Source organism: Lentzea sp. NBRC 105346 (genome assembly GCF_030269605.1).
Taxonomy (GTDB): domain Bacteria; phylum Actinomycetota; class Actinomycetes; order Mycobacteriales; family Pseudonocardiaceae; genus Lentzea.
On the sequence record NZ_BSTQ01000017.1, the window covers coordinates 1 to 115,343 of the forward strand.

The following is a 115,343-nucleotide window of genomic DNA, read 5'->3' on the forward strand; positions in this document are numbered from 1 at the left end:
AGGTTACCCACGTGTTACTCACCCGTTCGCCGCTCGTGTACCCCGAAGGGCCTTACCGCTCGACTTGCATGTGTTAAGCACGCCGCCAGCGTTCGTCCTGAGCCAGGATCAAACTCTCCAATAAGGATTATGTTTGATCGCACCGAGCGGAATAAGCTCGGTTCTAGCAATCATTACTCAAAGGAAACCCCTGACGAGGGGTTTCATATTACTGGCTGTGTTTCGGCACGCTGTTGAGTTCTCAAAGAACACGCGCTCACCGCAGCTCATCTCCCTTAGGAGATTTACTTCCGGGGCTTGTGTGCCGCGCCCGTTCCCTCTGTCTTTCCGGGCCCGTTCCGCGCTGGCAGAGAGAAATTTACACGCCGCCCAACCAACATCCAAATCGGGGGGTACTTAAGGCAAACACGCAGGTCAGCACGTGTGCGAACGGCCGAAACGGGCCAAGATCGCCGGACAGTGTGACCGGGACCACTTCAAGATTCTTCAGCGCGGTGCGGACGGCAGGTGCACGGTGACCGACAGACCGCCCCCCGGCACGGCCACTGCCTGCACGTTTCCCCCGTGAGCGGCCACCGCGGCCCGCACGATCGAGAGCCCCAGGCCCGTCCCCGTGTGCGCGGTGCGGTCGCGACCACCCCGGCGGAACGGCTCGAACATCTCGTCCACGCGCTCCGGCGGGATGAACTGCCCGGACGACGACACCCGCAGGAAGGAGCCCTGCGGCCCGCCTTCGGTGACGGTCTCGATCCACCCACCGGGCACGTTGTGCCGCACGGCGTTCTCCAGCAGGTTCCCGGCGATCCGCTCCAGCAGAGCCGGGTCGCCGACCGCGGGGGCGGGCGCGCAGTGGAACACCGCGCGCAGCGAACCGGCCTCGTCCCGCACGGCCTTCCAGGCGCAGTCCACGACGGCGGCCAGGTCGACGGGCTCCCGCACGGCCAGACCGAGCCCGTCCGTGCGCGCCAGCAACAACAGGGCGGACACGAGCTGCTCGGCACGTTCGGACGCCGCGCGCACCACGCCGGCCATGCGCCGCAGTTCGGCCTCGTCGGCATCGGGGTCGGCGAGCGTCACGTCCAGCTCGGTGCGGATGACGGACAACGGGGTGCGCAGCTCGTGCGACGCGTTCGCGACGAACCTCTGTTGCGCGGAGAAGGCGGCCTCGAGCCGGTCGAGCATCGCGTCGAACGTGTCGGCGAGCTCGGCGACCTCGTCGCGCGGCCCCTCCAGCCGCAGCCGTTGCCCCAGCGACTCCGCGGAGAGGCGGCGCGCGGCGTTCGTGACGTCGTGGACCGGGCGCAGCAGGCGGCCGGTGAACGTCCAGGCCAGGATCGCGGCCGCGACGACCATGCAGACGAAGGCGACGACGCCCGCGCGCAACAGGTCGGCGCGCGCCTGCTCGGCGAGCACGGTGTTGAGCACGGAAGCCTCGACGTCGACCCCGTCGACCTTCACCGTGCTCCCGGTCGGGAACTGCGGCGTCGAGTTGAACACGCGGCCGACCAGCACCCACCCCAGCGCGAGCAGCACCGCGCTCACCACTGCCACGAGCCCGGTCGTGAGCAACGTGATGCGGACGCGGAGTCCGGGCCCGCGCCGCCGCAAGCGATCAGTCCTCAGTGGAGCCGTTCCCTGCTGTGGGCACCCGGTAACCGGAGCCGACGACGGTGTCGATGATGCCGGGCTCGCCGAGCTTCTTGCGCAACGTCATGACGGTGACCCGGACGGTGGTGGTGAACGGGTCGGCGTTCTCGTCCCACACCCGCTCCAGCAGTTCCTCGCTGCTCACCACCGACCCCTTGGCCGCGAGCAGCACCTCGAGCACCCCGAACTCCTTGCGGGTGAGCTCGATCGGCACGCCGCCGCGGGACACCGTGCGGCGCGCCGGGTCGAGCTCCACGTCGCGCGCGGACAGCACGGGCGGCGTGGCCGGCGTGGCGCGCCGGGCCAGCGCCCGGACGCGCGCGACCAGTTCGGGGAACGCGAAGGGCTTCGCGAGGTAGTCGTCCGCGCCGAGGCTGAGGCCGGCGACGCGGTCGTCGATCCCCGCGCTGGCGGTGAGCATGATGACCCTGGTCAACGCGCCGGAGACGAGGATCTCCTTGCACAGCTCGTCGCCCGACATGCCGGGCAGGTCACGGTCCAGCACCACCACGTCGTAGCGGGTGACGCTCGACTTCTCGTGCCCGGACTCGCCGTCGTAGGCGACGTCCACGGCCATACCTTCGCGCCGCAGGCCACGCGCGATCGCGTCGGCCAGTGGCACCTCGTCCTCGACTACCAGGATCCGCACGCCTCAACGGTGCCACACGCACCTGAGACCCGCCTTAACGGCACCTTCACGAACGCGCGGACCGGTCCACCACGACGGTCCCGGCCGTCTGCAGCGCCCGCAGCTGCAACAGCGCCGGGTGCTCCTCCGCCAGCCGCGCGGCGTTCAGCAGCGACCGCAAAGCCGCCGTTTCACCGCGCGCCCGCTCCAGCGCCGCCCGCCCCTCGGACGCCGCGACCAGCTCGGCCAAAGCGGCACGCCGCAGCTCACCGGGCATCACGACGTCGCGAACGGCCACGCCGGACACCTCGACCCCCAGCTCGGCCGCGCGAGGACGCACACCGGCCAGCACCTCGGCGGCGATGGCGTCCCGGTCGGCGTCCACGGCGTCGTGCGTCCGGGTGAGGACCGCGCCCCGCAGGGCCAGCTGCACGGCCAGGTACAGCTCGGCGTCAGGGGTGGCGGATGCCATCACGAAGGTGGTCGCCGAAGTCACGGCCCACCGCACGACCACGGTCACGCGCACCAGCACACCGTCGGACGTGGCGACCTCCTGCGCCGCCGGCGTCATCGAGCGGGGACGGATGTCGATGCGGTGCAGCGCGGTCGTCCTGGGCATCTTGTGCTGCCCCGGACCGAGCTCACCGACCAGCACCCCGCGGTCGAACCGGACACCGCGTTCCCACGGCATCAACGTCTGCTTCATCGTCTCCACCCCCGTCCGGAAGTCCCGTGACCACGGCCCCGGCCGGCGGAGCGGTCGGCGGGAGTCCACATGGGACTCGCAGGGCCGAACGCCCCCGTGTGCGACCGGGGCCGTGGCAGTACAGGAATTGAACCTGTTGCTCCGTAGGCAACCACGCACCGCCTCGAACGCGGGACCGGGAACGGAAGTCCGTCCAGGCCGCTCAGCGGTGCGGAGGGAAGAGTAGCCCAGTCACTTCTCCGCGGGCTCGTCGATTTTCGAAGGCTCCTCGATGCGCGCCACCCACTCGGTGACGCGGCGCGCCACGTCCTGGGCGGTGATCCCACACCGGGCGAGCACCTCGCCGCGCGAGCCGTGGTCGTGGAACTGCTGCGGCAGACCGATGTCGCGCAGCGGCACCTCGATGTCCGCGTCGCGCAACGCCATCGCCAGCGCCGAGCCGAAGCCGCCGTGGCGGCCGCCGTCCTCGACGGTGACGACCATCCGGAACGACGACGCCATCTCGACCAGGTCCGGCGACACCGGGTAGATCCAGCGCGGGTCGACGACCGTGACGCCGATGCCCTGGTCCGCCAGCCGCTCGGCGGCCGACAGGCCCAGCTCGCCCAGCGCGCCAACGGTCACCAGCAGGACATCCGAGCCGGACCGGCGCAGCACGTCCACCGAACCGATTCGCTCGACGGCGGGCAGGTCCGCGCCGACGGACGCCTTGGGGTAGCGGATCACGGACGGGGCGTCGGAGATCTCGACCGCCTCGCGCAGCTCCTCGGCCAGCGAGCCCGCGTCGCGTGGTGCGGCGACGTGGATGCCGGGGATCACGCCGAGGATCGACATGTCCCACATGCCGTGGTGCGACGCGCCGTCGGGGCCGGTGACGCCCGCGCGGTCCAGCACGACGGTGACGCCCTGCTTGTGCATGGCGACGTCCATCAGCAGCTGGTCGAACGCGCGGTTGAGGAACGTCGCGTAGACGGCGACGACCGGGTGCAGTCCGCCGATCGCCATGCCCGCAGCGGACGTCAGCGCGTGCTGCTCGGCGATGCCGACGTCGAAGCAGCGGTCCGGGAACGCGTGGGCGAACTGGTCCAGGCCCGTCGGGCCGCGCATCGCCGCGGTGATCGCGACGACGTCGGGACGAGAAGCGCCGATGTCGACCAGTGCGTCGGAGAACACGTGCGTCCACGTGCGCGCAGACGGCTTGATGTCCTCACCGGTGATCGGGTCGATCTGGCCGGTGGCGTGCATCTGGTCGGCCTCGTGGTTCTCGGCGGGCGCGAAGCCGTTGCCCTTGCGGGTCACCGCGTGCACGATCACCGGGCCGCCGAACGCCTTCGCGCGTCGGAGGGCGGACTCCAGCGTGGCCAGGTCGTGGCCGTCGACCGGGCCGATGTACTTCAGGCCGAGGTCCTCGAACATCGCCTGCGGCGCCAGCGCGTCCTTGATGCCGCGCTTGGCGGCGTGCAGCGCGGCGTAGAGCGGCTTGCCGAAGAACGGCGTGTGCTGCAGCGCGCTCTTGCCCTTCTCCAGCAGGTGCTCGTAGCCGGGGCGCAGGCGCAGCGTGGACAGGTGGTCCGCGAGGCCGCCGATGGTCGGCGAGTAGGAGCGGCCGTTGTCGTTGACGACGATCACGACCGGGCGCGTCTTGTCCGCGGCGATGTTGTTCAGCGCCTCCCAGCACATGCCGCCGGTCAGCGCGCCGTCACCGACGACCGCGACGACGTGCTTGCGCGTGCCCTGCAGCTGGGCCGCCTTGGCCAGCCCGTCCGCGTAGGACAGGGCGGTCGACGCGTGGCTGTTCTCCTGCACGTCGTGGTCGCTCTCGGCGCGCGACGGGTAGCCGGACAGGCCGCCCTGCTGGCGCAGCCCGTCGAACGCGTCCCGCCGGCCCGTGACGATCTTGTGCACATAGGACTGGTGACCGGTGTCGAACACGATCGGGTCGTGCGGCGAGTCGAACACCCGGTGCAGCGCCACGGTCAGCTCGACGACACCCAGGTTCGGGCCCAGGTGACCGCCTGTCCGGGAGACCTTCTCGACCAGGAAACCGCGGATCTCACCGCAGAGCTCGCCGAGCTCGGCGTCGGTCATGCGTTTCAGGTCGGCTGGTCCATGCACGGATTCCAGCAGGGTCACCACTCCACCTCACCTCTTCAGACTGCCGGCCAGTCTACGGAGGCCCGGCTGAGACGCGGCTTCAGTCCGTCTCAGGCAACAGCAGGGCGACACACTCCACATGGTGGGTCATCGGGAACGCGTCGAACGCCCGCAGATCCGCCAGCCGGTAGCCCTGCCTGCCGAATTCCGCCACGTCCCGCGCCAGCGCCGCGGGGTCGCACGCCACGTAGACGACCCGCGACGGGGCCCGTCGTGCGACTTCGGCCACAACGGACTGACCAGCGCCTTTGCGTGGCGGGTCGAGCACGACGACGTCCGGGTCCTCGACCGGCAGCTCGCCCGCGACGAGGTTCTCGACCTTGCCGACCATCCAGCCGACCTGGGTGGTGCGGGCCATCGCGATCTGCCCGTCGTGCACCGCGTCCGCCGAGGACTCGACGACCAGCACCTGCCCGGTCTCGCCGACCTGTTTGGCCAGCACCCACGCGAACAGGCCGGCCCCGCCGTACAGGTCCCACGCCCGCTCCCCCGGCTGCGCGGCCGCCCACGACCCCACGACCTGCGCGAACGTCTCCGCGGCCGCGGGGTGGACCTGCCAGAAGCCGTCGGCGGAAACCCGCCACTTTCGGTTCGCACCGAACTCGACCGCCCGCCCGCTGCCGACCCGCCTGCCACGCCGCGGGCGGCGGGTCCGGCGGTCGATCAGCAACTCGCTGACGTGGACGGAGCCCTCGCTGTCGCGCGTGATGGCGAGCTCGGCGTCCGGGGTCCACTTCTCGGCCAGCACCGCGTCCACCAGGCCCGGCGCTGCGATCAGGCACTCGTCGACGGGCAGGACCCGGTGGCTGCGGTGCGGCCGGAAGCCGGGCCGGCCCTCCCGGTCGACGGCCATCCGCACCCGTGTGCGCCAGCCGAGCGGACCGCCGGGCAGCTCCTCGACCGTCACCGTCCAGTCCAGCTTCGCCAGCCGCAGCAACTGTTCCTGCACGACCTGCGCCTTCAACGCGCGCTGCGACTCCCACGACGCGTGCTGCCAGTCGCAGCCGCCGCACTTGCCCGGCCCGGAGAACGGGCACGGCGGTTCCACACGATCAGGTGAAGGTTCGAGGATCTCCACGGCGTCCGCGCGGCAGAACGAGCCGCCCTTGTCCTCGGTGACCAGCGCGACGACGCGTTCGCCGGGCAGCGCGTGCCGGACGAACAGCACGCGTCCCTCGTGCCGGGCGACGCAGTGCCCGCCGTGCGCGACCGCGCCGACCTCGACCTCGATGCGCTGACGGAGCCAATTCTCTGTGGTCTTCACCGCTCGTCGAGCCCCCGCCGGATGGCACCGGGCACGACGACGTGCCGGTCCTCCTCGAGCTTCGTGGACGACGCGAGCTGCCACGGCACGCTCGTCACCATCACACCCGGCTGGAACAACAGCCTGCCCTTGAGCCGCAACGCGCTCTGGTTGTGCAACAGCTGCTCCCACCAGTGACCGACGACGTACTCCGGAATGAACACGGTGACAACATCTCGCGGATTGTCCGAACGCACCCGGCGGACGTAGTCGAGCACCGGCTTGGTGATCTCGCGGTAGGGCGACTCGATCACCTTGAGCGGGATCTTGAAGTTCTCCTTGTCCCAGTCGGACACGAGCTTGCGGGTGTCCGCGTCGTCGACATTGACCGTGACCGCCTCCAGCACGTCCGGCCGCGTCGCCTTCGCGTACGACAGCGCGCGCAGCGTCGGCATGTGCAGTTTGGACACCAGCACCATCGCGTGGTTGCGCGCGGGCATCGTGCGGTTGCGCTCCTGCTGGCGCAGTTCCTCCGCGACGGTGTCGTAGTGCTTGCGGATCGCGGTCATCAGCGCGTAGATCGCGGCCATGGCGGCGATCGCGATCCAGGCGCCCTTGGTGAACTTGGTGATCAGCACGACGATCAGCACCGACGCGGTCATCACCAGACCGAACGTGTTGATGGCCTGCGAGCGCCGCATCCTGCGCCGCACGGCCGGGTCCGTTTCCGTTGCCAGCAACCGGTTCCAGTGCCGGATCATGCCGAGCTGGCTCAGGTTGAACGACACGAACACGCCGACGATGTACAGCTGGATCAGCCGGGTCACCTCGGCGTCGAACGCGATCACCAGCACGATCGCGAACACGGCGAGGAAGACGATGCCGTTGCTGAACGCGAGGCGGTCGCCGCGCGTGTGCAGCTGGCGCGGCAGGTAGCGGTCCTGGGCGAGGATCGAGCCCAGCACCGGGAAGCCGTTGAACGCGGTGTTGGCCGCGAGCACCAGGATCAGCGCGGTGACACCGGTCACGAAGTAGAAACCGGGCGGGAAGCCGTTGAACACCGCGCCCGCGATCTGCGCGACCATCGTCTTCTGCTCGTATCCCGGCGGGGCGCTGATGATCTGCTCGGCGGGCAGCTCGGCCATGCGCACGTTCGTCACCTGCGCGAGCACGATCAGGCCCATCAGCATGACGACCGCGATGACGCCCATCAGCAGCAGCGTCGTGGCGGCGTTGCGGGACTTGGGCTTGCGGAACGCGGGCACGCCGTTGCTGATCGCCTCGACACCGGTGAGCGCCGCGCAGCCGGACGAGAACGCGCGCAGCACGAGGAAGACGAACGCGAGGCCCATCAGGTGGTCCTGCTCGGCGCGAATCTCGACTGTCGCGCTCTCGGCCTGCATCGGGTCGCCGAGCACGAAGTACCGCAGCAGGCCCCACGCGATCATGCCGACGATGCCGATCATGAAGGCGTAGGTCGGCACGGCGAAGGCGCTGCCGGACTCACGGATGCCGCGCAGGTTGATCGCGGTCAGGATGATGATCGCGGCGACCGCGAACTCCGCCTTGTGCGTCGCCACGAACGGGAACGCCGAGCCGATGTTCGCCGCCGCGGACGAGATCGAGACCGCGACGGTGAGGATGTAGTCGACCAGCAGCGCGCTGGCGACGGTGAGTCCCGCTCTCCGGCCCAGGTTGACGGTGGCGACCTCGTAGTCGCCGCCGCCGGACGGGTAGGCGTGCACGTTCTGCCGGTAGCTGGCGACGACGGTGAGCATCACGATCACCACCACGAGTCCTACCCACGGTGCCAGCGCGTAGGCACTCAGGCCCGCGACGGACAGCACCAGGAAGATCTCCTCCGGCGCGTACGCGACGGAGGACATGGCGTCCGAGGCGAACACGGGGAGCGCGATGCGCTTGGGCAGCAGGGTGTGCGCGAGGCGGTCACTGCGGAAGGGCCGGCCGACCAGGAGGCGTTTGGCGGCAGTGGCGAGCTTGGACACGGCCAGAGCGTAAGGGGTGCGCCTCAACAGCGTGGAAGGTGCGCGAATATCGATTCCGTGGAGGTGAGGTCACCGGGTTGGAGTAGCGCTGGGTAAGTTCTTCTCAAGCGTCGCCTGAGGAGGCATGTCGTGCACGTGGTGATCATGGGCTGTGGCCGGGTGGGGACGTCCCTGGCCAAGGCCCTGGAGCGACTCGACCACCAGGTGTCGGTGATCGACAAGGACCCGAACTCGTTCCGCAGGCTCGGCGGTGACTTCCACGGCCAGCAGGTCATCGGCAACGGGTTCGACCGGCAGGTGCTGGTCGAGGCCGGGATCGAGCGCGCGGGCGCTTTCGCGGCCGTGTCCAGCGGCGACAACTCCAACATCATCTCCGCGCGGGTCGCGCGCGAGACGTTCGGCGTCGAACACGTCGTCGCGCGGATCTACGACCACAAGCGCGCCGCGGTGTACGAGCGGCTGGGAATCCCGACCGTGGCGACCGTGCCGTGGAGCACCGACCGCTTCCTGCGCATGCTGATCCCCGAGGGCACCGCGTCGGCCTGGCGCGACCCGTCGGGCACCGTCGCGCTGTTCCCGATCGAGCTCAACGAGGAGTGGGTCGGCCACCCCATCACCGAGCTGGAACAGACGATCGGCGCGCGCGTCGCGTTCATCATGCGGTTCGGCGCCGGCGTGCTGCCCGACTCGAAGGCCGTCGTGCAGGCCGACGACCAGATCTATGTCGCCGCGCTGTCCGGCACCGTCACCGACGTCGCGGCCGCCGCGCTGCAGGCACCCGAGGAGAACTGATGCGGATCGCGATCGCCGGCGCGGGCGCCGTTGGCCGTTCCATCGCGCAGGAACTCGTTTCCGCCGGGCACCAGGTGATGCTGATCGAACGGGACCGGACGCACTTCGACCCCGGTGCCGTCGAGCAGGCCGAGTGGGTGCAGGCCGACGCGTGCGAGCTGTCCTCGCTGGAGGACGCCGGGATGCAGCTGTGCGACGTGGTCATCGCCGCCACCGGTGACGACAAGGTCAACCTGGTGGTCTCGCTGCTGGCGAAGACCGAGTTCGCGGTGCGGCGCGTCGTCGCGCGCGTCAACGATCCCGCGAACGAGTGGTTGTTCACCGAGTCCTGGGGTGTCGACGTGGCCGTGTCCACGCCGCGGCTCCTGGCGGCGATGGTCGAGGAGTCCGTGACCGTCGGCGACGTCGTCCGGCTGCTCACCCTGCGGCAGGGACAGGCCAACCTGGTCGAGATCACCCTCGACTCGGCGACGGCCGTGGCCGGTCAGCCGGTGTCGTCGCTGCAGCTGCCCCGCGACGCCGCCCTGGTGACGATCCTGCGCGGCGGGCGGGTGATCGTGCCGCAGCCCGATGACACGCTGGAGAGTGGGGACGAGCTGCTGTTCGTCGCCACCGCGGCGGTGGAGACGGAGATCCGCACCGCGCTGGGTTACTGACTTGATCGGCAAACGCGGCCGGGTCACCGGCCGGATCGGGCCGGGCCTCGTCGGCGAGGTGATGATCTCCGTGCGTGGTGGCGCCGAGGCGTTCTACGCATATCCGGCAGACGAGGACGCCGTGATCGAAATCGGGCAGCAGGTGCTCGTCATCGACTTCGAACCCCCGAGAACTGTCTACGTCCAGAGGTGGCGACCGCTGTAATCTGGCGGTGGTGCGCCGGGAAGCCTGGTCGGCAAATTTTGTTGCCGTGGGAAGGCTTCCTGGCCTTCCCCGTATTTAGGGGGTAGTCAGAAATGGACGAGGTCCTCTTAGTCAGCATCGCCGGCGGCGTGATCGCCGTCCTGCTGTTCCTGTTCCTGCTGCTCCGCATGCTCTGGCGGGTCGCGGAGCCGAACGAGGCGCTGATCATCTCCGGCTTCGGCGCGCGCGGGCGGTCCGAGACCGCGGACAGCATGTCGTTCAAGATCGTCACCGGGAAGGGCGTGCTGATCCTGCCCGGTTTCCAGACCGCGCGGCGGCTGTCGCTGGACACGCGCGTGGCGGACCTGCAGGTCTCCTGCGTGACCAGCCAGGGCATTCCGGTGCACGTCCGGGGCGTGGTGATCTACAAGGTCGGGGACGACTTCGCGTCGATCGCGAACTCGGCCCGGCGGTTCCTCGACCAGCAGGACCGGATGGACGACAAGACGCACTCGCTGTTCGCCGGTCACCTGCGGTCCATCGTCGGCAGCCTGACCATCGAGGACATGCTGCACAACCGCGAGGCGCTGACCGCGCAGGTGCGGCAGTCGTCGGCGGACGAGATGAGCAAGCTCGGCCTCATCGTGGACTCGTTGCAGATCCAGGAGATCGAGGACACCACCGGCTACATCACGAACCTCGGCAAGCCGCACGCGGCCGCGATCGCCGCGTCCGCGCGCATCGCCGAGGCGCAGCGCGACCAGGAGGCCACCGAGGCCGAGCAGGTCGCGAACGCGTTGAAAGCCGCCGCGTGGCGTGACGCGCAGATCAAGTCCGCGTCCTACCAGGCGGAGATCGACCGGGCGAAGGCCCAGTCGCAGCAGTCCGGGCCGCTGGCGCTGGCGACGGCACGCCAGGAGGTCGTCGTGCAGGAGACGCGGGCCGTGCAGCTCGAGGCGGACCTCGCCGAGCAGAAGCTGCAGGCCGAGGTCGTGAAGCCGGCCGACGCGAAGGCGTACCAGACGCGCAAGCTCGCCGACGCCGACCGCGACGCGCGCATCGCGCACGCCGAGGCGCAGGCGAAGGAGATCGAGCTGCGGGCCGCCGCGGACGCGACGCGCGTGAAGACCGAGGCTCAGGCCGAGGCCGAGGCGACCAAGGTGCGTGGTGACGCGGTGGCGACCGCGACCCGTGCGACCGGTGAGGCCGAGGCGGTCGCGGCGAAGGCCCGTGGACTCGCGGCCGCGGAGGCCACGCGGGCGCAGGGTCTCGCCGAGGCCGAGGCGATCAAGGCCAGGTCTGCCGCGCTGGCGGAGAACCCGGACGCGGTCGTCGCGCAGCAGCTCGCCGAACAGTGGCCGGAGATCGTCGAGGCGGCGTCCAAGGCGTTCGGCAACGTCGACCACATGGTCGTCTTCAACGGCGCGGACGGCGTGTCCGACCTGCTCACGAAGGCGTTGTCGATGGGCGGGACCGGGTTCGGCCTGGCCCGTCAGCTGATGGACGCCATGCGTTCCCCGTCATCCGATGATTCGCAGCGGGCGAACGGCGTGCCTCAGGTGAAACTGACGCCCTGAGTATCTGGGTGGACATTCGTGGTACCTACGGTGTGTGACCGCACGAGCTCCCTTCGTAGGCCGCGAAGCCGAACTGTCCCTGGTACTCCGATCGCTGACCGAGCAGCGCGGGGTCGTGCTGCTCGGTGCGGCCGGTGTCGGCAAGTCCCGGCTCGCCGCCGAGGCGGGCACCCGGCTGCGCCGCGCCGGTCGCGGAGTGCGTGACTGCTACGCGACCGTCGCCGCGCGCAACGTGCCCTTCGGTGCGCTGGCCGGACTCGTGCCCGCGGACCTGCGGGGCGGCAACCCGCTGCGCGAGGCCGTCGAGCTGGTCCCGCCGGGCCTGGTGCTCACCGTCGACGACGCCCACCTGCTCGACCAGGCGTCCATCGCGCTGCTGCAGCACCTCGCGCGGCATCGCGACACGACGTTGCTGCTGACCGCGCGCACCATGCCGTGGGACGACGACGAGCTCGTCCGCGTCGAGATCGGCAACCTGACCCGCCAGGAGTCCGACGAGCTCGTCGGCGACCGCGGTGACCGGGCCCGGCTGTGGGCGCGCAGCCGCGGCAACCCGCTATACCTCACGGAGCTGATCCGCGCGGGCACGCTCAGCCCGAAGCTCACCGAGGTGATCAACGCCAACCTGGGCGCCCTCGACTCCGGCCAGCGGCACGCGCTGGAGCTGCTCGCGTACGGCGAACCGCTGGACCTCGACGTGTTCGCCCGCCTGACCACGGACGACGTCGTCAACGAACTGGAGACGCGCGGGCTGATCGCCGTGCACGGCGCGAACGTCCGGCTCAGCCACCCGATGTACGGCGAGCTGCTGCGCGAGACGTGCCCGACGCGCCGCGCGCGGGCGCATCGTCGTGCGCTGGCCGAAGCCCTGCCCGACGACGTGGTGCGGTCGGTGATCTGGCGGCTGGACAGCGACTCTCTTGTTTCGGTCGATGAGCTGGCTCGTGCGGCGGCACAGGCCTGGGAGGTCCGCGACAGCGCGCTGACCGAGCGCCTGTGCCGTGCGGCGGTCGATCGCGGCGGAGCCGTCCAGGTAGGGCCGGTACTGGGTTCCGCGCTGCTCTACGGCCGGGCCGCCGACGAGGCCGACGAGGTACTGGCGGAGATCATGACGTCGGCGACCGACGCCGTGGACCTGGCTCAGCTCGGCGCGTGCCGCGCGTTCAACCTGTTCTTCGGCCTGGGCGACCGCGAGGGCGCCGACGAGGTACTGGACGCCGTCGAGCACCCGGACCTGCCGGACGAGCTGCGCTGGCGGATGCGGATCATGCGGCTGCTGTGGGACGGCCAGTGCGAGCGGGTCGACGTGACCCGCGCGCACCTGGCGGGGTACTTCGCGCTCCCGGACATGCCGCCGTGGGCGACCGTCGCCGGTGAGTACGTGCACGTGCTGTGCGACCTGCAGGGCGGGCGGTACGCGTCCGGCGTCGACCGGCTCGAGGCCCTGCCTCCCGGTGGTTTCGACGACGGCTACATCCGCATGCGCGCGCTGTGCCTGCTGAACTCCGGCCGGATCGCCGACGCTTTCGCGTACGCCACCGAGGTGCGCGCGGAACTGGAGGAGGACCCGCGCAACCTGTACGCCGAGGTCGCGGTGATCAGCGTGCTGAGCCGGTGCGCCCAGCTACGCGGCGACGCCGCTTCGGCCTTGGAGCTGGCGATGTCCGCGACGAACTTCCCCGGCCACCGCCCGATCATCTCGGACCTGATCGCCCTGTGCGAACTGGTCCGCTCCGCGGCGTTGCTGGGCCGCGCCGACCTCGCTGCCGAAGCCCTGCACCTGGCCGAGACCGCGCGCCGCCCGGCGTGGCCGATCAGCGGCCTGCAGGTCGACCTGGCGCGCCCGTGGGCCTTGGCCGCCGCGGGCATGATCGAGGAGGCCGGCGCCGCCGCACTCGCCACTTCGAAGGTCGCCCAGTCCTACGACGCGCTCGGCATCGAGGCCGCGGCCCTGCACGACGCCGCTCGGTTCGGAGTGGACACTTCGGTGCGGCTGGGCGAGCTCGCCGCGGATCTCGGTGATCCACTGACTCTTGCTTTTGCAGCTCATGCGCTCGGGCGGGCTCGTTCGGATGTGGCGGTTCTCGATGACGCTGTCGCGCGGTTCGATTCCTTGGGGGTTGTGTTGCATGCCGCCGAGGCTTTGGCGGAGCGGGTGCGGTTGTGTGGGAACGGCGCCGCCGAGCATCGGTTGATCACGCTTCTTGACGGGTTCTCCGGCGTTGAGTTGTGCACGTTGCGGCGTCGGCCCGCTCGGCGGCTCACGCCGCGGCAGCTGGAGGTGGCGCGGCTCGCGTATGCCGGGATGACCAGCCGGGAGATCGCTGGCCAGCTCAATACTTCCAAGCGGACCGTGGAGAACCACCTGTACGCGGTTTACACGGCTCTGGGGATCAACGGGCGGGCCGAGCTGGGCGCGGCGCTCGCCACCTGATCCACTGGCCACCTGATCCACTGGCCACCTGATCCACTGGCCACCTGAGGTTCGTGCAACCTCGGGGCGGCCTGATCGCGTTCAGTCGTACGGGCGGTCCGCGCGTAACGGTGGTCCGCGCTCGCTCGCGCGGGCGTCCCCTGCCCGCAGGGACCCCCGGTTTTTATTCTTCCAGCCGACACCGACAATTCCGGGCGACCGCGACCAGTTATCCACAACCACGTGACGACAAATTCCACTGCCACGCCCCAGCCGTCAGCCGCCACCATGGCCCCGGCCGTAAGCCGCCACCTCGCCCGGCCGCCAGCCGCCACCAGGTCGCAGCCACGCTCATGCGAGCGTCCCCCGGCCCAAGGGGGACCCCCTGATTCAATTCTTCCAGCTGACACCGACAATTCCGGCGACACCGCCACAGCTACGCCCAAGCTGAACCGGCGCCCCCAACGTGACATGCTCTTGGTCGGGAGGAGTCTGTGATCGACCGACTGCCCCTGATCGGGCGCGACGAGGAACTCCGCAGCGCAGTGCGCGCACTGACGTCCCCGGAGCATCGCGGCGTACTCCTGACCGGCGAACCGGGCGTCGGCAAGTCCCGCCTCGCGGCCGAGGTGCTCGACAAAGTCGGGCGAACGGTCGCGCGGGCCTACGCGACGGTAGCGACGTCGGCGATCCCGTTCGGCGCGCTGGCCTCCCTCATCCCGGCCGACCTGCCCGCGGCCAACCCGTTGCGCGCGGCGGCCGAGCACCTCACGAAGGACCGGCGGCTGGTGCTCGCCGTGGACGACGCGCACCTGCTCGACGAGGCGTCCACCGCGTTGCTGCAGTACCTGGTGCGCCACGACCTGGCCCGCGTGCTGTGCACCGCGCGGCCCGCGTGGCAGGGCCTGGAGCTGGTCACGATCCCCGTGCCCGCACTCAAGCGGGAGCACGCGGACGCGTTGCTCGAAAGCGTCCTGGGCGGGCCGGCCGACTCGGCCACTCGGCATCTCGTGTGGACGAACAGCCAGGGCAACCCGTTGTTCCTCAAGGAACTCGTCGCGGCCGGACAGCACAGCGGCGCGCTCGTGAAGCGGCTCGGCTGGTGCTGGGAGGGACCGCTGGAGCTGTCCGGGCGCCTCGCCGAGGTCGTCGACCACACGCTGGACCGGCTCACACCGGAACGGCGGCGGGCGCTGGAGATCCTCGCGTACGGGGAGCCGCTGGAGCTCGATCTGTGGTCGTCGCTGACGTCACACGACATCGTCGACGAGCTGGAGAGCCAGGGGCTCGTCCGGATCGAGGTGTCCGGGCAGCGCGCCAGGGTGCGGCTCGGGCATCCCTTGTACGGCACCAGGTTGCGCGCCACCTGTCCGACGTTGCGCGCGCGGTCGCATCGGCGGGCGCTCGCCGACGGGCTCGAGGCGTTCGGCGCGCGGCGGCGCGGGGATCTGTTGCGTGTGGTGACGTGGCGGTTGGACAGCGGGTCGAACGCGTCGGCGGAGATGTTGACGCGTGCGGCGCAGCAGGCGCTGACGGCGCAGGACTGGGTGCTCGCGGAACGGTTGTGCCGGCAGGTCGTCGAGCAGGGCGAGGGCAACCGCGTCGGGCTCGTCCATGGGCTCGTGCTGATGTACCAGCGCTCGTGCGAGCAGGCCGAGAAGGTGCTCGCCGAGCTGATGCGCGAGGCGCCGCCGGAGAACCTCGTGCAGCTCGCGAGTACCAGGGCGTTCAACCTGTTCTTCGGGCTCGGCCGGCTCGACGACGCGGTCGCGGTGCTCGACTCGGTCACCGGTGTGCCGCCCGAGTTCGAGGACACGTTGCTCTACATCGGACTGACGTTCGCCCTCGAGTACGCGCCGCTGCCGCTGGTTCGCGCCGGCGCCGAGATGCTCAGCGCCTCGACCGGCTGGGGAGCTGTTGCGGGACAACAGGTTCGCGCGTTCTGCCAGCTGTTCGCTGGTGAACCGGTGGCCGCGCTGGAGTCCGTCAACGACAACGACGCGGGCGTGTCGTCGTGGCGGGACCGGTTTCCCGGACTGCGCAACGGCGCCGAGGGCATCCGCGCCGACAGCCTGCTGCGCGCGGGCGAGCTGGACGACGCGGAGAAACACGCCGCGCAGATGCTCGCCGACGTGCTGGACGAGTCGCGGTGGGCGGTCACCCAGGCGCCGCCGCGGCTGCTGTCGAGCCGGATCGCGCGGCTGCGCGGGCAGGCCGCCACGGCCGTGCGGATGGTCGCCGAGGCCGCGACCGAGTCCGACGCGCTGCTGATGTGGGACGTGCTGATGCTCGCCGAACTGGCGCAGGCCCTCGCGTTGCACGGGGAGGCCGAACGCGCTGAAGGCGTGCTGGACCGGGCGGAGTGCGCGTTGCGGCCCGCGTGGCGGATGGCCGGATTCGCCGTGTCGCAGGCACGTTCGTGGGTGCTCGCCGCGGCGGGACGGGTCGGCGAGGCAGCGGAACAAGCCGTGGCGACCGCCGAGGCCGCGCGAGCGCACGGTGCGCACGGCGACGAGATCGTGGCGCTACACGACGCCGCGCGGTTCGGCGCGGACACCTCCGCCCGGCTCACGGAGCTCGCTTCGACGCGGACGGACCGGCTGACCCAGGCGTACTCGGCGCACGCGAACGCCCGTGCGGCAGGCGATCCGCGGGCGTTGGAGGCGGTGGCGTCGGAGTTCGTGCTATGCGGCGTGCAGCTCTACGCGGCGGAGGCGCTGGCCGAGGCGTCGCGGATGCACCGGATGGCGGGACGGCTGCGCGAGGCCGAACAACTGGCGCGCCAGGTCGGCGTGCTCGCGGCGCGGTTCGACCACGCGACGACGCCGGGTCTCGTGGTGGCGAGCTCGCTCGCGTCGCTCACGCCGCGCCAGCTGGAAATCGCCCGGCTGGCCGTCGCCGGACTCACCAACGCGCAGATCGCCGACCGGCTCACGATCTCCAAGCGGACCGTGGACAACCACCTCCACACGATCTACAACGCGCTCGGACTCACCGGCCGCGACGGCCTGCGCACGATCTTCGGACTCGCATGAGCCGGCCGTTCGTCGGACGGGCCACCGAGGTGCGGGACGTGTTGCGCGCCATGAACGGCGCGGGCGCGGCGCTCATCGGACCACCTGGCACCGGCAAATCGCGGCTGGCGGCCGAGGTCGCCGCCCGCCTCGACGGCACCTGGTGCTATGCGACCGTGGCGACGTCGACGATCCCGTTCGGCGCGTTCGCCGCGCTGCTGCCGCCGGACCTGCCGTCCGGCAACCCCTTGGGGCGCGCGGTCGAGCACCTGCGCGGCCGGCGCGTGCTGATCGTCGACGACGCGCACCTGCTCGACGACGCGTCGGTGGCGTTGCTGCAGCACCTGATCCAGCACTCGCTCGTCAAGGTGCTGCTGACCTCCCGGACCGCCTCGGAGCTCACGTCGTTGCTCACCCGGTTCGACATCGGCGACCTGAGCCGGGCCGCGAGCGACGAGCTGCTCGCCGCGGCACTCGGGCACGTCGACGGGCACACGCGACAGCTGCTGTGGTCGCGCACCGCGGGAAACCCCTTGTACCTCAGGGAGTTGCTCGCTTCCGGGCAGGCGCTCGGCAGGTTGACGGCACACGAGGGCATCTGGTCGTGGCGCGGCCCGATCGACGTCGCGGGCCGGCTCGCCGAGGTGGTGTCGGCGAACCTGGGGCGGCTCGACCCGGATGCCCGCGCGGCGCTGGAGGTGCTGGCGTTCGCCGAGCCGATCGACCTGGACGTCCTCGCTTCCCTCGCCTCCCCGGAGGTGCTCGACGACCTGGAGTCGCGCGGGCTGCTGCGGGTCGAGCCGTCCGGGGTCCGGCTGGGACATCCGTTGTACGGCAGCCTGTTGCGCCGGACATGCCCGACGCTGCGCGCCAAGTCGCACCAGCGCGCGCTGGCCGACCGGCTGGAGTCGTTGGGGCGCCGCGAGGACGTGCCGCGCATCGCGATCTTGCGGCTCGACAGCGACACGCCGACGTCGGTTCCGGTGCTCGCGCGCGCCGCGGAGCAGGCGTGGATGGCCCGCGACGCCGCCTTGGCGGAACGCCTGTGCGAGGCGGCGATCGCCGCGGGTGGGGTCGCCGAGGTCGCCACGATCTACGGCAAGTTGCTGACGTACGCCCGCGCACCCGACGAGGCCGTGGCGGTGCTGGCGCCTCTGCTCGAGTCCACGTCCGACCCCGTGCAACGGGCCCGGCTCGGCGAGGCGCTGGCCTCGATCCTGTTCTTCGGCCTGGCGGACGGCCCGGCGGCCGCCGAGTTGCTGATGTCGCTGGAGGTGCCGTCGCTCCCGGCCGAGACGCGAGACGGGTTGCGGATCATGCGCATCGGACAGCAGGCGCAGTACCTGCCGATGCCGGAAGCGCTTGCGCTGCACGACGAACTGCCGGACAACGTCTACACGCGACACACGCGGGCGCTGTGCCTGCTGCAGCTGGGCCGGATCGCCGAGTCCCTGGAGCTCATCGACTCGTACGAGGAGACGGCCGTCGCGTTGGCCGACCTGGACCCGGCGCTGCTCAACGGGGCCCAGCGGATGCGCTGCTTCGCCCTGATATTCCGCGGCGACTTCGCGGAGGCGGAAACCCTGGCGTCGCGGATCCAGGCCGAGGTCGTGCACGACTCCCGGTGGGCGCTGGCCGAGTCGTCAATCCATGCCATTCTGTCGATCATCGCGCGCATGCGCGGCCACACGGGCCGCGCGGTCCGGCTGGCCCGGGAGGGCGCCCGGATCCGATCCTTCGGCAAGCACCCGCTGATCTTCGACGCGTTGGTCCAGGCGGAGCTCGCCTCCGCACTCGCCATGCACGGCATGATCGAGGAGGCGACCGCCGCGCTCGACCGCGCCGTGGAGGCCTGCCGCCCGTCCTGGGTGCTGACCGGCGCCTCCGTCGAGGTCGCCCGCGCCGTCGTCCTGGCGTCGTCGGGTGACGTGACCGGCGCCGGTGCCGTCGCACTGGCGTCCGCCGACGCGATGCGCGCGATCGGCATGTACGGCAACGAAGTATCCGGGCGGTACACCGCTTTCCGGTTCGGCGTGGACACCGCGGAGCGGCTGACGGAGCTGGCCGATGCCCTGGGTGACCCGATGACGTCGGCCTGCGCCGCCCACGCACGGGCGCGGTCACCCGAGGAGCTCGAGGCGGTGTCCGCGACCTTCGCCGGTCTGGGCGCCACGGTGTACGCCGCCGAGGCCCTCGCCTCCGCCGCCGCGCTGCACCGCCGCGCGGGCCGGGCGCAGGCGGCCTCGCAGGTGTCGGCGCGCCAGGCGTTGCTGATGCGCGACTTCGACGTGGTGCGCACGCCGTTGCTCGCGGCCGGCCGGCTGACGCACCTCACCCCGCGGCAGGCCGAGGTGGCGCAGCTCGCCGCCGCCGGGCTGACCAACCAGCAGATCGCGGACAAGCTGCACACGTCCAAGCGCACCGTGGACAACCACCTGCACGCCGTCTACACCGCGCTGGGCGTCTCCGGGCGGGACGCCCTTCGCGCGATGCTCGAACCCTAGGGTCGTGAGTGGTTTCCGTTGCCAGAGCGACGGAAACCACTCACGACCACCCAGGGCTACGAGCTCTCGCTCGACTTCTGGTCCAGCGTCTTCAGCTCGTCCATGTCAGGCGTCATCAGGTCGTCATAGGTGGCCGCCAGGACCTCCTGCTCCGACCGCGCCGCCTCCTCGCATACGTGCAGGCGCTTGTCGGAGCGCGAACAAGCTGCACACGTCCAACCCCACCGTGGACAACCACCGGCACGCCGTCTACACCGCGCTGAGCGTCTCCGGGCGGGACGCCCCGCGCGCGGTGCTCGAAACCCCTAAGAGCTCTCGCGCGACTTCTGGTCCAGCTTCTTCAGCTCGTCCATGTCAGGCGTCATCAGGTCGTCATAGGTGGCCGCCAGGACCTCCTGCTCCGACCGCGCCGCCTCCTCGCGTTCGTGCAGGCGCTTGTCGGAGCGGCGCACGGCCCACACGGTCGCGACCAGGGCGATGGCCATCAGCGGGTAGCCCATCGCGAGGCGGGCGAAGCCCAGCCAGCCCACCAGGTCCTCGTCGTACAGCCAGCGCTGCACGACGAAGCGGGCCGCGAAGACCGCCGCCCACACCAGGGTCGCGATGTCGTAGTCGCGGATCGAGGCCTTGTCCTGGCGCCACGACATGTCGCGGCCGTTCAGGAACGTCCACACCACGCCCGCGAGCGGCCACCGCACCAGCACCGAGATCAGGAAGGCACTGCCGTAGACGATGCTCTGCCAGATGCCGAAGAGGAAGAAGTCCTTCGCCTCACCGGTGCGGTAGGCGATGAACGCGGCGATGCCGACGCCGAACACGGCGGAGATCGCCGGCTGGACGGTGCCCTTGCGGATCGCCAGCACCACGCCGATCACGATCGAGGCCGCCAGTGCGCTGATCAGGGCCGCGGTGAGGTTGTGGGAGAAGATGTTGACGAGCACGAAGAGCACGACCGGGAGCGACGAGTACAGCATCCCGCTGACGCCGCCCATCTGCTCGAGCAGGGTCGGCTGTGCTTCTTTCTCTGAAGTCATGAAGCGTTCTGCAGTTCGTAGTAGGGGTTGTAGAGCACCTTGCGTCCGTCCCGGACCGCGATCCGGCCGCGGGCCTTGATAGTGCGGCCGGGCTCGATGCCCGCGATGCGACGCCGGCCGAGCCAGACGAGGGTGACGCCCTCGGTGCCGTCGTAGAGTTCGGCCTCGAGGGTGGCCGCGGCGTCTCTCGGGGACAGTTCCACGCTGCGGAGCCTGCCGAGCACGGTGACCTCCTCGCCAGACTTGCAGTCACACGCCCTGACCGCGCCGACGGCCTCTGCTTTTCGCGAGAGGTCGTCCGCGTCCAACTCGGCGACGTCACTGGTCAAGCGACGCACCAGGCGGCGCCAGTAGCCGCTCATCCCCGACTCCACTGTTGCCCGGAGGCCTCGGTTTTGAGGCCCGTATGAGAGTCAGGGTACGCACGGCACCGACAATTCCGGCCGTGGATGCCAGTTGTGCGTGGATGCTGCCCGGAACGGGGTCGGACGAGGTGTTTGTCCGTTCTGTCTTCGCGGAACCGTTGTCGCAGGTCGGGCTGCATCTGCACGCTCCGGCCACGCGCACTGTCGCGGACCACCTGCGCGCACTGGATCACGCTGCCGAACGCCACCCGATCGTGGCCGGCGGCGTCTCACTTGGCGCTCATCTCGCGGCCCTGTGGGCGGCCAGGAATCCCGGCAGGTGCGCTGGGCTGGTCCTGGCCCTGCCCGCGTGGACCGGGCCGTCAGCGGGCGCGCCAGCGGCCTTGGCGGCGGCCTCGAGCGCTGACGTCGTGGCAGCGCACGGCATCACGGCGGCGCTCGCCGATGTGGACGGCTGGCTGAAGATCGAGCTCGACCGGGCGTGGCGGCGGTACGGCGACGGACTGGTCGCGCACTTCCGCGAGGCCGCCGGGAGCGACGCGCCGACGTTCGACGAACTCAGGACCTTGGACATGCCAACGGGAATCGTCGCGTGCACCGACGATCCGGTGCATCCGCTGGAGGTCGCGCGGACGTGGGCCGCGGCCATGCCGCGAGCGGTTCTGCGAACGACGACGTTGAGCGCATTGGGAAACGACCGCGCGTCACTGGGACGCGCGGCCGTCGAAGCGCTGGCCGAAGGTCAGCCCTGCTGAGCCTGGATGTGCCGCGCGATCGCCTCGGGCAGCTCGACCGGCAGCGGGGTCCGCGGCGGCATGGGCTGCTCGCCGCGCACGACCACGGTGCCGCGCACGAGATCGCGCAGTGCCGCGGAGTTGGCCTCGAAGTGCTCCTCGGGACCGGCGGCCACGCCGCGCAGCATCCAGCGGGGGCCGTCGACGCCGACGAACAGGATCTGCACGCCCTGGTTGCGGGCGGTGATCTCCTCGCCCCACTCGCCGTTCTCCCGGTTGATCCGGGCGCCGTCCTCCTTGAGCTGGGCGATCAGCTCGGCGCCGACCTCCTGCCACAGCCCACCGGACTTCGGCGCGGCGAACGCGCTCACGGTCAGCTGGCCGACGGACGTGAGCACGTGGACGGCCCGCACCTCGCCCTGCTGGTCCATCTCGACCTGCAGCTGGGCGCCGTCGGGCACGGGCAGCCGGACGGAGCCGAGGTCCAGCCGCTGCACGCCGTCGCGCGGCGCGTCGGCCACGTCCCACGGGCCGTCGCCGGGGCCCTCGTCGAGCTCCTCGACCTCGGGATCGACGCCCACCGCGCCGGTGGCGTGACGACCGCGCTTGCGGCGCCTTCCGAACATTCCCCTTACCCCTCTCGTGCGAGCACGCCGTGCCCGCCTGTAGAGCCGTACCCGCCCGCCCCGCGCTCGGAGTCCGGGAGGTCGTCGACCTCGCGGAAGAGCGCGTGTTCGACGCGTTGCACGACGAGCTGCGCGATCCGGTCGCCCCGGGACAGGACGATCGGCTCCCGCAGATCATGGTTCACCAGACAGACGCGGATCTCACCGCGGTAGCCGGCGTCGATGGTGCCGGGCGTGTTGACCACGCTGAGGCCTACTCTGGCAGCCAGCCCGGACCTGGGGTGCACGAACCCCGCGAACCCGTCCGGCAGCGCGATCGCGATTCCCGTGCCGACGACCGCCCGTTCACCGGGCTCGATGATCACATCCGAGGTCGTCACGAGGTCGGCGCCCGCGTCGCCGGGACGGGCGTAGGCGGGGAGCGGGACACCCGGATCGAGTCGGGTCAGCAGTACCTCAACGCCGTTGGCCACGGCGCGCGAGATTACCCTGACGACGTGAGCGAGACCGCCGTGACCGCCCCCGAGCACAAAGAACGCCTGTACGTCCCGTGGTGGGGCTGGCTGCTGCCGCTGGCCGCAGGAGTGCTGCTGGCCGCCGAGATCCACATGGGCTTCCCCGGTGTGCGGTCCTGGCTGCCCTATGTCATCACCGTGCCGCTCACGGTCCTGCTGATCCTGCGGATGGGGTCGGCGAAGGTCGAGCTGTCCGGCGGCGAGCTGCGCGTCGGTGAGGCGCACATCCCGGTCGGGCTGCTCGGTGAGGTCGAGGTGTTCACGGCGCAGACGAAGCGCCAGGCGATGGGCCCGAACCTCGACCCGGCGGCGTTCGTCACGCACCGGGGCTGGATCGGGCCGATGCTGCGGGTCCGGGTCAACGACCCGGAGGACCCGACTCCTTACTGGCTCTTCAGCACTCGGCACGCCGAAGAGCTGGCCCAAATGATTCGCGCTCGTTAGAACACGTCTGGGCGCCACCCGTGCGGGTGAGCGCCCAGTCTTGCTTCCCCGACGTGTGAAGACTCAGGCGCAGTCGCGGCAGATGTACTGGCCGTTGACCTCTTCCGCGAGCCTGCTGCGGTGGTGCACCAGGAAGCACTTCGAGCAAGTGAACTCGTCGGCCTGCTTGGGCAGCACCTTGAACGTGAGCTCCTCGCCGGACAAATCCGCGCCCGGGAGCTCGAAGTTCTCCGCAGTCGCGTCCTCGTCGACGTCGACGACTCCGGACTGCGTCTCATTACGCCTCGCCTTCAACTCCTCGAGGGAGTCCTCAGCGAGTTCGTCCGCCTCGCTGCGACGCGGCGCGTCGTAGTCGGTCGCCATCTTTTTCACCCCTGCGGTCTACGGAGACTGTTCGTGTCGCTGGTTAACGTTCCAGCGCCCTCATTTGTGCCCTCCGTCTTCAGTGACGGAGGTCTCGTGCTCGCAACCGGGAGCCAACCCCCTGTTTGTCGACTGTCAGCTTGATCCAACTGCGTGCTGAGCGCGCAGAGGGTAGCTCATTGTCCGGGTGACCCGACATCGGGTTACCCCTTACCGACCGGACGGGTGAAACAACCTCTCTACGCTGGCCCGATACCCTGTGCGCGAGCATGTTCAAACCCATGTGCAACCCAACGCATCGCCGGTAACGTCCTAACAGAGTGCTACCTGGTCGGGTGCGGAGGGTTACGCGCGTCGGGAGCGCGGACATGGCCCGCAACGCATAGGCTGATCACAGCGAAGTACGTAGGTGGCGGTACTACGCCAGGGGAGGTCGGCGCAGGTGGGACCCGCATCCGGAACGCCGTACAAGCGGCGCCGTCCCGTGCCCGCGCTCGTACTGCTGGGATTGCTGTTCGTCTCCTCGATATTCGTGTGGATCCGCGTGTTCGGCAGCGACGCCGACGTGGACGAGGCGATCAAGTGCAATTCCCCCGCTGCCGCCACCGTGACGGACCCGGCCGGCTCGTCCACCCCGGCGCCCCCGCTCGGCACCGTCCTGGGCCACGACGCCCTCGACCGCACGGACCCGGTCCCGGTCGGTGACGTCAACTTCCGCGCGTTCAACGCCTCGACGCAGCGCAACCAGGCGAAGTTCGTCGCGACGACCCTGGCCGAGCTGGGCATGAAGCAGGCGGCCGACTCGGCCAACGACCCGGTCTACCCCGCCGGCGACATGAACTGCCGCGGCCAGATCCGCTTCGGCGCGACTGGCGCGGGCGCGGCCCGCACGCTGAGCCTGATCGAGCCATGCCTGGAACTGGTCCGCGACGACCGCCAGGACGCCACCGTCGACGTCGCGATCGGCCAGAAGTTCGACGAGGTCAAGCCCAACAACGACGCGCGCAAGGTGCTGGACCAGCTGGCGGCGTGGGCCGAGCAGCAGCCGGACCAGCAGGGCGGGCAGGCCGCCGAGGCCGCCAAGCCGACGCTGAACCCGGACAACCTGGCCGCCGCGCGCGACGTGCACTGCTGAACCCAGGCCGTGCCATGAGGGGACCCTTCATGGCGGTCAGCGCTTGGAAAGCTCCCCTCATGGCACGAGGCTCCGCCTAGACCTTGCCGAATCCTGACTCGACGAGCGCGTCGAACAGGTCCCCCGCGATGCCCGGCGCGGCGGCGAACGTCGCGTCGGCGCCCAGCTCAGGCGCCTGACCGGGCAGCTTGACCACGGCCCCGGCCTCGGCGGCGATCAACGCCCCGGCGGCCCAGTCCCAGCGGCCCAGGTTGTGCTCGGCGTAGGCGTCGAGCCAGCCCGCGGCCACGGCACAGAGGTCGAGCGAAGCGGCACCGGCCCGCCGGATGTCGCGCACCCGCGTCGACATGGCCGCCAGCGCGTCCGCCTGCCGCTGCCGCCGTTCCGGCCGGTAGGAGAAGCCGTAGCCGAGCAGCGACAGGCTCAGCTCGGAAGCACCCGACGCCCGCAGACGCCGCCCGTCCAGGAACGCGCCGTGGCCGCGCGCGGCGGTCCAGACGCGGCCCGTCACCGGCTCGATCACGGCCCCGGCGATCGACTCGCCGTCCAGCTGCGCGGCGATCGAGATGGCGTAGAAGGGGAAGCCGTACAGGTAGTTGACCGTGCCGTCGATGGGGTCGACGACCCAGGTGAGGCCGGAGACGACCTCGCCGCCCTCCTCCTCACCGAGCACGTGCTCCCCCGGCCGCAACGTGGCCAGCCGCGACCGGACCAGCTGCTCGGAGGCACGGTCGGCGGCGGTCACGACGTCGGTGGCGGTCGACTTGGTGTCGACATCGGTGACAGCGGTCCGCCGGACGCGCTGGACGAGCTCGGCGGCTTCCTTGCCGATGGCCACTGCGGTGTCGACGAGCGTCCTCGGATCCACGATTTCTTCCTAGTCAGTCACTCACACGGGACTATCGGAGAAGGTCAGGCTAATGTCTGCGCACCACGGTTACTGAATCGAGTAGGAAGGCCAACGGGATGGGCATCACCCGCGGGTTCGGTGTGGACATCGGCGGCTCCGGCATCAAGGGCGGCCTGGTCGATCTCGAGGCGGGCGCACTGGACGGCGAACGCATGCGCATCCCCACGCCCCAGCCGTCCACGCCGGAAGCGGTGGCGGAGGTCGTGGCCGAGATCGTCGAGAAGTTCAACTGGGACGGCCCGGTCGGGGTGACCCTTCCGTGCGTGGTCAAGCACGGTGTGGCGCTGTCGGCGGCGAACGTGGACAAGGGCTGGATCAACACCAACGCCCAGGAGCTCTTCGCCAAGCGGCTCAAGCGCAAGCCCGAGGACATCGTCGTGATGAACGACGCCGACGCGGCCGGCATCGCCGAGATGACCTTCGGCGCGGGCAAGGGACATGAAGGACTGGTCGTCCTGCTCACGTTCGGCACCGGAATCGGCAGCGCGGTGTTCCTCGACGGCCAGCTCGTGCCCAACACCGAGTTCGGTCACCTCGAGGTCGACGGCCACGACGCTGAGTCACGGGCGGCCGCCTCCGTGAAGGAGGAGCAGGACCTGTCGTGGGAGGAGTGGACGCCGCTCGTCTCGCGCTACGTCAACGTCTTGGAGAACCTCATCTGGCCGGATCTTGTCATCGCGGGCGGCGGGGTCAGCAAGAAGGCACACAAGTGGTTGCCATTGCTCAAGGTTCGTACCGAAGTAGTTGCAGCCGCACTCAAGAACGACGCGGGCATCGTCGGCGCCGCGGTCGCCGCCGCGCACGGCATCCACCACTGAACGTTTTTCGTACTCGATCTAGCTGCGGGAACGCCTGGCGACGCGCCCCGAACGGGCTCGGGGCGCAACAACCAGTCACCCACGTCGTTACAATGGAACGGCAACCCGCTGAACAAGATCGGCGGGGAGCTCCCAAGAACTCTGGCGACCGAGGTTTCGCGCCCTCCGGTTTGCCTTGAACGACCGTCGCGAAAGGGCGTACGTGGCAGCCGCAGAAACCGCAACCCGACGCTCCAGCTCCGCCGCGAGCGCCGCCAAGACGACCAAGGCAGCGGCTGAGGAGTCCTCCGAGGAGACCCCGAAGCGCAAGACGGCCGCGAAGAAGCCGGCCGCCGCGAAGACCGCTGCGGGCGCCAAGACCACCAAGGCGCCCCGTAAGACGGCGGCGAAGGCCGCTCCCGCTGATGGGAAGAAGGCGGCCGAGGGCGAGGAGCCCGAGGACATGGAAGGCGCCCCCGGCGCCGAGGACCTGGTCGAGGACGTCGAACTCGTCGACGAGCCCGTCGTGGACGAGCCCGAGGAGGAGGACCCCAAAGCCGAGGGGGACTTCGTCTGGGACGAGGAGGAGTCCGAGGCCCTGCGCCAGGCGCGCAAGGACGCGGAACTCACCGCTTCGGCCGACTCCGTTCGGGCGTACTTGAAGCAGATCGGCAAGGTCGCCCTCCTCAACGCCGAGGAGGAGGTCGAACTCGCCAAGCGCATCGAGGCGGGCCTCTACGCCGCCGAGCGCGTCCGCCGCGCCGAGGACGAGCAGGAGAAGCTCACCCCGCAGCTGCGCCGCGACCTGCGCTGGATCGTCCGCGACGGCGAGCGCGCCAAGAACCACCTGCTCGAGGCCAACCTGCGCCTGGTCGTGTCGCTGGCCAAGCGCTACACCGGCCGCGGCATGGCGTTCCTGGACCTCATCCAGGAAGGCAACCTGGGCCTGATCCGCGCGGTCGAGAAGTTCGACTACACCAAGGGCTACAAGTTCTCCACGTACGCCACCTGGTGGATCCGTCAGGCGATCACCCGCGCGATGGCCGACCAGGCCCGCACCATCCGCATCCCGGTGCACATGGTCGAGGTCATCAACAAGCTCGGCCGCATCCAGCGCGAGCTGCTCCAGGACCTGGGCCGCGAGCCCACCCCGGAGGAGCTGGCCAAGGAGATGGACATCACGCCGGAGAAGGTGCTGGAGATCCAGCAGTACGCGCGTGAGCCCATCTCGCTGGACCAGACGATCGGCGACGAGGGCGACAGCCAGCTCGGTGACTTCATCGAGGACTCCGAGGCCGTGGTGGCCGTGGACGCCGTGTCGTTCACGCTGCTGCAGGACCAGCTCCAGTCCGTGCTCGCGACGCTGTCCGAGCGCGAGGCCGGCGTGGTCCGCCTGCGCTTCGGTCTGACCGACGGCCAGCCGCGCACGCTGGACGAGATCGGCCAGGTCTACGGCGTCACGCGCGAGCGCATCCGCCAGATCGAGTCGAAGACGATGTCCAAGCTGCGCCACCCGTCGCGTTCGCAGGTGCTGCGCGACTACCTGGACTAGGCAGCAACGCTCACGGCTGTGGCCGGTGACCCGCGCGGGTCACCGGCCACAGCCGTTTCGCGAGCCGGTGACACCAGGGCCCCACCGTGCGGCCCATGCACGAGGATTTCGATGACGCGTACACGGAGGCATTGGCCATCGTGGCGAGGCGGGAAGCTGACTCGTCCCTCACGTGGGAAGAGCAGATGCGCTGGCGCAAACGTGGCTTGAACTTGGAGCCGCATTGCCGTGGCGAGGGTGGCCTGTGCCCCAGTTGCGGCGAGCCATGGGAATGCGGTCCGGCAGTTGGCATGGTCGAGGAGATCCAGGCAGCGGATGCCGAGTGATCCCGACATGCTCGACCTCTCGATACCCTTGAGGTGGAGGGTGCCGTTGTGGCTGCGAAGCAGGCTGACACAGGAAGCGAGATCGGCCGGAGGCTGCGGCAGATCCGCCACGCCCGGCGGAAGTCGCTCGCGGTTGTCGCGGGCCTGGCCGGAATCTCCCCCAGCTACCTCTCACGACTCGAGTCAGGCGAGCGGGCCCTCGACCGGCGGTCTCTCATCGTCGCCTTGGCCGCCGCTCTGGAGGTCGCGCCCAGCGAGATCACCGGCACCGCACTCGCGTTTCCGGGTGAGCTCGACGAAGACCGGTCGTTGAACGCGGTCCGCCTCGCACTGCTGGCCGCGAGCATGAACGAGCCCCGCGGTGAGGTCGCGCCGGTCGATGTGCTGCACACACGGGTCGCCGCGCTCATGAACGCGCAGCGGGAGTGCCGCTATGCCGATGTCGGCAGCGAGCTGCCCGGCCTGATCCGTGATCTGCACAGCACCCTCGACTCCGGCCGTGACGTCGAGCGCGTTCGGAGCCTGCTCGCTCTGCTCCACGTGCAGGGCACCATGGCCTGGCTCATGGACATCGGCGCCAGCATGGATCTTGGCTGGCAGGCAGCGACACTCGCTCAGCACGCGGCCGAGGCCGTCGACGACCCGGTGACACACGCGGTGAGCGCGTTCGGCACGGCGTTCGGCCTGCTCGGCGCGGGCGCCTTCGACATGGCATCCAACGTGCTCACCCGACCGGGGGTCGGCACGAACAACCCGGCGGCGAGGTCGGCCAGGGGAATGCTGACGCTCACGTCCTCGCTGGTGGCGGCCGCAAGCGGCGACCGTGCGGGTCAGGTGGCCGCGTTGGAGGAAGCCGAGAACCTCGCAGCCACGGTCCACGATGACGGCGACCCGCTGTGGTTCGGCTTCAATCCCGCGAATGTCGGCGTGTGGAGGATGTCGGTTGCGCTGGAAGCGGGCGATCACGCCGATGCTGCACGGATAGCCGACTCGGTGAACCCGGATGACCTCCCTTCCCCGACTCGCAAGGCGGCGTACTACCGGGACTTCGGTCGCGCGCTGGCCCGGCTGCCCAGGCGACAGGACAACGCCGTGCTGATGCTGCGGCGCGCCGAGCGGATCTCCCCCGCACGCATCCATCGGCACCCGTTCATGCGGTCGGTCATCGCAGAACTGCTGGTCAAGTCTCGTCGCGGCGCCATCGGCCGTGAGCTGCGAGGCATGGCATACCGGGCGGGACTGCCGGTTTAACCCGGTCAGGCGACCTTGCCACGCAGGCAAAAGATCGGGACGCCCCCTTTCTAACGTCGGCGCCATGGTCACACTGATCGACATCGAGACCGCGCTCGCCGAGTTCCCCGAGCTTCAGCACCTGATCGACCTCGTACATGCCGGATGGGTGTTCCTGCCGTCGATGGCGGACGGGGTGGTCACCGCGATGCACGGGGTGCGCATGTGGCCCGGCGGCTGGACCGATGCCGTCCGTGTGCGCCACACGACGGACGCCAAGGCACTGCGCAGCGACTACGACGGCGGCCTCGTCTGGGAACGAAGCGGTTCACTGGCCGACGTCGTCCACGCGCTGATCATGTTGCCCCCACCGGGAACGCCGACGGCGCCACGACTGGTCACGGGCACCGCACCGAAGCCGTGGATGCCGTAGCGGGCGCCGGCTTGTTCCGAAGCCTCGTGCAGGTGATCGAGCGGGCTGCCTACCTGATCGACTTCCACGGGATGCGGCTGTGCAGTCGTGTCGGTCGTGTCAACGACCTACCTGGACTCACGCCACGGCGTGGGGCCCTTCTCACATGTCCGAAAGGTAATGCTCAGACCGCCCTGAGCACGCGTGAGTACGAATGAGTACCCCCATGCTCATGTGGATCCGCGTCACGGAGGACACGATCAGTCTGTGCGCTCGCCGGTGGAGTGCACAGGGGTCGTTCCAGCCACCGGACCAAGGGGGAGCACAGGAGATGGGGAGATCAGTATTGGGCGGCGCGTTCGCGCTGCTGGACAACCTGATGGAGCACGGCGAGCTGGGGCTGAGCCAGCTGGCGGTGAAGTCGGAGATGCCGAAGACGACCGTCCACCGGCTGCTCGACCAGCTGGAGGAGCTCGGGGCCGTCGAGAACGCGCGCGGGCGGTACCGGATCGGGGCGCAGATGTTCCGGTTCGGGCAGGCGTGGGAGCCGTACCCGAACCTGCTGCACGTGGCGCGGCAACCGCTCAGGGCGTTGTCGGCGACGATCCGGACCTCGACGGTGCTGGCCGTGCCGCGCCGGGACCGGGAGCTCGTCGCGGCGGCGAGTGTCGTGCGGGCCGAGGACGTCTTCCGGTTGCGGCCCGGCTCGACGGTGCCGAGTGGGCTGGAGATGGTGAGCGCGCCGGTGCGGTCGCCGTCCAACAGCGTTCTGGGCAACGTGAGCGCGGTGCTGATCGACACGCGCAGCGCCACGGCGGTGAGGGAGGCCGTGGGGCACGCCGCGAGGGCCATCAGTACGGCCCTGCGATAGGAAAGATCACGGCAAGAGGTCCGAATCGTGGGAAGTTCGTGACCATGTTCGCTCTGGGCAGACGAGGGCAAGCGATATCACACCACTGGCAGCACGCAACCGACCGAATGGCACATCTTTGCTGCTCCGCGCGTTGAACCTTGGTCGCGGAATGTACGTGTCAAGACGGTGAACCGGTGGTGTCCGGATGTGTGAACGTGCGACATGCGGGTAAATCACCGAGTGACGCGAGTCGCCACGTACACGGGAACACTGACTATCGCTGGAACGTCTGTCAGAGTGGAGCCAGCGAGCACCGCGCACCAGCCAGGGGCGCTGTGGTCGCAGCTTGGTAAGAGGGCACCTACACGTGGTGCCGGGACGGAGGGAGATTTCCATGACTACCGCGCTCACCCGCCCCGAACTGACCGCTGCCGACCGCTGCGACCGCTGCGGGGCTGCTGCCCAGGTTCGCGCCGTCCTCCAGTCCGGAGGCGAGTTGCTGTTCTGCGGGCACCACGCCCGTGCGCACAGCCAGAAGCTGCGCGAGCTCGCTGCTGAACTGCAGCAGGGCTGAGTTAGGCCACCTCTAGCCGTCCTGGGGCGGGATCCGGAAGGGTCCCGCCCCCTTGCATATCTAGATGGTTCCCAGCACCGGTTCGAACGCCAGCTCGGCGGCCCCGAGCAGCTTCGCGTCCCGTCCCAGCGGCGACGTCACGATCTGGGTTCCCCCAACGGCACGCGACACCAGACTGCGCTGCTGCACTACCGAACTCACCGACGCGACCACGGACGGTGGCAGCGACGTGTAGAGATCCCCCAGCACCACCAGTTCGGGCCCCAGCAGGTTCACCACGTTCACCAGGCCCAGCGCCAGCCACTCGGTGAACCCGTCGAGCTTCGAGACGTCCTCCAACGCTTTCAGCTCCGCGACGACGGCACCACGCGGCGCGTCCTCCGCGAGGCCCAGCGCACGGCACAGCGCCGCCTCGCCCACCTCGGTCTCCCAGCAGCCGTCACAGCCGCAGTAGCAGCGCCGGCCGCCGGGGCGCACGACCATGTGCCCCAGCTCCCCCACGTACCCTCCGGTGCCGCGCAACGGCGATCCGGAGATGATCACGCCACCGCCGACGCCGACGTCCGCGGAGATGTAGACCATGTCCTGCGACGCGCGGGCGGCCCCGCGCACGTGTTCGGCCAGGGCGCCGAGCTCGGAGTCGTTGCCCACCTGCACGGGCAGTTTCAACACGGCCTCGAGCCGCTTCCCCAGTGCCACCGCGGTCCAGTGCAGGTTCGGCGCCTCGTGCACGAGACCGTCGGACCGCCGCACGACGCCGGGCACGGACACCCCGACGCCGACGGCGGTGACGTCGAGTTCGTCGGCCATGAGCTTGGCGGACTCGACGATGTGCGTGATGACCTCGCCCGGATCACGCGTCCGGTGATGCAGGTTCCAGCTGTCGCGGCCGAGGATCTCGCCGCCCAGGCCCACGAAACCCATCGCGACCTGCTCCACCCGCACGTCGATCGCCATGACGACGGCGGCTTGCGGCTGGGGCAGGACGAGCAGCGACGGGCGGCCGGCGCCGCTGCGTTTCGCCGGCACGCGTTCCTCGACGACGCCGTCGCCGGCGAGGCCGTCCACCAGGGCCTTGATCGTGCTGCGGTTGAGCCCGAGCTCGACCGCGAGCGATGCCCTGGTGGACGGTCCGTCCACGTGCAGGCGGCGCAGCAGCGCCGTCCGGTTGTGCCTGCGGATCTCGTCGGGACGAGTGCCGGAGGTCGGTGTCGTCACGACTAGCGCGCGGCGACCGCCGCCCGGCGGCGGGACAACGCGTCGACGCTCGCGGCGAGCAGCAGCACCAGGCCGGTCACGATGAACACCACGGCGGCGGGCTGCTTGAGCAGGCCCATGCCGTTCTGGATGATCGCGAGTACCGCACCACCGATGACGGCGTCCCGCAGCCGGCCCTTGCCGCCGAACAACGAGGTGCCGCCGATGACCGCCGCACCGACCGACAGCAGCAGCGTGTTGCCGCCACCGGCGTTCGGGTCGACCGAGCCGACCTTGGACGAGTACACGATCGCGCCGATCGCGGCCGCCGAGGAGGCGATCACGAAGACGCTCATCCGGATCTGCTCGACGTTGATACCGGCCCGGCGCGCCGCCTCCGTGTTGCCACCGACGGCGTAGATGTGCCGGCCGTAGCTGGTGCGGTCGAGCACGAACGTGCCGATCACGAGCAGCACGAGCACGATCGGCACCACGTACGGCACGCCCTCGATCACGATGAGGTCGGTCGGCGCCCGGTTCTGTGTGAGCGCGAACGTGGCGACCGCCGCCAGCAGCGCGAGGCCACCGATCTTGGCCAGCACCAGCGAGGTCGGCTGGGCCACGAGTCCCTTGCGCAGCCTGGTGAAGTGCCGCGTGAGCACGACCGCCGCGTAACCGCCGACCGCGATGACGCACAGCAGCCACGAGCCCGCGGTGTTCAGGTTTCCGTTGGCCACGTTGAAGATCGTGTCGTCGCGCAGGCCGAGCGTGCCGCCCTGACCGATGAGCTGCAGCACGACGCCGCCCCAGACCAGGAACAGCGCCAGGGTCACGACGAACGACGGGATGCCGACCTTGGCGACGAGGAAGCCCGTGATGGAGCCGATGGCCGCGCCGACGCAGACCGCGAGCAGCATCTCCAGCCACGCGTTCGCCGGCACACCGAGCACGGCGATCAGGAACGCGATCAGCGACAGCACCGCCCCGGCCCAGATCCTCATCAACGACGCGAGCACGATCGCGAGCACCAGCAGGCCGCAGAACACGTAGAACACCGTGTTGCCCATGCCGCCGAGGAGATTGCCATTGTGGATCAGGTGCAGTGCCATCACCGACGCCGTCACACCGGACGCGGTACCGGCCGACAGGTCGATCTCGCCGAGCAGCAGCACGAACACCAGGCCCATCGCGATGATCGTGATGCTGGCGCCCTGCTGGAGCAGGTTGGCGAGGTTGCCGAGGGTGAAGAACGTGTCGGACAACGAGCTGAACACGATGAGCAGCACGACGAGCCCGAGCAACGCGGGCAGCGAACCGAGCTCGCCGCCGCGGACCCTGGCCCAGTAGTCGCGCATCGCCTCACCGGTGGACATGGAGGTCGTGTCGATGCCGAAGTCGGAGATCGCGCCCGGCGCCGGGGTGTCCTGCGAGGGCGTCTCGGTGGTGTTGGTCATGCTGTCCTCTTCGGAACTCATCAGATCGTCGCCGCCTCGGGGCGGGCGATGCCCAGGTCACCGGAACGTCCGGCGGTGATCAGCTCGACCACCTGGCCGTGCGTGACGTCCTTGGATCCGACGACCGCCGCCATCCGGCCGAGGTAGAGACACGCGATGCGGTCGGCGACCTCGAACACGTCGTTCATGTTGTGGCTGATCAGCACGACGCCGAGGCCCTGCTCCGCCAGCCGCCGCACCAGGTCGAGCACCTGGCGCGTCTGCGCGACACCGAGTGCCGCGGTGGGCTCGTCGAGCAGGACGACCTTGCTGTTCCACAGCACGGCCTTGGCGATCGCCACGGTCTGCCGCTGACCACCGGACAGCGACGCGACCTGCGTGCGCACCGACTTGACCGTGCGCACCGACAGCGACGCGAGCGTCTTGCGCGCCGCCTGTTCCATGTCCGTCTCGTCGAGCAGGCCGCCCTTGGTGCGTTCGCGGCCGAGGAACATGTTCTGGACGATGTCGAGGTTGTCGGCCAGTGCGAGGTCCTGGTACACGACCTCGATCCCGAGCGCCGCGGCGTCGCGCGGGCCCTTGATGTGCACCGGCTCGCCCTCGAAAAGGACCTCACCCGAGTCGGACGGGTGGATGCCCGCGATGCACTTGACCAACGTCGACTTGCCCGCGCCGTTGTCGCCGACGAGCGCGGTGACCTCGCCGGGGTTCACGGTGAGGTCGATGTCGTGCAGGACGTGCACGGGACCGAAGCTCTTGTTGATGCCGCGCAGCTCGAGAATCGGCTCGCTCACTGGGTTTCCTCCGTGGCTTCCACGCACCGAGGCGGGGGTGCCTCGCACGCACCCCCGCCTGGCGCAGAGCGTCTGCTACTTGATGCCGAGTTCCGTGCAGGCGGCCTGGGTCTCGCCGGTGCAGATCTCCGACGCCTTCACGAAGCCCGCGTCCACCACGACCTTGACCTTGTCCTTGGTGATCATCTGGGCGGTGAGCAGCACGGACTTGACGTCGCGGTTGCCCTTCGTGTCCTTCGTCGAACCGGAGGCCAGCTTGTCAGCGGCGGCGGTGTCGCCCTTGGCCAGCGCGGCAGCCAGCTTGGCGGCGGCCTCGGCCTCGTCCTTGATCGGCTTGAAGACCGTCATGTACTGGTCACCACGCAGCACGGCCTTCAGGCCGTCCGGAGTGGCGTCCTGACCGGTGACCGGCACCTTGCCGTTCAGGCCGACCTTCTTCAGCACCGTGATCACGGCGCCGGCGAGGCCGTCGTTCGCGGCGACGACGCCGTCGACCTTGCCGCCGTTGCTGGTCAGGATCTGCTCGAAGACCTGGCCGCCCTTCTGGTTGTCCCAGCCGTCGATCGGCTGCGACTGGACCTTCTTCAGGTCACCGGAGGCGTACTTGGCGTCGAGGACCTTGTGCTGCCCCTCGGTGAACAGGGTGGCGTTGTTGTCCGTCGGCGCGCCCTCGATCTCGATGATCTCGGCCGGCTTCTTGCCCGGCACCAGCTTCGCCACACCCTCGACCAGGCCCTGGCCCTGCAGCTCGCCGACCTTCACGTTGTCGAACGAGACGTAGTAGGACGAGGTTCCGCCCAGGTTGAGGCGGTCGTAGTCGATGACCTGGATGCCCTGCGCCTGCGCCTTCTTGGCGACCGAGGCGCCGACCTCGCTGTTCGGCGTAGCGATGATCAGGACCTTGACGCCCGCGTTGATCATGCCGTCCGCGAGGGTGCTGAACTTCTGCACGTCACCCTGGGCGTTCTGGATGTCGGGGTCGAGCCCCTCCTTCTTGAGGGCGGCCTCGAGCAGGGGCTTGTCGAAGCCTTCCCAACGGGCGGAGGTCGCGGTCTCGGGAAGGATGACGCCGACCTTCGCGCCGCCCCCGCCGCCGCTGTTCGAGTTGGTGCTTCCGGAGCCGCCGGAAGACGTGTTGGCACCGCAAGCCGTCATGGCAACGGCAAGGCCGGTGCCGACGGCGATGAGGGCGAGGCTCTTGCTGCGCATCCGCCATCCCTTTCACTGCGTGTGAGCGGAGAATGTTGTGGCGCACAACGTATGCCTGACATGTGGGTGACCGGAACCACACTGTATCGATTAAGTGGCAACAATGCGGTAACTCAAATGGCATCTAGCTACCGTGCGTTAGGGCGACATTACGGACGTGGGAGCGTTTACACGTCGCTCACCACGAACGCAGCGTGGCGATCCGCTCCTCGAGCTGTTCGATGCTCGCCATCGCGGTGGGCGGTCCGCCGCAGTACTCGCGCAGCTGGTTGTGGATCTTGCCGTGCGGCTTCTTGGTCCGGTGGTGGTGCATGGCGACGAGCGAGTTGAGCTCCTTGCGCAACGCCGCCAGCCGCTCCTGCACCGACTGCGGCCGGGCCTGCTGCGGCGCGAGCGGCGACTTGGACTCGGCGCGGGGCTTCGACAGCTGCTCCTCCTGCCGTTGCCGGAGCAGCTGCCGCACCTGGTCCGGTGCGAGCAGGCCCGGCAGCCCGAGGTACTCCTGCTCCTCCTCGGACCCGGCGAACGCCGCGGTGCCGAACGAGGACCCGTCGTAGATCACCTGGTCCAGCTCGGCCGAGGCGCCCAGCGACGTGAAGGCCTTCTCGTCCTCGCCGGGCTCGTCCTTGGTCTGGTTGGCGTCGGCGAGCAGGTCGTCGTCCCAGCCCTCCTTCTCCCGATGCGGCTTGCCGAGCACGTGGTCGCGTTGCTGCTCCAGCTCGGCGGCCAGCTGCAGCAGCACCGGCACGGACGGCAGGAACACCGACGCCGTCTCACCGGGCCGGCGCGCCCGCACGAAGCGCCCGATGGCCTGGGCGAAGAACAACGGCGTCGACGACGACGTGGCGTACACACCCACGGCGAGCCGCGGGACGTCGACGCCCTCGGACACCATCCGGACCGCGATCATCCAGCGTTCCGTGGTGGCCGCGAACTCGGCGATGCGGCCGGAGGCCTTGGGGTCGTCGGACAGCACGACCGTGGCGTCGTGCCCGGTCACGCGCTTGAGCACCGCGGCGTAGGCCTTGGCGGTCTCCTGGTCCGTGGCGATGATCAGGCCGCCGGCGTCCGGGATGCCGTCCTGGCGCTTCAGCGTCAGCCGCTGGTCGGCGGCACGCAGCACGGAGGCCATCCAGTCGCCCGCCGGGTCGAGCGCCGTGCGCCACGCGCGGGCGGTCTGTTCCTGGGTCAGCGGCTCCCCCAGCCGGGCCGAGAACTCCTCGCCCGCCGAGGTGCGCCACGAGGCCTCACCCGAGTAGGCCATGAACAGCACGGGCCGGACGACGCCGTCGCGCAGCGCGTCGGAGTAGCCGTAGGAGTGGTCCGCCTTCGACTTCATGAAGCCGCCCGCGTCCGGTTCGTAGGTGACGAACGGGATCTGCGAGTCGTCGGACCGGAACGGGGTTCCTGTCAGGCACAGCCTGCGCACCGCGGGCGTGAACGCCTCGCGGATCGCATCACCCCACGACTTGGCATCACCACCGTGGTGGATCTCGTCGAGCAGCACCAGCGTCTTGCGGTTCTCGGTGCGCACGCGGTGCAGCGCCGGATGCGCGGCGACCTGGGCGTACGTGACGGCGACACCGTGGTAGTCGCGGGAGGTGACGGCGTTGGTGTTGCGGAAGTTCGAGTCGATCGCGATGCCGGCCTCGGCCGCGGCCTTCGCCCACTGGTGCTTGAGGTGCTCGGTGGGCGTGACGATCGTGACGGCCTCGATCGTGCGGTCGGCGAGCAGTTCGGCGGCGACGCGCAGGCCGAACGTGGTCTTGCCGGCGCCCGGCGTGGCGACGGCCAGGAAGTCCTTCGGCTTGGCGGCGAGGTACTTGGTCAACGCGCGTCGCTGCCATGCCCGCAGCGGCCGGGTCGCGACCTGAACTGTCGAAGCCAATCCGATCCCCTCTATCCAGCGTTTCCGCAGGTAGGCATGCGAATGCCCGCATGACGGCCGACCGTTGCGGGCAACCGAAGCCTACCTGTTGCGAGCGTCGATGCCGCGAAACCGCCCGCCATGCACCATGCTTGACCCTGCGATGGGTTCGCCTGACGACAACAACACGCGCAGCACCGCCCCCAAGGGGCCGCTGCGTCTTGTGGCGCGCACGCTGTCGAAGGCGTGGGAGGGCAACATCTTCTCAGAAGCCGCCGAGGCGGCGTTCTGGCAGACGTTGTCGTTTCCGCCACTTCTGCTCGGTGTGCTGGGTGCGATGGGCTGGCTGGGCGACTGGTTCGGCCAGGAAGTCGTGCGTGCCGTCCAAGAGAAGATCATCGGCTTCAGCCGGACGATCTTCAGCGGGGACGTGGTGAACGGTGTGATCGCGCCGACCGTCCAGGAGATCCTCTCCACGGGCAAGGGCGAGATCGTGTCCGTGGGTTTCCTGATCTCACTGTGGGCGGGGTCGTCGGCGATGTCGTCGTTCGTCGACGCGATCACCGTGGCGCACGGCCAGTACGGCGTGCGCAACGAGCTGTGGCAGCGGATCTTCGCGCTCGGCCTCTACATGGTGTCGCTGATACTCCTGGTGGTCGGGCTGCCCGTGCTGGCGCTCGGCCCGGACCTGATCCCCCAGTTCTTCCCCGGCTCGTGGCAGCCGTTCATCGCGACGTGGGTGGGCCGGTTCTACTACCCCGTCGTCGCGGTGATCCTCGTGCTCGCGCTGGCGACGCTCTACAAGCTGGCGCTGCCGCGGAAGCTGCCGTGGCACCGCGGGCTGCCGGGTGCCGTACTGGCGATGGCCGTGTTCCTGCTGTCGTCGATCGGCCTGCGCGTGTACATCCAGTGGATCACCACCACGGGCTACACCTATGGCGCGCTGGCGACGCCGATCGCGTTCCTGCTGTTCGTGTTCTTCATCGGGCTGGCGATCGTCATCGGCGCGTACTTCAACAGCGCGATCGAGGACATGTGGCCGGCGCACATGACCAAGCGGCAGCGGCGCCGGTGGCGGCGGCTCGAGATGGAGCGGGCGGCGGAGCGTCTGCGCGCCGAGAAGAACGGCCAGGCCAAGGAGTACACCGCGCCCTCACCCGCGGACACACAGCTCACGACGCCGCTGCGCGTGCCACAGCCGAAGGCCGAGCAGCCCGCCGACGTCGAACAATCCACCTAATCCGGACATTGTCAGACCCCCTACGTAAGCTGTCGCCGACAGTCCAACCTGGGGGTTCCACTTGAGCACGAAGCTCAGATCGCTGTGCCTTGCCACCGCTCTGTCGGCGGGCATGATCACCACTCTGGCCACGGGTTCGGCGGGGGCCGCCGAGTCCACCACCTGCAAGCCGACCGTCCGCATCTTCACCATGCAGGCCGACGGCGACCTGTGGGTCTACGAGCACTCCGACCCGGTGAACGGCGGCTTCTCGTGGGCCGGCGCCAAGCAGGTCGGCTGGGGCTGGGGCGGCAAGACGTTCGCCGGCGCCGACGGCCGTCTCTACAACATCACCGACTCGGGTGAACTGCGCCGGCTGCGCTACAACAACGGCGGCTGGGACACGATGCCCGGCGGCGGCCAGTACGAGACGATCGGCTGGGGCTGGCAGCGCTACCTGACGGAGCGCAACAAGATCACCGCGGACGCCGACGGCTCGATCTACACGCTCGAGGGCGACCAGCTGCGCTGGTGGCTCTACGACGAGCCCGGACGCCGGTGGGCCTACGGCAGCGGGCAGGTCGTCGACACCGGCTGGAGCCGGTTCAACTCCATCACGGGCGGCGCGCCCGGCACGCTGCAGGCCCGTGACTCCGCGAACGCGCTGCACCGGTTCCGCTTCCAGCGCAGCACCGACCGCGCGCTCGTCTACGACGGCGTCGACCCGTCGAACGACTGGCGCTCGAGCGGCCAGATCCTGACGCCCGGCGGCGACGTGTACTACGCGGTCCGTCCCGACACCGGTCAGCTGGTCTGGAACCGGCAGACCGAGTCCGACCTGAACTGGGCGGGCGAGAAGGTCGTCGGATACGGCTGGGGCACCGACCACGACGTGACGGCCACGACGACCGACTGCTCGGCCGACCTGCCGATGCCCAACTATCGCTCCGTCGCGGGCAGCGCCGGCGAGATCGCGTCCGTCGCCCTGCCCGCCACCGGTGGCACGCACATCCTGGGCGTCAACGCCATGACCGGCGCTTTCAAGGACCAGTACTCGGCCGAGTCCGGCTGGGCCACGGCGTGGGTGGACGGCCAGTACGTCGGCGTGTCCGACGGTGTCGCGGACGACGAGGTCGGCTCGGCGACGGTCGCGAGCGTTTTCGCGCCGACCGGCGACGTGCTCCTGCACACCGTCTACAAGGACCAGTGGTGGGCGCCGGTGTCCATCAAGGGCGGGATGGAGACGAAGCCGTCGATCTCCCAGCGTTCGGATGGCACGCTCGCCGTCTACGCGACGAGCGGCCGGAAGCTCTTCGTGCGCGAGCAGATCCCCGGCGGCTGGCGGCCGTGGCGGCAGTTCGGCACCGCCGAGTACCCCGCCGAGCTCACGCTGATCACCGATCCCGCGAACTCCTCGATCATCGTGGCACAGACCACCGACGGCACGTACGAGGTGTTCAAGCACTCGCAGGGCGGCCAGCCCACGCGGATCGGGTGGCTGCCCTCCGGCGCGACCGGCAAGGTCGTGCTGAGCGGCGACGGCGGGACCGGTCTCATCGCCTTCGCGCGCAAGGACAACACGCTGATGTTCGTGCGCGGCAACGAGAACGGGTTCGGCTCCAGCTGGACGCCGGTGGCCGACGCGGCGGGCAAGCAGATCACCGGTGAGCAGTTCGGCGCGCACGTCCTCTCCAACGGCTCCACGGTGATCGCCGCGACGGGCGAGGCCGGGCTCCTCGTGTCCGTCTCGACCTCACCCGGCGTTTTCCAGCCGTGGCAGACCATCGCGGCGCCCGACTCGGCGACGAACGCCGGGATCCGGGTCTTCCCGACCAGGTCGGGCGACGTCGCGGTGGTCACGGGCTTCACGGCGGGCAGCCGCAAGCTCTACTCGGCCTCGGTCCCCGCCGACCCGGCCACTTCGCTGCAGTTCACCGGCGGATCGATCAACTGAGCTGGGGGATTCGGAAAATGAACCGGAAACTGAGATCGATCGGCCTGGCGGCGGCGGCCGCGGCCACGCTCACCGCCGTGCCGAGTGGCACCGCGTCCGCCGAGACCACGACCACCTGCAAGCCTGCGGTGAACATCTTCACGATGCAGGCCGACGGCGACCTGTGGCTGTACAAGCACACCGACCCGGTGAACGGAGGCGGCAGCTGGGGCGGCGCCCAGCAGGTCGGCTGGGGCTGGGGCGGCAAGACGTTCGCCGGGAAGGACGGCCGGCTCTACAACATCACCACCGGCGGCGAGCTGCGCAGGCTGCGCTACAACGGCTCGGGCTGGGACACGATGCCCGGCGGCGGCCAGTACGAGACGATCGGCTGGGGCTGGCAGCGCTACCTCACCGAACGCAACAAGATCACCGTCGATGCCGACGGCCAGATCTACACGCTCGAAGGAGACCAGCTGCGTCGCTGGGCCTACAACGAGGAACTGCGCCAGTGGGTGGTCGCCGACCAGGTCATCGACGTGGGCTGGAGCCGGTTCAACATGATCGTCGCCAGCGGCCAGGGCGGGCTGCAGGCGCGCGACGGCTCCGGTGCGCTGCACCGCTTCCGTTTCAAGGGCTTCTACGACCGCTTCCAGACCTACGACGTCATCCCGGCCACCCAGTGGCCTGGCTATGACAAGTTCTTCTCGGCGGGCGGCGACGTGTACTACGCCGTACGCCCCGACACGGGGCAGCTGCTGTGGAACCGGTTCACCGAGGAGGACGCCACCAGCAACTGGCGGACCTCGACCGGCTCGGTGATCGGCTGGGACTGGGGCACGGACGTCGACATCACCGCGACGACCACGGACTGCACCGTGAACTTCGGCGAGTGGGGCGCGGGCGTCCGGAACGACTACGTGCACCCCGCCGCGATCATGACGCCCAACGCGGGCGGCACGCACATCGTGAACATCAACTCCGACAACCGGATCATCGACACGTATTCGACCGGCTCGGGCTGGGCCACCCGCGACTTCGGCCAGAGGTACAGCGGCCCCTCGCGTTCCGTGGTCGTCGATGACACGGGCAGCGCGGTGTTCGCCACAACGAACGTCTCGCTCGGTTCCGTCGAACTGCACACGCTCAAGGGCGACCAGTGGCAGACGCCCACGTTGCTCAAGGGCGGGATGGACTGGACGCCCGCGTTGACGCGCCGGTCCAACGGCACGCTCGCCCTGTACGCCGCGGGTGACTTCTACGAGACCACGCGCGGCCGCTTCTACGTGCGCGAGCAGCAGGCCAACGGCGAGTGGCGGACGTGGCGCCCGTTCGGCAACCGCACCACGAAGTACATCGACAAGCCGGTCGTGATCACCCGTGGCGACGAGACGACCATCGCCATCCAGACCTGGATCGACTCCCAGACCATGGGGCCGCGGGAGTGGTTCCGGCACACGCCCGGCAACCTCCCCGTGCGGATGGGCACGCTCCCCCGCAGCGACGCCCAGGTCGTGTTCAGCCTGGACGGGCGGGGCGGCATCCTGGCCTTCAGCGCTCTGAACGTCGGCGGGACCACGCGGCCGGCCGTGCTCCGGGAGAAGGCGGATCGTTCCGGCTTCGAGGACAACTGGCAGGTCATCGACGGTGAGGGTGGCGATGGGGTCGGGAACGGCGGCGTCGACGCGCTGCTGCTGCCGAACGGCACCGTCGCGTTGTCACGGCTCGACGGGAGCGGCCGGGTGAGCGTGACGACATCGGTCGCGCCGGGCAGTACCCAGTTCCACCCGTGGCGGCTCGTCAGCTCGGGGGACCCGCAGCCGACGTTCGGCTACCCGACGAGTCTCGCGATGACGCGGACGGGTGAGCTCGCGCTCGCCGCGTCGGACAACGGCAGCGATCCCAAGCAGTACCTGTGGACCGCGCCCGTGCCGTCCGATCCGGCGACACCGCCGGCGTTCACCGGCGGCCGGGTCAAGTAGCCGAACGCGCAAACGCCCACGGCACCCGTCTCAAGGGCCGTGGGCGTTTCGTGTTCTCTGGGCTCGGTCGCCGAACGCACGCGGTGCGCGCGGGGCCGCCAGCGTTTCGTGGCCTCAGGGCACTCACCGCACGAGCGACCGCCCACACCACTCGTCTGCGAGACCGCACGCATTCCGCACCCTCAGGCCAACGCCGCCGAACCGGACGCGCAAACGCCCACGGCACCCGCAAGGGAGCCGTGGGCGTGCGAAATCGCTCGGGGCCTACTCGCCCCCGTCGCCACCGCTGGGCAGGTTGTCGTAGATCTTCTTGCACTCGGGGCACACGGGCGAACCGGGCTTCGGCGAGCGCGTAACCGGGAAGACCTCGCCGCACAGCGCCACCACGTGCGTGCCCATGACGGCGCTCTCGGCGATCTTCGCCTTGCGCACGTAGTGGAACATCTTCGGCGTGTCGTCGCCGGTGTGATCGGTGCCCTCCGGCCGGACGTCGACCTCGGGAAGAGTCTGGGTGCTCACCCGTCCAATGTACCTGGGATGATGTCCCCTCGTGACCACCCAGAACTCGACGGCACTGCACATCGCTGAGGAAGTACGCGACGCACTGGCCGGGAACCGGCCGGTCGTGGCGTTGGAGAGCACGATCCTGTCGCACGGGCTGCCCGCGCCGCGCAACCACGCGGTCGGGGTCCGGCTGGAGGAGGTCGTGCGGGCGGCGGGGGCCGTGCCCGCCACGATCGCGGTGCTGGACGGGGTGCCGCACATCGGGTTGAGCGAAAGCCAGCTCGACCGGGTGTGCACCGAGGACCTGCTGAAGCTGTCGAAGCGCGACCTGGGCGCCGCGTACGCGCTGCACAGGAGCGGCGCGACGACGGTGGCCAGCACGACCGCGCTGGCGCACGCCGCGGGCATCCGGGTGTTCGGGACCGGCGGGCTCGGCGGTGTGCACCGCGGCGCGAGCGAGACCTGGGACGTGTCGGCCGACCTGGACGTCGTGGCGGTGACGCCGGTGCTCGTCGTCTGTTCCGGCGTGAAGTCGATCCTGGACATCGGCGCGACGCTCGAGGTCATGGAGACCCGGTCCGTGCCGGTCGTCGGGTACCAGGTCGACAAGTTTCCCGCGTTCTACCGCCGCGAGTCCGAGTTCGACGTGCCGTGGCGCGTGGACGACGCCAAGCAGGCGGCAGCCGTGTTCGCGGCGTCGAACTCCGGGATGCTGCTGGCGAACCCGATTCCGCACGCGTTCGAGATGGCGCAGGAGCTGCACGATCGGCTGCTGGCCGAGGGACTCGAAAAGCTCCGCCAGGGCAACGTGCACGGCAAGGACGTGACGCCCGTGCTGCTGGAGCACTTCCACACCGGCAGCGGTGGCGTGAGCCTCGCTGCGAACGAGGCGCTGGTCGTCAACAACGTGCAGCTGGCCGCCGAGGTGGCCGTGGAGCTGTCCCGGTGAAGAGCATCGTCGTGGTCGGCGACGCCGGGCTGGACGTCGTCGCGAGGCACAAGGGGCCGATCGTGCACGGCGGCGACTCCCGCGCGAAGGTCACGATCGAGCCAGGCGGCGCGGGGGCGAACACGGCGGCCTGGCTCGCGGAGTGCGGCGCGCCGACGATCCTCGTCGCGCGCGTGGGCGCCGACTCCGCCGGACGGCAGGTGCACGCCGAGCTGACGTCGGCGGGCGTGCAGTGCGCGTTCGCGGTGGACGCCGAGGCCTCGACCTGCTGCGTGGTCGTGCTGGTCGACGAGAACGCCCAGCGCAGCATGTTGCCCGACCGCGGCGCGAACGCCCGGTTCTCGCCCGAGGACCTCGACCCCGGCCTGCTCGTCGGCGCGGGGCACCTGCACCTGTCCGGCTACGTGCTGCTCGACGCCACGTCGCGGCCCGCGGGCCTGGCGGTGCTCAGGGCGGCGAAGGCGGCGGGGCTGACGACGTCGGTCGACCCGCAGGCCGCGGCGCTGATCCACTCGGCGGCGGCGTTCCTGGACGACGTGCGCGGCGTGGACTTCCTGCTGCCCAACGCCGACGAGCTGCGGGCGCTGACCGGGTCGTCCGAACCGGCCGCGGCGAAGTCACTGCTCGGCGACGTCGGCGCGGTCGTCCTGACGTCCGGGCCCGACGGCGCGTCGTGGGTGGACGGCGACGAGATCGTCTCCGTGCCCGCCGAGCCCGCGACCTGCGTGGACTCGACCGGCGCCGGCGACGCGTTCGACGCGGGGTTCCTGGCCGCGTGGGCGACCGGGGTGTCCAAACGGGAGGCCCTGCTGGGCGGCGTGCGAGCAGCCGCGCGCGCCGTGAGCATCGTGGGCGCGCAGCCGCCGCGCTGAGTCAGGCGAGCAGGCTCACTGCCCGGCGCAGTGGCGGCACTGCAGGACCGGCGTGCTCTGCCCCGAGGGCGTCCCGTCGGCGAGGGCCGCCGACGTGCCCGCGAAAAGCGCGCCGATCACCAGTGCGGCGGTGACGATCTTCTTCATTGTTTCTCCGTTTCTCCGGGTCGGTTGACCTGGAGAAACGGTAGGAAAAGGCGAGCACGGGCGACTATTCGTAATACCCGCAGCGTTACCCCTCGATGATCGTGGGGTTGCGCTCCTCGATCGCCCGATGCTCGCGTTCGTACCGGTTCGCCCGCTCCGCCTTGCGCGGCGGCCGGTCGTTCGCGATGAGCACGGCCATCCACGGCAACGGCACCGACAGCAGGATGAACCCGAGCGCGAGCCACCAGGTGTGCGCGAAGAACGCCGCCAGGATCAGGCACGGGAAGCGCAGGCTCATCATGATCGCGTACTTGCGCCGCCGGGCGGCGTGCTGCTCCTCGTACGAAGGGGCCGCCTCGGTGATCAACACCGGGGTGTCGTTCCGGTCAGGGCTGCTCACGACACCACCTCCACATCTCACATGGTCCCACGTCCGAGTGACAGTCGCGCCGTCAGGTTGGCGGATAACATCCGCTGGTGGCCGCCCTTGATCGCCTCGTGGACGTGCTCGGCAGCCTGGGCACGCACCTGAGCTGCGCGCCGCGCGGCCGCGACGTCGAGCTGCGCGGCGTCGCACTGCACGATCCCGCCGAACAAACCCCGGCCGCGCCCGACGACGTCCTCCTCGGCCTGGGTACCCCGTCCGTGGCCGCGGCAGTACGGCTCGTGTCGACGACGTCGGCGGCGGCCGTAGTCCTGCACGGCACTCCCCCGCTGGACGAACGTGTAGTGGCCGCGTCCCGCAAGTCCGGTGCCGCCGTGCTGCTCGTCGACCCGTCCGTGCCGTGGGGCCAGGTCGCGTCCGTAGCGCAGACCCTCGTACTGGGCGGACCGCGCTCAGGCGACCTCTTCGCACTGGCCGACGTCATCGCGGGCGTGGTCGGCGGCCCGGTGACTATCGAGGACCAGCAGTCCCGCGTACTCGCCTACTCGTACCGGCAGCAGGACGTAGACCCCGTGCGCATCCAAACCATCCTCGGCCGCCGAGTCCCCGAGGAGGCGCGCCGCGCGCTGGACGAGTTCGGCGTCTTCACCCACCTGGCGTCGACCGACGAACCGATCTTCGTCCCCCGCCTCACCCCGCAACTGGGCAGCCGGCTCGTGGCCGCCGTCCGAGCGGGCCGCGAGCTACTCGGCTCGGTGTGGGTCGAGGTCAACGGCGAGGTCGACCGGACCCGCACCGCCGCCCTGATGGACGGCGCCCGCACCGCCGCGCTGCACCTGCTGCGCGCGCGGGCGTCCACCGACCTCGAACGCCAGGCCGAGGCCGACCTCGTGATCAGCCTGCTGGAGTCCCCCACCCCCGCCACGCTGACCCGGCTGGGCCTGCCCGCGGCGGATCTCCGGGTGATCGCGGTGCAGGCCCACGTAGGCGAGGGCGAACACGGCGCCGCGCTACTCGCCTTCCAGCGCGCCACCGCCGGCTTCGGCTGGTCGCGACCGGGCCGCTCGGCGTTGTTCGGCAACGTCCTCTACACCGTGATCGCGTCCGCGGACGACGCCGTCGACTGGGTGCGCTCCCTGACCCGCGAACTACCGGCCGAAACCGTTGTGCAGGCCGGAATCGGCGGTCCCGCGGACTGCGCATCGCTGCCGACGTCGCGCCAGGAGGCCGACGAGTGCCTGGCACTGTCCGCCGGCGAACCCGTTGTGTACGACCAGGCCTGGGCCCAGGTGCTGCTACGCCGGCTCGCCGCCGCCGCGGACGGCGGCCGCCTCCCGACGCGCGGCCCGGTCGCCGACCTGATCCGCCACGACACCGAGAACGGCACCCAGTACGCGGTGACGTTGCGCGCTTGGCTTGCCGCACAAGGGGATGCGCGCGCGGCGGCCCGTGAGTTGAACGTGCACCCCAACACTTTGCGCTACCGGATGCAGAAGATGTCCGAGGCGACCGACCTGCCGCTGGACGACCCGGAGCAACGCCTCGCGATGGCCATCGCCCTGTCCATCACGCTGAACCGCTGAGCCCGAACCGAATCCGCTCCTCAACGGTCAGCTCCCGCGCTTCACCCTGTCCCAGCAAGGTTTCCGCGTCGAGGCACAGAGTCCACGTCCACAGTTTGCCGTCCGGTGTCATCGCCTGGATCTCGTCCGGGGTGTCCCAGCCGAGCCATGCCACTCCCCACGGCGCTTTGGTGACGCCCAGCTCGTCACCGGATCCGGTGTCCCAGATGCGAATGCCGCCGTCGAAGGTTGCGAGCCTCCGGCCGTCCGGCGACCACGCGAGGCGGCGGATCCTGCTCGTCTGTCGGCGCACGAGCAGACGGACATCGGCAGCAACGTCCCAGAGGTGGATGGACCCCCAGCCGGCGCCCACCGCCAGCTGACTCCCGTCCGGCGACCAGGCCAGGGCCGTCGCCTCGTCGATCGGTTTCGCGACCGCCACCGCCAGGTCGGGCAGGGAGCGCACGTCGACCATGCGGTCGTCGGCCACGGCCAGACTGCCGTGCACCGACCAGGCGAGATGTCGGGTACCCGGTCGCGGCATCGAGAAGACGAGGGCGAACTCGGTTCCCCGTACCGCCCAGACCGTCGTCGACTCACCGCACACCACGAGGTGCTGCCCGTCCACCGACCAGCCGAGGTTCGGGCACACCTCGTCCTTCAGCGGCAGGCGCTGGACGACTTCGCGCGTCGCCGCCGACCATACGACCACCTCGCCGCGGTGTGCCACGGCGATCAGCCCACCCGCCGACCAGGCCACCCCCTCGGGATCCGGCGAGCCGATCAGCACGGCGTTGTCGGCGAGGGTCGTACCGACCAGGCGAGCGTCCGAGTTCTCCTGTGTGATCGCGATGAGCGACCGCCCAGGCCCCCAGGCGGGTGCGCTCACCTCCCCACCCGTCGTGCGCACCACGGCGCCCGTCACGGTGTCCCACAACGTGATTCGTCCGTCAGCCGGATCCGCGATGGCGAGGTGCGGCGTCGAAGGCGACCAGCAGAAGAGCTCGACCTGCCCCTCGACGCGAGCGCTCGAGGTACCGGTCGCGGCATCGAACAACAGACAGACATCCCCGTAGAACCCCTGTGAGACGGCGATTTTCCCACCGTCTGGAGACCAGGAGATCCGCTCCGCCCCTACGACGTCGGCGGCGATCTCACCACCTCCCGCAAGGTCGTAGACCACCAGCGCGGTGGCCACGTCCGACTGCTCGGGCACTCGGCAGACCAGGGCTGCGATGCGCGTGCCGTCCGGCGACCAGGCCACTGCGAGTGAGGGATTTTGCTCGACTACCTGTCGCGTGGTCCACGACGATGTCTCGACGACGACGAGCGCGGACCCGGTCGCCAGCGCGACATGGTTACCGTCCGGCGCCCAGTCGATCGAGTGCACGAGGCCGCCGTCCACGATCTCACCGTCCGGCTCCAGCCCGGCTCCCCACACCTTGACCGGGTCGCGCCACGCCCAGCTGATCAGGCGGGTGCCGTCGCGAGACCAGCGGAGTTTCCTGGTGCTGGCCGAATCCCGCCGTTCGGCCAGCACGCGTCGCTCGTGGCGCGACCAGGCGACGGTCGTGACGCTGTCGTGGAGCACAACCCTGGTCCCGTCGGGCGACACCTCGGCTTTGTCCACATCGGACACCGGCAGCTCGGTCGTGGCGACGAGCTCGCCCGCGCTGTTCCACACACATTCGAGGCCGTCCGCGCCGACGGTCACCAGCCGGGCCTCGCCGGGCAACCAGCCCATCCCGACGATCTTGTCCGTGTGGCCGACCGCGAACCGCTGCCAGGTCGGCTCGGCCTGTAGTCCCCATAGGGTCGTGGTGGCGGCTGGGGTCGCTTGCTCGCGAACGGCCGCCACCGCGATCGTCTTCGCCAGTTCGTTGTCCCGCTCGAAGTGCTGGCGAGCCCACGCCGCTGCGTTGTCCGCCCGATGTCCGGCCGAAAGCTGTTGCTGCGCGTGGGAAGCGGAGACGAAGTTCGCGAGAGCACCATCTGCGGCGACCAGTGCCTCGGCGTCGGCAAGTGCCTGGCCACGCAGGAGGTCATCCGCACGGCCGCTGCGCTCCCACGCAACGGCTTGAGCGCGCAGCCGGTCCAGGTGCCGCAGGCGTTCCTCGTTGAGCTGGATCAGGTCACGCAGCCAGTCCCATTGGCGCAGCAGGGCGTCGTGGGCGAGGTCGAACGCCGTGCCGTCCCGCGTGTCGACCAACAACCGGGCGGCGCGGAACTCCTCGACGACGCGACGACCGGTGGCGTCGAGCTCAACCGCGGGCACGACCCGGCGGGTCGGCTCACGGCCCTCCCAGGAAACGAACTTCAGCAGCGTGGTCTCGATGTCCGCCGAAGCGTGCACGGCCACCAAAGCGTGCAGCACCTCGTCCGCGTGCCTGGCGATCGCGCCGCCCACGCGGCCCGCGCGGTCGTACTCCTCGATAGTGATCAGCCGGTCGCCGCTCGACTCGGTGTAGAGCCGCTGCAGGAGGTGCCCCAGGAGGGGCAACGCGTCGCCGACGGTGGCCTCGGCGACCATCTGCTCGACGAGGCCGTCGTCGAAGGACACGCCCGCGGCGCGTGCCGGGCCGACGATCACCTGGCGCAGCAGGCGCGGCTCCAGAGGGCCGACCGCGAAGGGCACCGCGAACAAGGGGCTGGTGCTGAACTCGCCCAAAGCATCCGGGCGGAGGGCGACCAGGACGTGCAGTGACCGGTGGGCACCCAGCGCGGCCTCGATCAGCCCGGTGAAGAGGCCGGCGTCGGGGACACGCGTCAGGTCTTCCCACTGGTCGACGACGAGCAGGCAGCGGCCGGCGGGGAGCAGCGACAGCAGGTGTGAAGGCGGCCCGCCGCGTGAGGCCTCGTCGCGCAGCAGACGGGCGCAGCGGGCGCGATCGGTGGTGGTGAGGACGCTCGCTACAGCGGCGAACGGATCGGCGCCCGGCTCGACGGGGCCGTACACGGTCCAGCGCGAGCCCAGACCGGCCAGGACACCGGCCTGGATGAGCGACGACTTGCCGGTCCCGGACGGCCCGACGATCGGGATGAACCGGTCGCCCGAACGGGCCAGGCGGTCGAGCAGGGCGCGCGTCTCGGCGTCGCGGCCGAAGAACACGGCGGCGTGCTCGGCGGTGTAGGGCTCCAGTCCGGGGTAGGGGCTGCCGTGCGACCAGGTGCGGTGGCGGCCGGCGAACCAGCGGCGCAGCAGTTCGAAGATCAGGACCAGCAAGATCAGCGCGGGGAGCCATAACCAGGCATAACGGGCGACCGGCTGCAGTGCGCGCGGCCAGTTGTCCGTGGAGCCGGTGATCAGGTTCGTACCGAGGCCGAGGACGACGCCGAGCAGCAGCGGCAGCAGGTCCAGCGGCCGGCGCTCGCGTCGAGTCACCGGCCGAGGGTATCGGCTGAGATGATCTGGCCCGTGCAACCCGATCTCTCCGCCGACCTGTGCGCACGACTGCGCGAGGCGTTCCTGACCGTCGGATACACCGCGGACGGCGTCGTGGACGCCCTCGGGCCGCAGGCGCACGCCGCGCTCGGCCGCAACGAGCCGGAGGCCGCTCGCCGCGCCAGCCGCGACGCCGGTGACCTCGGCGCGCTCATCCGGCTGTTCCTGTTGGGTGATGCCGAACCTGAGGCCGCCAAGATCCTTGGGCTCGACCAGGACCAGACCGCGCAGATCATCACGCGCGAGAACCGGCCGGCGCTCGACATCCGCCCGTACGAGGACAACTGGTGGGTGATCGCGGACCTCGACTCCGACCTGCGCGGCGGCGCGGTGCCCGAGGACCACGTGCTGGGCGTCGGGCACGCGTCGATCAGCCTGGCGCGCGCTACGGCGCGGCGCCCGGTCGGCACGCTGCTCGACCTGGGTACCGGCTGCGGGGTGCAGGCGCTGCACGCGAGCACGCACGCGCGGAAGATCACGGCCACCGACCTGTCCGAGCGGGCGCTCAAGCTCGCCGAGGGCACGTTCCGGATCAACGAGCTGGACGTCGAGCTGCGGCAGGGCGAGTGGTTCGGCCCCGTGCGCAACCGGCGGTTCGACCAGGTCGTGTGCAACCCGCCGTTCGTCGTGGGGCCGCCGCGGGTGGACTACGTGTACCGCGACTCCGGGCTCGGCGGCGATGACGCGTCCGCGTTGGTGATCCGGCAGATGCCGGCGTTCCTCAACGAGGGTGGCGTCGGGCAGCTGCTGGCGTCGTGGCTGCACCTCAAGGGGCAGGACTGGGCGGAGCGGGTTTCCGGTTGGTTGCCGCGCGGCGGCGTGGACGCGTGGTTCGTGCAGCGCGACGTCGCGGATCCCGCCTTGTACGTCGGGACGTGGCTGCGGGACGCGGGCGTGGACCCGAGGTCGGCCGAGGGGCGCGAGAAGGCGGCCGCGTGGCTGGACTGGTTCGCGCAGAACGATGTCGAGGGCGTCGGGTTCGGGTACGTGACGTTGCGGCGCACGGACTTGGAGCACTCCGAGGTGGTATGCGAAGACCTGCGGCACGCCTACGACGACCCGCTGGGGCCGGAGGCGGCGGCGTGGCTGGACCGCGTCGCGTGGCTGCGCGCGCACGGCGGCGAGCTGCTTTCGCAGACGTTCGTCGTGCCGGAAACCGTGCTCCTGGAAGAGGTTTCGCAGCCGGGCGAGGACGGGTGGACGTCGATCGTGCGGCGCCTGCACCGCACGGACGGGCCGGGCTGGCAGCACGAGGTCGACGAGCCGACCGCGAAGCTGCTCGCCGGGTGCCGCGGCGCCCTGCCGCTGGAGGATCTGTTGGCGTTGCTGGAGTTCGCGTACGGCGAGATCGACGTGCAGGCAGCGTTGCCGGTCGTTCGCGACCTCATCAGGCACGGAATGCTGGTGCCCGCGTGAAGGCCGTCGTCGCTCGCGTGACGGAGGCCAGCGTCGTCGTGGAGGGTGAGGTCGTCGGCGCGATCGACGAGCCGGGCCTGCTGGTGCTGCTCGGCGTGCACCACGACGACGGCGAGGACCAGGCCGCCGTGATGGCCCGCAAGCTGCACGAACTGCGGATCCTGCGGGACGAGGAGTCCTGCGCCACGACCGGTGCGCCATTGCTCGTTGTGAGCCAATTCACACTCTACGGAGATGTCCGGAAAGGCCGCCGTCCTTCGTGGACGGCGGCCGCCCGCCCGGAGGTCGCGGAGCCGTTGGTGCAGCGCGTAGTCGACCTGTTGCGCACAAAGGGTGCGCGGGTGGAAACGGGACGTTTCGGAGCCATGATGGCGGTACGGAGCGTGAACGACGGTCCGTTCACGGTGTTGCTGGAAGTCTGATCTCTCAGGCACTTCTCAGCTTTTGTCGCGCAACGGTTGTGACGGCGGCGACGTCTTCAGATCGGGTGGACGGGAACGAATTCGAAATCGTGTCCGTTGACCCAATGACAGCCAGCAAGCGATGGGATCCCGAGCGGGCCCGCCGCCACGGGGCGCAGCGCCGCGCCAGACGCTGAAGCCAAGCCCGCGACAGGGGGAGGGAGATCCATGACCGTCCCGAGCACCTTGGAAGAGCAGGACCTCGACGCACAGGGTCCGGCCGCCGATCTGGTTCGAGTCTACCTGAACGGAATCGGCAAGACGGCCCTGCTCACCGCCGCGGAAGAGGTCGATCTCGCCAAGCGGATCGAAGCAGGCATCTTCGCGCAGCACATGATGGACACGGCCAAGCGCCTGTCCCCCACCCGCCGCGCCGAGCTCGGTGAGCTCGTCCGCGACGGCCGGGTCGCGAAGGACCACCTGCTGAAGGCGAATCTGCGGCTCGTCGTTTCCCTCGCGAAGAGGTACACGGGTCGTGGAATGCCACTGCTCGATCTGATCCAGGAGGGGAACCTGGGCCTGATCCGCGCGGTGGAGAAGTTCGACTACACCAAGGGATTCAAGTTCTCGACTTACGCGACGTGGTGGATCCGTCAGGCCATCACCCGCGGAATGGCGGACCAGGGCCGCACCATTCGCCTTCCCGTTCATCTGGTCGAGCAGGTGAACAAGCTCGCCCGCATCAAGCGCGACCTGCACCAGCAGCTCGGCCGTGAAGCGACGAACGAGGAACTGGCGAAGGAGTCCGGCATCCCGGTCGACAAGGTCGCCGACCTGCTCGACCACGCCCGCGACCCGGTATCGCTGGACATGCCGGTCGGCACGGAGGAGGACGCGCCCCTCGGTGACTTCATCGAGGACTCGGACGCCGCCGACGCCGAGAGCGCCGTCATCTCCGGTCTGCTGCAGGACGACCTGCGGCGCGTGCTCGCCACGCTGGAGCCGCGCGAGCAGGCGGTGATTCGCCTCCGCTACGGCCTGGAGGACGGTCAGCCGCGCACGCTGGACCAGATCGGGAAGCGTTTCGGCCTGTCACGCGAGCGCGTGCGGCAGATCGAACGCGAAGTGATGTCGAAGCTCCGACAGGGTGAGCGAGCCGCGAAGCTGCGTGCTTACGCGAGCTAGCTTTTCTCACCCGTTCGGCAGTGTTGACTTGTGACTCAACTCACGGCACGGTCGGGCGTTACACGGACCACGCGACGCCCGCCACCCCATGTCGTGTCGGACGTCGCACTCGGAGGAAGGTCGGGGCAGCCGGGGGCTGCCCCGGCCTTCCTGCTGTCTGGAGGACTTTGTGTCGTTCTGGGACACACAAGCGGCGACGTTCGACCTCAAGCCCGACCACGGGCTGACCGACCCCGCCGTGCGGGCGGCCTGGGCCGATCTGCTGCTTCCTCTGATCCCGCCCGCCTCGTCGGTCGTCGACCTCGGGTGCGGGACGGGCAGCCTGTCGGAGCTGCTGGCCTCGGCGGGCCACACCGTGCGCGGGCTGGACCTGTCGCAGCGGATGGTCGCGCTGGCGGTCGCGAAAGCCGGGCATCTCGGCGTGAAGTTCCGCCAGGGCGATGCCGCCGAACCGCCGTATCCCCCGGCGTCCTTCGACGTGGTCGTCGCGCGGCACGTGTTGTGGGCGCTGCCGGACCCCGTCGCCGCTCTGGAACGGTGGGTGCGGCTGCTGCGTCCCGGCGGCCGTCTGGTGCTCGTCGAGGGCCGGTGGTCCACCGGGGCCGGGTTGACGGCGGCCGAGTGCGAGGCACTCGTGCTGGGGTGCCGGCGCGAGGCGGTCGTGCGGCGGCTGGACGACCCGGCGTTGTGGGGACGCGAGATCTCCGACGAGCGCTACCTGCTGGTCAGCCCGCGCTGACGCGAATCACATCCGGGCATACCGCGCACCAGTGCAGGACGGGTATACGGTTTCTGAACCCGAACGCACACCGATGGAGTTGTGTCCGCTGTGCCCACCACCTTCGAGTACTCCGACGTCCTTCCGCTCGCGAAGGACACCCACACCGAATACCGCCTGGTCACGTCGGAGGGGGTGAAGGTCGTCGAGGCCGGGGGCCGGAAGTTCCTCGAGATCGCGCCCGAGACGCTCACCCTGCTCGCGAAGGAAGCGATCCGCGACATCCAGCACCTGCTGCGCCCGTCGCACCTCGCCCAGCTGCGCAAGATCGTCGACGACCCAGAGGCCAGCGGCAACGACCGGTTCGTCGCGATGGACCTGCTGCGCAACGCCTGCATCTCCGCGGGCGGCGTGCTGCCGATGTGCCAGGACACCGGCACGGCGATCATCATGGGCAAGCGCACCGAGACCGTCCTCACCGGCGGTGAGGACGAGCAGGCGCTCGCCAAGGGCGTGTTCGACGCCTACCAGGAGCTGAACCTGCGGTACTCGCAGATGGCCCCGGTCACCTTCTGGGACGAGAAGAACACCGGCACCAACCTGCCCGCGCAGATCGAGCTGTTCCACAAGCCCGGCGCGGACCCGGTGTACGAGTTCCTGTTCATGGCCAAGGGCGGCGGCAGCGCCAACAAGACGTTCCTCTACCAGGAGACCAAGGCGCTGCTGAACCCGAAGCGCCTCGCGACGTTCCTGGACGAGAAGCTGCGCTCGTTGGGCACCGCGGCATGCCCGCCCTACCACCTGGCGGTGGTCGTCGGTGGTCTGAGCGCCGAGCAGAACCTGAAGGTCGCCAAGCTGGCGAGCGCCCGGTACCTGGACGACCTGCCGACCGAGGGCTCGCCGCTGGGCCACGCGTTCCGCGACACGGACCTCGAGCAGCAGGTGCTGGAGCTGACGCGCAACTTCGGCATCGGCGCCCAGTTCGGCGGCAAGTACTTCTGCCACGACGTGCGCGTCATCCGACTTCCCCGGCACGGTGCGTCGTGCCCGGTGGGCATCGCGGTGTCCTGCAGCGCCGACCGGCAGGCCAAGGCGAAGATCACCGCTGAGGGCGTGTTCCTGGAGCAGCTGGAGCGCGACCCGGCGCACTTCCTGCCCGAGATCGAGGGCGAGGACCTGTCCGACGAGGTCGTCAAGATCGACCTCAACCTGCCGATGGACGAGATCCGCGCGACGCTCGCCAAGCTGCCCGTGAAGACCCGCGTCTCGCTGACCGGCCCGCTCGTCGTCGCCCGCGACATCGCGCACGCGAAGATCAAGGAACGCCTCGACGCGGGCGAGCCGATGCCGCAGTACCTCAAGGACCACCCGGTCTACTACGCCGGTCCGGCCAAGACGCCCGAGGGCTATGCGTCGGGCAGCTTCGGTCCCACCACGGCCGGTCGTATGGACTCCTACGTCGAACAGTTCCAGGCCGCCGGCGGGTCGCTGGTGATGCTCGCCAAGGGCAACCGGTCCAAGCAGGTGACGAACGCCTGCCAGGAGCACGGCGGCTTCTACCTGGGGTCGATCGGCGGGCCGGCGGCGCGGCTGGCGCAGGACTGCATCCGCAAGGTCGAGGTGCTCGAGTACCCCGAGCTGGGCATGGAGGCGGTCTGGAAGATCGAGGTGGAGGACTTCCCCGCGTTCGTCGTGGTCGACGACAAGGGCAACGACTTCTTCGCCGAGACGTCCGCGCCGACGTTGCAGATCAGCTTCCGCAAGTAACCGGTCGTGAGTGGTTTCCGTCGCTATGGCGACGGAAACCACTCACGACCGTCAGCCGGATTCCTCGCGCGCTTCCAGTACGAGCTGGCGGTCACCGAGTGGCGCGTCCAGGTGCACGGTCAACGGCACCTGCTTCAGCTCCTGCGTACACACGGTCCCGGACGGCTGCCGCGTGATCGTCACCAGTGTGACCTGGACGACCTCGGCGGACTGGCCGGTCACCTCGGCCTTGGCCTCCTTGCAGCCACCGGCCACGCCCCACACCTGGACGTCGCGCCCGTCGTTGAACACGAACGCGTCCCGCCGATAGGTGTCGGACAGCGAGCCGGCGTCGACCTTCTCGCGCGGCACTTCCTTGACGCCCGGAGGCACGACGACCGCGGTGTCGGAGATCGTCACCGGCGGCGTCGGAGCGGGCGGCTTGACCGTGGACGAGCCCACGCCACCGGTGCCGGGCGACGACGTGGGAGACACGCCGGAGGACCCCGATGGCGACCCGCCCGAGCTACAGCCCGCGAGCAGCACCGACGCCAGTGCGAGCACACCCAACAGTCTCATGCGCACCATCCTTGCAGGTGATGCCCGGCCGACGGGGCAGTGTCGGCCGGGCATCCGGGAGGGAGGTCCTACTTCTGTTCCTGGCGAGAAGACAGCACGACCGTCCGGTCACCCAGCGGCTGGTCCAGCGCCACCGTCAGCGGGGGAAATCGGATGTCCATGGTGCACATCTTCTTCTCCAGCGGAAGGGTCTCCAGCAACTCGATCTTCACCGAGGAAGCGTCCTGGGCCAGAACGGAGGCGCTGACCTTGCCGCAGCCGCCTTCCTGACCGATCACGCCGACCGTCTTGCCGTCGCCCTGCGTCCACACCGTCTTGGGGTACTCCGGTGCCAGCGCGGAGGCGTCGACCTTCGACAGCGACACCGGTTTGCCGTCCGGCGGAATCTCACCGGGGGCGATACCAGGAGGCTCGGCAGGCGTGGACGTGCCGAGCGTGGGAGTGCTCCCACCCGCGGACGAACCCGATCCGAGCTGCGCACTGCCGCAGGCGGTCATCACCAGCAGCAGGACGCCAGTGCCAACTACGGTTCCCATGCGTCTCATGTTCAGAGGACGGAACCGCGCTCGGATCGGGTTGCAAAACCGCAATCAACAGTTACCGGGGAAGACCGGCCACCGCCTCACGCAGCGCGTCCAGCCGCGCCGGCGATGCCAGCCCCGCGTGGTACAGGTGGAACTCCCGCACACCGGCGTCCACGTACGCGAGCCACTCCTTCAACAAGGCGGACCCGTCCGCCGGTTTGGGCGGCAGACCCAGCACATAGGCGGCCAGCGGAATGTCCGTCACCGCCTGCAACGCCTGGATCCCCGGCACCGCGACATCGGGCCCCGGCCAGCACATCGTCGTCAGCACGTCGACATCGGCGTCGACACCGCCCGCCACGGAAGCGAACGGGCCGGTGCCCCACGGGTCCGCCGTGACGTGCATGCCAACACGAATGGAAGGCGCCACCGACCGGATGAGCGAAACCAGCGTCTGCCGCAACGAACGCACCACGGACGTACGCACCGACTGAACAGGCTCGGCGAGGTCGCCCAACGCTTCCTCGACGCTGGGCGAACCCCCCTCGACGCCCGCCCGGACCGCCTGCCGCAGAGCATCCGGGTCGGGGTACAACTCGACACACGCGGCGCAGAAGCACAGCGACAGCAGCTTCTGCTGCACCGCGGACCAGTCGGCGCCCTCGGTCTTCTCGTGGTGGCCGCCGTGCACGAAACCCAAGGGGCCACAGGCTTCCAGGATGATCCCATCGGGCTCACCGAGCTCCAGCACCTCGGACACCACGTTGCGCGTGTACTCGACCACGTCGGAATTGGCCGTGCACAACGCGTACGGGTAGCGGTCGCCGAAGGCGTTCACCACGGTCACGTCCGGATGCAGGTCGCCGAGCCGGCTGTTGTGCGTCAGCACCGTCCACGCGTACACCGGCAGACCCGCACCACGCACGGCATCCCGGGCGATGGCGAACGAGTTCGAGTCCACCCAGGACGGTTCCGCGGGAACCAGCCGGCCGAACTTCGACTCGCGCACGGGCAGGTAGAACGCCGCGTGCCGCGCGTCGATCAGCCGGTGCTGGGGGTGAAGCGGCGTCGCGGCGCGGACCGTGTGGTACGACGACGCCAGGGCGATCGCGTCGACACCGAGCGAGGCGTACCGCTCGGCCGCGTCGGGATCACCGATGAGATCCCACGGGTAGGCGTGGGCAACCGTCGTCACCACCGGGGACGCTTCCTCTCGTAGCTCGGGTCGAACTTCTGCATGTAGCCGGTGTCGTCACGAGAGGTGATTCCGCACTTCTCGTAGTTCTCCGCCAGGCGCGCCAACGCGTCCCGGTCGAGCGAGACACCGAGACCGGGGCCCGTCGGCACCCGCAGTGCGCCATCCACAAAGGACAGAACGCCAGGCTCGACCACCTCGTCCGCCGCATTCCACGGGTAATGCGTGTCGCATGCGTAGCTGAGGTTCGGAGTTGCGGACGCCAGGTGCGTCATAGCCGCCAGCGAGATGCCCAGGTGCGAGTTGGAGTGCATGGACAGCCCGATGCCGAACGCCGAGCAGATCGCGCCCAGTTGCCGCGACCGCTGCAGCCCGCCCCAGTAGTGGTGGTCGGACAGGATCACCTGCACCGCGTTCACCTCGACCGACGGCTTGAGGTGCTCGAACGCCACCACACACATGTTGGTGGCCAACGGCATCGGTGCCGAAGCGGCGACCTCGGCCATCCCCGAGATGTCCGGCGTGGGGTCCTCGAGGTACTCCAGGACACCGTCCAGCTCGGCCGCGACCTTCAACGACGTGGCGGGCGACCACGCCGCGTTGGGGTCGAGCCGCAACGGGTGCGTGGGGAACGCCTCGCGCAGCGCGCGGATCGCCTCGATCTCCTGCTCCGGCGGGAAGACACCACCCTTGAGCTTGATCGACCCGAAGCCGTACTCGGAGATCATCTTCTGGGCCTGCGCGACGATGCCCGCGGGGTCGATCGCCTCGCCCCACTCGTCGGGCTCCGCGCCCGGATGCCCGTCCCACTTGTAGAACAGGTAGGCGGAGTACGGCACCGACGACCGGATCGCACCGCCCAGCAGGTCGGACACCGGACGCCCCAGGGCCTGGCCCTGGATGTCCAGGCACGCCACCTCGAACGGCGAGTACACGCGGTCCACGGTGCCCGCGACGCTCAGCTGGCCGGTCAGGCCGTGCTTGTCGGACCCGGACTTGCCGCCCAGCGCGACCGCGACCCGTGAGTGCATCTCGTTCAACGCGAACACATCCAGGCCCACCAGCGAGGGCGCGACCTTGCGCAGCCGCTCCAGGTGCCCGAGATCGCCGTAGGTCTCACCGAGCCCGGAGAACTCGGAGTCCGTGCGAACCTCGACGATCGTGCGCAGCGCCCACGGCTCGTGCACGCCCGCGGAGTTCAGTAGGGGCGGGTCCCGAAAGGCGATCGGCGTGAGGACAATCTCGGTGATCTTCATGCCAGCAGCTTCCTACCGGCGGCGATGATCGTGTCGAGCTGTTCGAGGTGTTCCGGCGTCGGGTCCAGCAGCGGCGGCCGGACGCCACCGACGTCGAGGCCGGACGCACGAACCGCGGCCTTCACGAGCGACACCGCGTAGCCGGGCACCTGGTCGCGCAGCTCGACCAGCGGCTTGAAGAACTCGGTCAGGAACCGTTGCGTCAGCACCGTGTCACCCGAGGTCACCGCGTTGTAGAACGCGAGCGAGATGTCCGGCGCGAAGCAGAACACCGCGGACGAGTACAGGTCGACGCCGATCCCCCGGTACGCGGGCACGGTCAGCTCCGCGGTCGGCAGGCCGTTGAAGAACTGGAACGGCTTGTTCACCTGGGACCGCACCGAGAGCACGACGCGCTGCAGCTGGTCGAGGTCGCCGAGCCCGTCCTTGAAGCCGATCACGGTCGGCAGCGACGCCACCTCGACCGCGGTCTCCGGCGTGAACACGGCGTTGTTGCGCTGGTACACGATGATCGGCAGCTCGGTCGCCGACGCCACCTCGGTCACGTACCGGACGAGCCCGCGCGGCGGGTTCGTCACCAGGTATGGCGGCAGCAGCAGCAAGCCGTCCGCACCGGCACGGGCAGCGGCCAGCGCGAACTTCTTGGCGGCACCAACGGGTCCACCGGCACCGGCGAACACCGGCACGCGGCCCGCGGTGGCCTCGACGGCGACGGCGACGGCACGCTCGAACTCGTCGATCTCGAGAGCGTGGAACTCCCCTGTGCCACAGGCGACGAAGACCGCGCCCGGACCGGCCGAGACGCCGTGCTTGATGTGCTCAGCGAGCACGGACTCGGCGACCGCCCCCTCGGGGTCGAACGGGGTCACCGGGAAGAACAGCACACCATCGAGTTGCATACCAGACACTCATCCCTTGATCGCTCCGGTGGTGATCCCACGCAGGAAGGACTTCTGCAGCGACAGGTACACAAGCAAGCTTGGCACCAGCGCGAGCAACGCACCGGCCAGCACGATGCCCGGACCGACCTGATCGTCGGACCGGAGCGACAGAAGTGCGACCGTGAGCGTGTAATCGGAGGGGTCAGCGGCGACGATCAGGGGGAGCAGGTACTGCTCCCAAATCATGTTGAAGCCGAACACGGCGATGACGCCGAGTGCCGGCCGGCAGAGGGGGAGGATGATCTGCAGGAACACCCGCATCTCCCCGGCACCGTCCACTTTGGCCGCTTCCTCGAGCTCGAGTGGGATCTCCTTCATGAACTCGGTCATGACGAAGATGGAGAAACCCCACGCGCCCAACGGAAGGATCACGCCCAGCAGGGTGCCCTTCAGGCTCACGTGCACCAGCGGTAGGTCTCCGATCACCAGCGACAGCGGGATCGCGATGACCTCCTCCGGCAGCATCATCGTGGTCAGGATCGCGAGCAGCACGATCGCCTGACCACGGAACTTCTTGCGCGCCAGCGCGTACGCGGCGAACACGCTCACCGCGATCTGCAGCAGCAACGCCCCGCCCGCGATGACGAGCGAGTTCGTCAGGTAGTGCCAGATCTTGTTCTGGCCCGCCACCACGAAGTTGATCAGTGATGGGGAGTTCGGGAGGACCGACAGTTTGGTCGGGTCGTGGTTGTTGTCGAACGCGCCGGAGAAGATCACCAGCAGCGGTCCGGTGAAGAAGATCAGCGCACCGGCGCACAACAGGATCCGGATACCACGGGAAAGCCAGGCGTCCCGGGAGGTGTTCCAGCCCAGCGCCGTGTCACAACGGCCCGCGACGCTCATCGCACCTCCCTGGATCGCCGGTAGAGCTGCACGACGAGCGTCAGGGCGAGCGTGATGAGGAACAGCATCACCGAGCCCGCGGAGGCGATGCCGAGCTCGGACTGTTCGAACGCCGTGGTGAACACGCGGGTCATCCACACGTCGGTCGACCCGGCGGGCCCGCCACCGGTCAACACGTAGACCTCGGTGAACACGCGCAGCCCCCGGATGGACGCCAGGGTCAGCAGGATCGTCACGACCGGGCGCAGCGCGGGCAGCGTCACGTGCCGGATCCGTTGCCACGTCGAGGCTCCGTCGATCGCGGCGGCCTCGTACTGCTGCCGGTCGATGCCCGCGAGCCCGGCGATGATCAGCACCATGTCGTACGGCGCGTGCTTCCAGATGCCCACGGCCATCACGGACACCAGCGACTGGTCGGGGCTGTCGATGAACTCCCACGGCCCCAGGCCGATCCACGACAGCGCGGTGTTCACGAAACCGTCGGGCGCCGGGTAGTAGAGCAGCCGCCAGATCTCGCCGATGACCGCGGTCGCGGCCACGACCGGCAGGAACACCGCGGAACGCACGAACCACAGCGACCGCGCGTGACCCTCCAGCAGCAGCGCCAGGAAGAAGCCGAGGAACATCGACCCGAACGTCTGGCCCGCGGCGAGGATCAGCGTGTGCCAGATCGCGGCGGTGAACCGGTCGTCGTCGAAGATCTTGGCGTAGTTCGCGAAGCCGACGAAGAGGTCGCCGAGGAACGGCCGGACCTCGAACATGCTGAGGCGGATGCCCTCCGCCATGGGGATGTACTTGAAGACCAGGAAGATCAGGAAGGCCGGCGTGAGATAAAGCCATGGAACAAAGGTGGCTCCCGTGAGGCGGCGCCGGCGGCGCCGCCTCACGGGGTGGGTTTCGACGGCACCGCCGCCACTAGCCGTCGAGCCCACGTCTTGGGTGTCGCTGAGCGGTTGAACCGCCGTCACTGCGACGCCTTCTGGTTGTCCAGTTCCTTCTTCAGGTTCTCCGCCAGCGCCTTGAGCTCACCCGCTACGTCCGGGCTGCACTTGGCGAAGATGGAGTTGAGCTTCTCGGAGGTCTGCTGCCGGAACGGGGTGAAGTTCGGGACGCTCGGGAACGGCCGCGCCTGGTCGGCGTAGACCTTCGCCGTCGTGTTCCACCGCTCGTCGTTGTAGACCTCTTTGGTGTTCACGTTCTTGTTGACCGACAGGCGCACGACCGGCTGCGGATCGCCCTTCATGCCCGCCTTCTGCGCGTCCGGCGTGATCAGGTACTCGGCGAGCTTCTTCTGCTCGGCCGTCTTCGCGGACCCGGCCATCAGGTAGATGTCCTCGCCCTCACCGAGCACAGTGGACCCGGCCGGCCCCTTCGGGGACTCGATGACCTCGTACTTGTCCTTGCCCAGGGACTTGTCGAACCGGCCGAGCATGTACGGGCCGGTGAGGTAGATGCCGCTCTTGCCGGACTCGAACAGCGGGTGCGCGTCGTTCGTGCTCAACGTCAGCGCGCCCGGCTGGATGACCTTGTCGTCACAGAACAGCTTGCGCAGGTACTCGACGGACTTCACCGACTCCTGCGAGTCGATCGCGACGGAGAACTTGCCGTTGCCCTGGTCCTTCAGGATGTCGCCGCCGCCCTGCCAGATGTAGCTGGCCGCCCACCAGGCGAGGTAGCCGCGGTCGGTGGTGCCGGGTACGAGCATCCCGTACGTGTCGGCCTGGCCGTTGCCGTCCGGGTCGTTCTTGGTGAACGCGTTCGCGAGGTCGGCCAGCTCGTCCCACGTCTTCGGAACCGGCTTGCCGAGCTTCTCGCGCCAGTCCTTGCGGATCAGCGTGATCATGGCCTGCGTCGAGTACGGCACGGCGTAGTACTTGCCGTCCGCGGCCTTCGCGTTGTTCCACGCGCGGTCGACGATGTCGCCGTTGCCCGCGATCGAGCCCTTGTCGACCTCGGTGACCCAGCCCTGCTTGACGAAGTTGCCGAGCGAGCCGGTGTCGTTGATGACGACGTCCGGCAGGTCCTTGGACGCGGCCCGCGCCTGCACCTGCTTGTCGAAGTCCTGGTAGATCGGCTTGTAGTCGACCTTCACGCCGGTCTTGGCCTCGAAGTCCGCGAAGATCTTGGTGTAGACCTTGGCCGTGGCCTCGGTGCTGCGCGTCCAGACCTCAAGGGGCTTGTTGGGGTCCTTGTTGGACGTCGCCGCCGGTGTGGACGAGCCACAACCCGCAACCAGCACAGCGATCGCCGAGACCGCGGTGATCGACCAACGAGGCATCTTCAGGACCGTCCGTTTCACGTATGTGAACTAGGGTCGTACTTGTGAACGTGGTTCAGGACTGTAAGAATCACCACAGCAACGTGTCAAGAGCGTGTTGCGGGTACGTTTCGCAGGAGGCCAGGTGACATCCCCAGCTCGTCCGGGCGCCGTAAAGAGCGCTGACCGAACGGTCGAACTACTCGAGGTTCTCTCGGCTTCCGACCGGCGCCTGACGCTCACCGAGCTGCACCGGGAGCTGAGCTACCCGAAGTCCAGCCTCTACATGCTGCTGCAGACGCTCGTCGCGCGCGGGTGGGTCGAGGTCGACCCCGAGCGCGGCACCTACGGCATCGGCGTGCGCGCCCTGCTGGTCGGTACGTCCTACCTGGACCACGACCCCGTGGTGCGTGCCGCGATCCGCGTGATGGAGCAGGTCCGCCAGGACGTCAACGAGACCGTGCACCTGGCGCGGCTCGACGGACCGGACGTCGTCTACCTGGCCAGCCGTGAGTCCGAGCACCACCTGCGCGTCGTCTCCCGCGTCGGCCGCCGGCTGCCCGCGCACTCCACGTCGCTGGGCAAGGCGCTGCTCGCGACGCGCACGCGCGACGAGGTCGAGCTGATCCTGCCCGCGGAACTGACGGCGCTGACGCCGAACACCGTGATCGACCGCACCGCGTTGCACGACCAGCTCGCGGGCTTCCGGAATGTCGGATATGCCCACGAACGCGAAGAGAACACGCCTGGTCTCGGCTGCTTCGCCGTGGCCCTGCCGTACCGCAATCCCGTGATGGACGCTATGAGTTGCTCGGTGCCGTTGGGCAGACTGGACCCCGACCACGAACGTCAGGTCGTCAGTGCCCTGCTGGACGCCGCCCGAACGATCACCGAGCTTCTCCGCCAGTTCGGTCGCTGAAAAGGTTTACCGACAGACTGTCCAACACGGAGGGGTAACAACCCGTGACCGCACGCATCCTGATCACCGGCGCCGCCGGCGTGGTGGGAACGCTCATGCGTCCCCGTCTCGCGGCGGAGAACCGCGTCCTTCGGCTGCTGGACGTCGCCGAGCTGCCCGCGGCGCGGGACGGCGAGAACGTCGAGCTGCTGCAGGCGTCGGTGACCGACATGGCCGCGATGGAGTCGGCCATGAAGGACGTGGACGCCGTCATCCACCTCGGCGGGCACAGCCTGGAGAACACGTGGGAGAACATCCTGCGGGTCAACATCGACGGCACGCACACCGTGCTGGAGGCGGCCCGCAGGCAGGGCGTCCGGCGGGTGATCCTGGCGTCGTCCAACCACGCCGTCGGCTACGTCGAACGCGCCTCGGGTGAGGCGGGCGACTACCTGTTCCCGCGCCCGGACACCTACTACGGCGTCAGCAAGGTCGCCGTCGAGGCGCTCGGCAGCATGTACGCCGACCGCTACGGCCTCGACGTGATCACCATCCGGATCGGCTCGTGCTTCGAACGGCCGAAGGACGTCCGGATGCTCTCGACCTGGCTCTCCCCCGACGACGGCGCGCGCCTGTTCGAGGCGTGCCTTTCCGTGCCCGCACCGGGTTTCCGGATCGTCTGGGGTGTGTCGGACAACGACCGCCGCTGGTTCTCTTTGGACGAAGCACACGCTCTGGGGTACGAGTCGAAGGACAACTCCGAGGTGTACGCGGCCGAGGTGCTCGCCGAGCACGGTGAGCTCGATCCTTCGTCGTACGCCGCGAAGTACGTGGGTGGCGCCTGGTGCGGCCCCGAGTTCGACACCGCAGTCAAGGAGGCAGGACGTTGAGCAGCGTTGTTCAGGGCTTCAACCCGCGCACCGGGGAGCCGTTCGGTGACGGGGTCCCGAAGACCTCGGACAGCGAGGTCGACCGGATCGCTTCGGCCGCGGCAGCCGCTTTCGGGCCGTGGTCTTCGTTGCCGGCCACCGAACGCGCGGATGTGCTGGACTCGCTTGCGGACGCGCTGGACGCATCGTCCGAGCTGTTGATCACCACGGCCGACACGGAGACGGCACTGGGCGTGCCGCGGCTGACCGTGGAGCTCAAGCGCACCACCAACCAGATCCGGCTGTTCGGCGAGGTGCTGCGCGAGGGCAGCTACGTCGAGGCCACCTTGGACACGGCCAACCCGGACATCATCCCGCCGCGGCCGGTGCTGCGGCGCGTGCTGCGTCCACTCGGGCCGGTCGCGGTGTTCTCCGCGTCCAACTTCCCGTTCGCCTTCTCCGTCGCCGGCGGCGACACGGCGTCCGCGCTGGCGTCGGGTTGTCCCGTTGTGGTGAAGGCACATTCGGCGCACCCGCGGACCTCCGTGGAGACCGCGCGCGTGGTCGCTTCCGTTCTCCCAGAAGGTGTTTTCGGGATCGTCTACGGCACCGAGTCCGGTCGCGCTCTGGTGCAGCACCCGGCGATCAAGGCGGCGGGCTTCACCGGTTCGACCGGCGGCGGGCGGGCTTTGTTCGACCTGGCGCAGGGCCGTCCGGACCCGATCCCGTTCTACGGCGAGCTGGGCAGCGTGAACCCGACGGTGATCCTGCCGGGTGCCGCTACTCCGGACATCGCGGCGGGTTTCGCGCAGTCGCTGACGATGGGCGTCGGCCAGTTCTGCACCAACCCCGGCCTGGTGTTCGCGCCCGCGTCCATCGTGTCCGCACTGGGTGAGGCCGTCGCCGCCTCCGGTGGTGGCGCGATGCTCAACGAGCGCATGTGCGACTCCTACCGCGCGTCGACCGACGCCCTGGCCGCCAGCGACCTGGTGACCGTGGTGTCGACCGGCACGAAGCCGGACGAGGCGTGGGCCGTCGAGCCGCGGCTGTTCACCGTGCCGCTGGAGACGTTCCGCGACAACCTGGAGAAGCTGACCGAGGAGCACTTCGGTCCGGCCGGCATCGTGGTCACCTACTCCGACCCGGCCGATCTGGTCGATGTGCTGCGGCGGCTGCCCGGCACCTTGACCGGCACCGTGCACGCGGCCCCGTCCGATCACGAGGCAGCCGGTGTCATCGCGGAGGCGTTGCGGCACATCGCGGGCCGGCTGATCTTCAACGCGTGGCCGACGGGTGTCGCCGTCGCGTGGGGCCAGCACCACGGCGGTCCGTGGCCGGCGACGACGAACCCGCTGCACACCTCGGTCGGCGCCACGTCGATCCGGCGGTGGATCGCGCCGGTCACCTACCAGTCGTGGCCGGACGAGCTGCTGCCGCCCGAGCTGCAGGACGCCAACCCCCTCAACATCCCCCGCCGCATCGACGGAGTCCTCGGTACCCACTGACCGTTATGGCCACCATGACGGACTTGAGGTCCGTCATGGTGGCCATAACGGTTCCTCAGTGCGGCCGGGACTCGACCAGCCGGCGGACGATCTGGTGGTCGGCGCCGTGGGCGTGGGCCCACGCGGCGGTGATCTCGTCGTACCAACGCAACGCGTCGGCCCGCTGCCCGGTAGCGATGAGGTGCGGCACCAGGTGTGAGAGCGCCTCGAACGTCTCGGGATGCGTGTCCCCCAGCGCGACCCGGCGCGCGAAGAACACCATCAGATAGCACTTTGCCGCGTCACCTCGTTGCCCCGCGGCGGCGTGGGCCTCGGCCAGGCACCACAGAGTGTTCAAGGTGTCACGGTGCTGATCTCCGAGAACCTTGCCCTGCTTCACCCAGGCGGTCCCGAGCCAGCTGATCGCGTCGGCGGTCCGACCGGCCTTGAGGTAGGCGTTGCCTACGTTGCGCGTCGCGAGCAACGTCAGCGGCGCGTCATCGCCCTCGCAGCGCCGATATGTCTCTGCCGCGGTCTGCGCCCACTGGATCCCGTCCGCCACGCGGCCCACCGCGAGGCACGCCGATGCCAGCGCGGACGCGGCGGTCGCGGATTCGATGTGGATCACGCCGTACAGCTTCTGCGTGCCCTTCAACGCGAGGTCCGTCAGTTCGACGGCCTCGTTCGACCGCCCGTCCTGCAGGTAGGCGATGCCCAGTTCGCGCATCGCGCGCAGGGTGCCGGGGTCCATCGTGCCGAACGTCCGCTGCCTCGTCTGCAGCTCCCACTCCAGCATCGGGATCGCTTCGGACGTCCGGCCCGACTTCCGGAACAGTTCCGCGGCCCGGTGCATCACCGCCATCGTGGCCGGGTCCATGTCCCCCAGCACCCGCCGGTGTTCGGCCAGGGATTTCGTGACCCACGGGATCGCCTCCGCGAACCGGTCCGCCTGCACGAGCGCGCTCTCCAGGTGGACCAGCGCGTCGAGCGTGGTGCGGTGGTCCGGGCCGAGCACCGCCACGCAGTCCTCGTACACGGTGTGCGCCAGCGGGATCGCGCGGTCGAACGCGGCGGTCATCACGAGGTGGCCGACCGTCCAGTTCCGCAGGACCAGCAAACCGCGGGTCTCGCTCGGCAGCGGGTCGGCGTTGTGCCGCAGCTCCTCGACGTGCCGGACGAGCTCGTCGCCGAAGACCCGGTGCTGCCAGGCCTGCGCCGGGTCGGGCACGACCCGGACGAGCCGCGCGATCTCCATGTCCAGCACACCCGAGTACCGGCCGTTCGCCTTGAGGTGTTCGCGGACCATCCGTTGCGTCTCCGGGCGGATCACGACCGCGCCCTCGCCGGCGAACTCGATCACCGACGCCTCGTGCAGCGCGGCCAGCTCGCGGCCGACCGCGGCTGGATCCCGCTTCGCGTCGAGAATCCGCCGGTCGACACCGTCCGCCGACAGCACTGCCAGCGTCGCGAGCACCTCGCTCCCGAGGAACGGCTCCACGGCGATCCACTCGGACCCGAACCTGCGGACCCGCTCCAGGTAGGCCGCCGGATCCCAGCCCGCGCGGATCTTCGCCGCGGCCTGGGCGAGCGCCAGCGGCAGGAACCCCAGTTCGGCGGCGAGCTCAAGGGTTCCGCCCGCAGATTGGACGAAACCCAGCGCGGTCTGTTCGTCGAACACCGGCACTTCGACGTTGCGTCCCAGCTCGCCGACCGGCCTGGTGATCACCACCTGGGCCGTGCCCTCGGCAGGCAGATAGGGCGCCACAAGGCCGAGGTCGGCGACGTCGTCGAACACCAGCAACGCCGGGGTCCGCTTGCTCTGCAGGTGATCGCGTACCCGCGCGCCCGCGTCGTCGGTCCGCAGCCCGAGCCGGTCGGCGAGCTGGATCATGCCCGCCAGCAACCGGTCCGCGGACTCGGCGTTGATCCACGCGACGGTCCAGCCGTCCCGGACCCGCCGCCGCGCGTACTCGGCCGCGACCTGCGTCTTGCCGACGCCCGGCGGTCCGGTGAGCGTGCAGACGCCTGCGTCGTCGAGCACGATTCCGCGCGACTGGAAGTGCGGCGGCTCGTGCGGGATCAGGCCGACGACGACGGGCCCGTCCGGTGGCGGCGCGTGGAAGTGCACGTCGCCGTGGATCGCACCGGCCTGCACCACGTTGTCGGCCTGGCCGCTGAACACGTTCCCGGTCACCGAAATCCCCCTCCGCCCCGGCCTCAGGTTACCGGCTGATCACAGCTCGGAAAGCGCTTTGCTCACACCGAGCGAACTTCCGCCACTGGCGGTAGTTTGTGCGGCGCTATGTCGATCAATGTCTGGCTCGACCGCAGCGAGCAACTCCTGGCGGGTACCGAGATCTACCGCTCCCATCGGAAGTTCACGTGGTGGGACTACACATCCGCGCACAGCAGACTGCTGCTGCGCTGCGACGGCGGCACCGACTGGACCCGGATCGACATCCTGTTCAAGTCGGTCTACGTGATGAAGGTCCGCAGCAACTACAACGGGCTGCACATCCGTTGCGCCACAACGGCCGAGCAGGAGCACATCCAGCGCGACACCCCGGGGATCACCTACTTCGACCCGGCGGAGAGCGAGTTCGACCTCGGGTCGCGGTACTTCATCCTCGACGACGGCAGCGGCGAGCTGGACTACGTCGTCGCGCAGGCCATCGGGTGGCACGAGGACCACGCGCGCGGCGAGCCGAGCTACTTCGCGCAGCACTGCGACACCCCGCCGTGGGCGCGGACCGCGCTGGACGGCGCGAACGGTGGCTTCGACACTCCAATTGCGACGGTCAGCGAGTTCGTCGACACAATCGTGATGCCGGAGCACTCGATACCGGCCGAACGGACGCGCTACCGGTTCATCTACGTCGTCATGGGCCCCGAGCCGCACGCGTACGGCGCGTTCCTCACCCGCGACGAGGCCGAGCGCAACCGGCAGCAGCTGACGCACCGCTACCCGACGGGCCGGTTCACGATCGACGCCACCCCGGTCCGCATCTAGCCTGGAGCACATGCTGGAAGCTCGAAGAATCAGCTTGTGGCGCAGCCAGTACGAGCTCAGCTCGGACGGCACGCGGATCGCGACCTGGCACGACCGGCTGTGGCGCAACGGCGGCACCCTCGAGCTGGAGGGCCGCCGCTACGAGGTGAAGTCGAACCTGTTCGCCACGCGCTACGAGATGACCGACGAGGCGGGCGAGGTCGTCGCCGTCGCGGACCGCATCGGCCGCAAGCGGTGGACCGTCGAGTCGAACGGGCAGCTGTACCGGTTCCGGCGCGCCTCATGGTGGCGGCACGAGGAGCAGCTCCTCGAAGGCGACCAGCCGATCGGTTCGGTGAAGCGGGTGAGCGCGTGGCGCAGTGACGCCGTCGCGGACCTGCCCGGCCTGCCGCTGCCGTTGCAGGTCTTCGTGTTCACCATCGTGCTGACGGCCTGGGACGCCCAGGCGGCCGCCGCGAGCTCTTGACCCTGGAGTGCGGTCCAAGGTTTAGCGTGGATCGCATGAGAGTCGCCGAACTCGCCCGCGAGACGGGAGTGCGGCCGGACACCGTGCGCTACTACGAACGCACGGGCCTGCTCGCCCCGCCGCCGCGCACCGCGTCGGGGTACCGCCAGTACCCCGCGGACGCCGCCGAACGCATCCGGTTCATCCAGGGCTGCCAGCGCCTCGGGCTGCGGCTCAAGGAGATCGCCGAGCTGCTCGCCGTGCGCGACACCGGCGTGTGCCCGTGCGAGCCGGCGGAAACGTTGCTGCACCGGCACATCGCCGAGCTCGACGCCGAGATCCGGCGGCTCTCCGGTCTGCGCGCCGAGCTCGTGCGGATGGTCGGGGCACTCCCAGGGGGTGAGTGCCCCGACATCGCGCCCGGTGTCTGGTGTCCACCGGAGGGAGGTGATCGGGATGGGTGACGACTGCTGCACCGACTGCGGCTGCTGCTAGCCCGCTGACCGGGAGGCGAGGCGCCCGCCTCCTACCGCAGGATCTGCGCCCAGACGTCCCAGTGGTCCGCCGACACCCACGTCAACACGCCCGGCCAGTCCGGCCGTCCGCAGCCGGCGCCGAGCACGGCTCCCGCGACGGTCGCCCACTTCCGGTGCGTCGTGTCTCCCGGCGATTTCGCTTGCGGTGCAACGGACCTAGTGGATGATCTGCGCCAAGATGTCCCGGTAGTGCGTCGACACCCGCGCGTACACGCCCGCCGCGTCCGGCCGGGCACAACCGCGGCCCCACGACGTGATTCCGACGATCTTGCCCCGCACGAGCAGCGGGCCGCCCGAGTCGCCCGCGCACGTGTCCACGCCGCCCTGGGGCACGCCCGCGCAGATCTGAGTCCGCTTGTCGAACGCCCGCAGGTCCGGGCCCGCCGGGTACTGCGCCGCGCACGTCTCGTCGCTGATGAGCGGCACGGTGGCCTTCCGCAGCTGGTCCGACGGCTCGGTGGGCTCGGTCGGTTCCTCGGTGAGGCCCCAGCCGAGCACGGTCGTGGCGGTGCCGGGCCGTTCCCGCCATTTGTCCAGCGGACCCGCGAACGGCACCGGGCGGTACGGCAACGGCTGCTTCAGCGTCATCACGGCGACGTCGTGGCGGCCGTCCTCGTCGTACTTCGGGTGCACCCAGATCTTCTCAACACCGACGACGACGCCCGCGTCGCTCGACCGGACGTCCCGGCGCGCGACGACCTTGTACCCCTCGGGCTTGCGGAACACGCAGTGCGCCGCCGTCAGAACCTTGGCCGGCGCGACGAGGCTGCCACCGCAGAAGAGCTCGTGGTCGTTCTCGGCCGGGGCGAGGTACACCATCCACGGGTAGTCCGCGGTGGACGCCTCCGTTCCGCCGACCACCGTGCCGTGCACGTCATCCGGGTCAGCGGACGCCGTCCCCAGGGGAAGGAGTAGGCCGAGCACGGCTCCCGCGACGGCCGCCCACTTCCGGTTCATCATGTCTCCCGTTGTTCGCTTGCAGTGCAACGGGAATACTGATGGAAACGTGATCAGACCAAAGTGCACAGTCGCAGGGCCGTAGGTAGCTACTCCGTGTCGCAATTGGCGAGCGGGATGTGCGGCCGGTCCTCCGCCTCGATGAACACCGCGATGCCGTCCAGCACCCGCGCGAGCCCGAACTCGAACTCGTCCAAGGGTTTGTCGAATCCGCCGGACAGGTACACGTGGTTCATCATCGGGAACCGGTCCGGCGTGAAGTGCTCGAACACGGTGGTGCGGCTCGCCCACCACGAGTCCTCGGTCTCACCGGACTCCCGCTCGGCGTCCCGCCGGTCGGCCAGCCGCCGGGCGACGCTGTCGACGAAGTAGCCGACGGTCAGGAAGACGGCGTTCATCTCGGCCGCGGTCAGCCCGATGTTCGCCAGGACGGCCAGCGCGGCCTCCATGCTCTCGATCGTGCGTGGGCCGGGCGTGCGCCGGGTGCCGGTGAGCTGCGAGACCCACGGGTGGCGCCGGAACACCGCCCACATGCCGCGGGCATAGCGCTCCAGGCCGTCGCGCCAGCCGCCCTCGGCGAGCTCGGCCTCGCCGATGACGGTGTCGACCATCAGGTCGAGCAGCTCTGACTTGCCCGGCACGTACCGGTAGAGCGACATCGTGGTGAAGCCGAGCACCTCCGCGACCCGCCGCATGGTCAGCGCGCCGAGGCCTTCGGTGTCGGCGACCTCGATGCCGGCCGCCACCACGCGGTCCAGGCTCAACGCGGGTTTGGGCCCACGAGTCGGCTCCGCCTGCGCATCCCACAACAACCGGATGCCGCGCTCCGGGTCCTCCTGCTTCACACCGCTCCCCTCGCTTGACCACCGATCCTAGAACTGTGTATGAAGTACACCGAAGTATACGACGTACACAGTTCTTGGGGGTGGAACGTGGCGGTCTTGGCTGAGGGGCTGCGCAAGACGTTCGACAAGAAGGCGGCGCTGGACGGGATCGACCTGACCGTGCCCGCGGGCACGGTCTGCGGGCTGCTCGGCCCGAACGGCGCGGGCAAGACGACGGCGGTGCGGATCCTCGCGACGCTGCTGCGCCTGGACGGCGGACGGGCCGAGGTGGCCGGGTTCGACGTGGTCCGGGACGCGGCCGAGGTGCGGCGCCGGGTGGGGCTCAACGGTCAGCAGTCCACTGTGGACGCCGTGCTGACCGGGCGAGAGAACCTGGTGATGTGGGGCCGGCTCTATCACCTGTCCCGCAGGCAGGCCGAGCGCCGGGCGGACGAGCTGCTGGAGCAGTTCGGGCTGACGGACGCGGCCGGGAAACGCGCCAAGACGTACTCCGGCGGCATGCGGCGACGCCTGGACCTGGCGTCCAGCTTCATCATGGCGCCGCAGGTGTTGTTCCTCGACGAACCGACGACAGGCCTCGACCCGCGCAACCGCGGCGAGGTGTGGCGGGAGGTGAAGCGCCTCGTCGCGGAGGGCACGACCGTGCTGCTGACGACGCAGTACCTGGACGAGGCCGACCAGCTGGCGGACCAGATCGTCGTGCTGGACAGCGGGAAGGTCGTCGCGGACGGGCCGCCCGACCAGCTGAAGTCGAAGCTGGGCGGGGACCGGATCGAGGTCGTCGTCCGGTCCGCCGGTGACCTGGGTGCGGCGGCCCGGATTCTCGGTGCCGCGGCCGAGGTCGACGCGGACAACTTCCGGGTGAGCGCGGCGGTCGAGGACCGGGTGGCGGCGTTGACGCGCGTGACGCGGGATCTCGCCGACGCCGGTGTCGAGGCGGAGGACATCGCGTTGCGCCGGCCCACTCTCGACGAGGTCTTCCTGACTCTGACCGGGCACAAGGCGGTGGCGGCATGATCTACGCACTGACAGACAGCTGGGTCGTCGCCAAGCGGGACCTGATGCACTGGATCCGTGAACCGGTCCGGGTGTTCGCCGGGATGCTCTACCCGGTCGTGTCCGTGCTGATCTTCGCGTTCGTGTTCGGCAGCGCGATGAGCGTGTACGGCGGCGGCAGCTACCAGGAGTTCCTGTTGCCGGGCATGCTCGGCCAGGCCATCGCGTTCGGCACCGCCGCCACGATGATGGTCGTGTCGCTGGACGCCTCGCGTGGCGTGACGGACCGGTTCCGCGCGTCGCCGATGTCGCAGACCGGGGTCGTGGCCGGGCGCAGCATCGCGGACCTGGTGAACTCGACGCTGGAGATCCTGCTGCTCGTGCTGTGCGGACTGGCCATCGGGTGGCGGTGGCACCTCGGGATCGTGAGCGCACTGGCCGCGGTGGGACTGTTGCTGTGGCTGCGGTTCGCGTTGATCTGGGTCGGTATCTACTTCGGACTGTTGCTCAAGCCCGAGGCGTCCAGCGCGTCGTGGATGGTGCTGTTCCCGTTGACGATGTTCGCGAACACCTTCGTGTCGCCGGAGCTGATGCCCCCGTGGCTGCGACTGGTGTCGGAGTGGAACCCGATCTCGTCGACCGTGGCGGCGTGCCGGGAGCTGTTCGGAAACCCCGGTGTGGGTGGGGACTCCTGGGCCGCGCAGCACGCCGTCCTGCTCGCGATCGTATGGCCGCTGCTGCTGGTGGCGATCTTCTGGCCGCTGTCCGTGCGGCGGTATCGCGACCTCAGCCGCTAGCCGTCTGGACGCGCCGCGCCCCGGCGCGGCGCTCCGCGGCGAGCTCGCTCTTGTAGGCGAAGAAGTCGACCTCGATCGTGTGCCGCTTGGACGTCACGTACCGCTCGTGCAGCTTGCGTCCGTACGCGGCGATCTCGGCGCGCATGTCCTCCTCGGACGGCAACGCGGCGCGTCCCTCGACGATGTCCGCGACCCACTCCGCCTGCGCCTCGGCCAGCGGCATGATCGCTCCCAGCGGCTGGATGAGGCCGAGGAAGTACAGTCCTTTGTGGACAGGATCGACGACCCGGCGGAAGAGCGCGACCTCGTTGTCCCGCACGGGAACCACGTCGTCGTCGAGGAACGGGAACTCGATCTTGTAGCCGGTGCAGTAGACGATGATGTCGACCTGTTCGGTGCTGCCGTCGGCGAACATCACGGTGTCGCCGTCGAGGCGCACGATGTTCGGCTTGACCGCGATGTCGCCGTGGCCGAGGCGGGTGAGCAGGTCGTCGGTCACGGTCGGGTGCGCGTGCAGCACCTTGTGGTCGGGCTGCGGCAGGCCGTAGTCCGTGACCTTGCCGCGCGCGAGCCGCAGCATGAGCTGGAAGCTGAGGCGCTGGAACCAGAACGGCGTCTTGGAGGCGAGCCACGACGTGGTCAGCTCGTCGGTCGGCTTTCCGAACAGGTACTTGGGCACGATGTGCGCGCCGCGCCGCATGGCGAGGAACGTCCGGCGCGCCACGCGGGACGACTCGACCGCGATGTCGCACGCCGAGTTGCCGATGCCGAGCACCAGGACCCGTTTGTCCTCGAGGATCTCGGGCGTCTTGTAGTCGTGCGCGTGCAGCTGCAGACCGGTGAACTCGCCGGGGAACGCGGGTTCGGGCAGGCGCGGCGACCAGTGGTGGCCGTTCGCGACGATCACGTGGTCGTAGTGGTTGGTGATCTCGTTCCCACCGTCGCGCCATCGCGCGGTGACATTGAAACCGTTTTCCTTCGGCTCGACCCTGGTCACCTCGGTGCGGAACGTGATGCGGTCGCGGAACCCGTGGTGCTTCACGAAGTCGTCGAAGTACTCGGCGATCTGGTAGTGGCTCGGGTACGCGGGCAGGTGGTCCGGCATCGGGAAGGACTTGTACTCCATCAGCTGCCGTGAGGTGTTGATGTGCAGCGAGCGGTACGCCGACGACATTCCGTTGTCGTTGAGGTAACGCCAGTTACCCCCGATCTCGGACCCTGTCTCGTAGCAGTCGAACTCGATCCCGCGCGCGTGCAGCACCTGACATGCGGCAATACCCGACGATCCGGCCCCGATCACGCACACCCGAGTCATGTCTCGAAGGTTTCTCATGTCTACCCCCCGATGTCAACCGGACGGTAGGGTCACGGTCGCCGTCGCCGCACCGACCAACGAATAGAGGATCCATGCGTCGGCGGACGGTCACCAGCGCGGTCGCACTGGTACTGGTCGCGGGGTTGTGCGGTGCCGCGGAGGCATCGCCACGAACTCCCGCGCCAGATTCCCCGCATACTGTCACTTTGGTCACGGGCGACAAAGTCGTTCTCGGTGACCAGCCGCGGGTGATCCGCGGACCTGGGCGGGACCGGGTCTCCTTCTACACGTCCAAGCGTGACGGCGAGCTCACCGTGGTGCCGTCCGACGCCGCGCGGCTCGTCGAGGCGGGCCGGCTGGACGAGCGGTTGTTCAACGTCACCGCGCTCGCCCGCGACGGGTTCGACGACCGTCATCGGTCCGATCTGCCACTCATCGTCTCTGGCGGGTTCGCGGCGTCCGTGGTGCGCGAACTGCCCGCGTTGGGCGGTTCGTCCGTGCTGGCGCGCAAGTCCGAACTGGCGTCGTTGTGGCGCACCGGCGGGTTCGACCGGATCTGGCTCAACGGCAAGGCGCACCTCGTCGACGACGTGAGCAACGCGCAGATCGGCGTGCCCGCGGCGTGGCAGGCCGGGTTCACCGGCAAGGGCGTCAAGGTCGCCGATCTCGACGGCGGGTACGACGCGTCGCATCCGGACCTGAAGAACGTGGTGGCCACCAAGGACTTCACCGGTTCGAGCATCAAGGACGGCTACGGGCACGGCACGCACACCGCGTCCACCATCGCCGGCTCGGGTGCCGGATCGAACGGGAAGTACGCCGGTGTCGCGCCGGACGCCTCGCTGCTGATCGGCAAGGTGTGCGAGGACGACGGCGGCTGCCCGGAGGACGCGATCATCGCGGGCATGCAGTGGGCGGCCGACCAGGGCGCGTCGATCGTGAACATGTCGCTGGGCGGCGGGCCGACCGACGGCAAGGACCCGCTTTCGTTGGCGCTCAACAAGATCAGCGCCAAGTCCGGCGCGTTGTTCGTCGTCGCGGCGGGCAACGCCGGTGCGGCGCGCAAGGTCGGCAACCCGGCCGCGGCGGACCTGGCACTGGCCGTGGGCAGCGTGACGAAGCAGGACGAGCTGTCGCGGTTCTCCAGCCAGGGCCCGCGGCTCGTGGACGACGCGATCAAGCCGGACATCGCCTCGCCGGGTTCGGACATCATCGCGGCGCGGGCCAAGGGCACGTCGATGGGCACGCCCGTGAACTCCTTGTACACCAGTGCGAACGGCACGTCGATGGCGACGCCGCACGTGACGGGCGCGGCCGCTTTGCTGTTGCAGCAACACCCTTCGTGGAAGGCGCCCGAGCTCAAGGCGGCGCTGATGAACGCCGCTTCGCCGTTGAAGGACCTGACCGTGTACCAGCAGGGTGCCGGTCGGCTGGACATCGGGCGTGCGGTGTCCTCTCCGGTCCGCGCCTCGGCAGGATCGGTGAACTTCGGGCGTTTCCCGTGGCCCCACAGCACTTCCCCGGTCACGCGGAAGGTGACGTTCTTCAACTCCGGTTCCAGCGCCTCGACTCTCGCCCTGAAGGCGCCGGTGGCGTTGTCGGCGTCGTCGGTCACCGTGCCGGCGGGCGGCAGCGCGTCGGTGGACCTGTCGTTCACGCCGAAGGCGGACGGGCTGCTCAGCGACTGGCTGACCGCAACGGACGGCTCTCTGGTCGTTCGGGTGGCGCTGGGCGCGTCGGTGGAGCCGGAGAGCTACGACGTGACCGTGAAGCGGGAGCTGCGCGGTGAGGTCGACGAGAGCTGGTACGGCGCGCTGGTGAATGTCGACACCGGTGTCTACAACCGGTTGCGGTTCAACGAGGACGGCAGCAAGGAGACGCTGCGGCTGCCCAAGGGCCGCTACGACCTGATCGGGTTCAGCGAGTCCTCCACCAAGGGCAAGCGGTACGCGACGGCGTTGGTGAAGCCCGGCATCGTGGTGTCGTCGAACACGACGGTTCAGGCCGACGAGAACACGGCGAAACCGGTGACCGTCAAGGCGGGCAAGGCCAAGCTCGACTCGTACCAGGCGAGCCTCGTGTTCGGGAACGACAACCTGACGTACGCCTCCTCGGCGGACACGGCGTTCTACGCGACGCCTACCGCCACCCAGGACCGGGTGCTCGGGTTCTCGTTCCGGCCCGTGCTCGTGGACGGGACGTCGGTCTACAACCTGGTGTTCGGCTCGAAGGACCGCGTGCCTTCATCTCTGGCGTTCTCCGCCGGTGAACTGGCCGCGGTGAAAGCGACCTACTACGTGCAGGGGGCGACGACGACGGCGACGCGGTCGGACACGGGCGCGCTGCCGTGGGACGACAGCGGGCTCGGGTACACGGACCTGCCGGTGAAGGTGCCGTCCACGCGGACCGAGTACTACACGCCCGGTGTGACGTGGAAGCAGCAGATGTCGATCTCGGACGGCACGACGGCCGAGTTCCTCACGCACGTGCGCAAGTTCGAGCGCGCCGGGTCGTTCACCAACGAGTGGAACCGGGCGCCGATCGGGCCGATCCCGGACCCGGTGGTGCGCGAGGGGAACGAGATCACCATCGACGTCGCGTTGTTCGCGCCTGGTGACGTGGTGTCGGCCAGCGAGTATGACGGTGTGCTGAACGGCGCGATCAAGGGTACGTCCGAGCTGTCGCGCAACGGTGTCGTGCTCGGGAAGTCGGACACGGCGGGCGGTGGGACGTTCACCGCGACGCCGGGTCCGCTGACGTTGAAGACCTCCGCGACGCGGTCGCAGAAGTTCTCGGTGCTCGGCTCGAAGGTGGACGCGACGTGGACGTTCAACGGCTCGCAGCTGATGTTCATCCGTGCGTCGGGCAAGGTGTCCTCGCGCGGCGTGGCGCCATCGGGTGCGTTCCCGCTGACGCTGCGCGTGGGCGGCAACTCGGGAGCGGTTTCCGGCGTGGAGCTGTCGGTGTCCTACGACGACGGCAAGACCTGGAAGACCGTTCCGGTCACGCAGTCGGGTGACGCCTACTCGGCACAGCTGACGCATCCGGCCGGCAACGGCTTCGTCGGCTTGCGCACTTCGGCAGCGGACGCAAGTGGCAATTCGGTGCGGCAAACCGTCCTGAGGGCGTACCAGTTCGGGCAGTAAGTCCCAAAGTTGTCGGACCCCCCGGCCAAGATGACCTCATGGCAGACGCGATCGTGGCCGAGGGGCTGACAAAGCGGTACGGGTCGGTGGTCGCACTGGACGGCCTCGACCTGGCGGTGCCCGAGGGCACCGTGATGGGCCTGCTCGGTCCCAACGGAGCGGGCAAGACGACCTCCGTGCGGGTGTTCACGACCTTGCTGGAGCCCGACTCGGGCACCGCGCGGGTGGCGGGGCTCGACGTGCGTTCCGACGCCGTCGAGCTCCGCCGCCGGATCGGGTTGTCCGGTCAGTACGCGGCGGTGGACGAGTACCTGACGGGGTTCGAGAACCTCGACATGGTCGGGCGGCTCTACCACCTGGGCCGCACGGCCTCCCGCGACCGTGCCCGCGAGCTGCTCGAGGTGTTCGACCTGGTCGAGGCGGCCGACCGCATGGTCAAGGGCTACTCCGGCGGCATGCGCAGACGCCTGGACCTCGCCGCATCCCTGGTGGCGCGGCCGTCCGTGCTGTTCCTCGACGAGCCGACGACGGGCCTCGACCCGCGGTCGCGCATGGGCATGTGGGACGTCATCGCGGAGCTGGTCGCGGGAGGCACGACGTTGCTGCTGACCACCCAGTACCTGGAGGAGGCCGACCGCCTCGCGGACCGGATCGCCGTGATCGACCACGGCCGCGTGATCGCGCTCGGCACCGCGGACCAGCTCAAGGACCAGGTGGGCGGCGAGCGCCTGGAGCTGACCGTCCGGCAGGCGTCCGACCTCGCGCTGGCGCGGTCGGCGCTGGCCGGGGTGGCGATCAGCGAGATCACCGTCGACGGTCACCAGCTGACCGTCCCGGTGTCCGGCGGCGCATCCGTGCTGGTGGAGGCGATCCGGCTGCTCGACGCCGAGGCCGTGAAAGTGCGCGACGTCGGTCTGCGCCGCCCCACGCTCGACGACGTGTTCCTGGCCCTGACGGGTCACGCGGCTTCTTCCTCGGAGGTCTCCCGGTGACGACTCTCGTGCAGTCCCTCGGCGACGGCGTGGTCATCGCCCGGCGCAACCTGCTCAAGGTCAAGCGCGTGCCGGACCTGATCTTCTTCTCGATCCTGTCGCCGATCATGTTCGTGCTGCTGTTCGGGTACGTGTTCGGCGGGTCGATCGAGATCCCCGGGATGAGCTACCGCGAGTTCCTGATGGCGGGGATCTTCGCGCAGACCGTGATGTTCGGCGCCTCCTTCACCGGTGCCGGCCTGGCCGAGGACATCCAGAAGGGCGTCATCGACCGCTTCCGGTCCCTGCCGATGGCCCGGTCGGCGGTGCTGGTCGGCCGGACGACGTCCGACCTGGTCAACAACATCATGGTGATCACCGTGATGTCCCTGACGGGCCTCGCCGTCGGCTGGCGCGTCCACTCGTCGTTCTGGTCGGCGGCGGCCGGCTTCGCGCTGCTCATGCTGTTCGCCTACGCCTTCTCGTGGGGCATGGCGATCGTCGGCCTGCTGGTACCCAGCCCGGAGGTGTTCAGCAACGCGAGCTTCATGTTCATCTTCCCGCTGTCGTTCCTCGCGAACACCTTCGCCCGCACCGAGACGTTCCCGGCCCCGCTGCGGGTGTTCGCCGAATGGAACCCGGTCTCGTCGATCACCCAGGCGGTCCGCGAACTGTTCGGCAACACCGGTCCGCAACCACCCACGGCATGGCCGCTGCAGCACGCCGTCCTCGCCTCGCTGCTGTGGATCGCGATCCTCCTGGCCGTCTTCGTCCCCCTGGCCATCCGCCAGTACAAACGAGCGGCAGCCCGATGACCGGAACGTGTGATCGACGACATCGTAGATCGCCCATACGTTGAACCGCATGAGAAACCGCCTGACGGCTTTCCTCGCGTCGACGGCCCTGGCCCTCGTCATCGGCGTGCACCCGGCGGCAGCCGAGCCACTTCCGGCACCGGAGATCTTCGCGACCAGCAACACCGCGGTGATCACCGACCCGGACGACCCGCGGCTGAGGACGCGGCTCGTGCGGTTCGACATCGAGGTGCGCGGCATCATCGCGACCAACGGCGGCCGCACCGAACGTTCGACGCTGCTCGACGGCGTGTTCTGGTCGAGCAGCCTGCAGCAGACCACCTACGAGCGGTCCCGCAAGTTCGACGTGCGCGGGCTGAGCTCGGACGGCCTGCACCACGCGGCGGACGTGGTGCGCAAGCAGTACCAGCAGGAGTCGGTGCTCACTTTCGAGTTCCTGCCGAAGATGTCGCCGCGGATCAACGCCGTGCAGGTCGAGGTGCCCGGTGTGACCCCGAAGCAGCTGCGCGACGGACTGGCGAACGACCCGGTGGCGCGCGAGAAGATCGGCGGCGGGTCGGTCACCATGCACGACAAGCTGATCCTCGTCGCCGACCGGGACGACCTGTCGCTCGTGAAGGCGTTCGTCATCAAGATCGGTGGCAACTGGGCGAACTCCACCACACGGCAGGGCGCGTGGGAGTTCGTGTCCACAGTGGAGTGAGGTAATCCGCTCGCGGCCCACGGCACCGCGACCTAGCCTGGTCGCATGGCAGCAACCATCGTCCGCGGACAGAACGTGGACATCCGCATGTGGACTCGACCGGACGAGGTCGAGCCGTTCGCCATGCAGCAGCTCCAGAACATCTCCGCGCTGCCGTGGGCCGTGAAGCACATCGCCGTGATGCCGGACGTGCATTACGGCAAGGGCGCGACGGTCGGATCGGTGATCGCGTTGCGCGACGCCGTCTCCCCCGCGGCCGTCGGCGTGGACATCGGCTGCGGCATGACCGCCGTCCGGACGTCGATCAACGCCGCCGACCTGCCGGAGAGCCTCCGCCGGCTGCGCAGCCGCATCGAGTCGGTCGTGCCGGTCGGCTTCGGGCAGCACCGGGAACCGGCGTTCACCGAGCGCGACGCGCAGGACTGGCAGCGCTTCTGGAAGGCGTTCGACGAGCTCACCCCGGCCGTGAAGGCGCGGGCGGAGAAGGCGCGCAACCAGATGGGCACGCTCGGTGGCGGCAACCACTTCCTGGAGATCTGCCTGGACGAACGGCAGCAGGTGTGGGTGATGCTGCACTCCGGCTCGCGCGGCATCGGCAACGAGCTGGCGCAGCACCACATCTCGGTGGCGCGCACCCTCGCGCACAACGCCGAGCTGCCGGACCCGGACCTCGCGGTGTTCCTCGCGGGCACGCCGGAGATGGCCGAGTACCGCCACGACCTGTACTGGGCTCAGGACTACGCGCGACGCAACCGCGCGGTGATGCTGCGCTTGGTGACGGACGTGTTGCGCACCGAGTTCCCGCACATCGAGTTCGACGAGCCGATCTCGTGTCACCACAACTACGTCGCCGAGGAGACGCACTTCGGCGAGGACGTTCTGGTGACGCGCAAGGGCGCGATCCGCGCCGGCCGCGGCGAGCTGGGCATCATCCCGGGTTCGATGGGCACCGGAAGTTACATCGTGCGGGGACTGGGAAACCCGGACTCGTTCGAGTCGGCGAGCCACGGCGCGGGCCGCCGGATGTCGCGCAACAAGGCCCGCAAGACGTTCACGACCGAGGATCTGCGATCCCAGACCGCTGGGGTGGAGTGCCGCAAGGACTCGGGTGTCGTGGACGAGATTCCGGGCGCCTACAAGGATATCGACACGGTCATCGCAGACCAGTCCGACCTCGTCAAGGTGGTCGCGAAGCTGAAGCAGGTCGTCTGTATCAAGGGCTGAAGTTTGTTCACGCAATGACAGGGAAACCCGGTAGACATCAGATTCCTTTACCGGCCAACGATCTTGGCCAACCAGGAGGTTTCGATGTCTACCGGTGGCGTGATCGTTCTGGTGATCGCGGTGCTGGTCGTGCTCGCTTTGGCGGGTTTCGCCGCCATGAAGTTCGCGCAGCGCAAGCGGCTGCGGGAACGGTTCGGGCCGGAATACGACCGCACCGTCGCCGACAGCGACAACCGGTTCAGCGCGGAAAAGGAGCTCTCCGAGCGCGAGAAGAAGCACTCGGAGTTCGAACTGCGACCGCTTTCGCCCTCCGCGCAGGACAGCTACTCGCGGCACTGGGCGGTGCTGCAGGAACAGTTCGTCAACTCTCCGGAGAAGGCCGTCACGGACGCGGACCGTCTGGTCACGGATCTGATGGCCGAACGGGGATACCCCACCGAGGGTTATGAGGCGCAGCTGAGCGTGCTCTCCGTCGAGCACGCGAAGACGCTCGACCACTACCGCAAGGCGCACGACATCTCCGAACGCCAGGAGATCGGTGAGGCCAGCACGGAGGACCTCAGGATGGCGATGGTCCACTACCGCAGCCTGTTCGAGGACCTGCTCCGCACCGGCTCCCGGAAGGAGAAGAGTGATGTCTGAGCACCGCGCCGTCACCACCGAGGACCTGGCCCAGCAGGATCGGACTCAGGAGACTCCGGAGCGCGACTTCCCGGAGCAGCAGTCCGAGTTCCGTTCCGAGGAGCCCGAGTTCCGTTCCGAGTCGGGGACCGACGAGATTCCCGCGCAGCATGAGCCGGACGACTCCGGCACCATGCGGCAGGACACCCCTGAGCGCACTGATTCTGAGCGAATCGATTCTGGGCGCACCGACTCCGAGCAGCGGACCCCGTTGTTCGACCGCGAAGACACCGACCGGTTCCGGGAGAACTGGCGGTCCCTGCAGACCGACTTCGTCGACGACCCGCAGCAAGCCGTGCGGCAGGCCGACGAGCTGGTCGCCGAGGTCATGCAGACCCTCGCTTCGACGTTCGCCGAACACAAGCGGTCGTTGGAGGAGCAGTGGTCGCGCGGCGGTGAGCCGCAGACCGAGGACCTGAGGCTCGCACTGCAGCAGTACCGCGTGTTCTTCCAGCAGCTGCTGTCCGTCTGAGCCCAACTCCGCAATACCTGGCGCCGTGGCCGTAACAGGTCACGGCGCCGGTGCGCGTCTTTCGCCGGCTTTCGGTCAGCTGGGGAGCTCGCGGATCTCCATCTCCAGCACGTCGATCTCGTCGCTGATGGCCTCGTCGAGCATGTCGTCGAGCAGCCGCCGGCAGTCCGCGGCGCCCCACTTGCTCCGCCCGGCGCCGAACCTCGGCACCTGCTCCCACCACACCGCGGGATTGTTCCAGAACGACCCGGAACCCTGGTCGACGCCCTCCAGGCAGCGCAGGTGTTTGTCGTGGTCGGGCATCGCACGCACGAACTCGATGAAGAACGCCAGGGCGTCGGGATTACTCACCGGAACGGCGCCATAGCCGCGCAGACAGTCCTCGAGCTCGGCGAGGAACTCGGCCTTGAAGGTCACGGCACACCCCGCTCCCTCCGCACCGTTGCGGCATCTGGGTACGTTCCAACAACAGTACCTCCGGGAGTTGTCCGGCAAACGAGTGCGAACGGGCGGTTCCTTCCGGCGTTCTCGGATTTTCTCGTGACCCGCTGTCGATTTCGCTGTTCCGGTTGCGTCACGGACGTAGCCGGATCGGATGCACGGCGTGCACACCTGGTTCGTCGAGATGCTCATCGCCGGGTGAATGCGGCAAGCCGGAAATACCGCCCAATCCTTTGTGGACGGTCAGGACTCGGCGTGCAGGCGCGCGATGAAGCTGAACCGGTCGCCGCGGTAGAGCGAACGGGCGCGTTCGATCGGGTGACCGTCGGTGTCGTAGGAGACTCGGTGCAGCAACAACATCGGCAACGCTGGGTTAGTACCGATGAGCAACGCCTCGCGCGGTGTGGCGAGCACGGTCTCGATGCGTTCCTCGGCGTCGAGGAAGCTCACGCCGAGCTGTTCGGTGAGATGCGCGTAGAGCGACCCGGCCGGGTCGAGCTCCTCGCGCAGCCGGGGGAAACGTATGGCCGAAAGATACGTGGATTCGAGTCCGATGCGTTCCTCATCGGCGATGAGCACGCGTTCGAGGTGGAACACCGGGTCGCCGGGCTCCAGGAGCAGGTCGCGGGCCAGCTGGTCGTCCGCGCGCACCGGCTCGAAGGTGATGACGGTGCGGCACGGCTCGACGCCCTGCCTGCGCATGCCCTCGGTGTAGCTGACGAGCGACAACGGTTGCACGAGTTTCGGCGGTGCGACGAAGGTTCCGCTGCCCTGGCGGCGGATCAGCTTGCCCTCGAGGACGAGCTCGCTCACCGCCTGCCGCAACGTCACCCTGGACACCGAGAATCGTTCGGCGAGCTCCCGCTCCGAGGGCAGGACCGTGCCCTCGCCGAGTGTCTCGACGAGCTCGAACAGCTCGGTCTTCACCGCGTAGTAGCGCGGCACCCGCCCGTGCTCGGGGACCCCGGCACGAACCGGTCTGTCGGCACGGTGGCGTTGAGGCACTGACGGAACGCGGTTCACGTCTTGTGAGCATACGTCACTCACCGTGCGAGCGATCTCACGGTCCGAACTGTTAATCCTTGATCCGCCTAGTCCTTGATTTGCGGCGGGTCCGGAATCTTGTAACCGGAGGAGCCGATGTTGTCCTCGAGCGACTTGCGCCAGGCTCCGCTGCTGATCATCTTGCGCACCGCGCCGACGACCTTCGCCTTGCTGGTCGGGTCGTTGCGGTGCATGCCGATGCCGTACTCCTCCTTGCTGAACGGCGCGCCGACGACGCGCAGCAGCTCGGGGTTCTGGGCGGCGTAGCCGGCGAGGAGGACGTCGTCGGTGGTGACGGCGTCGACGTTGCTCGCGAGCAGGGCGGTGACGCAGTCGCTGAACTTCGCGTACTCGACCAGCTTCACGTCCTTGGCGAACTGGTCCTTGACGTACGCGGCGGAGGTGGAGCCGGCGGTCGAGCAGAGCCGCAGGTCCTTGCTCAGCGACTTCGGGCCCTCGATGCGGTTCTCGTTGAAGCGCACCAGGAGGTCCTGACCGGCGACGAAGTACGGGCCGACGAAGTCGACGAGCTCCTTGCGCTTCTCGGTGATCGAGTAGGTGGAGACGACGAGGTCGACCTCCCCCGAGGTCAGGAGCGTCTCGCGTGAGCCCGTCTGGGCCTCCCGCCAGGTGATGTTGTCCTCGGAGACGCCCAGCTCGTTGGCGATGTACTTGGCGACGTCGACGTCGAAGCCCTTGTACGTGCCGTCGAGGCGGCGCACCGACATGCCCGGCTGGTCGTAGGAGACCGCGATGGTGAGCCGATCGGTGGCGTTGGCCTTGCCGATGAGCGTGGTCTGATCGGAGGAACCGCACGAGGCGAGGAGGAGCAGTGCCGTTGATGTTCCGGCTACCAGGCGAAGGACCGCGGCGGGCGTCATTCTCTCCCTCTTCGACTTGCGTTCGCTGCTTGCGTTCTGCGGGCGTGCGCCGACGCGACTGCATGCGGACGACGTCGTCCGGGTCGAACTCTCGGCGATTCCGGGAAACCTAGGCGGCGATCCGACGTGTGTCCATACCCACGTGCGAATAGAGACAACAGAATCGTTCACTCCGGGTCACCGCAGCCGCCGGGGACCCGCGTCGTGCCGTGACGGCCGCGGCCCCAGGGTGATCTTGGCGCTGCTGACGTAGGCGCCCGCGGCGGAGGCCAGCACGGGTTCCAGCGTGAGGCAGCGGATCTCGGGCAGGTCCTCGGCGAGCGCCGCCAGGCGGAGGATCAGGTCCTGCAGCGCGTCGAGGTCGGCGGGTTCGTCGCCGCGATAGCCGGTGAGCAGCGGGGCGGCCTTCGGTGCGCGGACGAGTGCCGCCGCGTCGGTGTCGGTGAGCGGCACGGCCCGGTACGCGCGGTCGCCGAGGAGATCGCTGACGAGCCCGGAGAGTCCGAACGACACGAGCGTGCCGAACGACGGGTCGTCCTGCAGCCCGAGCGCGCACGAGATTCCCTTGGGCGCCATGCGCTGCACGTACACACCGTCCGAGTCGGACAGTTCGGCGAGATCGGCATACGCCGCGCGGACCGACTCCGCGCCCGCCACGTCGAGGCGCACGCCGACGAGATCGGTGCGGTGGCGCAGGCGTTCGCTGGTGGACTTCATCGCGACCGGGAAACCCAGTTCGACGGCCGCTTCGACGGCCTCGCCCGCGGAGTGCACGATGCGGAACGGCACGACGTCGATGCCGTAGCAGGCGAGCAGGCGCACGGCGGTCTCGTCGTCGATCTGGACCTCGGATTCGTCTTTCAGTGCGGTGTCCACAATGGAGCGTGCGGTCGTGGTGTCGGCGTCGTCGGGCCTGGTGAAGGTTCCCTGCGGCGAGCTTCGCCAGCCGGCGTACCGGGTGGCGCGGGCGAGGGCGAGGGCGGCGCGTTCGGGGCTCGGGTAGCTGGGAATCGAGCCGCGCCCGCTGGGCACGGCCAGCTCGTCGGGGATGCCCTCGACGGCGAGGAACGTGGAGACGATCGGCTTGCTGGTGGCCGCTTCCTTGAGTGCGCGGGCGTAGGCGGTGCCGGGCACCGCGATCGGTGGCACGAAGACGACGACGAGCGAGTCGGTGTCCGCCCGGTCGTGCGCCGCCTGGACGGCCTTGGCGAACTCCTCCGGGTCGGCCTGCGCGCCGACGTCGACGGGGTCGCAGGCCAGTTCGAGGCCTTGCGCGAGGAGCGTGTCGGCGGCGAGGACGCCGATCGCGGTCGAGTTGCCGACGACCGCGACGCGCGGGCCTTTCGGGAGCGGCTGGTGCGCGAGCAGTAGGGCGGTGTCGAACATCTGGGCCAGCGACTCGACCCTGATCACGCCGGCCTGTTCGAACAGCGCCTGGACGCTGGCCTCGTCGACGGGCACACCCGTGGCGGCGAGTGCGGGCATGACCGCGTGCCGTCCGGACTTGACCGCGACGATCGGTTTCGTGCGGCCGAGCCTGCGGGCGAGGCGGGCGAACTTGCGCGGGTTGCCGAAGCTCTCGAGGTAGAGCAGGACGACGTCGGTCGCGGGGTCGGTCTCCCAGTACTGGAGGAGGTCGTTGCCGGAGACGTCGGCGCGGTTGCCCGCGCTCACGAACGTCGACAGGCCGAGTCCCCGGCTCGCCGCGTTCGCGAGGATCGCGGTGCCGAGCGCGCCCGACTGGCAGAAGAACCCGGTGCGGCCCTTTTTCGGGAGCTTCGGCGCCAGGCTCGCGTTGAGCCGGACCTTGGGGTCCATGTTGAGCACACCCAGCGCGTTGGGTCCGACGACGCGCATGCCGTGGGCGCGTGCCTCGGCGGCGAGGCGGCGTTCGGCGCTGAGCCCGTGCGGGCCGGTCTCGCCGAACCCGCTGCTGACCACGACCAGCGCCTTGACGCCTTTCGCGAGGCAGGCGTCCATGACGCCGTCGACGCTCGCGGCGGGCACGGCGACGACGGCGAGGTCGACGTCGTCGGGGATGTCGAGCACCGATGGGTAGGCCCGCACGCCGCGCACGCTGCGGTGTTCGGCGTTGACCGGGTAGACGGGGCCCGCGAAGTCGGCGGTGAGGAGGTTCGTCAGCACTGCGTGCCCGACCTTCGTGTGGTCGGTGGACGCGCCGATGACGGCGACGCTCCTCGGGTGCAGCAGGTTGTGCACGCTACGCGCCTCGGCGGACTGCTCGCGCGCCTTGGTGATGGTGATCGACTCGTCGGTCGGGTCGATCGCGAACTCCAGGTGCAGCACACCCTCCTCGAAGGCGCGTTTGACCTGGTAGCCGGCGTCGCGGAAGACGCGGACCATCTGCCCGTTCTCGGCGAGCACCTCGGCCTCGAACCGGCTCAGCCCGGTCTCCTTGGCGGCCGCGGCGAGGTGTTCGAGCAGGATCGACCCCAGTCCCCTGCCCTGGTGCGCGTCCTCGACGACGAACGCCACCTCGGCCGAGTCGCCGTTGTTCAGCCGGTCGAACCGGCCGACGGCGACGATGTCGTCGCCGAGCAGCGCGATGAGCGCCACCCGGTCGTGGTGGTCGACGGTGGTGAACCGGTCGAGGTCGCGCTGCGGGATGCGCGGGTACGGCCCGAAGTAGCGGAAGTACCGCGTCCGCTCACTCAGCCGGCCGTGGAACTCTCGCAGCTGGTCGGCGTCTTTCGGCGTGATCGGTCTCAGGTGGACGGTGCCCCCGTCGCTGAGGACGACGTCCGCTTCCCAGTGCCGCGGGTAGTCGAAGGGGTCCGACACGTCATCAGTCCCTCGGGTCGTCGGGGTCCAGTCCGTGCAGCGGGAAGACCGCGCGGCGGGTGTCCCGGATGGCCCGGTCGACCGGGTCCTCGGTGTCGCCGCCCCACGGCTGGTGAACAGGGTCGCACCCATCCGACATAGACGCAGGCAACGGCCAGTTCGGCGCGATCCGCGTCGCGTGCGCGACCCACTCGGCGGGCAGCGGCACGTCGGGGTCGACGTCGCGGTCGAGCACGGTCGCCAGCAGGTGCGTCCAGCTCCGCGGCACCACGCGCAGCAACTCGTACCCGCCGCCGCCCAGAGCCAGCCACTTCGCCTGATGCTTGGTGACCGCAGTACGCAATATGCGATATATCGCCCGGTGCCCGTCGACGGACAACCGCAGATCGGCGAGCGGGTCCTCCTTGTGCGTGTCGGCCCCGCACTGCGTGACGATCAGCTGCGGCTCGAACGCGTCGAGCAGCGCGGGCACCGTCGCGTGGAACGCCCGCAACCACCCGCTGTCCGACGTCCCGGCGGGCAACGCGACGTTGACGGCGCTGCCCTCGGCCCCGCCGCCGCCGACCTCGGTCGCCCACCCGGTACCCGGCCACAGGCTCATCGGATGCTGGTGCAACGAGATCGTCATGACGCGCGGGTCGTCCCAGAACGCCGTCTGGACGCCGTCGCCGTGGTGGACGTCGACGTCGACGTACGCGATCCGGTCGAACCCGTTGTCCAGCAGCCACGCGATCGCGACGGCGCAGTCGTTGTAGACGCAGAACCCGGCGGCGTGATCCGGCATGGCATGGTGCAGCCCGCCCGCGATGCTGACCGCCCGATCCACCTCCCCGCTCGCCAGCGCCCGCGCCGCCGCCAGCGAGCCGCCGACGACCAGCGCCGACGCCTCGTGCATCTGGTGGAAGACGGGGTTGTCCGCGGTGCCGAGCCCGTGCCCGACGTCCCAGCCGGCCGTCGGCGCGGCCCGCACCGCGCTCAGGTAGCCGGGCCGATGGACCAGCTCGATCTCCTCGTCGGTCGCCGGCTCGGGGCTGACGACGTCGACACCGTCGAGCACACCGAGCGCGGTGGCCAGCCGGATGGTCAGATCAAGGCGAACGGGGTTCAGCGGGTGGTCACCACCCAGGTCGTACGCGAGAAACGACGAATCCCACACGACACTGACTGGCTTGCCCATGACCGCAACCTACCGACCAATCGGCCTATCGGGTGATCACAGCTTGGTCGCCGATCCCCGATCGCCCGTTTCAGCGACTTAGAGTGACCGCGCTCGGTCGGGGAACCGAACTGTCCGGACAGGGGTCTGAATCCACATGCAACTGCGACTCGCCTCCGCGCTCATCGTGCTGACGCTGGCTCTCGGTGTGACCGGATGCGCCCAGCGCATCGGCGGCACGGCCGTGGCAGGCGCGCAGAAGGAGGTCTCGGAGACGACCTCGTCGAAGAAGCCGACGTCGACCAAGTCGACGGCGCCGACGACGACCAGCAAGTCGTCGAGCGGCTCCGGCGACGTGAAGATCAAGGTCGAGAAGAAGACGACCGGCTACGAGGTCTGCGAGATTCTCAAGCCCGCCGACATCGCCGCCGCCATCGGCGGCAAGGCCAGCGGCAGCGGCTGCGTCCTCAGCACCGAGAACCCCTACGCCGTCGTCAGCGAGATCATCGGCTTCGCCGACGACCTGCCGGCCGACAAGAAGGCGCTCGAGGTCGGCGGCAACACCGCGTGGCAGATCGAAGACAAGGAAGGCGGCTGCAAGGTCGTCATCATGCTCACCGACGACCCGAAGGCCATCACCCCGGCCTACGTGGTCGAGGTGCTCGAGGTCGACGACATCGACTCGTGCGGCATCGCCCTCAAGCTCGCCACCCTCGGCTTCGAACGCCTCCCCAACGCCTGACGCCGCCGTCAGCCGGTCTCGACCTCGCGGTCGAGGGCGCACCAGTTCGACCACGACCCCGCGTACAGGACCGCGGGGTTCTCCGGCGTGGTGATGCCCGCGACCTCGAGCGCGAGCACGACCGACGACGCGGTGACCCCGGATCCGCAGTAGGCGCCGACCGGCTGGTCCGGCTTCACCCCGATCGACTCGAACCGCTCGTCGAGCTCGTCGGACGAAAGCCACCGGCCGCCGTCGCCGACGTGCTCGTTCGACGGCGCGTTCAACGCGCCGGGAATGTGCCCGGCCTTGGGGTCGATCGGCTCCGTCTCACCCCGATACCGCTGCGGCGCCCGCGCGTCGAGCAGGACGCCCTCGCGGGCCAGCGCCGCGGCGCCGTCGGCGTCGACGACCGGCATGTGGCCGGGCCGCACGACGAAGTCCCCCGGCTCCTGGTCGTGCACGTGGTCGGTCACCGGGAACCCCGCCGCCTGCCACGCGGCGAACCCGCCGTCGAGCACGGCGACCTCCCGGCACCCCGCCCACCGCAACAGCCACCACGCGCGGGCCGCGACGGAACCGTCGCCGGCGTCGTAGACCACCACCTGAGCGCCCTCGCGCACGCCAGCGCGCCGCAGCGCCTCCTGCAGCCGGTCCGGGTCGGGCAACGGGTGCCTGCCCGCGGTGCCCGGCGGGTCCGACAACTCGGTGTCGAGGTCGACGTACACCGCGCTCGGAATGTGACTCGCCTCGTAGTCTTGACGACCGGGTGGGCCGCCCAGGCGCCACCGCACGTCGAGCAGGGCGAGGCCGGCTCCCCACTTCATCGCTTCGGCGAGGGTCTCAGGAGTGATCAAGGGGTCCACACGCGCATCCTGCCGAACCCGACGCCCTTGTCCCAGGCAAGACCACCTATGCGACTAACATTGACACCATACGAAGGGGAGCGGGTGTGAACGACCTCATCGACACCACGGAGATGTATCTCCGCACGATCTACGAGCTCGAAGAAGAGGGCGTGGTGCCACTGCGCGCCCGCATCGCCGAGCGCCTGGGCCAGAGCGGCCCGACGGTGAGCCAGACCGTCGGGCGGATGGAGCGCGACGGCCTCGTCGTCGTCGCCGACGACCGCCACCTGGAGCTCACCGAGCAGGGCCGCAACCTCGCGATCGCGGTTATGCGCAAGCACCGGCTCGCCGAGCGCCTCCTGGTCGACATCATCGGCCTCGAGTGGGAGCACGTGCACAGCGAGGCATGCCGCTGGGAGCACGTCATGAGCGAGGCCGTCGAGCGCAAGCTCGTCAAGCTCCTCGGCAACCCGACGACGTCGCCCTACGGCAACCCCATCCCCGGCCTCGACAAGCTCGGCGACGGCGAGCCCGCCCCGCCCGCGGAGGCGGACCTCATCCGCGTCGACGAGGTGGCCCGCCGCGGCGGCGGGCGCGTCGAGGTGCGGCGCATCGCCGAGCACGTCCAGCTCGACCCGGACCTGATGGCGGAGCTGCGCAAGGCCGGCGTCGTGCCAGGCGGCACGGTCGAGATCGACTCGCTCGGCTCGGGCAAGGTCGTGCAGGTCAGGGGCAACGGCAACACCGCCGAGCTCGAGCCGTCGGTGGCGCACGCCGTCCTGGTACTCGCCCGGTGACCTCAGGTCCGCAGACCCCGGCCGCCAAGGCCGCCGGTGAGTTCACGCGCCTGCACGGTCGCGCTCCCGCGGGTGTCTGGTCGGCCCCCGGCCGGGTGAACTTGATCGGCGAGCACACCGACTACAACGACGGCTACGTGCTGCCCTTCGCACTGCCGCACCGCATCGCGGTCGCGGCAGCGCCGCGCGCGGACGGGATGCTGACCGTCAGCACGCTCGGCGACGACGGCGGCTGCCAACACGCCGAGCCCGTCGCCGTGGCCGACCTCGCGCCGGGCGTGGTGTCCGGGTGGGGCGCGTACCCGGCCGGTGTCGCGTGGGTTCTGCGCGACCACGGCGTCCGCACCGGCGCGGACCTGGTGATCGCCGGCGACGTGCCCGCGGGTGCGGGGCTGTCGTCCTCGCACGCGCTGGAGTGCGCCGTCGCGCTGGCGTTGCTCGGGCTCGCCGGCCTGTCGCCCGAGCGGCCCGACATCGCCCGCTGGGTGCAGCGGTCCGAGAACGACTTCGTCGGTGCGCCGACCGGGCTGCTCGACCAGACCGCGTCGCTCATGTGCGTCTCGGCGCACGTGCTGTTCCACGACGTCCGGTCGGGCAAGTCGGAACAGGTGCCGTTCGACGCGGCGGCCAGCGGGCTGGAGGTGCTGGTGATCGACACCCGCGCCAGCCACTCGAACACCGACGGCGGCTATGCCTCCCGGCGCGCGGGCTGCGAACGGGCGGCCGCGCTGCTCGGGATCCCGGCGCTGCGCGACGTGGACGTCACCGAGCTCGCCGAGACGCTGGCCAAGCTCCCCGACGAGCTCCGGCCGCTGGTGCGGCACATCGTCACCGAGAACGACCGGGTGTTGCAGACGGTCGAGCTGCTGCGGGCCGGACGGCTCACCGAGGTCGGGCCGCTGCTGTCCGCCTCCCACGCGTCCCTGCGGGACGACTACCGGGTCTCGTGGAAAGAAGCGGACGTCGCCGTGGAAGCGGCGATGTCGGCGGGCGCGCTCGGGGCGCGGATGATCGGTGGCGGGTTCGGCGGCTCGGCGATCGCGCTCGTGCCGGTGGATCTGCACGACGACGTGGAGCGGGCGGTGGTCGCCGAGTGCGCGGCCCGTTCCCTGACCAGACCACGGCTCTTCACCGCGGTGCCGTCCGCGGGTGCGGGCCGGGACAGCTGATTTCCCAGGAAGGCGAGGAACGCGGTGAAGCTGCTCGTGACGGGTGGTGCCGGCTATGTCGGCAGCGTGTGTGCGGCGCGGTTGCTGGAGGCTGGGCACGAGGTCGTCGTGCTCGACGACCTGTCCACCGGGCACGCGGACGCCGTCCCGGCGGGCGCTCGGTTCATCGAGGGTGACATCGCCGAGGTCATCGGGGACGTCCTCGCAGAAGGCTTCGACGGAGTGCTCCACTTCGCGGCGAAGTCGCTCGTTGGCGAGTCCATGCAGGACCCCGGCAAGTATTGGACGGGCAACGTCCTGACCGCCATTCGTCTGCTTGATGCGATGCACGAACATGGCACTGCGAAGCTCGTCTTCTCGTCGACTGCCGCTACGTACGGCGAGCCGCGGGAGGTGCCGATCCCCGAGACGGCGCCGACCCACCCGACCAACACGTACGGGGCGACGAAGCTCGCGATCGACCATGCGATCACGTCCTACGCCCAGGCGCACGGCATCGCCGCCACGAGCCTGAGGTACTTCAACGTCGCCGGCGCCTACGGGCAGTTCGGCGAGCGGCACGCCGTCGAGACGCACCTCATCCCGATCGTGCTCCAGGTCGCGCTCGGCCAGCGGGAGCACGTGCAGATCTTCGGTGAGGACTGGCCCACCGAGGACGGCACCTGCGTCCGCGACTACATCCACGTCGCCGACCTCGCCGACGCGCACCTCCTGGCGGTGGAGAACGCCGTCGCCGGCGAGCACCGGATCTACAACCTCGGCAACGGCACCGGGTTCTCCGTCAAGCAGGTCATCGACACCTGCCGCGAGGTCACCGGCCACCCGATCCCGGCGATCGTCGCCGAGCGCCGCGCCGGCGACCCGGCCGTGCTCGTCGCCTCCGCCGAGCGGGCCCGCACCGAGCTCGGCTGGAAGCCCGAGCGCGCCGACATCACGGGCATCGTCCGCGACGCATGGGAGTTCACCCGGTCTCGGCAGGGAGCCTGAGTGACAGACTTCGCCTCGCTCGACAGCTTCAACGCCACATCCCGGATCGCCTCGCTCGCCGTGTCCCCCGACGGGGACCGGCTGGTGACGGTGGTGTCGGAGATCGCGCCGGACGGCAAGACGTGGCAGGGCGCGTTGTGGGAGGTCGATCCCCGCGGGGAACGTCCGGCCCGCAGGCTCACCCGGTCGTCCAAGAGCGACTCCAACCCCGTGTTCACGCCGGACGGATCTCTGCTGTTCCTGTCCAAGCGGCCCGATCCGGCCGCCAAACCGGGCGACACGAACGACAAGACCGCCCTCTGGCAGCTGCCGGTGTCCGGCGAGGCCAGTGAGGTGTTCCGGCCCGGCGGCGGGGTCAACCAGGTGCTCGTCGCCCGCGAGGCGGGCACGGTGCTCCTGTCGGCGTCCGCGCACCGGTTCGTGGGCTTCGGGGAGGCCGACGACGCGAAGCGCAAGGCCCGGGAGGACGCGGGGGTCACGGCGATCCTGCACGAGTCCTACCCGGTTCGGTACTGGGACGCCGACCTCGGCCCCGCGTATCCGCGGCTGCTGACCGCGCCGTCCGTGCCGTTCGACTCCCCCGCCGAGCTCACGCCCGACGCCGACGGCCGGATCGACGAGCACCTCGCGATCAGCCCGGACGGCCGCTGGGTCGTCTACGGGCACGAGATCGACGTGAGCGCCTCGTACGGCCGCCGCACGGTGCTGCGCGTCGCCGCCACCGACGGCAGCGACGACCGGGTGCTCGCCGATATCGACGGTCACTCCTTCTACCAGTCGGCGTTCACCCCGGACTCCGCCGCGGTGATCACGGTGCAGGCGCGGGAGTCGACCTACGACTCGCCGACGCGGCACTGGCTCGTCCGGATCGACGTGGCGACCGGCGAGATCACCCCCCTCGCGCCCGACTTCGCGGAGGAGCCGGAGCACCCGGTCGTCAGCCCGGACGGTCGCTCGGTCTTCTTCGTCAGCAGTCACCTCGGGCACCAGCCGGTGTGGCGGCTCGACCTCGCGTCGGGCGAGATCACCAAGCTCACCGTCTCCGGCTCCTATACCGAGGTCCGCGTCGCGCCGGACGGCTCGGCTCTCTTCGCGCTGCGCAGCTCGGTGGACCACCCGCCCCAGCCGGTACGCATGGACCCGTCCACCTCGGACCAGGACCCGGTGCGGCTGCAGGCGCCCGGCGCCGTCGACTCGCTGCCGGGCACCCTGAGCGAGATCTCCGTGACCGTCGAGGACGGCCGGACCGTCCGTGCCTGGCTCGCCCTGCCCGACTCCGACGGGCCCGCGCCGCTCCTGCTCTGGGTGCACGGCGGCCCCGTGATGAGCTGGAACGGGTGGAGCTGGCGCTGGAACCCGTGGCTGATGGTCGCGCGCGGCTACGCCGTGCTCCTGCCCGACCCGGCGTTGTCCACCGGCTACGGCCCGGACTTCATCAAGGCCGGCTGGGGCCGCTGGGGCGGCGCCCCCTACACCGACCTGATGGCCATCACGGACGCGGCCGTGGAGCACCCTGCGATCGACTCGTCGCGGACCGCGGCGATGGGAGGCTCCTTCGGCGGGTACATGGCGAACTGGATCGCCACCCAGACCAGCCGGTTCAAGGCCATCGTCACGCACGCCTCGCTGTGGAACCTCGACGCCTTCACCGGCACCACGGACTCGTCCTTCTACTGGATCCGCGAGATGGGTGACCCGCTCACCCAGCCCGAGCAGATCCGGGCCAACTCGCCGCACCTGCGCGTCGCCGACATCAAGACGCCGATGCTCGTCATCCACGGCGACAAGGACTACCGGGTGCCGATCGGGGAGGGACAGCGGCTCTACTTCGACCTCGTCCGCCACGGGGTCACGGCCAAGTACCTGTACTTCCCCAACGAGAACCACTGGATCCTCACGCCCGGCAACGCCCGGATCTGGTACGAGACGATCTTCGCGTTTCTCGCGGAGCACGTGCTCGAGCAGGGGTGGGAGCGCCCGGAGCTGCTCTGACCTCATTCCTCGTCGCCCGACCGCAACAACCAGGCCGCCTCATCCGCGGCACCCAGCACGAGGTCGCGGATGCGGGCGGGCGCGAGGCCGCAGTCGAACGCCGAGCGGAGCAGCCCGGCCAGGCGGTGTCCCGGACAGGCGGCCTCGGCGGCTTCGATCGCCACGGACGCCAGGCCGCCGTCACCGCGCAGGTAGGCGTTGACGGCGAGCAGGGTGGCCGGTTCGGCTCGCTCGGGCGCGGGACAGCCGCGGGTGAGCTCCAGCCACAACCGTTCGGCCGCCTGTGACTTGTCTCCGATCGCATATGTCATGCACGCGTCGCGCACGCGGTGATCCGACAGCGCCATCGCGAGCGCGACCACCTCGTCATCGGACAACGGCGTGTCGCGGCCGATGGTGTCCCGCACCAGGCGAATGCCGGCTGCCGTCTCCTTCTGGTGCTCGTCAACGGCCTTGTCCAGCAACTCGGACCTGCGGGTCAGCACGTCGTCTCCCACCGGTTCCACCAGCGCGACGACGTCGGACCGGTCAGCGAACGTGACGTTGCCCGCGGCCGCGCTCGCCGCCGCGAGCGGGGACGTGTTCGGGTCCGGCATGGTTCCGCTGCACTCCGGATCGGCGTAGCAGATCCATGGTTCGCCGGCCTGACACGACCGCACCCAGATCGCGTGCGCCAGCGGTACACCGACCGAGCACAACGCGCTGTGCATCAGGTCGATCAGCTTGGCGTGCGGCGGCTTTCCCGCGGGATCGGCTTTGCCGCCGCCGAACACCATCAGCAGCACGCTGGTCGGCTGCTGCGCGCGAATCGGCATCAGCAGTTGTTCCGCCAGACCGCGGCGATGTCGGGCCAGTGGTATGTCCACACGCAAGGTGAACGTGAGGCTGCTCTGCTGCATGGCCATGACCACCAGCGAGTCGCGGGGGTGGAAGCCGAGCACGTGCGGGACGGAGGCGATGAGGTCCTCGGGGCCTTCCACGTGGACCTCGACCGGGGGCAGGAGTGGGGTCGTCATGGCGACCACTTTGCTCTGCGGGATGGCGCGGAGATGGGCTTTGTTCGCGGGCTGTGGACAACTCGGCGGGTGTGGACAAGTCGAGATCTTGGAGCCGCTTGCGGGCCGGGATTGTCGGTGGGGTGTGGGAGAATTGCAGCAAGGGATCCCCCTTCGCGGGGGACCCCAGCGAGAGCTTGGCAGGACTCCACCGAGGAAGCACAAAAGAGGCGCGGCCACCGAAGTGACCGCGCCCCTCACCAGATCAACAGATCAGCTGACGGCGTGGAACAGAGCGCCCCAGCCGCCGACCACGGGCAGCTTGATCGTCGTCCGCGACAGGTCCAGCGCCAGACCGGCACCGGGCTTGGGCCGCAGCGTGTAGTCGTAGTCGCTGGAGATCAGCACGAACTCGAGCTTGTGCCCCGCCTTGAGCACGTAGTCGTCGGGCACGATCGGCACCTCGACGTCATAGAACTGCCCAGGCGTGATCGGCTTCGTCTTCGCCGGGTCCACCCGGTTCTGCGGGTCGGTCCACCCACGGGTGATCACGGAGGACTTGCCGTCGGGCGCCCGGTCCACCAGCAGCGTCGTCACGTTCGCCGCGGGCCGGTCGAACGCGATCCGCAGCGCCGCCGTCGACTTGCCGGAGATACGGACGTCCTTCTTCACCGCCGGCGACGAGTACGACAACCGGTTCGGCGACGACGGCAGGTCGACGAGCGACTCCGCGGTCTTCGTCGCGTCGTCGGTCAGCTTCTCCACCGCACGCCCCTGGGACCACAGGCCGATACCGCCCTTGGTGGAACCACCGGGCGTCAGCTTCAGCCGCACCTCGGAGGTACCGGGCGCGGGCCACTCGGCCTCGTCGACCCACGACTTGTCCTCACGCTGGATCGTCGCGCGAGGCTCCTTCTCCACACCGTTGTCCTGACCCCACAGGTAGTGGGTGAACCAGCGGTTCAACGTGCGCCGCCACTCGGGCGACCGCAGCGTATCCGGGTCGGTGTGCGCCGACTGGTGCAGCCAGATCTTGTGCTGCACGCCGTACTTCTTCAACGCCGAGTACCACTGCTCGGCGTGCGTCATCTTGACGTTCCAGTCGTTCAGGCCGTGCGCCTCGAGCACGCCGGCCCGGACATTGCGCGCGTCCTTGACGTAGTTGCGCTCGTCCCAGAACTTGCTGTAGTCGCCGGTGATCCGGTCCTGGTCACGCGCAACCTCGGCGATGACCGGCTTGCAGATCTCCCGGTCGGCCCGCGTGTAGACGTACTCGGCGAGCACGTCCTCGTCCTCGCCCTGGAACGTGCCGGGCGCGACGACCGCGCCGTCCGCGCGGTAGTAGTCGTACCAGCTGGAGATCGCCGCGATCGGCACGATCGCCTCCAGCCCGCGGACACCGGTCGACGCGACGGCGTTGGGCAGGGTGCCGTTGTACGACACGCCCATCATGCCGGTCTTGCCGGTCGACCACGCCGCCGTCACCGCGGCGCCCGCCGCGTCACGCGCGGTGGTCCGGCCGTTGAGCCAGTCGACGACCGACTTGGCGCCGATGGTCTCGTTGCGCCCACCCGACGTCGGACAGCCCGTGGACTTGCCCGTACCGAGCGACTCGGCGTAGACGACCGCGTAGCCACGCGAGATGAAGTAGTCCTGGTAACGCGTCGAGATGATCGGCTGCGGGCCGACGGCCGCCTTCAGCCGCTCGTCCTCGGTCGCCTTGCGCACCGCGCCGGTCCGCTTGTCCGGCACGTACAGCTCGACGTCGACGTTGTGGTTCGCCACGTCGTTGCCGCCCGAGAAGTACGGGCTGACCATGTAGACGACGGGGACCTTGAGCCCGCGCTGCGTCGCACCGGGCCGCACGACCTCGGTGTACACCTCGTCGTCCTTGCCGTCACGGTCGCTGTCGACCGGGGCACGGACCCACAGGCTCTCCTTCACCACGTCCTTCGGGTCGAAGACGGGTTGCGCCTCGCCGTCCTTGAACACCGGGCCGTCCTGCGCGAACGCCACCGCAGGGCAGAACGGCAGTGCCAGCACGGCCGCGAGCGTCGCGACTCTTCGTGCACCCCTCACGAGGGACCCCCAAAATGGGCAGTTGAACAGGGATGGACCGCACTTTTCCCTTCGTCCACAAGACATGTCAAGCCATGCCCAAGTCCTATTTGGACAATGATGGAAAACACCCGACGAACGACCCCTTGACCTGAGACCATCAGGCGTGCTCATCTCCGACTTCATCGCCGCGTTGCCGAAAGCCGAACTTCACGTCCACCTGGTCGGCGCGGCAAGCCTCGACACCGTTCTCAGGCTGGCGCGAAACCACCCCGGCGGCCCGGTCCCGACCGATGTGAACGAATTGCGGAAGTTCTACGAGTTCACCGACTTCCGCCATTTCATCGACGTCTACGCCAGGGTCAACGATCTCGTGACAACCGGCGCGGACGTCACCACACTCGTCGAGGGACTCGCCCGGGACGCCGCGCGGAGCAACGTCCGCTACGCCGAGGTGACGGTCAGCGCGACCAGCCACCTGCGGGCCGGTATCGATCCCGAGCAACTCACCGAGGCGCTCGAACGTGGCCGCACGACGGCAGCGGGCCTGGGCGTCGAACTGGCGTGGATCTTCGACATCCCCGGCGTGTGGGACCGCGACTTCGGCCTGACCAGCGCCGACTACGCGATCAAGTACCGACCGGCCGGCTCGGTCGGCTTCGGCCTCGGCGGCTTCGAGGCGGACGCGCCGCGCGCGAAGTTCCGCGAGGCGTTCGAACGCGCCCGCGACGCCGGCTACCGCTGCGTCCCGCACGCGGGCGAGACCACCCCGGCGAGCGAGATCTGGGCGGCGTTGCGCGACCTGCGCGCGGAACGGATCGGCCACGGCGTCAGCGCGGTCACCGACCCCACGCTGTTGAAGCACCTCGCGGACAACGGGATTCCACTGGAAGTGTGCCCGACGTCCAACCTCCGCACGGGCGTAACGAAATCCATCGCCGAGCACCACTTGCCCCGTCTGCTCGACGCGGGCGTGCCGGTGAGCATCAACACCGACGACCCCGGCATGTTCCACACGGACCTCAACCGCGAGTACCTGCTGTGCCACGAGACATTCGGGCTGAGCCGCGAGGAGTTGAAGGATCTGGCGAAGGCCGCGGTGCACGCGTCTTTCGCGTGCGCCGAAACCAAGAGCGCGATCCTGGCGGAGATTGCTACGTTGTAGGCATGGACCTCATGGTGCCCCTGCCCCTCTATGGGGAGGACCATGAGCGCGGCGATCTCGCTTGGTGAGACCTGGACACCACCTCTGTCCACGTCTCATCCAACGAAGGATTCGTCATGCACAAGTTCATCTTCGGGCTGCCCAAGGCGGAGTTGAACGTCCACTTGGTGGGAGCCGCGAGCGCCGACACCGTCCTCACCCTGACTCGCAGGCACCCGTCGGCCGGTGTCCCCACCGACGAGACCGAACTGCGGAAGTTCTACGAGTTCACCGATTTCGATCACTTCGTGGACGTGTACGTGAAGGTCAACAGCCTGGTGCAGACCGGCGAGGACGTGTCGTCGCTGGTCGACGGTCTCGCTGAGGACCTCGCGTTCAACAACGTCCGCTACGCCGAGGTCACGGTGTCCGCAGTCAGCCACATCGACGCGGGCGTCGCACCCGACGAGCTCAAGGAGGCCTTGCAGACCAGCCGCCGGAAAGCGCTCGCCGTCCACGGCGTGCACCTGGCGTGGATCTTCGACATCCCCGGCCTGCGGACGCCCGGCGAGGAACAGGCGACGCTGGACTTCGCGTTGCGCCAACGTCCTGAGGGAACCGTCGCGTTCGGACTCGCGGGCCAGGAGGCGGGCCGCGACCGCGAAAGCTACCGGTGGGCGTTCGACATCGCCCGCGACGCGGGCCTGCACTGCGTCCCGCACGCGGGTGAGATGACCGGCCCGGCCACGATCTGGGCGGCGCTGCGGGCGTTGCGCGCGGAACGAATCGGGCATGGCATCAGTGCGATCGCCGACCCGCCGTTGCTGAAACACCTGGCGGACAACGCGATCCCGCTCGAGGTCTGCCCGACGTCCAACCTGCGCACCAACGTCGTACGCACGCCGCGGGAGCACCCGCTGCCCGCACTACTGGACGCCGGGATCGTCGTCACGCTCAACACCGACGACCCCGGCATGTTCCACACGGACCTGAACAGCGAATACCTGTTCTGCCATCAGGAGTTCGGACTCGGCAGGTCCGAGCTCGCCGACCTCGCGCGCAACAGCGTGACGGCCTCGTTCGCGCCGGACGCCCTCAAAACCCAGCTGCTGACCGAGATCTCAGCTCACACCAAGCAGGGGTCCCCCTGACCGGAGCACCCCTTGCGCGTAGCCAACCACGGGGCACCGACGGTTTCGGTGCCCCGTGGGGCGGTGTTCACTCCCAGCACAACCACGAGGGCAGCGGCTCCGTGTGCAACACGCCCAGCCGCTGGGTGGCGCGGGTCAGCGCCACGTACAGCTCGCTGGGCGACATGCGCTGCGGCTCCGTCACGATGACGACGTCGAACTCGAGTCCCTTCGCCTCCTTGGGAGTGAGGCCGCCGGGTCCGATCACCGCGATCGTGCCCGTGGTGTGCATCTCCAGCTCGGTCTGCACCGCTTCCTCGAGATCGAGAACGAACCGGGACCACGGACGGATCCCGTTGCGCCGCACCGACATCGGCACCACGGCGAACGGGTCGACGACCTCCAGCACTGGCGCCGCTACGTCCATGACCTCACCCGGCGTCCGGTAGTTGATCTCCAGCCGCCGGTACTCGAACCGGGGGTGCACCTCGTCCCAGCCGCGCACACCCGCGGACGACTGGCGTTGCGCCAGGTCGCCCACGACGGTCATGGACTTTGCCGGGCAGCGGCGCATCAGGATGCGCCAGTCCATCGGCGCCAGTTCCTGCGCCTCGTCCACCACGACGTGGCCGTAGGTCCACTGGCGGTCCGCCGACGCGCGTTCGGCGAGGGTCCGGTGGTCGACGACGGTGTGTCGGCCGGTGAGGACGTGGGTGGTCACCCAGTCGACGGTGCGGGTGTAGTCGTCGTCGTACATCTCGTAGTCGTTGTCGAGGATCTGCATCACGCCTTCCGCGTACTCGCGTTCCGCGCGCTCGGTCTCGGCCAGGACGCGTTCGGCGGAACCGTCGGTGCCCAGCAACTCCGCCAGCTCGTCGAGCAGCGGGATGTCGGACACCGTCCACGCGGTGGGGTCGGCGCGGTGCAGGCGCGACATGCCGATGCGGAAGCAGCGGCCCGCGTAGAGGTCCGCGAGCAGCTGCTCGGGCGTGAGCTCGGGCCACAGCTCGTCGACCGCCTGCCGCAACGAGTGGCTGTTCAGCAGCTCGTGTCGGACGTCGGCCTCGATCTCGGCCCAGTCGTACCCGATCAGTTCGACCGCCGGCAGCACCAGTTCCTCGGCGAGCGCGAGGAAGAAGTGCTTGCGCGCGACGTTGTGCGGCAGGTCGAACGACCGCGCCTTCTCCCGCGCGACGGCGGCGACGTAGGCGTCCAGGGGGACCGTCACGTCCTCCAGCTCGATCGGGATCGGGTCCACCGGGACCTGCTGCCGATCGGCGACCGCGGCGTGCAGCGCGTCCAGGATGTGCAGGGATCCCTTGAAGCGCTGCAGTTCGGGCGTGTCCTCCGCCGCGGTGACGACGCCGGGGTAAAGCTCGCCGGGCGTGGCGAACACGACGTCGGTCTCGCCGAGCGACGGGAGCACGTCGCCGATGTAGCGCAGGAATCCGGAGTTCGGGCCGACCACCAGGACGCCCTTGCGCGACAGCCGTTCCCGCTGCACGTACAGCAGGTAGGCGACGCGGTGCAGGGCGACGGCGGTCTTGCCGGTGCCGGGGCCGCCCTCGATCACCAGGACGCCCTGGTGTGGCGAGCGGATGATCTCGTCCTGCTCTGACTGGATCGTCTGCACGATGTCGCGCATGACGCTCGACCGCGGTGCGTCCAATGCCGTCCGCAACGCGGTCATGTCCGACAACAACTCGTCGTCATGGAAATCGCGCAGCTCGCGCCCAGCGGTGTGGAAGTGCCGGCGCAGCACGATCCCCTCCGGGTTCGCGGCGGTCGCCGTGTAGAACCGACGGGCCGCCGGCGCCCGCCAGTCGGTGAGCAGCGGCTCGTATTCCTCGTCGAACAAACCGACGCGGCCCACATATGTGGACTCGCCCGCCTCACCGTCGATCCGGCCGAAGCACAGGCCTTCCTCGGCCGCCTTCAACCTGCTGACCTGCGCCGACCATGTCGAGACGGCCACTTCGCGTTCCCAGCCGCCGCCCTTGCCGCCTTTCAGCGCGCTGTCAAGCTCAGCGGCCGCGTTGTTCCGTTCCTGGTCGAGCTTCTCGTACAAAGAGGTGATTTTCGCCCGTTCATTCGCCAGCACCTTGCCCCCTGTGATAGAATGATGGCCGATCCCCAGGAAAATGAATTCCTGAAACTCTCAACCCTCATTTCTAGCACAATTCAGCCGCGCACTGCACCCTTTGCCAGGTCGGCGATGAAGTTGCGAGCGCCGATGAGGAACACGATGAGCAACGGGATCACCGCGAGCACCGTGCCCGCCATGACCATGCTGTAGTCCGTGTCGTGCGTGCGGTTGAGCTGGCCCAGCGCCACCTGCAGCGTCAGCTCGTCCGGGTCGACGAGCACGACCAGCGGCCACAGGTAGTCGTTCCACACGCTGATGAACGTGTAGATGCCGAGGAACCCGAGCGCCGGCCGCACCACGGGCAGGCCGACGTGCCAGTACTGCCGCAGGAAGCCGCAGCCGTCGAGCCGCGCCGCCTCCAGCAGCTCGTCGTGGACGGCGCCCGCGATGTACTGGCGCATCCAGAAGATGCCGAACGCGTTGATCGTCGCAGGCACGACCAGTGCCTTGAGCGACCCGACCCAGCCGAACTGCGCCATCACCACGAACTGCGGAATCGCCGAGAGCTGCGGCGGGATCATCATCGTCGCCAGGAGCAGCACGAACAGGAACGTCCGGCCCGGGAAGTGGAACTTGGCGAACGTGAAGGCCGCCAGTGAGTCGAACAACAGGACGAGAACGGTCGCGCCCGTCGCGGCCAGGAAGGTGTTCAGCATCGAGCCGAAGAAGTCGATCTCGGTGAACACCTTGCCGACGTTGGTGAGGAGCTCGCCGCCGGGCGTAACGGCCGGCGGGAACTTCAGGATCTCCTCGGTGCTGTTGGTCGCCATGACGACCATCCAGTAGAAGGGGAACAGCGACAGCAGGACGCCGAGCCCCAGGACGCTGTGTTGGATCACTTTGGGGCGCCTCATGCGCGTTCTCCCCTCTGGACGAGCCGCCAGTTGATGATCGAGAACAGCAGCACCACCACGAACAGGCCGACGCCGATCGCCGCGCCGTAGCCGAAGTCGTTGTGCTTGAACGCCTGCTGGTAGAGGTAGAGGACCATGGTCAGGCCCGCCTGGCCCGGCCCGCCTTCCTCGCCGACGAGGATCTGCGCCTCGGTGAACGTCTGCAGGCCGCCGATCGTCGACGCGATCACGGTGAACAGGATCACCGGCTTCATCATCGGGATCACGATGCGCCACAACGTCTGCCAGCGCGACGCACCGTCCACGGTGGCCGCGTCGAACACGTCCGACGAGATGGCCTGCAGGCCGGCCAGGTAGATGATCGCGTTGTACCCGGTCCACTGCCAGACGATCAGTGCCGAGATCGAGACCTTGATGCCCCATTCGCTCGTCAGCCACGGCACCTCGGCGGCGCCGAGGGCGTTGAGCACGGCGTTGAGCAGGCCGAAGTTCGAGCTGAAGATCGATCCGAACACGATCGCCACCGCGACAAGCGACGTCACGCTCGGCACGAAGTAGGCGATCCGGTAGAAGGTCGTGAAGCGCACTGAGGAATGCAGTACGAACGCGATCACCAGGCCCAGGAACAGCGTCGGGACGGTGGAGAGCACCCAGATCTCCAGGGTGTTCACCAGCGACCGCCAGAACACGTCGTCGCTGACGAGGTACCGGAACTGGTCCAGGCCGACGAACCTCATGGCGCCGACGCCGTCCCAGTTCTGGAACGCCAGGTACAGCAGGAACAGCATCGGGAACAGGCCGAAGATCCCGAACAGCAGGAAGAACGGCGAGATCGCGAGGTACTGGGGCAGGTACTTCCTCATGTCAGCCCCACATGGTCGGCGATCCGGCGGGCCCTGCTCTGCGCATCGCGCCACGCCTCCTCGGGTGGTTTGCCCATGGTCTCGACGCTGCTCAACTCCTCGTGGAACGCCCAGGCCAGCCGCACCTCGTACGGACTGAGGTAGGCGATCGGCACCTGTTTCGCGCTCTCGGCGAACGTGTCGACGATGATCTGGCCGCCGAAGAAGTCGTCGGGCTGGCGCAGCTCGGGGCGGGCGAACGTGTCCGGGGTGGACGGGAAGAGGTTGAGGTCGACGAACCCCTGCGTCTGCCGGTCGGGGCTGAGCAACCAGGTGATCACCTCGAACGCCCGCTCGGGTTCGCGGCAGTACTTCGTGATGCCGAGGAACGAGCCGCCGTAGTTCGCCGCGCCGCCCGGCGTCGGCGCGACCCGCCACGCGCCCTTCGAGTCGGGCGCGCCCGACTTCAGGTCGGCCGCCGCCCACGACGCGCCGATCATGCTGGGCACCTTCCCGGTGGTGAGCGCGGCGTTGACGTCCGGGCTGCCGTCCTGCATGCCGGCGTTGATGCCAAGCCGCTGCGCGCGGACCGCCAGGTCCCACGCGTGGCGGACGTGGTCGTCGCCGCCGATGTACCTGCCGCTCTCGTCGACCAGCTGCCGCTTCGACTGCGCCATGGCCATGATGAAGACCATGCGCAGGTTGAGGATCATGAACGCTTCGCGCTTCAGCTCGACGCCGGCGTCGAAGTAGTCGTCCCAGGTGCGCAGCGCGTCGCCGCGGATGCCGAACCGGTCGAAGACGTCGGCGCGGTAAAAGAGGCCGGTCGGGCCGGTGTCGATCGGGAACCCGATCATCTTCCCTTCGGCGGTGCAGCCCTGCTGCCACTTCCAGCCGAGGTACTGCTCGCGCAGCCGGTCGGCGCCGAGGGTCTTCAGGTCGACGAACTCGTCGGCGTTCGGGAAGAACGCCGAAATGTCCTCGCCTTTGAGGCCGGTGATGTCCGGAACGTGGGACCTGCCCGCGAGGTTCGTCATCAGCTTCGACTTGAACGCCGCGCCGACCTGCAACGGCCGCAGTCCGGGGAACCGGTTCGCCGCCTCCTCGAGGACCTTCTCGCTCAGGCCGCCCGACCACATCCAGAGCGTCATGCCGGTGCGGTCCTCGGTGGCGCAGCCGGTGGCGACGAGTCCGGCGAGCGCGAGGAACGTTCTGCGGTTCACAGCTCCTCCAGCCTGGGCGCGGCGAGCGCGCCGCCGACTCGTTGCACCGACAGCGACGCCGCCCGGTTGGCGAACCGGAGCCGTTCGTCGAGCGGCATGCCGGCGAGCGTCGCGTGGACGAACGCGGCGCCGAACACGTCGCCCGCGCCGGTGGTGTCGACGGCGACGACGTCGTCGCCGTCGACGGACGCCTGCTCACCGGAGATGGCGTCGATCGCGACGGCGCCGTCGCGGCCGCGGGTGACGACGGCGATCGGGACGAGCTCGGCGAGCCGGGCGGCGGCGAGCTCGGGCGTGTCGGTGCGGGTGTAGGCCATCGCCTCGACCTCGTTGGGCATGAACGCGTGACAGTGCTTCAGCTGGTCGAGGAGCTCGGGCCGCCACTGCCGGCTCGGATCCCAGCCGACGTCGGCGAAGATCAGGCCGGGCAGGTCGAGGTCCGAGTCGGGGGCGATGTGCACGATCGACGCGGCCGTCGACGGCGGCGTCACGTCGATCAACGGCGGCGGCGCGCCGTGCGTGACGAGTGCGCGGTCGCCGTCGTACGAGAGTGCGACCGTCACGGGCGTCGCCCAGTCGGCGAACTTGCGCGAGCAGCTGAGGTCGACGCCCTCGTCGGCGAGGACGTCCCAGCAGTGCCGGCCGTGGAGGTCGTCGCCGAACGCCGCGGACAGCACGGGCCTCAGGCCGAGGCGGGCGAGCGCGACGGCGAAGTTCGCGATGCCGCCCGGTCCGCTGCCCATGCCGCCGGTCCACACCTCTTCGCCGGGTGTCGGCGGCTTGGGCAGGCCGGTGAAGACGAGGTCGTAGAAGAGCAGTCCGGACAGGTAGACATCGTTGTCCACGCCGCAGCTCCCTTCCCAGGTTGCGCAAGAGATTGCACAAGTCGTGCGCGGGTTGGCAAGAGTTTGCTCAACTTTGCGCGACTTCGGCGGTACGGTGACGGGCATGCTTCCCCAGAGCCGGCGCGACCTGATCCTGCGCACGCTGCGCGCGGACGGTCCGAGTGAGGTGCGGGCGCTCGCCGACAAGCTCGGCGTCAGCCAGGCGACGATCCGCCGGGACCTGGAGCAGCTCGACGCCGAAGGGCGGCTGACGCGGGTGTACGGCGGGGCGATGGCCGTCGAGGACGACCAGGACGACCCGTGGGCCGAGGTCGCGGCCGAGCGCGTCGAGGACAAGGACGCCGTCGCCCGCGCGTGCGCGGACATGATCGAGGACGGCGAGACCGTCCTGCTCGACATAGGCACGACGGCGCACCGGCTCGCCCGGCTGCTGCACGGTCGTTCGATCACGGTCATCACCAGCAACCTCGCCGTCTTCGACGAGCTGCGCGACGACGACGCCGTCGACCTCGTCCTGCTCGGCGGCCTCGTGCGCCGGACCTATCACTCGCTCGTCGGCTACCTCACCGAGGACAACTTGCGACAGGTGCACGCGAACCGGTTGTTCCTGGGGTGCGCGGGCGTGCGCGCCGACGGCGCCGTCATGGACACGACGGTCGTCGAGGTGCCGGTGAAGCGGGCGATGATCAAGGCGGCGGACCGCGTCGTGCTGATGGCCGACGGCGGCAAGTTCCCCGGCGTCGGCATGGCGCGGGTGTGCGGTCCGGAGATCCTCAACGTCGTCGTGACGACGGAGTCGGCCGACCCGCCGACGCGGCGCGCGCTGACCGACGCGGGAGTGGAAGTGGTGGTCGTATGAGGCTGGTCATCCTCGGCGGCGGCGGGTTCCGCGTGCCGCTGGTCTATCGGGCGCTGCTCGCCGACCGCGAACCCGGCCGCGTCACCGAGCTCGTGTTGTACGACCTCGACGCGAAACGCCTCGACGCCATTACCCGTGTCCTACACGATCTCGTCGGCAATATATTGGATGCACCATCCATCACGGCGACGACCGACCTCGACGAGGCGTTGCGCGGCGCCGACTTCGTGTTCTCGGCGATGCGCGTCGGCGGGCTCGATGGACGGGCCGTTGACGAGCGCGTCGCCGCCGACGCGGGCGTCCTCGGGCAGGAGACGGTCGGCGCCGGGGGCATCACGTACGGGTTGCGGACGATTCCGGTCGCCGTCGACGTCGCCCAGCGGATCAAGCGGCTCGCACCCGACGCGTGGGTCATCAACTTCACCAACCCCGCGGGCATGGTCACCGAGGCCATGGCCCGGCACCTCGGCAACCGGGTCATCGGCATCTGCGACTCCCCCGTCGGGCTCGGCCGGCGGGTGGCGCGGGCGCTCGGCGTCGACCTGTCCGAGGCGTGGCTGGACTACGCGGGGCTCAACCACCTGGGCTGGCTGTCCGGTTTTCACGTCGAGGGCGTCGACCGGCTGCCGAAGCTGCTCGCCGACGGCGAAAAGCTCGAGTCGTTCGAGGAGGGCAAGCTCTTCGGCGCGGAGTGGTTGCAGGCGATCGGCGCCGTGCCGAACGAGTACCTGCACTACTACTACTTCAACCGCGAAGCCGTCGCGGCCGGCGCGCAGCGCGGGGCGTTCCTCAAGACCCAGCAGGAGCGGTTCTACGCCGACCCGTCGCTGGAGTCGTGGGAACGGACGCGACTGGAGCGCGAGTCCACCTACATGGCCGAGACGCGCGACGACGAGCGCGACTCGTGCGATCTCGACGGCGGCGGCTACGAGCAGGTCGCGTTGTCGTTGATGCACGCGATCGCGAACGACCGGCAGGCGACGCTGATCCTGAACGTGCCGAACGGCTCCACTCTCGACGCTGTCGACGGCGACGCCGTCGTCGAGGTTCCGAGCGTCGTCACCGCGAACGGTGCGCGGCCCGTATCGGTCAGTCAGATCCCCGGCCACGGCGTCGGCCTCGTCGCGACGATCAAGGCCGTCGAGCGCGCCACGATCGAGGCCGCGCTGTCCGGGGAACGCAAGCACGCGCTCAAGGCGCTCGCGCTGCACCCGCTCGTCGACTCCGTCGCCGTCGCCCGCCGCATCCTCGACACGCACCCCTACCTGTCTGGAGAGTTCCGTGCACGATGACCGGCGGCTGGTGGAGGACCGGCTCACGCGAGCGCTGACGACGAGGATCCAGCCGGCGATCTACTCGGCGTCGACGCCGTTCACGGTCGAGGCGTGGCGCGTGCCCGACGAGCCGATCCCGTTCGCGCAGGCGGTTGCCGACGCCGACTTCCGGCCGTTCGCGATCGGCGACCGGTGGGGTGCGCCGTGGTCGACGACGTGGTTCCGGGTGCGCGCGACGGTGCCGTCGCAGTGGGCCGGCAAGCGCGTCGAGGCCGTCTTCGACCTCGGGTTCGAGGACGCGTGGCCCGGCAACCAGGCCGAAGCGCTCGTCTACCTGCCCGACGGGACGCCGGTCAAAGGCGTCGCGCCGCGGAACAAGCACGTTCCGATATCCAATATATCGGATATTGAATTCTACGTTGAGGCCGCCGCGAACCCGGACATCCTCAAGCACGACTTCCAGCCGACGCCGTTCGGCGACAAGAAGACGGCTCCCCCGGACCTGATGTACCGGCTCGACAAGGCCGAGCTCGCGGTGCTCGACGAGAACGTCTGGCACCTGAGCCTCGACCTCGAGGTCCTCCGGGACCTGATGCTGGAGCTGTCGCTGGACGACCCGCGCAGGCACGAGATCCTGCGGGCGATCGAACGCTCGTTGGACGCACTCGACCCGCACGACGTCAACGGCACCGCAGAAGAAGCGCGGCAGGAACTTGAAGACGTGCTCAGCCGGCCGGCGCACGCGAGCGCGCACACGTTGTCGGCGGTGGGCCACGCGCACATCGACAGCGCCTGGCTGTGGCCGCTCCGGGAGACCGTCCGCAAGGCGTCACGCAGCTTCGCGAACGTCACATGGCTGGCGACGCAGTACCCGGAGTTCGTGTTCGCCGCCTCGCAGGCGCAGCAGTACGACTGGGTCAAGAAGAACCAGCCGGTGATCTACGAACGCATCAAGGAGGCCGTCCGCAACGGACAGTGGCGGCCGGTCGGCGGCATGTGGGTCGAGTCGGACGCGAACCTGCCCGGCGGCGAGGCGCTCGCCCGCCAGATCAGCCACGGCAAGCGCTTCTTCAAGCAAGAGTTCGGGATCGACACCGAAGAGATCTGGCTGCCCGACTCGTTCGGTTACACGGCGGCGTTCCCCCAGCTGGCGAAACTGGCCGGCGCCAAGTGGTTCCTCACGCAGAAGCTGAGCTGGAACCAGACGAACAAGCTGCCGCACCACACCTTCTGGTGGGAGGGCATCGACGGGACGAGGATCTTCACGCACTTCCCGCCGGTCGACACCTACAACGCCGAGATCCTCGGCAAGGAACTGAGCCACGCCGTCCGCAACTACGCCGAGAAGGGCCGCGGCACCCGCTCCCTGCTGCCGTTCGGCTTCGGCGACGGCGGTGGCGGCCCCACCAGGGACATGGTCGAACGCGCCCGCAGGCTGAGGAACCTCGAGGGTTCACCGAAGGTCGAGATCGAGCCCCCGCACGCGTTCTTCGAGAAAGCCCAGCGGGAGTACCCGGACGCGCCGGTGTGGAGCGGCGAGCTGTACCTGGAGTTGCACCGCGCCACGTACACCACGCAATCGCGCACCAAGGCGGGCAACCGCCGCAGCGAGCACCTCCTGCGGGAAGCCGAGCTGTGGGCCGCCACCGCAAACGTCAACACGGGCTTCCAGTACCCGTACGACGAACTCGACGAACTGTGGAAAACCGTGCTGCTGCACCAGTTCCACGACATCCTGCCGGGCAGCTCGATCGCCTGGGTGCACCAGGAGGCCGAGCAGACCTACGCCGACGTCGCGAGCGCACTCGAAAAGATCATCACCACAGCGCAGCAGGAACTGGGCGGCGGCGTGTTCAACGCCAGCCCGAGAAGCCGCAAGGAAGTCACCAGCATCGACGGACAACCGGTCTTCGTCCACGCACCCGCCAACGGCATTGGATCCGTTGTGGACAGTGCAGACCCCGTTCACGTCAACGGAACCACGCTGGACAACGGACTCGTCCGGGTCGAGATCGACGACAACGGCCTCATCACGAGCGTCATCACCGACGGCCGTGAAGTGCTCGCCGGACCAGGCAACCTGCTGCAGCTGCACCCGGACTTCCCGAACTACTGGGACGCCTGGGACATCGACGCCCACTACAAGCGCAAGCACCGGAACCTGACCGAGGCACAACGGATCGAGGTGGTCGACCACGGCCCGCTGATCGGCTCGGTAAAAATCACGAGGCACACGGGCAAGTCGACGATCGTCCAGACGATCCACGTCAAGGCGGGCTCCAAGCGCATCGACATCGAGACCGAGATCGACTGGCACGAGTCGGAGAAGATCCTCAAGGCGGCGTTCCCACTCGACGTGCACGCCGACCGCTCCGCCGCGGAGATCCAGTTCGGGCACGTCTACCGCCCGACGCACACCAACACCAGCTGGGACGCAGCGCGGTTCGAGGTCTACGCGCACCGCTGGGTGCACGTCGCCGAACCGGGCTTCGGAGTCGCTGTCGTCAACGACTCCACCTACGGCCACGACATCAGCCGCGACGGCAACACCACCACGATCCGCCTGAGCCTGGTGCGCGCGCCGCACATCCCGGACCCGCACGCCGACCAGGGCCTGCACAGGTTCACCTACTCACTCCTGCCCGGCGCGGAGATCGAGGACGCGATCACCGAGGGGTACGCGCTCAACCTGCCGTTGCGCGCAACGGCGGGAAGCAGCGAGACGAAACCACTCGCGACCACAAGCCACCCGGCCGTCGTGATCGAGTCGATCAAGCTGGCGGACGACCGGTCCGGCGACGTGATCGTGCGGCTCTACGAGTCACTCGGCGGCCGCGCGACCTTCGACCTCAACACGAGCTTCACCCCGAAAAGTTCCGCTGTGTGCGACCTTCTGGAGAATCCGGTTGACGAGACCGCGCTCGAGGCGATTGCGTTGAGGCCCTTCCAGATCCTCACCCTTCGCCTCACCAGGTAGGACCATGCAGCAGGAACTGAACGACCAGATCTGGCATCCGTTCATCAACGCCTACAGCGCCTGTGACGCCGAGAAGTTCCTGGCGCTCTACAGCCGCGACCTCATCCGCGCCGGCGGCCCGGCGAAGCAGATCATCGGGTACGACCAGTACGCGAAAGAGATCGAGGAGTGGTTCGGCGGCGTCCGGGAACGCGGCAGCTCGATCGCCATCGACTTCCGGTTCCACGAACGGCTCATCGGCGACAAGATCGCGAGCGAGCGCGGCGTGTTCAAGATCGACGCCAAGAAGGCCACCGGCGAGAGCAAGACGTTCTACGGCCGGTTCCACGTGTTCGCGCGCAAGCAGGACGGGCGCTGGCTGATCGTCGCCGACCACGACACCGACGAAGGCGCGACCGCGGAGACGTTCGAGGCGGGTGCCGCACTAGTCTGACCGGCGATGGACACCACACAGACCCGCCGGCTGCCGCTCGCGCTCGGCATCGCCGCCGCCGTGCTCGTGCTCGACCAGGCCACGAAGTTCTGGGCGGAACGCACGCTCGCCGGCCGCGCGCCGATCCCCGTGCTCGGCGAGTTTCTGCAGCTCAGGCTGCTGTACAACCCGGGAGCGGCGTTCTCCATCGGCGCGGGTTCGACGTGGGTCTTCACGATCGTCGCCGCGGCGGCCGTGGTCGTCCTCATCCGATACGTCGCACAACCGCAGCCGAAACTCCGCGTGGTAGTGCTGTCGCTGCTGCTCGGGGGTGCGACGACGCACCTGCTCGACCGGTTGTTCCGTGCCCCCGGCTTCGCGCGGGGGCACGTCGTCGACTTCATCGACTACAACGGGTGGTTTGTCGGCAACGTCGCGGACATCGCGCTCGTCGTCGGCGCCGCCCTGCTCGTCCTGCTGAGCTTCAAGAAAGAGGACGCAACCACGGCCTGAGCTCGACCTTGCCGCCGATCTGGTCGAACTTCGCCTTCAGCTCCGGGGTGACCATCACCAGGTCCCCGTAGAAGCGATCCCCGATCGACATCGCGGAGATCTGGTTCGCCTTGTCCTGCCGCAACGGCTCGATCTTCGCGCCAAGGTCCCGGTGCTCGGCGGTGATCGCGAGCAGCCAGGCGGACGGCGTGCCGCGCGGCCAGCCTGGCCATCGCCGGCACATGTGGGGCCACCCAGTCGGCGAAGGCCTCGGGCACGGTGTTCATACCGTGTCTACCCCGCGCTAGGGGCGTCCGGTTCGGTCCCGCAGCGAAAGTCGCGTCAACTGGTCGGCCCGCCGCGTCGTCTCCGGCAGGCGATACCGCGGCGCCAGGCGCAACACCTCGGCACCCGCCCGGTCCAGGTCGATCCTGTGCCCGACCGACACGAACACCGGCTTCACCCCAGGCTGCGTGCGCAACGCCCGGCCGACGACCTCGCCGTCCAGCACGAGATCGGAAACGGCACCACGCGAGTCGGCCGGCGCCGTGAACGCCCCCATGGGCGTCTTCGCGACACCCACGCTCGGCAGCCCGGTCTCGACCCCGAGGTGGCACGCGAGCCCGAAGCGGCGCGGGTGCGCCACGCCCTGCCCGTCGCACACGAGCAGGTCCGGCCGCACGGACAGCCGGTCCAACGCCCGGACCAGCGACGGCATCTCGCGGAACGCGAACAGGCCCGGCACGTACGGGAAGTCGGTCGTCCCGTGCACGACGACCTCGTCCAGCGGTTCCAAGGACTCGGCGTCCAGAACGACGGCAACGGCCGCGAGCCGGTCGTCGGAGGCATACCCGACGTCGAGGCCCGCGACCGTCCGCACGACAAGATCCGGCTCGGTCGCCGCGATCACCGACGAGCGCAGCCGCTCCTGCAGCGCGATCGCTTCCTCAACCGTCACGCAACCAGTGTGCAGTTCGGCAGGAATGCCGGGTCGGCGGGACCCGTGCGGCCGAGCGCGTTGGTCACCCACTGCCAGACGAGCGGGTGGTTGGGGCTCTGATCGTGCTCGATGGTCGTCAGCGGGCACTTGTCCTGCAGCGTCACGTTGGTGACTCGTTT

Annotated in this window: 104 protein-coding genes and 1 rRNA gene (1 of these 105 running past the window's edge); 55 read left to right on the forward strand and 50 right to left on the reverse strand. The window is 69.3% G+C overall.

Translation table 11 applies throughout. The features are described from left to right. The 7 genes from QSK35_RS31080 to QSK35_RS31110 form a co-directional block, all read right to left on the reverse strand. Nucleotides 1–124, reverse strand: a 16S ribosomal RNA gene (locus QSK35_RS31080); the annotation flags it as partial. A 362-nt stretch (nt 125–486) separates the two neighbouring features. Continuing rightward, nucleotides 487–1,608, reverse strand: a complete 1,122-nt coding sequence (locus QSK35_RS31085; RefSeq protein WP_285751136.1) for a sensor histidine kinase — start codon at nt 1,606–1,608, stop codon at nt 487–489. A 4-nt stretch (nt 1,609–1,612) separates the two neighbouring features. Further along, the gene (locus QSK35_RS31090) at nt 1,613–2,296 is read right to left on the reverse strand and encodes a response regulator transcription factor (protein ID WP_285751137.1); all 684 of its coding nucleotides are present in this window, start codon (nt 2,294–2,296) and stop codon (nt 1,613–1,615) included. Nucleotides 2,297–2,342: 46 nt separating this feature from the next. Beyond that, the gene (locus tag QSK35_RS31095; protein ID WP_285751138.1) at nt 2,343–2,981 is read right to left on the reverse strand and encodes a slipin family protein; all 639 of its coding nucleotides are present in this window, start codon (nt 2,979–2,981) and stop codon (nt 2,343–2,345) included. Between the two features lie 231 nt (nt 2,982–3,212). Then, a complete protein-coding gene (gene dxs, locus QSK35_RS31100; protein ID WP_285751139.1) occupies nt 3,213–5,114 on the reverse strand; it encodes a 1-deoxy-D-xylulose-5-phosphate synthase in 1,902 nt (633 codons plus the stop codon). Nucleotides 5,115–5,175: 61 nt separating this feature from the next. Beyond that, on the reverse strand, nt 5,176–6,399 hold the full coding sequence (locus tag QSK35_RS31105) for a class I SAM-dependent RNA methyltransferase (RefSeq protein ID WP_285751141.1): 1,224 nt from the start codon (nt 6,397–6,399) through the stop codon (nt 5,176–5,178). Beyond that, nucleotides 6,396–8,384: an APC family permease gene (locus QSK35_RS31110; protein WP_285751142.1), complete on the reverse strand. Its 1,989-nt coding sequence runs from the start codon at nt 8,382–8,384 to the stop codon at nt 6,396–6,398. Before QSK35_RS31110 ends, QSK35_RS31105 begins: the two co-directional genes overlap by 4 nt. Before the next feature lie 129 nt (nt 8,385–8,513). Between QSK35_RS31110 and QSK35_RS31115 the strand changes: the two genes are divergently transcribed. The 7 genes from QSK35_RS31115 (at nt 8,514) to QSK35_RS31145 (ending at nt 19,524) form a co-directional block, all read left to right on the forward strand. Further along, the gene (locus QSK35_RS31115; RefSeq protein ID WP_285751143.1) at nt 8,514–9,176 is read left to right on the forward strand and encodes a potassium channel family protein; all 663 of its coding nucleotides are present in this window, start codon (nt 8,514–8,516) and stop codon (nt 9,174–9,176) included. After that, nucleotides 9,176–9,832 (forward strand): potassium channel family protein, encoded by a 657-nt coding sequence (locus QSK35_RS31120; protein WP_285751144.1) that lies wholly within the window; start codon nt 9,176–9,178, stop codon nt 9,830–9,832. The genes QSK35_RS31115 and QSK35_RS31120 overlap by 1 nt, the downstream gene beginning before the upstream one ends. A 1-nt stretch (nt 9,833) precedes the next feature. After that, nucleotides 9,834–10,037 (forward strand): NfeD C-terminal domain-containing protein, encoded by a 204-nt coding sequence (locus tag QSK35_RS31125; RefSeq protein WP_285751145.1) that lies wholly within the window; start codon nt 9,834–9,836, stop codon nt 10,035–10,037. 92 nt (nt 10,038–10,129) lie between these two features. Further along, complete coding sequence (locus QSK35_RS31130) at nt 10,130–11,593, forward strand: SPFH domain-containing protein (RefSeq protein WP_285751146.1); 1,464 nt, start codon at nt 10,130–10,132, stop codon at nt 11,591–11,593. 34 nt (nt 11,594–11,627) lie between these two features. Then, on the forward strand, nt 11,628–14,027 hold the full coding sequence (locus tag QSK35_RS31135; protein ID WP_285751147.1) for a LuxR C-terminal-related transcriptional regulator: 2,400 nt from the start codon (nt 11,628–11,630) through the stop codon (nt 14,025–14,027). 473 nt (nt 14,028–14,500) lie between these two features. After that, nucleotides 14,501–17,041, forward strand: coding sequence for an AAA family ATPase (locus tag QSK35_RS31140; RefSeq protein WP_285751148.1), 2,541 nt, complete (start codon nt 14,501–14,503; stop codon nt 17,039–17,041). Continuing rightward, nucleotides 17,038–19,524: a LuxR C-terminal-related transcriptional regulator gene (locus QSK35_RS31145; RefSeq protein WP_285751149.1), complete on the forward strand. Its 2,487-nt coding sequence runs from the start codon at nt 17,038–17,040 to the stop codon at nt 19,522–19,524. The genes QSK35_RS31140 and QSK35_RS31145 overlap by 4 nt, the downstream gene beginning before the upstream one ends. 305 nt (nt 19,525–19,829) lie before the next feature. Here the strand turns inward: QSK35_RS31145 and QSK35_RS31150 are convergent, their stop codons facing one another. Both QSK35_RS31150 and QSK35_RS31155 read right to left on the reverse strand, forming a co-directional pair. Continuing rightward, nucleotides 19,830–20,558: a DUF3159 domain-containing protein gene (locus QSK35_RS31150; RefSeq protein WP_285751150.1), complete on the reverse strand. Its 729-nt coding sequence runs from the start codon at nt 20,556–20,558 to the stop codon at nt 19,830–19,832. Beyond that, a complete protein-coding gene (locus QSK35_RS31155; RefSeq protein ID WP_285751151.1) occupies nt 20,555–20,920 on the reverse strand; it encodes an OB-fold nucleic acid binding domain-containing protein in 366 nt (121 codons plus the stop codon). Before QSK35_RS31155 ends, QSK35_RS31150 begins: the two co-directional genes overlap by 4 nt. Nucleotides 20,921–21,003: 83 nt before the next feature. On the opposite strand from QSK35_RS31155, the gene QSK35_RS31160 reads away from it, so the two are divergent. Further along, nucleotides 21,004–21,678 (forward strand): alpha/beta fold hydrolase, encoded by a 675-nt coding sequence (locus tag QSK35_RS31160; protein WP_285751152.1) that lies wholly within the window; start codon nt 21,004–21,006, stop codon nt 21,676–21,678. On the opposite strand, the gene QSK35_RS31165 is transcribed toward QSK35_RS31160, so the two are convergent. Next, entirely contained in the window at nt 21,666–22,283 is a 618-nt protein-coding gene (locus tag QSK35_RS31165) for a DUF3710 domain-containing protein (protein WP_285751153.1), read from the reverse strand. The genes QSK35_RS31160 and QSK35_RS31165 overlap by 13 nt on opposite strands. Nucleotides 22,284–22,288: 5 nt before the next feature. Next, nucleotides 22,289–22,756, reverse strand: coding sequence for a dUTP diphosphatase (gene dut, locus QSK35_RS31170; protein WP_285751154.1), 468 nt, complete (start codon nt 22,754–22,756; stop codon nt 22,289–22,291). A gap of 24 nt (nt 22,757–22,780) precedes the next feature. On the opposite strand from dut, the gene QSK35_RS31175 reads away from it, so the two are divergent. Next, entirely contained in the window at nt 22,781–23,242 is a 462-nt protein-coding gene (locus QSK35_RS31175; RefSeq protein ID WP_285751155.1) for a DUF3093 domain-containing protein, read from the forward strand. 63 nt (nt 23,243–23,305) lie between these two features. On the opposite strand, the gene QSK35_RS31180 is transcribed toward QSK35_RS31175, so the two are convergent. Further along, complete coding sequence (locus QSK35_RS31180) at nt 23,306–23,605, reverse strand: DUF4193 domain-containing protein (RefSeq protein WP_033437076.1); 300 nt, start codon at nt 23,603–23,605, stop codon at nt 23,306–23,308. 442 nt (nt 23,606–24,047) lie between these two features. Here QSK35_RS31180 and cei point away from each other — a divergent pair, with 442 nt between their 5' ends. Then, the gene (gene cei, locus QSK35_RS31185) at nt 24,048–24,740 is read left to right on the forward strand and encodes an envelope integrity protein Cei (protein WP_285751156.1); all 693 of its coding nucleotides are present in this window, start codon (nt 24,048–24,050) and stop codon (nt 24,738–24,740) included. A 76-nt stretch (nt 24,741–24,816) separates the two neighbouring features. Here the strand turns inward: cei and QSK35_RS31190 are convergent, their stop codons facing one another. Further along, the gene (locus QSK35_RS31190; RefSeq protein WP_285751157.1) at nt 24,817–25,608 is read right to left on the reverse strand and encodes an inositol monophosphatase family protein; all 792 of its coding nucleotides are present in this window, start codon (nt 25,606–25,608) and stop codon (nt 24,817–24,819) included. A 98-nt stretch (nt 25,609–25,706) separates the two neighbouring features. On the opposite strand from QSK35_RS31190, the gene ppgK reads away from it, so the two are divergent. The 7 genes from ppgK (at nt 25,707) to QSK35_RS31225 (ending at nt 31,394) form a co-directional block, all read left to right on the forward strand. Then, entirely contained in the window at nt 25,707–26,468 is a 762-nt protein-coding gene (ppgK, locus tag QSK35_RS31195; RefSeq protein ID WP_285751158.1) for a polyphosphate--glucose phosphotransferase, read from the forward strand. 202 nt (nt 26,469–26,670) lie between these two features. Beyond that, nucleotides 26,671–27,999, forward strand: coding sequence for an RNA polymerase sigma factor (locus tag QSK35_RS31200; RefSeq protein WP_285751159.1), 1,329 nt, complete (start codon nt 26,671–26,673; stop codon nt 27,997–27,999). Nucleotides 28,000–28,094: 95 nt separating this feature from the next. Further along, nucleotides 28,095–28,325 (forward strand): hypothetical protein, encoded by a 231-nt coding sequence (locus QSK35_RS31205; RefSeq protein ID WP_285751160.1) that lies wholly within the window; start codon nt 28,095–28,097, stop codon nt 28,323–28,325. A 48-nt stretch (nt 28,326–28,373) separates the two neighbouring features. Then, a complete protein-coding gene (locus QSK35_RS31210) occupies nt 28,374–29,576 on the forward strand; it encodes a helix-turn-helix domain-containing protein (protein ID WP_285751161.1) in 1,203 nt (400 codons plus the stop codon). Nucleotides 29,577–29,640: 64 nt separating this feature from the next. Then, nucleotides 29,641–29,988, forward strand: a complete 348-nt coding sequence (locus QSK35_RS31215) for a hypothetical protein (RefSeq protein ID WP_285751162.1) — start codon at nt 29,641–29,643, stop codon at nt 29,986–29,988. A 310-nt stretch (nt 29,989–30,298) separates the two neighbouring features. Then, nucleotides 30,299–30,838, forward strand: a complete 540-nt coding sequence (locus tag QSK35_RS31220) for a helix-turn-helix domain-containing protein (protein ID WP_285751163.1) — start codon at nt 30,299–30,301, stop codon at nt 30,836–30,838. A gap of 376 nt (nt 30,839–31,214) precedes the next feature. Continuing rightward, nucleotides 31,215–31,394, forward strand: a complete 180-nt coding sequence (locus QSK35_RS31225; protein ID WP_285751164.1) for a DUF7455 domain-containing protein — start codon at nt 31,215–31,217, stop codon at nt 31,392–31,394. 60 nt (nt 31,395–31,454) lie between these two features. Here QSK35_RS31225 and QSK35_RS31230 read toward each other — a convergent pair whose 3' ends face one another. The 5 genes from QSK35_RS31230 to QSK35_RS31250 all read right to left on the reverse strand — a co-directional run bounded on the left by QSK35_RS31230 (nt 31,455) and on the right by QSK35_RS31250 (nt 37,936). Continuing rightward, nucleotides 31,455–32,612, reverse strand: coding sequence for an ROK family transcriptional regulator (locus QSK35_RS31230; protein ID WP_285751165.1), 1,158 nt, complete (start codon nt 32,610–32,612; stop codon nt 31,455–31,457). Nucleotides 32,613–32,614: 2 nt separating this feature from the next. Then, complete coding sequence (locus QSK35_RS31235) at nt 32,615–34,045, reverse strand: sugar ABC transporter permease (protein ID WP_285751166.1); 1,431 nt, start codon at nt 34,043–34,045, stop codon at nt 32,615–32,617. Nucleotides 34,046–34,065: 20 nt separating this feature from the next. Continuing rightward, a complete protein-coding gene (locus QSK35_RS31240) occupies nt 34,066–34,839 on the reverse strand; it encodes an ATP-binding cassette domain-containing protein (protein WP_285751167.1) in 774 nt (257 codons plus the stop codon). A 75-nt stretch (nt 34,840–34,914) separates the two neighbouring features. Next, the gene (locus tag QSK35_RS31245; RefSeq protein WP_285751168.1) at nt 34,915–36,048 is read right to left on the reverse strand and encodes a sugar ABC transporter substrate-binding protein; all 1,134 of its coding nucleotides are present in this window, start codon (nt 36,046–36,048) and stop codon (nt 34,915–34,917) included. Between the two features lie 178 nt (nt 36,049–36,226). Further along, nucleotides 36,227–37,936 carry a DEAD/DEAH box helicase gene (locus tag QSK35_RS31250; protein ID WP_285751169.1) on the reverse strand — a complete coding sequence of 570 codons (1,710 nt, stop codon included), beginning with the start codon at nt 37,934–37,936 and terminating at the stop codon, nt 36,227–36,229. Nucleotides 37,937–38,063: 127 nt separating this feature from the next. Here QSK35_RS31250 and QSK35_RS31255 point away from each other — a divergent pair, with 127 nt between their 5' ends. The 3 genes from QSK35_RS31255 (at nt 38,064) to QSK35_RS31265 (ending at nt 43,049) form a co-directional block, all read left to right on the forward strand. Continuing rightward, complete coding sequence (locus QSK35_RS31255; protein ID WP_502881743.1) at nt 38,064–39,155, forward strand: YihY/virulence factor BrkB family protein; 1,092 nt, start codon at nt 38,064–38,066, stop codon at nt 39,153–39,155. A 61-nt stretch (nt 39,156–39,216) separates the two neighbouring features. Further along, complete coding sequence (locus tag QSK35_RS31260; protein ID WP_285751171.1) at nt 39,217–41,088, forward strand: tachylectin-related carbohydrate-binding protein; 1,872 nt, start codon at nt 39,217–39,219, stop codon at nt 41,086–41,088. A gap of 17 nt (nt 41,089–41,105) precedes the next feature. Further along, on the forward strand, nt 41,106–43,049 hold the full coding sequence (locus QSK35_RS31265; RefSeq protein WP_285751172.1) for a tachylectin-related carbohydrate-binding protein: 1,944 nt from the start codon (nt 41,106–41,108) through the stop codon (nt 43,047–43,049). 264 nt (nt 43,050–43,313) lie between these two features. Here the strand turns inward: QSK35_RS31265 and QSK35_RS31270 are convergent, their stop codons facing one another. After that, nucleotides 43,314–43,568, reverse strand: coding sequence for a DUF3039 domain-containing protein (locus QSK35_RS31270; RefSeq protein WP_285751173.1), 255 nt, complete (start codon nt 43,566–43,568; stop codon nt 43,314–43,316). Between the two features lie 31 nt (nt 43,569–43,599). Between QSK35_RS31270 and QSK35_RS31275 the strand changes: the two genes are divergently transcribed. Both QSK35_RS31275 and QSK35_RS31280 read left to right on the forward strand, forming a co-directional pair. After that, nucleotides 43,600–44,502 carry a pseudouridine-5'-phosphate glycosidase gene (locus QSK35_RS31275; protein ID WP_285751175.1) on the forward strand — a complete coding sequence of 301 codons (903 nt, stop codon included), beginning with the start codon at nt 43,600–43,602 and terminating at the stop codon, nt 44,500–44,502. Next, nucleotides 44,499–45,374, forward strand: coding sequence for a carbohydrate kinase family protein (locus QSK35_RS31280; protein ID WP_285751177.1), 876 nt, complete (start codon nt 44,499–44,501; stop codon nt 45,372–45,374). Before QSK35_RS31275 ends, QSK35_RS31280 begins: the two co-directional genes overlap by 4 nt. A gap of 15 nt (nt 45,375–45,389) precedes the next feature. Here QSK35_RS31280 and QSK35_RS31285 read toward each other — a convergent pair whose 3' ends face one another. Together QSK35_RS31285 and QSK35_RS31290 are read right to left on the reverse strand one after the other, a co-directional pair. Next, the gene (locus QSK35_RS31285) at nt 45,390–45,521 is read right to left on the reverse strand and encodes a hypothetical protein (RefSeq protein ID WP_285751178.1); all 132 of its coding nucleotides are present in this window, start codon (nt 45,519–45,521) and stop codon (nt 45,390–45,392) included. Between the two features lie 85 nt (nt 45,522–45,606). After that, nucleotides 45,607–45,921: a DUF3099 domain-containing protein gene (locus QSK35_RS31290; RefSeq protein ID WP_285751179.1), complete on the reverse strand. Its 315-nt coding sequence runs from the start codon at nt 45,919–45,921 to the stop codon at nt 45,607–45,609. Between the two features lie 77 nt (nt 45,922–45,998). On the opposite strand from QSK35_RS31290, the gene QSK35_RS31295 reads away from it, so the two are divergent. Then, nucleotides 45,999–47,489 carry a PucR family transcriptional regulator gene (locus QSK35_RS31295; RefSeq protein WP_285751180.1) on the forward strand — a complete coding sequence of 497 codons (1,491 nt, stop codon included), beginning with the start codon at nt 45,999–46,001 and terminating at the stop codon, nt 47,487–47,489. Here QSK35_RS31295 and QSK35_RS31300 read toward each other — a convergent pair. Continuing rightward, entirely contained in the window at nt 47,473–50,850 is a 3,378-nt protein-coding gene (locus tag QSK35_RS31300; protein ID WP_285751181.1) for an NACHT and WD repeat domain-containing protein, read from the reverse strand. The genes QSK35_RS31295 and QSK35_RS31300 overlap by 17 nt on opposite strands. A gap of 21 nt (nt 50,851–50,871) precedes the next feature. On the opposite strand from QSK35_RS31300, the gene QSK35_RS31305 reads away from it, so the two are divergent. The 5 genes from QSK35_RS31305 (at nt 50,872) to QSK35_RS31325 (ending at nt 56,397) form a co-directional block, all read left to right on the forward strand. After that, entirely contained in the window at nt 50,872–52,326 is a 1,455-nt protein-coding gene (locus QSK35_RS31305) for a DUF7782 domain-containing protein (protein WP_285751182.1), read from the forward strand. Beyond that, nucleotides 52,323–52,748: a D-aminoacyl-tRNA deacylase gene (dtd, locus tag QSK35_RS31310; protein WP_285751183.1), complete on the forward strand. Its 426-nt coding sequence runs from the start codon at nt 52,323–52,325 to the stop codon at nt 52,746–52,748. The genes QSK35_RS31305 and dtd overlap by 4 nt, the downstream gene beginning before the upstream one ends. A gap of 207 nt (nt 52,749–52,955) precedes the next feature. After that, nucleotides 52,956–53,912: a sigma-70 family RNA polymerase sigma factor gene (locus QSK35_RS31315; RefSeq protein WP_285751184.1), complete on the forward strand. Its 957-nt coding sequence runs from the start codon at nt 52,956–52,958 to the stop codon at nt 53,910–53,912. Between the two features lie 169 nt (nt 53,913–54,081). Further along, a complete protein-coding gene (locus QSK35_RS31320; RefSeq protein ID WP_285751185.1) occupies nt 54,082–54,651 on the forward strand; it encodes a class I SAM-dependent methyltransferase in 570 nt (189 codons plus the stop codon). Nucleotides 54,652–54,732: 81 nt separating this feature from the next. Further along, nucleotides 54,733–56,397, forward strand: a complete 1,665-nt coding sequence (locus QSK35_RS31325; RefSeq protein ID WP_502881744.1) for a fumarate hydratase — start codon at nt 54,733–54,735, stop codon at nt 56,395–56,397. 51 nt (nt 56,398–56,448) lie between these two features. On the opposite strand, the gene QSK35_RS31330 is transcribed toward QSK35_RS31325, so the two are convergent. From QSK35_RS31330 to QSK35_RS31365, 8 genes are all read right to left on the reverse strand, one after another. After that, complete coding sequence (locus tag QSK35_RS31330; protein ID WP_285751187.1) at nt 56,449–56,955, reverse strand: hypothetical protein; 507 nt, start codon at nt 56,953–56,955, stop codon at nt 56,449–56,451. 68 nt (nt 56,956–57,023) lie between these two features. Further along, nucleotides 57,024–57,491 (reverse strand): hypothetical protein, encoded by a 468-nt coding sequence (locus QSK35_RS31335; protein WP_285751188.1) that lies wholly within the window; start codon nt 57,489–57,491, stop codon nt 57,024–57,026. Nucleotides 57,492–57,552: 61 nt separating this feature from the next. Continuing rightward, nucleotides 57,553–58,674, reverse strand: a complete 1,122-nt coding sequence (locus QSK35_RS31340; RefSeq protein WP_285751189.1) for a hypothetical protein — start codon at nt 58,672–58,674, stop codon at nt 57,553–57,555. Then, nucleotides 58,671–59,930, reverse strand: coding sequence for a glucarate dehydratase family protein (locus QSK35_RS31345; protein WP_285751190.1), 1,260 nt, complete (start codon nt 59,928–59,930; stop codon nt 58,671–58,673). Before QSK35_RS31345 ends, QSK35_RS31340 begins: the two co-directional genes overlap by 4 nt. Beyond that, nucleotides 59,927–60,829, reverse strand: coding sequence for a 5-dehydro-4-deoxyglucarate dehydratase (locus tag QSK35_RS31350; RefSeq protein ID WP_285751191.1), 903 nt, complete (start codon nt 60,827–60,829; stop codon nt 59,927–59,929). Before QSK35_RS31350 ends, QSK35_RS31345 begins: the two co-directional genes overlap by 4 nt. A 9-nt stretch (nt 60,830–60,838) precedes the next feature. Next, on the reverse strand, nt 60,839–61,714 hold the full coding sequence (locus QSK35_RS31355; RefSeq protein WP_285751192.1) for a carbohydrate ABC transporter permease: 876 nt from the start codon (nt 61,712–61,714) through the stop codon (nt 60,839–60,841). Continuing rightward, nucleotides 61,711–62,601 carry a carbohydrate ABC transporter permease gene (locus tag QSK35_RS31360; protein WP_285751193.1) on the reverse strand — a complete coding sequence of 297 codons (891 nt, stop codon included), beginning with the start codon at nt 62,599–62,601 and terminating at the stop codon, nt 61,711–61,713. Before QSK35_RS31360 ends, QSK35_RS31355 begins: the two co-directional genes overlap by 4 nt. A 77-nt stretch (nt 62,602–62,678) precedes the next feature. Then, complete coding sequence (locus QSK35_RS31365; RefSeq protein WP_285751194.1) at nt 62,679–63,992, reverse strand: ABC transporter substrate-binding protein; 1,314 nt, start codon at nt 63,990–63,992, stop codon at nt 62,679–62,681. A 124-nt stretch (nt 63,993–64,116) separates the two neighbouring features. Between QSK35_RS31365 and QSK35_RS31370 the strand changes: the two genes are divergently transcribed. The 3 genes from QSK35_RS31370 to QSK35_RS31380 are packed head-to-tail and all read left to right on the forward strand — an operon-like array spanning nt 64,117 to nt 67,243. After that, on the forward strand, nt 64,117–64,890 hold the full coding sequence (locus tag QSK35_RS31370; protein ID WP_285751195.1) for an IclR family transcriptional regulator: 774 nt from the start codon (nt 64,117–64,119) through the stop codon (nt 64,888–64,890). Nucleotides 64,891–64,934: 44 nt separating this feature from the next. After that, nucleotides 64,935–65,759 carry an NAD-dependent epimerase/dehydratase family protein gene (locus QSK35_RS31375; RefSeq protein ID WP_285751196.1) on the forward strand — a complete coding sequence of 275 codons (825 nt, stop codon included), beginning with the start codon at nt 64,935–64,937 and terminating at the stop codon, nt 65,757–65,759. Beyond that, nucleotides 65,756–67,243 (forward strand): aldehyde dehydrogenase (NADP(+)), encoded by a 1,488-nt coding sequence (locus QSK35_RS31380; protein WP_285751197.1) that lies wholly within the window; start codon nt 65,756–65,758, stop codon nt 67,241–67,243. The genes QSK35_RS31375 and QSK35_RS31380 overlap by 4 nt, the downstream gene beginning before the upstream one ends. Nucleotides 67,244–67,298: 55 nt before the next feature. Here QSK35_RS31380 and QSK35_RS31385 read toward each other — a convergent pair whose 3' ends face one another. After that, nucleotides 67,299–69,416, reverse strand: a complete 2,118-nt coding sequence (locus QSK35_RS31385) for a tetratricopeptide repeat protein (protein WP_285751198.1) — start codon at nt 69,414–69,416, stop codon at nt 67,299–67,301. 108 nt (nt 69,417–69,524) lie between these two features. Here QSK35_RS31385 and QSK35_RS31390 point away from each other — a divergent pair, with 108 nt between their 5' ends. The 3 genes from QSK35_RS31390 to QSK35_RS31400 are packed head-to-tail and all read left to right on the forward strand — an operon-like array spanning nt 69,525 to nt 71,141. After that, entirely contained in the window at nt 69,525–70,232 is a 708-nt protein-coding gene (locus QSK35_RS31390) for a hypothetical protein (RefSeq protein WP_285751199.1), read from the forward strand. 10 nt (nt 70,233–70,242) lie between these two features. Further along, the gene (locus QSK35_RS31395) at nt 70,243–70,698 is read left to right on the forward strand and encodes a hypothetical protein (protein WP_285751200.1); all 456 of its coding nucleotides are present in this window, start codon (nt 70,243–70,245) and stop codon (nt 70,696–70,698) included. Between the two features lie 35 nt (nt 70,699–70,733). Next, nucleotides 70,734–71,141 (forward strand): heavy metal-responsive transcriptional regulator, encoded by a 408-nt coding sequence (locus tag QSK35_RS31400; RefSeq protein ID WP_285751201.1) that lies wholly within the window; start codon nt 70,734–70,736, stop codon nt 71,139–71,141. A 228-nt stretch (nt 71,142–71,369) separates the two neighbouring features. Here QSK35_RS31400 and QSK35_RS31405 read toward each other — a convergent pair whose 3' ends face one another. Next, nucleotides 71,370–72,173 (reverse strand): S1 family peptidase, encoded by an 804-nt coding sequence (locus QSK35_RS31405; RefSeq protein ID WP_285751203.1) that lies wholly within the window; start codon nt 72,171–72,173, stop codon nt 71,370–71,372. 86 nt (nt 72,174–72,259) lie between these two features. After that, complete coding sequence (locus tag QSK35_RS31410; protein ID WP_285751204.1) at nt 72,260–73,015, reverse strand: TetR/AcrR family transcriptional regulator; 756 nt, start codon at nt 73,013–73,015, stop codon at nt 72,260–72,262. A 39-nt stretch (nt 73,016–73,054) separates the two neighbouring features. Between QSK35_RS31410 and QSK35_RS31415 the strand changes: the two genes are divergently transcribed. Next, nucleotides 73,055–74,032, forward strand: coding sequence for an ATP-binding cassette domain-containing protein (locus tag QSK35_RS31415; protein WP_502881745.1), 978 nt, complete (start codon nt 73,055–73,057; stop codon nt 74,030–74,032). Continuing rightward, nucleotides 74,029–74,808 carry an ABC transporter permease gene (locus tag QSK35_RS31420; protein ID WP_285751206.1) on the forward strand — a complete coding sequence of 260 codons (780 nt, stop codon included), beginning with the start codon at nt 74,029–74,031 and terminating at the stop codon, nt 74,806–74,808. The genes QSK35_RS31415 and QSK35_RS31420 overlap by 4 nt, the downstream gene beginning before the upstream one ends. Here QSK35_RS31420 and QSK35_RS31425 read toward each other — a convergent pair. Then, nucleotides 74,798–76,123 (reverse strand): NAD(P)-binding domain-containing protein, encoded by a 1,326-nt coding sequence (locus QSK35_RS31425; protein ID WP_285751207.1) that lies wholly within the window; start codon nt 76,121–76,123, stop codon nt 74,798–74,800. The two genes, QSK35_RS31420 and QSK35_RS31425, sit on opposite strands and share 11 nt — an antisense overlap. Before the next feature lie 206 nt (nt 76,124–76,329). Between QSK35_RS31425 and QSK35_RS31430 the strand changes: the two genes are divergently transcribed. The 7 genes from QSK35_RS31430 to QSK35_RS31460 all read left to right on the forward strand — a co-directional run bounded on the left by QSK35_RS31430 (nt 76,330) and on the right by QSK35_RS31460 (nt 84,135). After that, entirely contained in the window at nt 76,330–79,269 is a 2,940-nt protein-coding gene (locus QSK35_RS31430) for a S8 family peptidase (protein WP_285751208.1), read from the forward strand. Nucleotides 79,270–79,307: 38 nt separating this feature from the next. Continuing rightward, entirely contained in the window at nt 79,308–80,261 is a 954-nt protein-coding gene (locus tag QSK35_RS31435) for an ATP-binding cassette domain-containing protein (RefSeq protein ID WP_285751209.1), read from the forward strand. After that, on the forward strand, nt 80,258–81,055 hold the full coding sequence (locus QSK35_RS31440; RefSeq protein ID WP_285751210.1) for an ABC transporter permease: 798 nt from the start codon (nt 80,258–80,260) through the stop codon (nt 81,053–81,055). The genes QSK35_RS31435 and QSK35_RS31440 overlap by 4 nt, the downstream gene beginning before the upstream one ends. Before the next feature lie 49 nt (nt 81,056–81,104). After that, nucleotides 81,105–81,758, forward strand: coding sequence for a hypothetical protein (locus QSK35_RS31445; RefSeq protein WP_285751211.1), 654 nt, complete (start codon nt 81,105–81,107; stop codon nt 81,756–81,758). A 45-nt stretch (nt 81,759–81,803) separates the two neighbouring features. Further along, a complete protein-coding gene (locus tag QSK35_RS31450; protein WP_285751212.1) occupies nt 81,804–82,982 on the forward strand; it encodes an RtcB family protein in 1,179 nt (392 codons plus the stop codon). Nucleotides 82,983–83,066: 84 nt separating this feature from the next. Further along, complete coding sequence (locus QSK35_RS31455; protein ID WP_285751213.1) at nt 83,067–83,624, forward strand: hypothetical protein; 558 nt, start codon at nt 83,067–83,069, stop codon at nt 83,622–83,624. Continuing rightward, on the forward strand, nt 83,617–84,135 hold the full coding sequence (locus QSK35_RS31460) for a hypothetical protein (RefSeq protein WP_285751214.1): 519 nt from the start codon (nt 83,617–83,619) through the stop codon (nt 84,133–84,135). Before QSK35_RS31455 ends, QSK35_RS31460 begins: the two co-directional genes overlap by 8 nt. A 75-nt stretch (nt 84,136–84,210) precedes the next feature. Here the strand turns inward: QSK35_RS31460 and QSK35_RS31465 are convergent, their stop codons facing one another. The 5 genes from QSK35_RS31465 to QSK35_RS31485 form a co-directional block, all read right to left on the reverse strand. Further along, the gene (locus QSK35_RS31465) at nt 84,211–84,552 is read right to left on the reverse strand and encodes a hypothetical protein (RefSeq protein WP_285751215.1); all 342 of its coding nucleotides are present in this window, start codon (nt 84,550–84,552) and stop codon (nt 84,211–84,213) included. A gap of 267 nt (nt 84,553–84,819) precedes the next feature. Beyond that, entirely contained in the window at nt 84,820–85,581 is a 762-nt protein-coding gene (locus tag QSK35_RS31470; RefSeq protein WP_285751216.1) for a GntR family transcriptional regulator, read from the reverse strand. Between the two features lie 86 nt (nt 85,582–85,667). Further along, on the reverse strand, nt 85,668–86,501 hold the full coding sequence (locus tag QSK35_RS31475; protein WP_285751217.1) for a glutamate ABC transporter substrate-binding protein: 834 nt from the start codon (nt 86,499–86,501) through the stop codon (nt 85,668–85,670). A 177-nt stretch (nt 86,502–86,678) separates the two neighbouring features. After that, complete coding sequence (locus QSK35_RS31480; protein WP_285751220.1) at nt 86,679–89,303, reverse strand: bifunctional acetate--CoA ligase family protein/GNAT family N-acetyltransferase; 2,625 nt, start codon at nt 89,301–89,303, stop codon at nt 86,679–86,681. 4 nt (nt 89,304–89,307) lie between these two features. Continuing rightward, the gene (locus QSK35_RS31485; RefSeq protein WP_285751222.1) at nt 89,308–90,480 is read right to left on the reverse strand and encodes an acetoin utilization protein AcuC; all 1,173 of its coding nucleotides are present in this window, start codon (nt 90,478–90,480) and stop codon (nt 89,308–89,310) included. Nucleotides 90,481–90,616: 136 nt separating this feature from the next. Here QSK35_RS31485 and QSK35_RS31490 point away from each other — a divergent pair, with 136 nt between their 5' ends. Further along, the gene (locus QSK35_RS31490; RefSeq protein ID WP_285751223.1) at nt 90,617–91,201 is read left to right on the forward strand and encodes a hypothetical protein; all 585 of its coding nucleotides are present in this window, start codon (nt 90,617–90,619) and stop codon (nt 91,199–91,201) included. An 8-nt stretch (nt 91,202–91,209) separates the two neighbouring features. Here the strand turns inward: QSK35_RS31490 and QSK35_RS31495 are convergent, their stop codons facing one another. Further along, nucleotides 91,210–92,046 carry a sulfurtransferase gene (locus tag QSK35_RS31495; RefSeq protein ID WP_502881746.1) on the reverse strand — a complete coding sequence of 279 codons (837 nt, stop codon included), beginning with the start codon at nt 92,044–92,046 and terminating at the stop codon, nt 91,210–91,212. An 86-nt stretch (nt 92,047–92,132) separates the two neighbouring features. Between QSK35_RS31495 and QSK35_RS31500 the strand changes: the two genes are divergently transcribed. The 4 genes from QSK35_RS31500 to QSK35_RS31515 are packed head-to-tail and all read left to right on the forward strand — an operon-like array spanning nt 92,133 to nt 96,973. Then, the gene (locus QSK35_RS31500) at nt 92,133–92,825 is read left to right on the forward strand and encodes an iron-dependent transcriptional repressor DtxR (RefSeq protein ID WP_285751224.1); all 693 of its coding nucleotides are present in this window, start codon (nt 92,133–92,135) and stop codon (nt 92,823–92,825) included. Beyond that, complete coding sequence (gene galK / locus QSK35_RS31505; RefSeq protein WP_285751226.1) at nt 92,822–93,994, forward strand: galactokinase; 1,173 nt, start codon at nt 92,822–92,824, stop codon at nt 93,992–93,994. The genes QSK35_RS31500 and galK overlap by 4 nt, the downstream gene beginning before the upstream one ends. Before the next feature lie 24 nt (nt 93,995–94,018). After that, nucleotides 94,019–94,981: a UDP-glucose 4-epimerase GalE gene (gene galE / locus QSK35_RS31510; protein WP_285751227.1), complete on the forward strand. Its 963-nt coding sequence runs from the start codon at nt 94,019–94,021 to the stop codon at nt 94,979–94,981. Next, complete coding sequence (locus QSK35_RS31515) at nt 94,982–96,973, forward strand: alpha/beta hydrolase family protein (protein ID WP_285751229.1); 1,992 nt, start codon at nt 94,982–94,984, stop codon at nt 96,971–96,973. A 2-nt stretch (nt 96,974–96,975) separates the two neighbouring features. Here the strand turns inward: QSK35_RS31515 and QSK35_RS31520 are convergent, their stop codons facing one another. Next, nucleotides 96,976–97,989, reverse strand: coding sequence for a DUF4192 domain-containing protein (locus QSK35_RS31520; RefSeq protein WP_285751231.1), 1,014 nt, complete (start codon nt 97,987–97,989; stop codon nt 96,976–96,978). A gap of 252 nt (nt 97,990–98,241) precedes the next feature. Further along, nucleotides 98,242–100,047 carry a Xaa-Pro dipeptidyl-peptidase gene (locus QSK35_RS31525; protein WP_285751232.1) on the reverse strand — a complete coding sequence of 602 codons (1,806 nt, stop codon included), beginning with the start codon at nt 100,045–100,047 and terminating at the stop codon, nt 98,242–98,244. Nucleotides 100,048–100,192: 145 nt separating this feature from the next. Between QSK35_RS31525 and add (QSK35_RS31530) the strand changes: the two genes are divergently transcribed. Further along, nucleotides 100,193–101,191 carry an adenosine deaminase gene (add, locus tag QSK35_RS31530; RefSeq protein ID WP_352244163.1) on the forward strand — a complete coding sequence of 333 codons (999 nt, stop codon included), beginning with the start codon at nt 100,193–100,195 and terminating at the stop codon, nt 101,189–101,191. A gap of 116 nt (nt 101,192–101,307) precedes the next feature. Next, complete coding sequence (gene add, locus QSK35_RS31535) at nt 101,308–102,321, forward strand: adenosine deaminase (RefSeq protein WP_285751233.1); 1,014 nt, start codon at nt 101,308–101,310, stop codon at nt 102,319–102,321. Between the two features lie 67 nt (nt 102,322–102,388). Here add (QSK35_RS31535) and QSK35_RS31540 read toward each other — a convergent pair whose 3' ends face one another. From QSK35_RS31540 to QSK35_RS31560, 5 genes are all read right to left on the reverse strand, one after another. Continuing rightward, a complete protein-coding gene (locus QSK35_RS31540; RefSeq protein WP_285751234.1) occupies nt 102,389–104,401 on the reverse strand; it encodes a UvrD-helicase domain-containing protein in 2,013 nt (670 codons plus the stop codon). Nucleotides 104,402–104,481: 80 nt separating this feature from the next. Continuing rightward, on the reverse strand, nt 104,482–105,300 hold the full coding sequence (locus QSK35_RS31545) for a carbohydrate ABC transporter permease (protein WP_285751235.1): 819 nt from the start codon (nt 105,298–105,300) through the stop codon (nt 104,482–104,484). After that, the gene (locus QSK35_RS31550; protein WP_285751237.1) at nt 105,297–106,163 is read right to left on the reverse strand and encodes a carbohydrate ABC transporter permease; all 867 of its coding nucleotides are present in this window, start codon (nt 106,161–106,163) and stop codon (nt 105,297–105,299) included. Before QSK35_RS31550 ends, QSK35_RS31545 begins: the two co-directional genes overlap by 4 nt. Then, a complete protein-coding gene (locus QSK35_RS31555) occupies nt 106,160–107,365 on the reverse strand; it encodes an ABC transporter substrate-binding protein (RefSeq protein ID WP_285751239.1) in 1,206 nt (401 codons plus the stop codon). The genes QSK35_RS31550 and QSK35_RS31555 overlap by 4 nt, the downstream gene beginning before the upstream one ends. Continuing rightward, entirely contained in the window at nt 107,362–108,210 is an 849-nt protein-coding gene (locus tag QSK35_RS31560; RefSeq protein ID WP_285751241.1) for a PfkB family carbohydrate kinase, read from the reverse strand. The genes QSK35_RS31555 and QSK35_RS31560 overlap by 4 nt, the downstream gene beginning before the upstream one ends. Nucleotides 108,211–108,313: 103 nt before the next feature. Here QSK35_RS31560 and QSK35_RS31565 point away from each other — a divergent pair, with 103 nt between their 5' ends. From QSK35_RS31565 to lspA, 5 genes are read left to right on the forward strand one after another with little or no spacing between them, the layout of a single operon-like run. Next, complete coding sequence (locus QSK35_RS31565) at nt 108,314–109,069, forward strand: DeoR/GlpR family DNA-binding transcription regulator (RefSeq protein ID WP_285751243.1); 756 nt, start codon at nt 108,314–108,316, stop codon at nt 109,067–109,069. Next, nucleotides 109,066–110,361, forward strand: coding sequence for a 6-phospho-beta-glucosidase (locus QSK35_RS31570; RefSeq protein WP_285751245.1), 1,296 nt, complete (start codon nt 109,066–109,068; stop codon nt 110,359–110,361). The genes QSK35_RS31565 and QSK35_RS31570 overlap by 4 nt, the downstream gene beginning before the upstream one ends. After that, a complete protein-coding gene (locus QSK35_RS31575; RefSeq protein ID WP_285751247.1) occupies nt 110,351–113,320 on the forward strand; it encodes an alpha-mannosidase in 2,970 nt (989 codons plus the stop codon). Before QSK35_RS31570 ends, QSK35_RS31575 begins: the two co-directional genes overlap by 11 nt. A 4-nt stretch (nt 113,321–113,324) precedes the next feature. Next, on the forward strand, nt 113,325–113,753 hold the full coding sequence (locus QSK35_RS31580; RefSeq protein ID WP_285751248.1) for a YybH family protein: 429 nt from the start codon (nt 113,325–113,327) through the stop codon (nt 113,751–113,753). 6 nt (nt 113,754–113,759) lie between these two features. Continuing rightward, nucleotides 113,760–114,245, forward strand: coding sequence for a signal peptidase II (gene lspA, locus QSK35_RS31585; RefSeq protein ID WP_285751250.1), 486 nt, complete (start codon nt 113,760–113,762; stop codon nt 114,243–114,245). On the opposite strand, the gene QSK35_RS31590 is transcribed toward lspA, so the two are convergent. The 3 genes in view from QSK35_RS31590 to QSK35_RS31600 are tightly spaced (at most 60 nt apart) and all read right to left on the reverse strand, a layout consistent with a single transcriptional unit that may run on beyond the window. After that, nucleotides 114,217–114,468 carry a hypothetical protein gene (locus tag QSK35_RS31590; protein ID WP_285751252.1) on the reverse strand — a complete coding sequence of 84 codons (252 nt, stop codon included), beginning with the start codon at nt 114,466–114,468 and terminating at the stop codon, nt 114,217–114,219. The genes lspA and QSK35_RS31590 overlap by 29 nt on opposite strands. Before the next feature lie 60 nt (nt 114,469–114,528). Further along, nucleotides 114,529–115,182 carry an endonuclease V gene (locus tag QSK35_RS31595; protein WP_285751254.1) on the reverse strand — a complete coding sequence of 218 codons (654 nt, stop codon included), beginning with the start codon at nt 115,180–115,182 and terminating at the stop codon, nt 114,529–114,531. Further along, nucleotides 115,179–115,343: the 3' portion of an alpha/beta fold hydrolase gene (locus tag QSK35_RS31600; protein ID WP_285751256.1), read on the reverse strand. 627 nt of this gene lie beyond the right edge of the window; the window shows 165 of its 792 coding nt (coding positions 628–792); its start codon lies beyond the right edge, outside the window — the gene reads right to left on this strand; it ends in the stop codon at nt 115,179–115,181. The genes QSK35_RS31595 and QSK35_RS31600 overlap by 4 nt, the downstream gene beginning before the upstream one ends.

Bases quoted from the DNA above. Each gene is read 5' to 3' on its own strand.
- QSK35_RS31095 (WP_285751138.1), bottom strand. From the start codon at position 2,981: ATGAAGCAGACGTTGATGCCGTGGGAACGCGGTGTCCGGTTCGACCGC.
- QSK35_RS31120 (WP_285751144.1), top strand. From the start codon at position 9,176: ATGCGGATCGCGATCGCCGGCGCGGGCGCCGTTGGCCGTTCCATCGCG.
- QSK35_RS31130 (WP_285751146.1), top strand. From the start codon at position 10,130: ATGGACGAGGTCCTCTTAGTCAGCATCGCCGGCGGCGTGATCGCCGTC.
- QSK35_RS31145 (WP_285751149.1), top strand. From the start codon at position 17,038: ATGAGCCGGCCGTTCGTCGGACGGGCCACCGAGGTGCGGGACGTGTTG.
- QSK35_RS31150 (WP_285751150.1), bottom strand. From the start codon at position 20,558: ATGACTTCAGAGAAAGAAGCACAGCCGACCCTGCTCGAGCAGATGGGC.
- QSK35_RS31155 (WP_285751151.1), bottom strand. From the start codon at position 20,920: ATGAGCGGCTACTGGCGCCGCCTGGTGCGTCGCTTGACCAGTGACGTC.
- QSK35_RS31165 (WP_285751153.1), bottom strand. From the start codon at position 22,283: ATGTTCGGAAGGCGCCGCAAGCGCGGTCGTCACGCCACCGGCGCGGTG.
- QSK35_RS31180 (WP_033437076.1), bottom strand. From the start codon at position 23,605: ATGGCGACCGACTACGACGCGCCGCGTCGCAGCGAGGCGGACGAACTC.
- ppgK (WP_285751158.1), top strand. From the start codon at position 25,707: ATGGGCATCACCCGCGGGTTCGGTGTGGACATCGGCGGCTCCGGCATC.
- QSK35_RS31205 (WP_285751160.1), top strand. From the start codon at position 28,095: ATGCACGAGGATTTCGATGACGCGTACACGGAGGCATTGGCCATCGTG.
- QSK35_RS31215 (WP_285751162.1), top strand. From the start codon at position 29,641: ATGGTCACACTGATCGACATCGAGACCGCGCTCGCCGAGTTCCCCGAG.
- QSK35_RS31220 (WP_285751163.1), top strand. From the start codon at position 30,299: ATGGGGAGATCAGTATTGGGCGGCGCGTTCGCGCTGCTGGACAACCTG.
- QSK35_RS31225 (WP_285751164.1), top strand. From the start codon at position 31,215: ATGACTACCGCGCTCACCCGCCCCGAACTGACCGCTGCCGACCGCTGC.
- QSK35_RS31235 (WP_285751166.1), bottom strand. From the start codon at position 34,045: ATGACCAACACCACCGAGACGCCCTCGCAGGACACCCCGGCGCCGGGC.
- QSK35_RS31245 (WP_285751168.1), bottom strand. From the start codon at position 36,048: ATGCGCAGCAAGAGCCTCGCCCTCATCGCCGTCGGCACCGGCCTTGCC.
- QSK35_RS31255 (WP_502881743.1), top strand. From the start codon at position 38,064: ATGCTTGACCCTGCGATGGGTTCGCCTGACGACAACAACACGCGCAGC.
- QSK35_RS31265 (WP_285751172.1), top strand. From the start codon at position 41,106: ATGAACCGGAAACTGAGATCGATCGGCCTGGCGGCGGCGGCCGCGGCC.
- QSK35_RS31285 (WP_285751178.1), bottom strand. From the start codon at position 45,521: ATGAAGAAGATCGTCACCGCCGCACTGGTGATCGGCGCGCTTTTCGCG.
- QSK35_RS31305 (WP_285751182.1), top strand. From the start codon at position 50,872: ATGATCTGGCCCGTGCAACCCGATCTCTCCGCCGACCTGTGCGCACGA.
- QSK35_RS31315 (WP_285751184.1), top strand. From the start codon at position 52,956: ATGACCGTCCCGAGCACCTTGGAAGAGCAGGACCTCGACGCACAGGGT.
- QSK35_RS31330 (WP_285751187.1), bottom strand. From the start codon at position 56,955: ATGAGACTGTTGGGTGTGCTCGCACTGGCGTCGGTGCTGCTCGCGGGC.
- QSK35_RS31335 (WP_285751188.1), bottom strand. From the start codon at position 57,491: ATGGGAACCGTAGTTGGCACTGGCGTCCTGCTGCTGGTGATGACCGCC.
- QSK35_RS31345 (WP_285751190.1), bottom strand. From the start codon at position 59,930: ATGAAGATCACCGAGATTGTCCTCACGCCGATCGCCTTTCGGGACCCG.
- QSK35_RS31350 (WP_285751191.1), bottom strand. From the start codon at position 60,829: ATGCAACTCGATGGTGTGCTGTTCTTCCCGGTGACCCCGTTCGACCCC.
- QSK35_RS31355 (WP_285751192.1), bottom strand. From the start codon at position 61,714: ATGAGCGTCGCGGGCCGTTGTGACACGGCGCTGGGCTGGAACACCTCC.
- QSK35_RS31365 (WP_285751194.1), bottom strand. From the start codon at position 63,992: ATGCCTCGTTGGTCGATCACCGCGGTCTCGGCGATCGCTGTGCTGGTT.
- QSK35_RS31390 (WP_285751199.1), top strand. From the start codon at position 69,525: ATGTCGATCAATGTCTGGCTCGACCGCAGCGAGCAACTCCTGGCGGGT.
- QSK35_RS31395 (WP_285751200.1), top strand. From the start codon at position 70,243: ATGCTGGAAGCTCGAAGAATCAGCTTGTGGCGCAGCCAGTACGAGCTC.
- QSK35_RS31400 (WP_285751201.1), top strand. From the start codon at position 70,734: ATGAGAGTCGCCGAACTCGCCCGCGAGACGGGAGTGCGGCCGGACACC.
- QSK35_RS31405 (WP_285751203.1), bottom strand. From the start codon at position 72,173: ATGATGAACCGGAAGTGGGCGGCCGTCGCGGGAGCCGTGCTCGGCCTA.
- QSK35_RS31415 (WP_502881745.1), top strand. From the start codon at position 73,055: ATGAAGTACACCGAAGTATACGACGTACACAGTTCTTGGGGGTGGAAC.
- QSK35_RS31420 (WP_285751206.1), top strand. From the start codon at position 74,029: ATGATCTACGCACTGACAGACAGCTGGGTCGTCGCCAAGCGGGACCTG.
- QSK35_RS31425 (WP_285751207.1), bottom strand. From the start codon at position 76,123: ATGACTCGGGTGTGCGTGATCGGGGCCGGATCGTCGGGTATTGCCGCA.
- QSK35_RS31435 (WP_285751209.1), top strand. From the start codon at position 79,308: ATGGCAGACGCGATCGTGGCCGAGGGGCTGACAAAGCGGTACGGGTCG.
- QSK35_RS31445 (WP_285751211.1), top strand. From the start codon at position 81,105: ATGAGAAACCGCCTGACGGCTTTCCTCGCGTCGACGGCCCTGGCCCTC.
- QSK35_RS31450 (WP_285751212.1), top strand. From the start codon at position 81,804: ATGGCAGCAACCATCGTCCGCGGACAGAACGTGGACATCCGCATGTGG.
- QSK35_RS31455 (WP_285751213.1), top strand. From the start codon at position 83,067: ATGTCTACCGGTGGCGTGATCGTTCTGGTGATCGCGGTGCTGGTCGTG.
- QSK35_RS31460 (WP_285751214.1), top strand. From the start codon at position 83,617: ATGTCTGAGCACCGCGCCGTCACCACCGAGGACCTGGCCCAGCAGGAT.
- QSK35_RS31475 (WP_285751217.1), bottom strand. From the start codon at position 86,501: ATGACGCCCGCCGCGGTCCTTCGCCTGGTAGCCGGAACATCAACGGCA.
- QSK35_RS31485 (WP_285751222.1), bottom strand. From the start codon at position 90,480: ATGGGCAAGCCAGTCAGTGTCGTGTGGGATTCGTCGTTTCTCGCGTAC.
- QSK35_RS31490 (WP_285751223.1), top strand. From the start codon at position 90,617: ATGCAACTGCGACTCGCCTCCGCGCTCATCGTGCTGACGCTGGCTCTC.
- QSK35_RS31520 (WP_285751231.1), bottom strand. From the start codon at position 97,989: ATGACGACCCCACTCCTGCCCCCGGTCGAGGTCCACGTGGAAGGCCCC.
- add (WP_285751233.1), top strand. From the start codon at position 101,308: ATGCACAAGTTCATCTTCGGGCTGCCCAAGGCGGAGTTGAACGTCCAC.
- QSK35_RS31545 (WP_285751235.1), bottom strand. From the start codon at position 105,300: ATGAGGCGCCCCAAAGTGATCCAACACAGCGTCCTGGGGCTCGGCGTC.
- QSK35_RS31550 (WP_285751237.1), bottom strand. From the start codon at position 106,163: ATGAGGAAGTACCTGCCCCAGTACCTCGCGATCTCGCCGTTCTTCCTG.
- QSK35_RS31565 (WP_285751243.1), top strand. From the start codon at position 108,314: ATGCTTCCCCAGAGCCGGCGCGACCTGATCCTGCGCACGCTGCGCGCG.
- QSK35_RS31570 (WP_285751245.1), top strand. From the start codon at position 109,066: ATGAGGCTGGTCATCCTCGGCGGCGGCGGGTTCCGCGTGCCGCTGGTC.
- QSK35_RS31580 (WP_285751248.1), top strand. From the start codon at position 113,325: ATGCAGCAGGAACTGAACGACCAGATCTGGCATCCGTTCATCAACGCC.
- lspA (WP_285751250.1), top strand. From the start codon at position 113,760: ATGGACACCACACAGACCCGCCGGCTGCCGCTCGCGCTCGGCATCGCC.
- QSK35_RS31590 (WP_285751252.1), bottom strand. From the start codon at position 114,468: ATGTGCCGGCGATGGCCAGGCTGGCCGCGCGGCACGCCGTCCGCCTGG.